105 protein-coding genes, 1 pseudogene and 1 riboswitch (2 of these 107 cut by a window edge) are annotated in these 115,343 nt (G+C 53.4%); of the genes and pseudogenes, 40 read left to right on the top strand and 66 right to left on the bottom strand.

What is annotated here, in order from left to right; translation table 11 throughout:
* On the bottom strand, positions 1-104 hold the start of the coding sequence (locus ACQKDS_RS05450) for a YoaH family protein (RefSeq protein ID WP_399666361.1). It extends 133 nt beyond the left edge of the window; the window shows 104 of its 237 coding nt (coding positions 1-104); it begins with the start codon at positions 102-104; its stop codon lies beyond the left edge, outside the window.
* A gap of 75 nt (positions 105-179) precedes the next feature.
* A complete protein-coding gene (locus ACQKDS_RS05445) occupies positions 180-1,187 on the bottom strand; it encodes a glycosyltransferase (protein ID WP_399666364.1) in 1,008 nt (335 codons plus the stop codon).
* Between the two features lie 327 nt (positions 1,188-1,514).
* Here ACQKDS_RS05445 and pabB point away from each other — a divergent pair, with 327 nt between their 5' ends.
* The 4 genes from pabB to ACQKDS_RS05425 all read left to right on the top strand — a co-directional run bounded on the left by pabB (position 1,515) and on the right by ACQKDS_RS05425 (position 7,310).
* Entirely contained in the window at positions 1,515-2,888 is a 1,374-nt protein-coding gene (gene pabB, locus ACQKDS_RS05440; protein ID WP_399666367.1) for an aminodeoxychorismate synthase component 1, read from the top strand.
* Positions 2,885-3,463 carry a CoA pyrophosphatase gene (locus ACQKDS_RS05435; protein WP_399666369.1) on the top strand — a complete coding sequence of 193 codons (579 nt, stop codon included), beginning with the start codon at positions 2,885-2,887 and terminating at the stop codon, positions 3,461-3,463. The genes pabB and ACQKDS_RS05435 overlap by 4 nt, the downstream gene beginning before the upstream one ends.
* 367 nt (positions 3,464-3,830) lie before the next feature.
* On the top strand, positions 3,831-5,195 hold the full coding sequence (gene sdaA / locus ACQKDS_RS05430; protein ID WP_399666372.1) for an L-serine ammonia-lyase: 1,365 nt from the start codon (positions 3,831-3,833) through the stop codon (positions 5,193-5,195).
* 498 nt (positions 5,196-5,693) lie between these two features.
* Positions 5,694-7,310 carry an EAL domain-containing protein gene (locus ACQKDS_RS05425; RefSeq protein ID WP_399666375.1) on the top strand — a complete coding sequence of 539 codons (1,617 nt, stop codon included), beginning with the start codon at positions 5,694-5,696 and terminating at the stop codon, positions 7,308-7,310.
* Positions 7,311-7,326: 16 nt separating this feature from the next.
* Here the strand turns inward: ACQKDS_RS05425 and ACQKDS_RS05420 are convergent, their stop codons facing one another.
* Entirely contained in the window at positions 7,327-8,874 is a 1,548-nt protein-coding gene (locus tag ACQKDS_RS05420; protein WP_399666377.1) for a TerC family protein, read from the bottom strand.
* A gap of 540 nt (positions 8,875-9,414) precedes the next feature.
* Between ACQKDS_RS05420 and manX the strand changes: the two genes are divergently transcribed.
* From manX to mntP, 5 genes and pseudogenes are all read left to right on the top strand, one after another.
* Positions 9,415-10,386 (top strand): PTS mannose transporter subunit IIAB, encoded by a 972-nt coding sequence (gene manX / locus ACQKDS_RS05415; RefSeq protein WP_399666380.1) that lies wholly within the window; start codon positions 9,415-9,417, stop codon positions 10,384-10,386.
* Positions 10,387-10,441: 55 nt separating this feature from the next.
* Positions 10,442-11,242 carry a PTS mannose/fructose/sorbose transporter subunit IIC gene (locus tag ACQKDS_RS05410; protein WP_399666382.1) on the top strand — a complete coding sequence of 267 codons (801 nt, stop codon included), beginning with the start codon at positions 10,442-10,444 and terminating at the stop codon, positions 11,240-11,242.
* Between the two features lie 15 nt (positions 11,243-11,257).
* Positions 11,258-12,103: a PTS mannose transporter subunit IID gene (locus tag ACQKDS_RS05405; protein ID WP_399666385.1), complete on the top strand. Its 846-nt coding sequence runs from the start codon at positions 11,258-11,260 to the stop codon at positions 12,101-12,103.
* Between the two features lie 55 nt (positions 12,104-12,158).
* A pseudogene (locus ACQKDS_RS05400) lies at positions 12,159-12,614 on the top strand (DUF986 family protein); the annotation flags it as partial.
* Between the two features lie 221 nt (positions 12,615-12,835).
* Positions 12,836-13,017, top strand: a riboswitch (yybP-ykoY riboswitch).
* 12 nt (positions 13,018-13,029) lie between these two features.
* Positions 13,030-13,599 (top strand): manganese efflux pump MntP, encoded by a 570-nt coding sequence (gene mntP / locus ACQKDS_RS05395; protein WP_399666388.1) that lies wholly within the window; start codon positions 13,030-13,032, stop codon positions 13,597-13,599.
* A 147-nt stretch (positions 13,600-13,746) separates the two neighbouring features.
* Here mntP and rlmA read toward each other — a convergent pair whose 3' ends face one another.
* A complete protein-coding gene (gene rlmA, locus ACQKDS_RS05390; RefSeq protein WP_399666391.1) occupies positions 13,747-14,565 on the bottom strand; it encodes a 23S rRNA (guanine(745)-N(1))-methyltransferase in 819 nt (272 codons plus the stop codon).
* Between the two features lie 143 nt (positions 14,566-14,708).
* Between rlmA and ACQKDS_RS05385 the strand changes: the two genes are divergently transcribed.
* Positions 14,709-15,425, top strand: a complete 717-nt coding sequence (locus ACQKDS_RS05385; protein WP_399666394.1) for a polyphenol oxidase family protein — start codon at positions 14,709-14,711, stop codon at positions 15,423-15,425.
* A 52-nt stretch (positions 15,426-15,477) separates the two neighbouring features.
* Here the strand turns inward: ACQKDS_RS05385 and cspE are convergent, their stop codons facing one another.
* The 3 genes from cspE to ACQKDS_RS05370 all read right to left on the bottom strand — a co-directional run bounded on the left by cspE (position 15,478) and on the right by ACQKDS_RS05370 (position 17,619).
* Positions 15,478-15,687 carry a transcription antiterminator/RNA stability regulator CspE gene (gene cspE, locus ACQKDS_RS05380; RefSeq protein ID WP_002221949.1) on the bottom strand — a complete coding sequence of 70 codons (210 nt, stop codon included), beginning with the start codon at positions 15,685-15,687 and terminating at the stop codon, positions 15,478-15,480.
* 41 nt (positions 15,688-15,728) lie between these two features.
* Positions 15,729-15,845 carry a DUF2627 domain-containing protein gene (locus ACQKDS_RS05375; RefSeq protein WP_002211058.1) on the bottom strand — a complete coding sequence of 39 codons (117 nt, stop codon included), beginning with the start codon at positions 15,843-15,845 and terminating at the stop codon, positions 15,729-15,731.
* Positions 15,846-16,602: 757 nt separating this feature from the next.
* Positions 16,603-17,619 carry an MBL fold metallo-hydrolase gene (locus ACQKDS_RS05370; protein ID WP_399666397.1) on the bottom strand — a complete coding sequence of 339 codons (1,017 nt, stop codon included), beginning with the start codon at positions 17,617-17,619 and terminating at the stop codon, positions 16,603-16,605.
* A 215-nt stretch (positions 17,620-17,834) separates the two neighbouring features.
* On the opposite strand from ACQKDS_RS05370, the gene ACQKDS_RS05365 reads away from it, so the two are divergent.
* Positions 17,835-18,122 carry a hypothetical protein gene (locus tag ACQKDS_RS05365; protein WP_399666400.1) on the top strand — a complete coding sequence of 96 codons (288 nt, stop codon included), beginning with the start codon at positions 17,835-17,837 and terminating at the stop codon, positions 18,120-18,122.
* A gap of 37 nt (positions 18,123-18,159) precedes the next feature.
* Here ACQKDS_RS05365 and ACQKDS_RS05360 read toward each other — a convergent pair whose 3' ends face one another.
* The 5 genes from ACQKDS_RS05360 to mgrB all read right to left on the bottom strand — a co-directional run bounded on the left by ACQKDS_RS05360 (position 18,160) and on the right by mgrB (position 21,168).
* Positions 18,160-19,545, bottom strand: a complete 1,386-nt coding sequence (locus ACQKDS_RS05360; protein ID WP_399667078.1) for an amino acid permease — start codon at positions 19,543-19,545, stop codon at positions 18,160-18,162.
* A 175-nt stretch (positions 19,546-19,720) separates the two neighbouring features.
* A complete protein-coding gene (locus ACQKDS_RS05355) occupies positions 19,721-19,957 on the bottom strand; it encodes a DUF4060 family protein (RefSeq protein WP_399666403.1) in 237 nt (78 codons plus the stop codon).
* Between the two features lie 72 nt (positions 19,958-20,029).
* Positions 20,030-20,353 (bottom strand): phage protein NinX family protein, encoded by a 324-nt coding sequence (locus ACQKDS_RS05350; protein WP_399666406.1) that lies wholly within the window; start codon positions 20,351-20,353, stop codon positions 20,030-20,032.
* A 288-nt stretch (positions 20,354-20,641) separates the two neighbouring features.
* Positions 20,642-20,917 (bottom strand): YebO family protein, encoded by a 276-nt coding sequence (locus tag ACQKDS_RS05345; RefSeq protein WP_399666408.1) that lies wholly within the window; start codon positions 20,915-20,917, stop codon positions 20,642-20,644.
* A gap of 92 nt (positions 20,918-21,009) precedes the next feature.
* Positions 21,010-21,168, bottom strand: coding sequence for a PhoP/PhoQ regulator MgrB (mgrB, locus tag ACQKDS_RS05340; RefSeq protein ID WP_399666411.1), 159 nt, complete (start codon positions 21,166-21,168; stop codon positions 21,010-21,012).
* A gap of 162 nt (positions 21,169-21,330) precedes the next feature.
* Here mgrB and ACQKDS_RS05335 point away from each other — a divergent pair, with 162 nt between their 5' ends.
* Positions 21,331-21,561, top strand: a complete 231-nt coding sequence (locus tag ACQKDS_RS05335) for a YobH family protein (RefSeq protein ID WP_399666414.1) — start codon at positions 21,331-21,333, stop codon at positions 21,559-21,561.
* 72 nt (positions 21,562-21,633) lie between these two features.
* On the opposite strand, the gene ACQKDS_RS05330 is transcribed toward ACQKDS_RS05335, so the two are convergent.
* From ACQKDS_RS05330 to ACQKDS_RS05315, 4 genes are all read right to left on the bottom strand, one after another.
* A complete protein-coding gene (locus ACQKDS_RS05330) occupies positions 21,634-23,028 on the bottom strand; it encodes a c-type cytochrome (RefSeq protein ID WP_399666417.1) in 1,395 nt (464 codons plus the stop codon).
* Positions 23,029-23,037: 9 nt separating this feature from the next.
* Complete coding sequence (locus tag ACQKDS_RS05325) at positions 23,038-24,627, bottom strand: GMC family oxidoreductase (RefSeq protein WP_399666420.1); 1,590 nt, start codon at positions 24,625-24,627, stop codon at positions 23,038-23,040.
* 28 nt (positions 24,628-24,655) lie between these two features.
* On the bottom strand, positions 24,656-25,177 hold the full coding sequence (locus tag ACQKDS_RS05320) for a sugar dehydrogenase complex small subunit (RefSeq protein ID WP_399666423.1): 522 nt from the start codon (positions 25,175-25,177) through the stop codon (positions 24,656-24,658).
* Between the two features lie 393 nt (positions 25,178-25,570).
* Positions 25,571-25,810: a DUF2766 family protein gene (locus ACQKDS_RS05315; protein WP_399666426.1), complete on the bottom strand. Its 240-nt coding sequence runs from the start codon at positions 25,808-25,810 to the stop codon at positions 25,571-25,573.
* A 178-nt stretch (positions 25,811-25,988) separates the two neighbouring features.
* Between ACQKDS_RS05315 and ACQKDS_RS05310 the strand changes: the two genes are divergently transcribed.
* The gene (locus ACQKDS_RS05310; protein WP_399666428.1) at positions 25,989-26,201 is read left to right on the top strand and encodes a YccJ family protein; all 213 of its coding nucleotides are present in this window, start codon (positions 25,989-25,991) and stop codon (positions 26,199-26,201) included.
* A 454-nt stretch (positions 26,202-26,655) separates the two neighbouring features.
* Positions 26,656-27,042 (top strand): helix-turn-helix domain-containing protein, encoded by a 387-nt coding sequence (locus tag ACQKDS_RS05305; RefSeq protein WP_399666431.1) that lies wholly within the window; start codon positions 26,656-26,658, stop codon positions 27,040-27,042.
* 28 nt (positions 27,043-27,070) lie between these two features.
* On the opposite strand, the gene ACQKDS_RS05300 is transcribed toward ACQKDS_RS05305, so the two are convergent.
* The 5 genes from ACQKDS_RS05300 to lysM all read right to left on the bottom strand — a co-directional run bounded on the left by ACQKDS_RS05300 (position 27,071) and on the right by lysM (position 29,603).
* Positions 27,071-27,424, bottom strand: a complete 354-nt coding sequence (locus tag ACQKDS_RS05300; protein WP_399666434.1) for a DUF1304 domain-containing protein — start codon at positions 27,422-27,424, stop codon at positions 27,071-27,073.
* Between the two features lie 575 nt (positions 27,425-27,999).
* On the bottom strand, positions 28,000-28,164 hold the full coding sequence (locus ACQKDS_RS05295) for a hypothetical protein (RefSeq protein WP_399666437.1): 165 nt from the start codon (positions 28,162-28,164) through the stop codon (positions 28,000-28,002).
* A 444-nt stretch (positions 28,165-28,608) separates the two neighbouring features.
* The gene (locus ACQKDS_RS05290; protein WP_399666439.1) at positions 28,609-28,773 is read right to left on the bottom strand and encodes a hypothetical protein; all 165 of its coding nucleotides are present in this window, start codon (positions 28,771-28,773) and stop codon (positions 28,609-28,611) included.
* 23 nt (positions 28,774-28,796) lie between these two features.
* A complete protein-coding gene (locus ACQKDS_RS05285; RefSeq protein WP_399666442.1) occupies positions 28,797-28,943 on the bottom strand; it encodes a hypothetical protein in 147 nt (48 codons plus the stop codon).
* 213 nt (positions 28,944-29,156) lie between these two features.
* Positions 29,157-29,603, bottom strand: a complete 447-nt coding sequence (gene lysM, locus ACQKDS_RS05280; RefSeq protein WP_399666444.1) for a peptidoglycan-binding protein LysM — start codon at positions 29,601-29,603, stop codon at positions 29,157-29,159.
* A 225-nt stretch (positions 29,604-29,828) separates the two neighbouring features.
* Between lysM and ACQKDS_RS05275 the strand changes: the two genes are divergently transcribed.
* Positions 29,829-30,020, top strand: coding sequence for a YebW family protein (locus ACQKDS_RS05275; RefSeq protein ID WP_399666447.1), 192 nt, complete (start codon positions 29,829-29,831; stop codon positions 30,018-30,020).
* Positions 30,021-30,101: 81 nt separating this feature from the next.
* On the opposite strand, the gene ACQKDS_RS05270 is transcribed toward ACQKDS_RS05275, so the two are convergent.
* The 7 genes from ACQKDS_RS05270 to ACQKDS_RS05240 form a co-directional block, all read right to left on the bottom strand.
* Positions 30,102-31,181, bottom strand: a complete 1,080-nt coding sequence (locus tag ACQKDS_RS05270) for a porin (protein WP_399666450.1) — start codon at positions 31,179-31,181, stop codon at positions 30,102-30,104.
* A 590-nt stretch (positions 31,182-31,771) separates the two neighbouring features.
* Entirely contained in the window at positions 31,772-32,755 is a 984-nt protein-coding gene (gene astE / locus ACQKDS_RS05265; protein ID WP_399666452.1) for a succinylglutamate desuccinylase, read from the bottom strand.
* A gap of 11 nt (positions 32,756-32,766) precedes the next feature.
* Complete coding sequence (astB, locus tag ACQKDS_RS05260; RefSeq protein ID WP_399666454.1) at positions 32,767-34,107, bottom strand: N-succinylarginine dihydrolase; 1,341 nt, start codon at positions 34,105-34,107, stop codon at positions 32,767-32,769.
* Positions 34,108-34,273: 166 nt separating this feature from the next.
* A complete protein-coding gene (gene astD, locus ACQKDS_RS05255; RefSeq protein WP_399666457.1) occupies positions 34,274-35,746 on the bottom strand; it encodes a succinylglutamate-semialdehyde dehydrogenase in 1,473 nt (490 codons plus the stop codon).
* On the bottom strand, positions 35,746-36,780 hold the full coding sequence (gene astA, locus ACQKDS_RS05250; RefSeq protein ID WP_399666460.1) for an arginine N-succinyltransferase: 1,035 nt from the start codon (positions 36,778-36,780) through the stop codon (positions 35,746-35,748). The genes astD and astA overlap by 1 nt, the downstream gene beginning before the upstream one ends.
* Positions 36,781-36,832: 52 nt before the next feature.
* Complete coding sequence (locus ACQKDS_RS05245; RefSeq protein ID WP_399666463.1) at positions 36,833-38,047, bottom strand: aspartate aminotransferase family protein; 1,215 nt, start codon at positions 38,045-38,047, stop codon at positions 36,833-36,835.
* A 564-nt stretch (positions 38,048-38,611) separates the two neighbouring features.
* Positions 38,612-40,030 carry a PLP-dependent aminotransferase family protein gene (locus ACQKDS_RS05240; protein ID WP_399666466.1) on the bottom strand — a complete coding sequence of 473 codons (1,419 nt, stop codon included), beginning with the start codon at positions 40,028-40,030 and terminating at the stop codon, positions 38,612-38,614.
* 151 nt (positions 40,031-40,181) lie between these two features.
* Here ACQKDS_RS05240 and ACQKDS_RS05235 point away from each other — a divergent pair, with 151 nt between their 5' ends.
* From ACQKDS_RS05235 to ACQKDS_RS05225, 3 genes are read left to right on the top strand one after another with little or no spacing between them, the layout of a single operon-like run.
* Positions 40,182-41,585 carry a cytochrome ubiquinol oxidase subunit I gene (locus ACQKDS_RS05235; protein ID WP_399666469.1) on the top strand — a complete coding sequence of 468 codons (1,404 nt, stop codon included), beginning with the start codon at positions 40,182-40,184 and terminating at the stop codon, positions 41,583-41,585.
* Between the two features lie 2 nt (positions 41,586-41,587).
* Complete coding sequence (gene cydB, locus ACQKDS_RS05230; protein ID WP_399666472.1) at positions 41,588-42,595, top strand: cytochrome d ubiquinol oxidase subunit II; 1,008 nt, start codon at positions 41,588-41,590, stop codon at positions 42,593-42,595.
* Positions 42,595-42,735 (top strand): DUF2474 domain-containing protein, encoded by a 141-nt coding sequence (locus ACQKDS_RS05225; RefSeq protein ID WP_399666475.1) that lies wholly within the window; start codon positions 42,595-42,597, stop codon positions 42,733-42,735. The genes cydB and ACQKDS_RS05225 overlap by 1 nt, the downstream gene beginning before the upstream one ends.
* A gap of 62 nt (positions 42,736-42,797) precedes the next feature.
* Here the strand turns inward: ACQKDS_RS05225 and ACQKDS_RS05220 are convergent, their stop codons facing one another.
* From ACQKDS_RS05220 to ACQKDS_RS05195, 6 genes are all read right to left on the bottom strand, one after another.
* A complete protein-coding gene (locus ACQKDS_RS05220) occupies positions 42,798-43,643 on the bottom strand; it encodes a hypothetical protein (protein ID WP_399666477.1) in 846 nt (281 codons plus the stop codon).
* 189 nt (positions 43,644-43,832) lie between these two features.
* Positions 43,833-44,510, bottom strand: coding sequence for a respiratory nitrate reductase subunit gamma (gene narI, locus ACQKDS_RS05215; RefSeq protein WP_399666480.1), 678 nt, complete (start codon positions 44,508-44,510; stop codon positions 43,833-43,835).
* A gap of 2 nt (positions 44,511-44,512) precedes the next feature.
* A complete protein-coding gene (gene narJ / locus ACQKDS_RS05210; RefSeq protein WP_399666483.1) occupies positions 44,513-45,232 on the bottom strand; it encodes a nitrate reductase molybdenum cofactor assembly chaperone in 720 nt (239 codons plus the stop codon).
* Complete coding sequence (narH, locus tag ACQKDS_RS05205) at positions 45,229-46,773, bottom strand: nitrate reductase subunit beta (RefSeq protein WP_399666486.1); 1,545 nt, start codon at positions 46,771-46,773, stop codon at positions 45,229-45,231. Before narH ends, narJ begins: the two co-directional genes overlap by 4 nt.
* A complete protein-coding gene (locus tag ACQKDS_RS05200; protein ID WP_399666489.1) occupies positions 46,770-50,531 on the bottom strand; it encodes a nitrate reductase subunit alpha in 3,762 nt (1,253 codons plus the stop codon). The genes narH and ACQKDS_RS05200 overlap by 4 nt, the downstream gene beginning before the upstream one ends.
* 514 nt (positions 50,532-51,045) lie before the next feature.
* Entirely contained in the window at positions 51,046-52,443 is a 1,398-nt protein-coding gene (locus ACQKDS_RS05195) for a NarK family nitrate/nitrite MFS transporter (protein WP_399666492.1), read from the bottom strand.
* Between the two features lie 354 nt (positions 52,444-52,797).
* On the opposite strand from ACQKDS_RS05195, the gene narX reads away from it, so the two are divergent.
* A complete protein-coding gene (narX, locus tag ACQKDS_RS05190; protein WP_399666494.1) occupies positions 52,798-54,576 on the top strand; it encodes a nitrate/nitrite two-component system sensor histidine kinase NarX in 1,779 nt (592 codons plus the stop codon).
* 26 nt (positions 54,577-54,602) lie between these two features.
* Entirely contained in the window at positions 54,603-55,253 is a 651-nt protein-coding gene (gene narL, locus ACQKDS_RS05185) for a two-component system response regulator NarL (protein ID WP_399666497.1), read from the top strand.
* Here narL and ACQKDS_RS05180 read toward each other — a convergent pair.
* On the bottom strand, positions 55,250-56,770 hold the full coding sequence (locus ACQKDS_RS05180; RefSeq protein WP_399666500.1) for a YchO/YchP family invasin: 1,521 nt from the start codon (positions 56,768-56,770) through the stop codon (positions 55,250-55,252). The two genes, narL and ACQKDS_RS05180, sit on opposite strands and share 4 nt — an antisense overlap.
* 522 nt (positions 56,771-57,292) lie before the next feature.
* Here ACQKDS_RS05180 and ACQKDS_RS05175 point away from each other — a divergent pair.
* Positions 57,293-57,952, top strand: coding sequence for a prepilin peptidase (locus ACQKDS_RS05175; RefSeq protein WP_399666503.1), 660 nt, complete (start codon positions 57,293-57,295; stop codon positions 57,950-57,952).
* A gap of 15 nt (positions 57,953-57,967) precedes the next feature.
* Here the strand turns inward: ACQKDS_RS05175 and ACQKDS_RS05170 are convergent, their stop codons facing one another.
* From ACQKDS_RS05170 to putP, 7 genes are all read right to left on the bottom strand, one after another.
* Complete coding sequence (locus ACQKDS_RS05170) at positions 57,968-60,616, bottom strand: molybdopterin-dependent oxidoreductase (RefSeq protein WP_399666506.1); 2,649 nt, start codon at positions 60,614-60,616, stop codon at positions 57,968-57,970.
* Positions 60,613-64,761: a nitrite reductase large subunit NirB gene (nirB, locus tag ACQKDS_RS05165; protein WP_399666509.1), complete on the bottom strand. Its 4,149-nt coding sequence runs from the start codon at positions 64,759-64,761 to the stop codon at positions 60,613-60,615. Before nirB ends, ACQKDS_RS05170 begins: the two co-directional genes overlap by 4 nt.
* A gap of 22 nt (positions 64,762-64,783) precedes the next feature.
* Positions 64,784-65,572, bottom strand: a complete 789-nt coding sequence (locus ACQKDS_RS05160) for an ABC transporter ATP-binding protein (RefSeq protein WP_399666512.1) — start codon at positions 65,570-65,572, stop codon at positions 64,784-64,786.
* A gap of 10 nt (positions 65,573-65,582) precedes the next feature.
* Positions 65,583-66,482 carry a nitrate ABC transporter permease gene (ntrB, locus tag ACQKDS_RS05155; protein ID WP_399666514.1) on the bottom strand — a complete coding sequence of 300 codons (900 nt, stop codon included), beginning with the start codon at positions 66,480-66,482 and terminating at the stop codon, positions 65,583-65,585.
* 10 nt (positions 66,483-66,492) lie between these two features.
* Positions 66,493-67,752: a CmpA/NrtA family ABC transporter substrate-binding protein gene (locus tag ACQKDS_RS05150; protein WP_399666517.1), complete on the bottom strand. Its 1,260-nt coding sequence runs from the start codon at positions 67,750-67,752 to the stop codon at positions 66,493-66,495.
* A gap of 321 nt (positions 67,753-68,073) precedes the next feature.
* Positions 68,074-69,351: a nitrate- and nitrite sensing domain-containing protein gene (locus ACQKDS_RS05145; protein WP_399666519.1), complete on the bottom strand. Its 1,278-nt coding sequence runs from the start codon at positions 69,349-69,351 to the stop codon at positions 68,074-68,076.
* Between the two features lie 213 nt (positions 69,352-69,564).
* Positions 69,565-71,049 (bottom strand): sodium/proline symporter PutP, encoded by a 1,485-nt coding sequence (putP, locus tag ACQKDS_RS05140; protein ID WP_399666522.1) that lies wholly within the window; start codon positions 71,047-71,049, stop codon positions 69,565-69,567.
* Between the two features lie 555 nt (positions 71,050-71,604).
* On the opposite strand from putP, the gene putA reads away from it, so the two are divergent.
* Complete coding sequence (gene putA / locus ACQKDS_RS05135; protein WP_399666524.1) at positions 71,605-75,573, top strand: trifunctional transcriptional regulator/proline dehydrogenase/L-glutamate gamma-semialdehyde dehydrogenase; 3,969 nt, start codon at positions 71,605-71,607, stop codon at positions 75,571-75,573.
* A gap of 346 nt (positions 75,574-75,919) precedes the next feature.
* Positions 75,920-76,372: a transposase gene (locus ACQKDS_RS05130; RefSeq protein ID WP_399666528.1), complete on the top strand. Its 453-nt coding sequence runs from the start codon at positions 75,920-75,922 to the stop codon at positions 76,370-76,372.
* 492 nt (positions 76,373-76,864) lie between these two features.
* On the opposite strand, the gene tcyN is transcribed toward ACQKDS_RS05130, so the two are convergent.
* From tcyN to ACQKDS_RS05090, 8 genes are all read right to left on the bottom strand, one after another.
* Entirely contained in the window at positions 76,865-77,617 is a 753-nt protein-coding gene (tcyN, locus tag ACQKDS_RS05125; RefSeq protein WP_399666531.1) for an L-cystine ABC transporter ATP-binding protein TcyN, read from the bottom strand.
* A 4-nt stretch (positions 77,618-77,621) separates the two neighbouring features.
* On the bottom strand, positions 77,622-78,284 hold the full coding sequence (gene tcyL, locus ACQKDS_RS05120) for a cystine ABC transporter permease (RefSeq protein ID WP_399666533.1): 663 nt from the start codon (positions 78,282-78,284) through the stop codon (positions 77,622-77,624).
* Complete coding sequence (gene tcyJ, locus ACQKDS_RS05115; protein ID WP_399666536.1) at positions 78,284-79,084, bottom strand: cystine ABC transporter substrate-binding protein; 801 nt, start codon at positions 79,082-79,084, stop codon at positions 78,284-78,286. Before tcyJ ends, tcyL begins: the two co-directional genes overlap by 1 nt.
* Positions 79,085-79,293: 209 nt before the next feature.
* Positions 79,294-80,280, bottom strand: a complete 987-nt coding sequence (locus tag ACQKDS_RS05110) for a D-cysteine desulfhydrase (RefSeq protein WP_399666538.1) — start codon at positions 80,278-80,280, stop codon at positions 79,294-79,296.
* A 123-nt stretch (positions 80,281-80,403) separates the two neighbouring features.
* Positions 80,404-80,913 (bottom strand): flagella biosynthesis regulatory protein FliZ, encoded by a 510-nt coding sequence (gene fliZ / locus ACQKDS_RS05105; RefSeq protein WP_399666541.1) that lies wholly within the window; start codon positions 80,911-80,913, stop codon positions 80,404-80,406.
* Between the two features lie 34 nt (positions 80,914-80,947).
* Positions 80,948-81,670 (bottom strand): RNA polymerase sigma factor FliA, encoded by a 723-nt coding sequence (locus ACQKDS_RS05100; protein WP_399666544.1) that lies wholly within the window; start codon positions 81,668-81,670, stop codon positions 80,948-80,950.
* A 392-nt stretch (positions 81,671-82,062) separates the two neighbouring features.
* Positions 82,063-82,581 (bottom strand): hypothetical protein, encoded by a 519-nt coding sequence (locus tag ACQKDS_RS05095; protein ID WP_399666546.1) that lies wholly within the window; start codon positions 82,579-82,581, stop codon positions 82,063-82,065.
* A gap of 529 nt (positions 82,582-83,110) precedes the next feature.
* Positions 83,111-84,379 carry a FliC/FljB family flagellin gene (locus ACQKDS_RS05090; protein WP_399666549.1) on the bottom strand — a complete coding sequence of 423 codons (1,269 nt, stop codon included), beginning with the start codon at positions 84,377-84,379 and terminating at the stop codon, positions 83,111-83,113.
* 288 nt (positions 84,380-84,667) lie between these two features.
* Between ACQKDS_RS05090 and fliD the strand changes: the two genes are divergently transcribed.
* From fliD to ACQKDS_RS05070, 4 genes are all read left to right on the top strand, one after another.
* Entirely contained in the window at positions 84,668-86,071 is a 1,404-nt protein-coding gene (fliD, locus tag ACQKDS_RS05085; protein ID WP_399666551.1) for a flagellar filament capping protein FliD, read from the top strand.
* Between the two features lie 24 nt (positions 86,072-86,095).
* Positions 86,096-86,506, top strand: a complete 411-nt coding sequence (gene fliS / locus ACQKDS_RS05080; protein WP_399666554.1) for a flagellar export chaperone FliS — start codon at positions 86,096-86,098, stop codon at positions 86,504-86,506.
* Entirely contained in the window at positions 86,506-86,874 is a 369-nt protein-coding gene (gene fliT, locus ACQKDS_RS05075) for a flagella biosynthesis regulatory protein FliT (protein WP_399666557.1), read from the top strand. The genes fliS and fliT overlap by 1 nt, the downstream gene beginning before the upstream one ends.
* A gap of 289 nt (positions 86,875-87,163) precedes the next feature.
* Positions 87,164-88,033, top strand: coding sequence for a helix-turn-helix transcriptional regulator (locus tag ACQKDS_RS05070; RefSeq protein ID WP_399666560.1), 870 nt, complete (start codon positions 87,164-87,166; stop codon positions 88,031-88,033).
* A 597-nt stretch (positions 88,034-88,630) separates the two neighbouring features.
* Here ACQKDS_RS05070 and fliE read toward each other — a convergent pair.
* Positions 88,631-88,945 carry a flagellar hook-basal body complex protein FliE gene (gene fliE, locus ACQKDS_RS05065; RefSeq protein ID WP_399666562.1) on the bottom strand — a complete coding sequence of 105 codons (315 nt, stop codon included), beginning with the start codon at positions 88,943-88,945 and terminating at the stop codon, positions 88,631-88,633.
* Positions 88,946-89,214: 269 nt separating this feature from the next.
* Here fliE and fliF point away from each other — a divergent pair, with 269 nt between their 5' ends.
* The 13 genes from fliF (at position 89,215) to fliR (ending at position 100,121) form a co-directional block, all read left to right on the top strand.
* Positions 89,215-90,909: a flagellar basal-body MS-ring/collar protein FliF gene (gene fliF / locus ACQKDS_RS05060; RefSeq protein ID WP_399666565.1), complete on the top strand. Its 1,695-nt coding sequence runs from the start codon at positions 89,215-89,217 to the stop codon at positions 90,907-90,909.
* Complete coding sequence (gene fliG / locus ACQKDS_RS05055) at positions 90,906-91,898, top strand: flagellar motor switch protein FliG (RefSeq protein ID WP_399666568.1); 993 nt, start codon at positions 90,906-90,908, stop codon at positions 91,896-91,898. Before fliF ends, fliG begins: the two co-directional genes overlap by 4 nt.
* Positions 91,891-92,601 (top strand): flagellar assembly protein FliH, encoded by a 711-nt coding sequence (gene fliH, locus ACQKDS_RS05050; RefSeq protein ID WP_399666571.1) that lies wholly within the window; start codon positions 91,891-91,893, stop codon positions 92,599-92,601. The genes fliG and fliH overlap by 8 nt, the downstream gene beginning before the upstream one ends.
* Positions 92,601-93,962: a flagellar protein export ATPase FliI gene (fliI, locus tag ACQKDS_RS05045; protein WP_399667080.1), complete on the top strand. Its 1,362-nt coding sequence runs from the start codon at positions 92,601-92,603 to the stop codon at positions 93,960-93,962. Before fliH ends, fliI begins: the two co-directional genes overlap by 1 nt.
* A gap of 21 nt (positions 93,963-93,983) precedes the next feature.
* The gene (fliJ, locus tag ACQKDS_RS05040; protein WP_399666573.1) at positions 93,984-94,430 is read left to right on the top strand and encodes a flagellar export protein FliJ; all 447 of its coding nucleotides are present in this window, start codon (positions 93,984-93,986) and stop codon (positions 94,428-94,430) included.
* Positions 94,427-95,647 (top strand): flagellar hook-length control protein FliK, encoded by a 1,221-nt coding sequence (locus ACQKDS_RS05035; RefSeq protein ID WP_399666575.1) that lies wholly within the window; start codon positions 94,427-94,429, stop codon positions 95,645-95,647. The genes fliJ and ACQKDS_RS05035 overlap by 4 nt, the downstream gene beginning before the upstream one ends.
* Positions 95,648-95,884: 237 nt before the next feature.
* Positions 95,885-96,370 carry a flagellar basal body-associated protein FliL gene (gene fliL / locus ACQKDS_RS05030; protein WP_399666578.1) on the top strand — a complete coding sequence of 162 codons (486 nt, stop codon included), beginning with the start codon at positions 95,885-95,887 and terminating at the stop codon, positions 96,368-96,370.
* A 6-nt stretch (positions 96,371-96,376) separates the two neighbouring features.
* The gene (gene fliM, locus ACQKDS_RS05025; RefSeq protein WP_399666581.1) at positions 96,377-97,381 is read left to right on the top strand and encodes a flagellar motor switch protein FliM; all 1,005 of its coding nucleotides are present in this window, start codon (positions 96,377-96,379) and stop codon (positions 97,379-97,381) included.
* The gene (fliN, locus tag ACQKDS_RS05020) at positions 97,374-97,790 is read left to right on the top strand and encodes a flagellar motor switch protein FliN (RefSeq protein ID WP_399666584.1); all 417 of its coding nucleotides are present in this window, start codon (positions 97,374-97,376) and stop codon (positions 97,788-97,790) included. Before fliM ends, fliN begins: the two co-directional genes overlap by 8 nt.
* Positions 97,790-98,194: a flagellar biosynthetic protein FliO gene (gene fliO, locus ACQKDS_RS05015; RefSeq protein WP_399666587.1), complete on the top strand. Its 405-nt coding sequence runs from the start codon at positions 97,790-97,792 to the stop codon at positions 98,192-98,194. The genes fliN and fliO overlap by 1 nt, the downstream gene beginning before the upstream one ends.
* Positions 98,191-98,994: a flagellar type III secretion system pore protein FliP gene (fliP, locus tag ACQKDS_RS05010; RefSeq protein WP_399666590.1), complete on the top strand. Its 804-nt coding sequence runs from the start codon at positions 98,191-98,193 to the stop codon at positions 98,992-98,994. Before fliO ends, fliP begins: the two co-directional genes overlap by 4 nt.
* Before the next feature lie 72 nt (positions 98,995-99,066).
* Positions 99,067-99,336, top strand: coding sequence for a flagellar biosynthesis protein FliQ (fliQ, locus tag ACQKDS_RS05005; RefSeq protein WP_399666593.1), 270 nt, complete (start codon positions 99,067-99,069; stop codon positions 99,334-99,336).
* 2 nt (positions 99,337-99,338) lie between these two features.
* The gene (fliR, locus tag ACQKDS_RS05000; RefSeq protein WP_399666596.1) at positions 99,339-100,121 is read left to right on the top strand and encodes a flagellar biosynthetic protein FliR; all 783 of its coding nucleotides are present in this window, start codon (positions 99,339-99,341) and stop codon (positions 100,119-100,121) included.
* A 61-nt stretch (positions 100,122-100,182) separates the two neighbouring features.
* Here fliR and ACQKDS_RS04995 read toward each other — a convergent pair whose 3' ends face one another.
* From ACQKDS_RS04995 to flgB, 15 genes are all read right to left on the bottom strand, one after another.
* The gene (locus ACQKDS_RS04995; RefSeq protein ID WP_399666599.1) at positions 100,183-100,599 is read right to left on the bottom strand and encodes an RbsD/FucU family protein; all 417 of its coding nucleotides are present in this window, start codon (positions 100,597-100,599) and stop codon (positions 100,183-100,185) included.
* 27 nt (positions 100,600-100,626) lie between these two features.
* On the bottom strand, positions 100,627-101,391 hold the full coding sequence (locus ACQKDS_RS04990; protein ID WP_399666603.1) for an SDR family NAD(P)-dependent oxidoreductase: 765 nt from the start codon (positions 101,389-101,391) through the stop codon (positions 100,627-100,629).
* A gap of 36 nt (positions 101,392-101,427) precedes the next feature.
* Positions 101,428-102,735 carry an MFS transporter gene (locus tag ACQKDS_RS04985; protein WP_399666606.1) on the bottom strand — a complete coding sequence of 436 codons (1,308 nt, stop codon included), beginning with the start codon at positions 102,733-102,735 and terminating at the stop codon, positions 101,428-101,430.
* A gap of 283 nt (positions 102,736-103,018) precedes the next feature.
* Positions 103,019-104,083 (bottom strand): LacI family DNA-binding transcriptional regulator, encoded by a 1,065-nt coding sequence (locus tag ACQKDS_RS04980; RefSeq protein WP_399666609.1) that lies wholly within the window; start codon positions 104,081-104,083, stop codon positions 103,019-103,021.
* Positions 104,084-104,933: 850 nt separating this feature from the next.
* Positions 104,934-105,899: a flagellar hook-associated protein FlgL gene (flgL, locus tag ACQKDS_RS04975; RefSeq protein ID WP_399666612.1), complete on the bottom strand. Its 966-nt coding sequence runs from the start codon at positions 105,897-105,899 to the stop codon at positions 104,934-104,936.
* Positions 105,900-105,919: 20 nt separating this feature from the next.
* Positions 105,920-107,569, bottom strand: a complete 1,650-nt coding sequence (flgK, locus tag ACQKDS_RS04970; RefSeq protein ID WP_399666615.1) for a flagellar hook-associated protein FlgK — start codon at positions 107,567-107,569, stop codon at positions 105,920-105,922.
* Between the two features lie 833 nt (positions 107,570-108,402).
* Positions 108,403-109,371, bottom strand: coding sequence for a flagellar assembly peptidoglycan hydrolase FlgJ (flgJ, locus tag ACQKDS_RS04965; RefSeq protein ID WP_399666618.1), 969 nt, complete (start codon positions 109,369-109,371; stop codon positions 108,403-108,405).
* On the bottom strand, positions 109,371-110,471 hold the full coding sequence (locus ACQKDS_RS04960) for a flagellar basal body P-ring protein FlgI (protein WP_399666621.1): 1,101 nt from the start codon (positions 110,469-110,471) through the stop codon (positions 109,371-109,373). Before ACQKDS_RS04960 ends, flgJ begins: the two co-directional genes overlap by 1 nt.
* A gap of 10 nt (positions 110,472-110,481) precedes the next feature.
* The gene (gene flgH, locus ACQKDS_RS04955; protein WP_399667083.1) at positions 110,482-111,141 is read right to left on the bottom strand and encodes a flagellar basal body L-ring protein FlgH; all 660 of its coding nucleotides are present in this window, start codon (positions 111,139-111,141) and stop codon (positions 110,482-110,484) included.
* A gap of 137 nt (positions 111,142-111,278) precedes the next feature.
* Entirely contained in the window at positions 111,279-112,061 is a 783-nt protein-coding gene (gene flgG / locus ACQKDS_RS04950; protein WP_399666624.1) for a flagellar basal-body rod protein FlgG, read from the bottom strand.
* 10 nt (positions 112,062-112,071) lie between these two features.
* The gene (locus ACQKDS_RS04945; RefSeq protein WP_399666627.1) at positions 112,072-112,827 is read right to left on the bottom strand and encodes a flagellar basal body rod protein FlgF; all 756 of its coding nucleotides are present in this window, start codon (positions 112,825-112,827) and stop codon (positions 112,072-112,074) included.
* A 19-nt stretch (positions 112,828-112,846) separates the two neighbouring features.
* A complete protein-coding gene (gene flgE, locus ACQKDS_RS04940) occupies positions 112,847-114,082 on the bottom strand; it encodes a flagellar hook protein FlgE (protein ID WP_399666629.1) in 1,236 nt (411 codons plus the stop codon).
* Positions 114,083-114,150: 68 nt separating this feature from the next.
* Positions 114,151-114,840: a flagellar hook assembly protein FlgD gene (flgD, locus tag ACQKDS_RS04935; protein WP_399666632.1), complete on the bottom strand. Its 690-nt coding sequence runs from the start codon at positions 114,838-114,840 to the stop codon at positions 114,151-114,153.
* A 12-nt stretch (positions 114,841-114,852) separates the two neighbouring features.
* A complete protein-coding gene (gene flgC, locus ACQKDS_RS04930; RefSeq protein ID WP_399666635.1) occupies positions 114,853-115,257 on the bottom strand; it encodes a flagellar basal body rod protein FlgC in 405 nt (134 codons plus the stop codon).
* A 5-nt stretch (positions 115,258-115,262) separates the two neighbouring features.
* On the bottom strand, positions 115,263-115,343 hold the end of the coding sequence (flgB, locus tag ACQKDS_RS04925) for a flagellar basal body rod protein FlgB (RefSeq protein ID WP_399666638.1). It continues 333 nt past the right edge of the window; 81 of the gene's 414 nt are visible here — the last part of the coding sequence; its start codon lies beyond the right edge, outside the window — the gene reads right to left on this strand; it ends in the stop codon at positions 115,263-115,265.

Here is a 115,343-nt window from a genome sequence, read left to right as displayed (position 1 = left end):
GCTATTGCCTCCCCGCTGCTCATGCCCTGCTCCATCAGTTGATGAATGCGATCCGCAGCTTCTTGCTGCTCCAGATGACTCAGTGACGGCATACCTGCAAGCATGTGTTTATCTCCAGCTAATTGGAGTGGGATTATACCCTTGCTGCGCCATGCTGCAACCACGCCATTTCGCCAAAATTAGGACGCCCGTTCAGGGCTAAGTTTCCCCATGGCAAGATACTGCTTTAATCTGCGTCGCCACAAAAAAACATGCCAGCGCTGTTTAAGCCCTCGCGCATTAGCAGCCATTATTTTGTCAATGCCGCGCTCATAGACGTCACGGATAATCCGCTGCTGCGCCGCGCTCTCTGGCTCACGCCGAATGCAATGGCATATGCCTAAAGCTTCACGGGTGATTTGCCAGTGGAAAGCCGGACAAATAGCGATTTTATCGGCATAACGCCGATTAAGCGCCACCAGCATCTCCACAATCTGCATATAGTGTCGTTGGTATTCCACATTGGCCTGGCCGATACGCCGACGGTTACTGATTGAACGGTCATGAACCCGTTGGCGATAAAGCGGTTTACTATAATATTTTACGCGCTGCGCATTGAACATGACTTCGGTCGTCCAGGGTATATCTTGATGATGTAGACCGGGTTCAAAATAAAGCTGATGTTGCTTGATAAAATCAAGCCGATATACCGCTAACCACACCACGTGAATAAATTTTCGTGATTTTAATGCGCGTTCAAACCACTGTGCCCCACTTATCACCCTCGTGGATGATAAACGTGCCTCAGGAATAATCGATTGCAATTCATCATTATGAGTGAAATAACGTTCCCCGTTGCACTGCATCACGTCTACATTATTTTTTTCTGCCATCTCAATCAGTGTGGCATACATCTCTGGTGCTAACACGTCATCAGCGTCCGGGAACGCAACATACTTTCCGCGTGCCAACGCCAGCCCGGTGTTTCGCGCAACAGAGACACCAGAGTTAACTTGATCAACTACCGTAATATGTGGATGCGCGGCAGCATAGTGATGCGCTATTTCGCCGGAGCCGTCTGTCGAACCATCATTAATAATAATGATCTCCAACCGGCGTTCCTGTTGCGCCAGCAACGACTGCAAAAAAGGCTTCAATAATTCACCCGCGTTATACATTGGGACAATTACGCTCAACATTAATGACATAATTTACTCACCACTTCCCGTATCGGGAGCGCGTTTTATTTTTAATGGGTTGTGTATATTTAACCGAAATAAATAAACCAAATTCATAATACCCGTGAATAATTATAAAATTGGATTTATTGGATTTAAACGACATTCATTGAATAATGGATTCTCACATATTTAATTTTAGTGAAAGGCGCAAAAAGTGCTTAGTATACTAAGCGTTGATGTAACGTTTAAGTGACCTGTGCATTCGTCCTGGCTTCAAGACATGCGTCAACGCGTGAAGTATGGCAAACTGAGTCATTCAAACAGCATTGTCGTTAGCTAGGTTTATTGCCACTCATGCGTGTAACCACCCCAAACTTCAAATCTCTGCCATATCATCGCGAAGCCATGCTAAGGCTGTTTGCGCCTTTATCGCCGCAACCGTGGGCGATGTTGTTGCACTCGGGGTTTGCCGAGCACTCGCACAATCGCTTTGACATTATGGTCGCCGATCCCCGCGTCACGCTCACCACGCGTGGCGCAATAACAGAGCTCGTTCGTGACGCAACGATCGTAACGTCATCCGAAGACCCATTTTCTTTGTTGCAACAACAACTGTCAGACTGTGCATTTTCCCCTACGGCGCAGCATGATTTACCGTTCCAAGGCGGGGCTTTGGGACTATTTGGCTATGATTTGGGTCGCCGAGTAGAAACACTGCCCCAGTTAGCGCAGGCCGATATTGCATTACCTGATATGGCGGTAGGCATCTATGACTGGGCACTAATTGCCGACCATCAACAACAACGGCTAACTTTACTAAGCTATGGCGACGTCGATCAACGTTGGCAGTGGCTGACAACACAATCCCCTGCGCCAGCGTCGACATTCCAGTTAACCAGCCCATGGCAGGCGAATATGACACGGGCGCAGTACGGCGAAAAATTCCAAAAAATTCAGCGTTATCTGCGCAGTGGTGACTGTTACCAAATCAATCTGGCACAGCGCTTTTCCGCGTCCTATCAAGGCGATGAGTGGCAAGCCTTTCAACAGCTCAGCGCCAGCAACCGGGCACCGTTCTCGGCATTTTTACGTCTACCTGAAAATGCAGTATTGAGCGTATCTCCAGAGCGTTTCCTATGGTTAGAAAACCAGCAAATTCAGACTCGCCCAATCAAAGGCACGCTGCCACGCTTGGCTGATGCCGCGCAAGATGCTCAACAAGCCGAGCGGTTGGCGAATTCGGCAAAAGACCGCGCCGAAAATCTGATGATTGTCGATCTGCTACGCAACGATATTGGCCGCGTCGCGCAGCCTGGCAGCGTGGGTGTACCTGAGCTGTTTGTGGTTGAACCCTTCCCTGCCGTGCACCATTTAGTGAGCACTATCACCGCTACGTTACCTGCCAGCACCTCGGCTACCGCGTTATTACGCGCCTGTTTTCCCGGCGGTTCGATCACCGGAGCCCCTAAAGTCCGGGCAATGGAAATCATTGAGGAGCTTGAGCCTCAGCGGCGCAACGCCTATTGCGGCAGTATCGGCTATATCAGCGCCTGCGGCACGATGGATACCAACATCACGATCCGCACGCTGATGAGCGAGAACGGGCAACTGTACTGCTCAGCAGGAGGTGGTATCGTCGCCGACAGTCAAGAACAGGCGGAATATCAGGAAACGTTTGATAAAGTAGGTCGTATCTTACCGCAATTGGGGGAGTTTCTCGTTTCGTGAACCAACCGACTTATTCGGCTTCACTGGCCTCGTTTATCAGCCGCTTTCAACTGCAAATGCCGCAGGCGACGCAAATTGCGCATGGCGTAAAACCTGCGGCGGTGTTAATCCCGATAATCTGTCGGGAAGAGCCCACGTTGCTGCTGACCCGCCGCGCCGATACTTTACGCATGCATGCGGGTCAAGTGGCATTTCCCGGCGGTAAAACGGATGCCGAAGACCGTTCTGCTATCGCCACTGCGCTACGTGAGGCGCAAGAAGAAGTCGCTCTGCCGCCTAATAGGGTAACCGTACTGGGCCAATTGGCACCGCTCGATAGCAGCATCGGCTTTCAGGTCACCCCTATCGTCGGTTTAGTGCCGCCAGATGTGCGGTTTTATCCTAATGAAGGTGAAGTGGCAGACGTTTTTGAAATGCCGTTGCATGAAGCATTAAATATCTCACGTTATCATCCCTTGGATATTCATCGTGCCGGGCACGCCCATCGCGTTTATCTGTCTTGGTATCAAAGCCAGTTTGTCTGGGGATTAACGGCCGCCATCATTCGCCGTCTGGCACAACAAGTGAGCATTTAATCCCCAACGCCGTGACAGCTATCACATCTTATTACTGCCGTTTGGCTATTTTCGACGCTAAAGCGATCGCCATCACTTATTCTGTTTGCCTTTTTAACTACCTTTTATCTATCCAGGGTTTTAAAAAAACTGTAAACCCTCTCTTCAACCTTACGAAATACCTGTAAAATATCCGTGCCTGGTATAATCCACTGTAAAAATAGGGTTTAAACTCACGGCACAAACCTAAAAAAGTAACACCAAGGATTATTTTATTTCATGCGAAAAGGGCAATCAAACCCGTACGACCCTTTTACAATATCGCCGTTCCCTGCGCGGTTTTTAACCGATGCAGCCATAATAATATGCCTCTTTAAGGAGTTTTAGCGTGATTAGCGTTTTCGACATGTTTAAGATCGGTATCGGCCCGTCCAGCTCTCATACGGTTGGACCGATGAAAGCCGGCAAACAGTTTGTCGACGATCTGGAAACTAAAGGCCTGATGCCTTCTATCACGCGTGTTGCTGTAGATATTTACGGCTCACTTTCATTGACCGGTAAAGGCCACCATACCGATATCGCGATTATCCTCGGTCTAGCTGGCAATATGCCGGACACCGTTGATATCGATAGCATCCCGGAATTTATTCGCGACGTTGAACAACGTCAACGCCTGATGTTGGCTAACGGCCAGCATGAAGTTGATTTTCCGCGTGACGGCGGCATGGTGTTCCGTAGCGACAACCTGCCGTTACATGAAAACGGCATGCAAATCCACGCCTTCGCAGGGGATAAACAGGTCTATAGCAATACCTACTATTCTATCGGCGGCGGTTTCATCGTCGATGAAAAACACTTTGGCATGGCTGACACCAATGAAGTCACGGTGCCCTATCCGTTCCATTCCGCGCGTGAAATGCTCGACCACTGCCACAACACCGGTCTGTCACTCTCTGGCATGGTCATGCAAAACGAGCTGGCGCTGCACAGCAAGCAGGATATCGAAGCCTACTTTGCCGATATTTGGCAAACCATGCGCGCCTGTATCGATCGCGGTCTGAACACCGAAGGTGTATTACCTGGCCCGTTACGCGTACCACGTCGCGCATCTGCGCTGCGCCGGATGCTGGTATCTTCGGATAAGTTATCTAGCGATCCGATGAACGTGATTGATTGGGTAAATATGTTCGCCCTCGCCGTCAACGAAGAGAACGCCGCGGGCGGGCGTGTCGTTACCGCGCCAACCAACGGTGCCTGCGGCATCGTACCGGCGGTATTGGCGTATTATGACCACTTTATCGAATCGGTCAGCCCGGATATCTACATTCGTTATTTCTTAGCCTCCGGCGCCATCGGCGCACTGTATAAAATGAATGCGTCTATTTCCGGTGCAGAAGTCGGCTGCCAAGGCGAAGTGGGCGTGGCCTGCTCAATGGCAGCCGCCGGTCTGGCAGAACTGCTCGGTGGCAGCCCAGAACAGGTTTGTGTCGCGGCAGAAATCGGTATGGAACACAATCTGGGTCTGACATGCGACCCGGTTGCAGGCCAGGTTCAAGTACCGTGTATTGAGCGTAATGCTATCGCATCGGTCAAAGCAATTAACGCGGCGCGTATGGCGCTGCGCCGTACCAGTGAGCCACGTGTTTCGCTGGATAAGGTGATTGAGACGATGTATGAAACCGGCAAAGACATGAATGCTAAATACCGTGAAACATCACGCGGTGGCTTGGCGATCAAGGTGCAATGTGATTAAGCGATAATGACGCCAGTTAGCGTCATCGGTATCCGTTAATTTTGCACACTATTGGCCGTTGTTGTGTAATATTTTCCTGACCTAACTGCATTATCCGAAAGGCGTTTTTCACCATTACATCGGGCAATTATCGGGGCCGTACATATGGCGCGGCCCTGATAATCATGCCCAGTCCACTTGGCTTCCGCGCGCATTCAACGTTCCCCAATCTGTTGCCGCCGAACCACGTTAGATACAGTTTTAAGTCAAGGTTGCCAGATGACCGATAAATCAAAAGCTTACGCCTGCCCAGCCCACCATGCCGCACACAAACCACTTTAATCCCTCCGGCTATCCGCGATTTAACCCATAAATTACCCTTCTGTTTATCGAAATTGAAATAATTTATTGCGTTACCATCAAGGCTTAACGATGACAGGCTAGAATTAGCCGTGAATGTGCTCTAGGGCATAGCCGGATGCTGGCGTCAGGCTGGCCTAGCCAACAAGGATTGACCCGATGTTGTTGACCCAACTTGCCGTTGCAAAGTACCGCTACTACCGCTGGCTCTTGGCCGGTTCAGTTGGCGTGGTGGTGCTGTTGGTGTCACTTTATATTCGCTATTATCAACAAGTTAAAGCCGTTGAACAGGCCCAGCAGGCTTTTGTCTCTCGAACCATCAATAAACTGGATAGTTTGCTACAACCCGCAGCCCTACAAGCCAAACGCATCATGCCCCTCATTGGTCAGCGCTGTGAGCTAGTGACTTCAACCCTGCGTTTTCAGGCAGCGCAGAATCAGGCGTTGCGATCGTTGTTACTGGTCGATGAGGGTGATATCTATTGTTCCAGCCTATTTGGTCAGCGCCATTATCAATTCGCCAACCTTTTCCCACACATGGATAAACGTGCAGGGGCGCAACTGGCGCTGCGCCCCTCCGTCGTTGTCGAGAAGGGGTTGCCAACCCTAATTATGTGGACACCACAATCCAGCACTAGCATCAAGGGCATACTTCACGTATTTAATATTGAGTTGCTGGCTAATTTCTTGCTAGAGCCGCAACCACCTTTCGCGCAGAGCGTGGTGTTAAACGTTGCAGGCAACAGCTTAGCCTATGGTGGACGTGAAATTGTGCGTGCCGACTTATTGACAGACGATCTGCGTTATACCGCTACGTCCCGGTTTTATCCCTTTTCCATTTCGCTGTTTGGCCCCACACCCCGTTCACTGGCGCTCGCTGAGCTACCCAGCCATCTCCCATTGGCATTGTTAATTAGTTTGCTGACTGCCTATGTCAGTTATTTGGTTACCGCCAACCGAATGAGCCTGTCTTATCACATCAGCCACGCCATTAGCCGCCGCGAGTTCCGCGTCTACTGCCAACCGATTATCAACGGTACAACCGGGCGCTGCATTGGTGTAGAAACGCTGCTGCGCTGGAAGAATAAACGCCAGGGTTGGATATCACCGGACGTATTCATTCCGTTGGCTGAAAAACACGGTCTGATTATTGCGCTAACGCGTTATCTGATGAAAACCGTGGTAGACCACTTGCCATTATTTCCACCTCGGCCGTCGTTTTACATCAGTATTAACGTCGCCGCCGAGCATTTTAATTCGCAGGGAATTATGGAAGATATTCGCAACATTTGGTTGCCGGCAAACCCAATGCCTTCATTAATGCTTGAACTGACGGAGCGTTCTGCGCTATCTGAAACCCAGCACGAACAAATCAACGCGTTAAAATCACTCGGCATTATCCTGGCAATCGATGATTTTGGCACCGGCCACAGTTCATTAAGTTATCTGAAAAACCTCAGTCCTGACGTCTTGAAGATCGATCGCGGTTTTACCGCGGCCATAGGCACTGACGCGATTAATGCCACCGTCACCGATACCATCATCACCTTGGCGCATCGATTAAAATTAAAGCTGATTGCAGAAGGTGTGGAAACGGCTGAACAGGCCGCTTACCTGAGATCGCGCGAGGTGAATGCTATGCAGGGCTATTATTTTGCCAAGCCGATGCCCATAACGGTTTTCCCGCGATGGCTACAACAACATGAAGCGCGCCAAAGAGCGGTGCATCGGCCTGAGGAACGGCAAAACCAGCCGAAGAATAAGCCGGAGGTCTGACCCCCGGCTTAGCAAGTTACGCGTGCTCGTCGACAGGCGGAACAACTTTACTGATACGAACCATTTCAATGCGGTAATCAGACGCTTCAAGGATCTCAAATCGTAACTGATTGAGTTCCAGCACATCACCCACTACCGGCATCTGTCCATAGTGTGCCAACAGCAAGCCGGCCAATGAGGCATAATCCGATGTCGGGCTGACCAAATTGTCACAGTTGAGTGCCTGCTCCAAGGTGTGTACATCGGTTCCCCCCTGCACTCGCCAACTGTCACCTTCGACCACAATGTCTGGTGTTTCATCCTCATCAGGGAATTCACCGGCAATCGCTTCCAGTACATCTAGCGGTGTCACCAGACCTTGCACCACACCAAACTCATTGGAAACCACCACCAGGCGACCTTTCGCACGGCGAAGCACCGGCAGCAGGTTGATCACATCCATAGTGTCCGGCACCACAATAGGCGGGGTTCGAGCCGCAAACTCGGCGATATCATCCCCTTGTTCCAGCGCCACCAGCAACTCTTTGGCTCGTACTACCCCAACAATGTGGTCCAATTCATCACGACAGACCGGGAACAGACTGTGTGGCGTATCCAGTAACTGCGCGCGAACCTCTTCTACTGCGTCGTCGCAATCTACCCACGATATTTCGGTTCGCGGGGTCATCACACTACGAACCGAGCGCGAGGCCAACGTCAACACGCCGCTTATCATATATCGCTCTTCTTCAGCGAAGGTTTCATCCACTGGTTGAGGCAAGTCCTCGGCCATTTGCTGCTGGGCTCGCTGCTGCCCCATCAGTCGCATAATCGCCTCAGCGGTACGCTCGCGCATTGGGCGGCGCGCCTGATGTTTAATGAAGTTACGGCGTGCAATCTGGTTGAACAGTTCGATCAGTATCGAGAAACCAATCGCCGCGTAGAGATAACCTTTCGGTATGTGCAGGCCAAATCCTTCCGCGATCAGACTTAAACCGATCATCAGCAGGAAACTCAAACACAACACCACGATAGTCGGATGTGCATTAACGAAATTCGTCAACGGTTTGGAGGCGATCAACATAACAACCATCGCAATCACTACCGCTGTCATCATCACCGGCAGATCGTTCACCATACCCACCGCAGTAATCACCGCATCAAGCGAGAAAACGGCATCAAGAATGACGATTTGCACCACCACGGCCCAAAACTTGGCGTACCCCCGGTTGCCGCCGGCCTGATGCGGTTGCCCTTCAAGACGCTCATGTAACTCCGTCGTGGCTTTAAAGAGTAAGAACACGCCACCAAACAGCAGGATCAAATCACGGCCAGCGAAGCTGAATCCACCGACGCTAAACAACGGCGTGGTCAACGTCACCATCCACGAGATCACTGATAGCAAGCCTAACCGCATGATCAGCGCCAACGACAAACCAAGAATACGCGCTTTATCCCGCTGTTTTGGCGGTAGTTTGTCCGCAAGAATGGCAATAAATACCAGGTTATCGATACCCAGTACAATTTCCAATACCACTAAGGTTAATAACCCCGCCCAAATTGAGGGGTCCATTAAGAATTCCATTTATCAGACTCCGAAACAAAGACAGGATTGCGAGATCGCACGCAGGCGCGGCGCGTCAGACGCAGAAGATGAGTTAAATTGGGACTGAATTAGCGAGGAATAACTGAGTGGTCGTGAGCAACATATAACGCCGGCAGAGGGCGGGAACAACCTTGAAAAGCAGCAACTTCGATGACGGTCCATAGGGTGGGCTAATGCCCTTCACTCCTGAGTAATGAAAGAGAAACTCACTGTATCAGGATTTTTTTTACCGTCAACACGCTTTTAAAACAAGTTCTGCACCTTTTTTGTTGGCGTTGGTACCTCGAGAGGAATCTTAACGCGTAATAGCCGAGCGTCGTCACATAAATTATTTTTTCGATCACTAAAATAAATGACGCACAGATGAATTTCCGCGCTCAGGTTTTTGATACTGCGCGACTAATACCCAATGTGCGTTTTTAAATTTCCACCATAATGGATCTGAATAACGCAAGTGACTGCCAGGAAGGTAGCGAAGACGACACAATCCGTGCCTGAAGTTTAATGAGGAGGTAGCGAGTGGCAATAGCTATTATCATCGGCACTCACGGGGCTGCAGCGGAACAATTGCTGAAAACAGCGGAAATGCTATTAGGTGAACAAGACAACGTCGCCTTTATCGATTTCGTTCCCGGTGAAAACGCCGAAACACTAATTGAAAAGTATAACGGCAAACTCAGTGAATTAGATGCCAATGAGGGCGTTTTATTCCTGGTTGACACATGGGGCGGCAGCCCATTCAACGCGGCCAGTCGCATTGCCGTTGATAAAACCAACTATGAGGTTATCACCGGCGTTAACATTCCGATGTTGGTTGAGACATTCATGGCCCGCGATGACAACCCAGGCTTTGATCAACTGGTCGCACTGGCCTTAGAAACCGGCCGTGAGGGAGTGAAAGCACTAAAAAAACCGGAAGAACAACGGGCAAAGCCTGCTGAACAACCGGCCTCCCCGCCTTCCGCAGCCGCGGTAACACCGGCTCCATTAGGCCCCGATGACCACATGAAAATCGGTCTGGCACGGATTGACGATCGCCTGATACATGGCCAAGTCGCGACCCGCTGGACCAAAGAAACCAACGTGAGTCGCATTATTGTCATCAGTGACGAAGTCGCGGCCGACCATGTACGTAAAACCTTGTTAACCCAAGTCGCCCCGCCGGGTGTCAGCGCCCATGTGGTTGATGTCGCTAAAGCCATTCGCGTGTGGAATAACCCTAAATATGCTCACGACCGCGTCATGCTGCTATTCACTAATCCAACCGATGTTTGGCGCTTGGTCGAAGCAGGCGTGGATATCAAATCGGTCAACATCGGTGGTATGGCATTCCGCCAAGGTAAAACCCAGGTTAATAATGCCGTTTCGGTTGACGCACAAGATATCGAGGCGTTTAAAAAACTCAACGACCGCGGTATTGAATTGGAAGTTCGTAAAGTGTCGTCCGACACACGTTTAAAAATGATGGATCTGATAAACAAACTTAATTAATGGCAACCGCCAGTCATTACACTTACTCAGAGCGCTTAGTTATAGGAGAAGTACAATGGAGATCACCACTCTTCAGATTGTGCTGATATTTATCGTCGCATGTATTGCCGGAATGGGTTCCGTGCTGGATGAATTTCAGTTCCACCGCCCGCTGGTCGCCTGTACGCTGATTGGCTTCATTCTCGGTGATATGAAAACCGGTATCATTATCGGCGGTACGCTTGAAATGATTGCCCTCGGCTGGATGAATATCGGCGCTGCGGTAGCACCGGATGCCGCATTGGCATCAATCATCTCCACCATTTTGGTTATCGCTGGCGGGCAAAGCGTCGGCGCCGGCATCGCACTGGCTATCCCGCTGGCCGCCGCCGGTCAAGTGTTGACCATAATCGTGCGTACGCTCACCGTCGCCTTCCAACATGCCGCTGACAGTGCGGCAGAACGGGGTAGCCTGCGTGCTATTACCTGGATACATATCTCCGCTTTACTGCTGCAAGCCATGCGCATAGCGATTCCCGCCGTTATCGTGGCAGTTTCGGTGGGCACCGCGGGCGTTCATGCGCTGCTCAATTCGATTCCTGAAGTGGTGACCACCGGTCTGAACATCGCAGGTGGCATGATCGTCGTCGTGGGTTACGCCATGGTGATCAACATGATGCGGGCCGGCTATTTGATGCCTTTCTTCTATGCCGGTTTCGTCACCGCGGCATTCACCAATTTCAACCTGGTGGCTTTGGGGGTGATCGGCGTGGTCATGGCCGTGCTGTACATCCAACTCAGTCCGAAATACAACAAGCCGCAGGTGGTTCCGAGTGGCGCCGCTAAACCCAACGATCTTGATAACGAATTGGACTAGGAATAGGTGAGAGAAATGGTTGATACCACTACAACTCAAAAGAAATTGACGCCTGCCGATGTTCGCGGCGTATTCATGCGCTCTAACCTGTTCCAGGGTTCGTGGAACTTCGAACGAATGCAAGCGCTCGGTTTTTGCTTCTCCATGGTGCCTGCTATCCGTCGGCTGTATCCAGAGAACAATGATGAACGTAAACAGGCGATCAAACGTCATTTGGAATTCTTTAATACTCATCCTTACGTCGCCGCACCGATCCTTGGTGTGACGCTGGCGATGGAAGAACAGCGTGCGAACGGCGCCCCTATCGACGATGCGGCCATCAACGGTATCAAAGTCGGTTTAATGGGCCCATTGGCTGGCGTCGGCGATCCGATTTTCTGGGGCACCATGCGGCCAGTTTTTGCCGCTCTGGGCGCCGGTATCGCCATGACCGGCAGCCTGTTGGGGCCGATTCTATTCTTCGTCTTGTTTAACGTGGTGCGTTTGTTAGTGCGTTATTACGGCGTTGCCTACGGGTATCGCAAAGGCGCTGATATTGTTAATGATATGGGCGGCGGCTTCCTGCAAAAACTGACGGAAGGAGCGTCTATTCTCGGCCTGTTTGTCATGGGGGCACTGGTTAACAAATGGACGCACGTCAATATCCCGCTCGTCGTGTCTGAAATTACCGATCAGACCGGGCATACCACCATCACCACGGTGCAAACCATTCTTGACCAGTTAATGCCAGGTCTGATCCCACTGCTGCTGACCTTCGGTTGTATGTGGCTGCTGCGTCGAAAAGTCAACGCACTGTGGATCATTTTGGGTTTCTTTGTGATCGGCATCTTCGGCTACTGGATTGGCCTGCTGGGTCTGTAACGTCGCCTGACCGCCGGGGGGAAACCCCCGGCTTTTTTATTATGAGGTTGAACAGATGTCGCTGACGGATATTGCACTGGTTGTTTTCATCGTGCTGTTACTGGCCTATGCGTTTTATGATGAGTTTGGTATGGCGCGGATGAAAGGTGAAACCCTGCTGAGCATTAAACTTAAACGCAGCAACCGCGTCGATTGCCTGATTTTCGTGGTGTTGCTGGCAATTTTGCTGTATCACAACATCACCAACCATGGCCAGCCGTTAACAACATGGCTACTCTTATCATTATCATTCGTTGCAATTTATATTTCCTATATTCGCTGGCCTAAATTGTTATTCAAAGCACAAGGGTTTTTCTATGCAAATACCTTTATTGAATATCGAAGAATAACTGCCATGAATTTATCGGAAGACGGCGTTTTAGCGATCACTCTGGAACAGCGACGCTTATTAATTCACGTTACTCATTTAGACGATCTTGAACGAATTTATAATTTTTTCATTGAAAATCAACAAATAAAAACAAACCCCTCAACAAAAATGCTAAAAAAACGCGTATTTAGATTAATAAATAAGCGTGAAAGGTGCTTTTTTTGTTTATTATTCCCGCAATAATACTGTCACTATTTCAATTAATGCACCGTCCAATACCGTAATTGAAAATAATTATCACTTTCATTTTTGCAACAAGTGAAATTAAACGTTGTCTCCGTAAAAAATATTATGGTATGGTTGCGCCCGTCATTGGGGAGTAGCCGGTTTCTGGATAATCATGACCAGAAACGCCCGTATCAACATACTCGTTTTGCAGTCTGAAACGTGGTGCGGGCAGCCTGAAAGGTTTGGCGAGACCATAGGCACGTAACTCCGTCGTTTGGTTGGGGGTGGGTTACGTGTGTATGGAGCCGCCCGGCCGAGACTATTTCACATGAATCTTTCCGCAACACTTATTCTGGCTTTTGGCATGTCTATGGACGCATTCGCAGCGTCAATCGGCAAAGGCGCTAGCCTGCATCAACCGCGCTTTCGTGAAGCACTCCGCACCGGTATTATCTTTGGCGTCATCGAAGCCATTACGCCGCTCATTGGTTGGGCATTAGGGTTCTATGCCAGCCAGCACATTATGGAGTGGGATCACTGGGTCGCTTTCGGCCTGCTGTTTATTCTTGGTATGCGAATGATCGTCGAAGGCGTACGCAATCGGCCTGAAGAAACCGTCAAAGTAAAACGACATGGTTTCTGGGTGCTGGTTGCCACCGCCATTGCGACTAGCCTCGACGCGATGGCCATCGGGGTTGGCTTGGCCTTTTTGCAGGTAAACATTGTGCATACTGCGATGGCGATTGGCTGCGCCACTATGATTATGGCCACGCTGGGCATGATGATTGGCCGCTTTATCGGCCCGATATTGGGTAAACGTGCAGAAATTATTGGTGGCGTCGTCTTGATCGGCATTGGCGTGAATATCTTGCTTGAACACTTGGGTTATCTGGCTTAACTCGCTGACCGCCAAATATTCACCCGCATCGTTAGCCAAAACTTACCAAGGGCGTAGCGTACGCTGCGCCCACTCATAATGAGATGTGCCTAACCAGATAACGCAAAAATACAGCAATAACCGCCACGTCGCTCACCGGCCAACCCGTTAGCCCTGACGACGATGCACCCTAATCGCGAAGTCCGCCTCACAGAAAACGTTTTCTTGCGCGCGTAAGCGTTGTTGAACCTCAGGTGTTGCTCGCCAGGCAAACGGCGTCATTTGCAATAAATTAGCCGCTTGCTCACCCGGCAGAGACATCGGATATGCCAAGCTTTCACTGCCTTCCAGTTCAAACCCCGGCAACGTCTCGTCTAACTCAGCATGTTGCTGCGCCTGTTGATATATCAGCTCTTTTAACTGATATAAATGCCGTGGCCCCGGTGATACCGTCATCACCACACCGCCAGGCTTAACGACGCGTGCTAACTCCTCTGCCTTACAGGGCGCATAAATGCGTAGAACCGCATCCAACGCGCCATCAGCAAACGGCAGGCGATGACTTGATGCCACACAGAACGACACCGCCGGATAGCGTTTCGCCGCATAGCGAACCGCAACTTTCGCAACGTCTAACCCATAAACCGTCATTGCTCGCTGTTGGTTAAGCACCCCGGCTACCGCTGAGGTGTAATAACCTTCGCCACAGCCAATATCTAACAGCGATTGCGCGTCGTCACTCAGTGCACCACTTAGCCATTGCGCGACACGTTGCTGCAGAGGCTGATAGAAACCGCCATCAAGGAATGCGCGCCGCGCCTGCATCATCTCCACGCTGTCGCCTGGCTGTTTGGAGCGTTTATGCTGCACGGGCAACAGGTTAACATACCCTTCTTTCGCACAATCAAACTGATGATTGTTCTCACAACGCCATTGCGGATAAACAAAAGTAAGCGGTTGATGGCACAGGGGGCAAACATAAGACATGAATTAATTTCCAGAGAATGCGGGCGCGATTAGTCTAAATAAGCCCAGACCGTGATGCAAGATACATCCCCATCGACACTAGCCAAGCGGGGAAAAAGCCCGCTACACTGAAATTCTGCCCCTAAACAGGTTACTTCAGAATTATGACCGATCATTCTACCTTGCTTAGCGCCATCCCGACCATTAAACACGGTTTCGGTAATAAAAGTGCTCTGCTGCCGACACCACTGCAACCCTACCTCACTACCCAGCCGGAGAAGGTGCAGGTACATGGCACACGCATTGTTGACGTGCTTCATCCTGCGCAAGCCTGTGGTGACGCTGACGGCGTTTATACAACTCAGCCCGGCATTTTGCTTAACATACTTACCGCCGATTGCCTGCCGGTCATTTTCAGCCGTAATGACGGTGGTGCAATTGCTGCCGTACACGCGGGTTGGCGGGGGTTACTGGACGGTATTTTAGAAGAAATGGCGGCACGGATTGAACAGGATGACTCAACCGCTAACTGGGTGGCAGCGATTGGTCCGGCGGCCGGCGCCTGCTGTTATCAGGTGGATGAAGCGTTAGTTGACCAATTTAAACAGCGGTTGCCACTGCCCGCCACACTGATCAGCCCACGATACCGATACCTTGATCTGACGGCGATCGCCGAATACAAGTTGAAAGCGCTCGGGTTTGCTGCCGTCGACACCGTAGGCAGTTGTACTATCTGTACGCCAAACAGCGATCCGCACCTACCACAGCACTTTAAATACACCAGTTTTCGCCGCAATAGTCATCGACGCCAACAAGATCCGCACCATCCGAGCATCAAAGGGCGTAATCAGTATGCAGGGATTATCATTACGGCTGAATAACGCAAACGAAAAAGCCCGCTTAAAAGCGGGCTTTTTGTACAGCTAACGCAACTTAGATAGCAGTAACGTTTACTGCAGATGGGCCTTTCTGGCCATCTTGGATTTCGAACTCAACGTTCTGGCCTTCAGCCAGGGTTTTGAAGCCGTTACCCTGAATTGCAGAGAAGTGTACGAACACGTCTTTGCTGCCGTCAGCTGGAGTGATGAAACCGAAACCTTTAGACTCGTTGAACCACTTAACTTGACCTTTGATCTTTGCCATCTTGAGTATTTCCTTTGGATTGTTTAAACCGCCCGTAGGCGTTACATAGACAAACTAGAGTCGTTACTGCTTGAGGCACTAAGATAAGGATCGGCAGAGAAGCGGTATTCAACGCTAACGTCTTTACTCAGAACTTCTTTACTGAAAATGCCACACATATACAGAACTGTACCTCGTTTTACCCAGATGCGTTATCACATACTCTGTATTCGATGGCAAGCCATTTTTAATCACTGGTGGACGTGTCGCACATAATTGAAACGGTCGAGAGCAACAATGGTATAAATAGACTAAAATCTATTGAAGCTTTCTCTATTTTCTGCTTTATAACATGTACCGCAACACGGCGCATCCTGACTGAAATCTGGCAAAATCGTCAACCACTCACGCGTTGTGATCAGCCGCATATACCGCGCATCGACGCTTAGAACATTAAAAAATTTGAATCTTTATGAGTTTTGGTATGTATTGATCTATAGCGATGAACGGCAGGAGAAACACGCTGAACACTATGCAGTGTGCGACCAGCGCCCTACCATAAGTCTATGTCGAGCAGATGACACCCCCGCTTTATGTGGTAGCCACCGCCCCACATCGGTGCATAAGCATGCATTTTTGCAGAATAACGCACCAGAAGAGAACGTGCGTGCCATTATATATCAACCACCTGTATATTTATTTAATGAAAACAATAAATGGCAATCTATATTATATTTCATACATTAATTTAGATAACGTACGATTTGTTATAAGTAATATCAATGTTAAAGAGTGATAATTAACTTTATGATTAATCCTGAAGCAAAGTTATTATTGATAAATAATGTTACGCGGCTGTTCAATATGTTCCGCTCCCGTCGGCAAGCAACAGCCCCTCCGTACGAGAGGCCGCGTAACAGGCTGAGGGCAAAAGCATCAGCCTACCCATTCGGGGTTAGCACCAAGTTCAATACGCTGCCCTATTTTGAGTAAATCAAATTGATGATGATGTATTCCTGCTGCACTCAATGCCTGTTTTAATTGCTGCGGCGGCTCATCCAGCGACTCATCAGCCAATTCAAATACTCCCCAGTGAATAGGAATAACGCGTGGCTGCTTTAATTGTTGATAAAGCCTGACTGATTGTTCCGGCGACATATGCTGTTCTTGCATGAACCAACGTGGTGCATAAGCACCTATCGGTAACGCCGCCAGGTCGAAAGGCCCTAGTCGCTCGCCAATATCCGCCAGCCGCTCGGAATAACCGCTGTCGCCAGAAAAGTAAAAACGCAGATTCGGATGATGGATCACCCAACCACACCACAATGAACGGTTTCGATCCCAGAGCGAACGCATGCTCCAATGGCGTGCCGGAGTCGCATGGAAGGTCATATCACCGAATGATCGGCTTTCCCACCAATCCAGCTCCTCAACACGCGTGGTACGATAGTGCCGGAACCAGTTTTTCAAGCCCAGCGGCACGATAAACGTGGCGTTAGGAAAACGCTGGATCAGTTGCCGTACCGTACGTCGATCAAGGTGATCATAATGATTATGCGAGATCAACACGACATCCACCGCTGGCAATTGCCGCACCTTGAGTGGCGGCGGCGTACGGCGCTTTGGCCCATAAAAACTTAGCGGTGAAGCGCGCGGTGACAAGGCGGGATCAATCAGCACATAACGCCCACTCAAACGCAGTAAGAGCGCAGCATGCCCTAACCACCAAACGCAATCATGCTCACCACTGAGATCGGCAGATTGCCACCAGTTAGCGGTGAACTGCTGATAACCACCACGTGGCGGCTTCGGGAGTCCCTGTTTTTTACGTTCATCCTGCCAGCGCTGCAGATCGCCTTTCTGACGTAGTGAAGGCTCCAGATTACGAAAGCCGTGCGGCGTGTGATGCGGCTTATTGGCGTCGTAATAGCGATTGTTTACCCTTTTACTCACTTATTTTCCCCATGACAGCCCCTCCAAAGGGCACACGATTGCTGTGACCACGTTAAAAGGTTTACCGCCTGATGAACAGCACTCAATTTATCTGACCTTTTTGCTTATCCCGTTGTCTGACTCCCCAAGAGCAGTCAAAGGCCAACAAGAGCCCGTTAAGCCTCTCTTAAGATCATTATGTTTTACTTGTCAGGACAATCAGAGAAGGAGAAGTTATGGGCCGTTCTACATCACGCCAATCGCGTGTTCGCAGGGGCAAGATCCGCAGCGCGATACTGGCAAAAATTCAATATTGGAAAATGTATGCCGTCATGAAACTACGCCGTATACGCATCCCTACCGCATTAATGGCGCTGACTGGCGCATTGGTGAGCTTTTTCGTGTTGGGGTTATTGATGCTCAGCGTGGTCGCGATTGACATCATTACCACGCTATTGCTGTTGTGCAGAAAAGTGCTGGGCCGCGGTCGCCACCACGGTAACGCCTTTATGCCACGCAGTTAGCACGATGAGGAGGCGATAACCCGCCTCCTCATGTTGTCTACGCGCGGTTGCGTTGTGCTTTCTTACCCGGTGAGGCCTTACGACGCGTTAGCATAAAACCAATCCAAAGCCCCATCAGCCACACCGGCATCAGCATGACCGAAATACGGATTCCTTCGGTGAGATACATAATCACCAAAATCATCGACAAAAACGCCAAACACAAATAGTTACCGAACGGATACCATAACGCTTTGAAGTGTGGGATGACCCCCTGCCGATTCTTCGCCGCACGGAACTTCAGATGCGCCAAACAAATCATCACCCAGTTAATGACCAACGTCGAAACCACCAGCGCCATTAACAACTCAAAAGCTTTTCCCGGCATCACATAATTAATCAGTACACCAATCGACGTCACTAAGGCTGATAAGGCAATAGACAGCACCGGTACGCCACGTTTATTGACGCGAGTCAGCACTTTCGGCGCATTACCCTGAGTTGCCAAACCAAACAGCATCCGGCTATTGGCATACACACCGCTGTTATACACTGACAACGCAGCGGTCAGCACCACAACGTTCAGAATAGTCGCCACCAGATTACTGTTGAGTGCGTGGAAGATCATCACAAACGGGCTACCGCCCTCCACCACTTTACCCCATGGATAAAGTGACAACAGTACGGTCAGCGATCCAATGTAAAAAATCAAAATCCGGTACACCACCTGGTTGGTGGCTTTCGGGATACTGTGCCGCGGATCGGCCGCCTCTGCGGCAGTAATACCCACCATTTCCAAGCCGCCAAATGAGAACATGATCACCGCCATCGCCATCACCAACCCTTCAACGCCATACGGGAAGAATCCACCCTGCGCCCAAAGATTGCTGATGTCGGCTTCCGGCCCCCCGCTGCCGCTTGCCAGCAGGTAGGCGCCAAATACGATCATACCCATAATCGCTGCAACTTTGATGATGGCAAACCAAAACTCCGTTTCACCGTAAATTCGCACATTAACCAAATTAATCAGGTTAATCAGCACGAAGAACACCGCTGCGGAAACCCAAGTGGGGATCTCTGGCCACCAGTATTGGATATAGATACCCACCGCAGTCAACTCCGCCATGCCGACCAGAATGAACATCGCCCAGTAGTTCCAACCAGACAGGAAGCCAGCAAAATTGCCCCAGTATTTATAGGCAAAATGGCTAAACGATCCGGCGACTGGTTCTTCCACCACCATTTCGCCCAGTTGGCGCATGATCAAAAAGGCGATAAAACCGCCGATCGCATACCCCAGCAATACCGAAGGCCCGGCCATTTGAATCGTTTGGGCGATACCCAGGAATAAACCGGTGCCGATGGCGCCCCCAAGGGCAATGAGTTGTATGTGTCTGTTTTTTAAACCGCGTTTTAGCGGGGTATCCTGCTGCTGACCGCCCATCTTATCCTCATATGGCAACATACCTTGCCGTTAGTGGGCAAGATTTAGCCAATCAATAAATGTATCTGCGGGCGGCTTTTTAACACTTAACCCCGGAAGCATCAAGGACTAGCGCCTGACAGCATCGCGATCGGGCGCTAATTTGGGCAGCAATGGTTGTGAATGGCGTCGCCTATCAGCCCGGCAGGCCACACAGTTTGCTCAGGTTACGCGCGCCGATCATCAACGTCGCGACGTACGATTGTCGGCGCGTCACGACTTCAACAGCCACACAGTCATTTTGATATTTAATCAGATAGGTTGAAGGCCAGCCCTCTCGGCGCTGGCCGAAGCTTTTAGCGTGATGGTCAATGGCCGCATGAGCAACCACCAAATGAGACAAGTTTTTATCACCTTTAATAATGCGCTTCATAAACAGGCTCCGCCAGAGACAGTTCCCTTGTCTAATTATGGAAAACATTAATGGGTTATCAGAACGTCAGTTTCAGCGTGCGGTGTCTTGGTTTTGTTGGCTTTGTTGACTGAGTAGAAAGCAAATCATCGCCGCTCTTAATGGGCTGCTGCTATCCGCTTGCCACTCACCCATTGACGTCGAGATGCGCGCTTGCCATTGCGGCGTATCACTTTGGTTATCCGGGTTAAGGCTAATTTTATGGGCGCAAATGATCGGCCAAGCGTCGGAAGGATTTTTACAATAATCTTTACCTTTCATGCCGCCGTAAGGATACCACTTATCCGGATTTTCTCCGGTGATCAAGGCAATACTGCGGTTAACCTCGGCGTCGCTCTCTTCATACCATTTAATCATCAGCTCAATCCATCTTTGGTAAGGTTCGCGCTACCATACGACGACAATACGACAGTTTTATGACAGTTCACTGCTTTTTTACATTATCCATGCTGATGTTTTTATCATATTGAGGTGATCTGTACACGATGATGTTAAGTGCGGGTGCAGCATCTCCTCAACGGAGAGCTGGCGGGTAATAAGCCATTGAACGGGGTACATTAGGGGAATGGTGAGAAGGCCTTGCGGTTAAAACTGAAACTGAGATAACCAACGTGTCCTTAACCTTCTCACCAAATGGAGGCGCGGTTAACGCTCGGGGATAAAACCTTTGAAATCCAACACCGGACTGAGATCGTCATCATCTAACGGGACGTTATCGCCACGCGCGTTATGCACCATGTTTTTCAATAGTGCAATTTGTTGACGCTGTTGGTCAGCAATATCCTGCAGTAGCCGAATTTGCTCGTTGGCGCGCACGCTAGCCCGGTTGACCATAAACCACACCCACAGCCCCACGATGAGCGCAAGCGGCGCAATCACCCAAGAGATGAGCCCGGACGCGCTAAAACCTAAATCAAACATGGACTATCCTACTACGGCTAAAAACAGGCTTATATCTTACCATTCCCACGACAAACACGAACATCCTTGTGCAAAATTGTTCTGTACTGGCTTTACCATGGCACCAACCGGGTGATTGAACAAACCCCCAAGGTAAAATTACCGCCTTGATCGCAATAGCTGTCGAGCGCAAGCAGATACAACAGTAGGCCTGCCAGCAGGGTCGCCACGATCATCAGAATTTTATTTCGCAACAAACTTAGCAGCCTCATTGTTATCTTGTTAAGTTCTTACCAGAATACCATACGAAACTTAAACGAAGTTTAACTCGTCGTTTAGATTCCTTTTGCCAATGATGCTTTTCAGAATGTTGCCGTTGCTTCTGATTAGCCGCCATGGCTATATCAACAGTATAAGAACCAATAGGAGTCGAGATGGGTAAATTAATCAAACTGGCGCTCGTGTTAGCCGTGTTGTATGGCGTCCTGCTTTTTTCTGGCTATGGCATACTGATTGGCAGCAACCAGAACGTAGGTGGGTTGGGATTACAGTGTAAATATTTAACGGCGCGCAACGTGGTGATCGCTCAGTTTATTCATGGCAACAACGGCATTATCGGTATTTCTGATTGCCCTATGTTAAACAAGAGCATACCTGCAGCATAATCAGCACTGCGGCAACGCCGCAGTGCTTCCTCCTCTCCTTGGTACAGAACTCGGCACAAGCGCAACCGCGTATTATTTTCTTCTCCAACGTAATAATGCCAACACAAGCAGTAAGACGACGATCCCGCCACTAGCGAGCAAGTAATTAACGTAGCGAACGATAAAGGGCGTATCACCGCCGTTACGTATCGCGTTAACTTGTTCAGCCGTAATCGTCTCATCGATATTGCCAAACTGATGGCGTACATAGCGACTCACGGCGGCTATCTGCGCATCATTCATTTGTTGGTCAAACGCCGGCATCGCGACATCGCTATCACTGCCTTTGCGCTCAATGCCCTGCGCAATCACCATCACCAGATTTTGCGGCGTAACATGAGACACGGTCGTGTTGTTGATGAGCGAAGGATAAAAGTTATCTTTCGTTCCCTGCCCGCCAATACCGTGACAACTGGCGCACGCACCGCTATACAATTTAGCGCCGTCGGTGGTGCTGCTGTCCGCCAACGCGGACTGGCTGCTTTGACCAGTGAGTACCATATTCATGTCGTTCGCGGCGATTGGCCTGCCCACCTTAACGGCAACCGGTGTTTCGATGGCGGGGATCTGTTTTATCCACAGCGCGATAGCATTGAGATCCTCCTCGTTAAGGTAGCGGAAACTTTTCTCCACCGCCTCTGCCATTGCCCCCGCCGCCTGCGCTTTGCCCGCTACATGCCCGGTTCGAAGGTAGGTCACAATATCCTGCTGACTCCAGCGCCCAATGCCGCTGTTAGCCGGGGTAATATTGGGCGCATACCAGCCGCCCAGTGCGCCACCGGCCAGATTTTGGCTGCTATCTTCGGCCATCATCATATTGCGTGTCGTATGGCAGGTGCTGCAATGGCCAAGCACTTCAACCAAGTACTTACCCCGATTTAGCGTATCGCTCACGCCCACCTGTTTCTCAAACGGCGCGTCGCTGCGATATAACAGATTCCAGACCCACATAACCTGACGAAGATTAAACGGGAAACTCAGCTGCGTTTTCGCAGAGGGCTGAGCATCGACCGGTTTCACCCCTTGCATAAAATAGCGGTAAAGCGCATGGACATCTTCATCGCTTAAGCCATGATACGCCGTGTAAGGCATCGCGGGATAAAGGTTACGCCCATCGGCAGCCACGCCTTTACGTAGCGCGTCAGCGAACTGTTGCTCGCTATAATTCCCGATACCAAAGCGTTTTGACGGCGTGATATTGCTGGAAATGATCCGCCCCATGGGCGAATCAATGGCAAAACCGCCAGCAAAAGGTGCCCCTGCCTTAACTGGGCTGTGACATGCGCCACAGTCGGCAGCCAGCGCCAGATATTCACCGCGTTTAATCACTTGCTGAGGCGTAGTTTCCGTCGCCAGTGCCGAGCCCGTGCTGAAAAAACCGGCGGCCAGTACGGCAACGCTTAAAAGCCTTAGTGTGGTTTTCATCATTGCCTCAGCTCATATTTCTTTATCGATGATTGCAGCCGCACGAATACTCAACGCGACACCCGTTAACGTTGGGTTAATCACCCCCGATGCGGGAATGACGCCGGTGGTGGCGAGAAACAAATTGTCGTGTTCCCATGTTCGGCACTCATGATTAACCACCGAACTCTGCGGGTTATCGCCCATAATCACCGTCCCCATCAGGTGATCCCGATTTTGCCAACCGGTATTGTCTTCAATCAGCGTGCCACCCATCAACCCGACGAATTTTTTATAATCGTTGTCCACTACCTGCTTTGCTGCTTTTACGTAGTCATCAACCTCGTAATGAACGGTAAGCATCGGAATACCTAATGCATCTTTACGCGTAGTGCTAGGCCTTACGGTGTTGGTGGCATGCGGCAAAATTTCAAACACGGTTGAAACATCGATCCAGCGCGCAGCCTGATGGCGAATTTGCTTATCCAGTTCACTGCCAATAACCCCTTGTGCGATCAATCGCTGCGCCACCGCCATATTGGGAACGTTATTGGATAGCGCATGCTTAATCGCGGCGTGTCTTTTACGGAAATCGCCGTCACGATAGTTAAAGATACCGCCCTGCTGCACCGCCCCACGCCCCGGCCAAACGGGTTCATCGGCCAAGAATTGCAGCCCCATACCGGTGTGATCCATCAAGTTACGCCCCACTTGATCCGAACCGTTAGCCACATCGGAGAGCAACAGCAGCTTGGGCGTTTCCAGACCGTGTGCGGCCACGATAAAATATTTGGCCGTCAGACGTGTGTCTTCTCCCTTCGAACTGCGCACATGCACGGCGACGATTTTACCGCCCGTTCCTTTTTCCAATTTCCACGCGGTAGCATCGGTGAGCAATTGGGCCCCGGCCTTTTGCGCGTGTTGCGCATGGGTTTCCCCACTGTACATGGCACCTATCGGGCAAACCGGCATACAGTTATTGTTACCGCTACAGGCGGGGCGTCCGTCATAGGGCCGGGTCGCGCGGCCGTTGGGTTCATGGATAAAATGGTAACCGGCTGGACTCAGGCGGCTTTTTACACGCTGAAACAGATAGGTTTCCCCTTCGGGCTCCATCGGATAGGGTTTGGAACGCGGTGGAAACGGCAACCCTGCCTGGCCGCTCTGATCGTCGGTATTACTGCCACACACCCCTAACGCCTCTTCAGCTTGCTGATAAAAAGGCTCGAGCTCGCTGTATTCCATCGGCCAATCACGCCCCACGCCATACAGGCTCTTATGCTTCATATCGTTAGGAAGATAACGCCAGCAAGCAGCGGCCCAGTGCCAGGTTGTTCCCCCAACCAGCTTTAACATGCCGGGGCGGAAATCGAAGGAGCCCGTATTTTCGATGTACTGTTCATCATAAGAATGATGCGCCCACGGTGCGTTAGGATAAGGCGAGTTATAGTTGCCTTTTTTGGGGGAGTTACGAAAATTTTCGACAATTTTCCAGCGTGGAATTCTTTCACCGGCTTCAAGAATTATTACTGAACGCCCTTTCTGGGCTAAGGTATGCGCGGCATTGCTCCCTAACGCACCCGAACCGATCACAATAACATCGGCATCATATTGTTTAGTCATGTTTGGCTCACATAAAAAGAAGCGTTAATTAATCGTTTTCTCGGGTTACGGGCGGTTGCGTCCAATAATTGGTATGACCGCGTGAATAGGTTGGAATAACGGTGGCGTCTAACGTTGGGGAGTACATGAGGGCATCGGTATAGGTCACGAAACGGGTGTTATCGACCGACCGCAGGGGAATGGGTGTACCGGTAAAACCAAGATACCAGGCTGAAACAATTTTCTTCACGGTATTCTGGGTTTCGTCATCAGTCAGTATCCGATGCCCCAAGAGTTGATCCGCGTGAGTAATGTTCGCAACAGACATGACGTTCATCAATTGGCGCATTTTTTCCACAAACTGCGCATCCTCTGAGCAAAGGCAATCGAGGGCCCTTTGTGCAACCAACGGGCTCAACTGTTTCCGACCGGTAAGCAGCAAAGAAAGCTGATAAAAAGAAGTGCTATCACTGAATTGAGAGGGCATTTTCGCCCATGAGAGAACGGGGTTGAGCACGGCAAACCCGGTTAAATATGCCCCTGAAATCAGGAGTTGCCTTCTGGTTAACATCAAATATCCCTTCCTTGTGTGATGATATTTCCTATTTGATGCTTATTTAATTAGCGAGTAAATCATTTAATTTTAAATTATTATTACACTTTGTTAACCATGACACTAAAATCAGCTTTGCAAAAATAGCGAAGTAGTCAGGCGTACCAAGAAATCGACCGCTGGAACACCTGCACCTGACACAAAACCGGAACCAAAACGATACCCGCGTTCTCTCCACGCGGTTCGTGCCAAAAGGGTTCACGCTGGCGCACGCACCGTTGCGCTAGTTAATCGGCAGGGATGCAAACGGCAAAGGGTGTGTTACGGGGCAAAGAAATGGGGAAGGAAGAAAATAGAAACGGTGGCTGATGTGGCGCACCACCGCTTCGTCGCACAATGCGTTAATCTGGCTTAATCACGCTTGAACTTAAGTTCGATGAGCGCAATGGCTTTTTCAATTGCCCGCTTGGTCACAGGATCGGCCCCTGCGGGGTGGGTCGAAAAATCAATATTTTTAAGCTGGCTGGACATTTTGTCACGCACCTCGGTCGGCGCAATCACATCAATCACGTCCAGGATCTGCTTAATGACCAGTTGACAAGCGACCAGATCGGACACGAACTCCTGATCGTTGCTTAATGTATCAGACATAACATACTTCCTCTCTAGGCAAACGCCGCACAGAATATCACGCAGCCCAATACTTTGCCGCCTCAAAGCCATGCAACCGTGGCCTCTCCGGCCGTATTCAGCATTCAACGCCAATAGGAAAGCAGCGTTTCGCCTATACTGAATCCATCATCAGCTAAAACTAAACCGGAGAAGAGTGATGGCAAATCACAATGTAAAATCGTGGGCAACGGTACGCGAAACCTCTGTCGAGATCGCTGAAGCAATTTTTGAACTGGCAGGTAATGATGAGATCCTGGCGCAAAAAATTTGGCAAGAAGGCAGCGATGAAGCGCTGCAAATTGCCTTTGGCAAAACGAATGCCGACCAATTATATTGGGGCGAAGAAAGGGTAGAACGCAAAAACGTGTAATTGCTGTAATGCAATAAAAAGCCCGGGTGCCGCTCACTAACCCAGGCTTTTTCACTTTCGCTTGGCGGTATTCACTTAGCGCCGGTTTTACGGCACAACGGTCATCCGTTTCACGATTCGTCACCTCCCACACTGTTCGCTTTATTCACCTTCATCGCGGGTGCAACCATAAATACGGCAACCCCTACGACGACAACCAGAGTAATAATCACTGTCATTAACATGCGATCACCTCATCAAAGCTAGGTTGCTACGGCGGTAGCCCTGTCATTGGTGTGTCTCTGCCTGGCCGAACTAACAATAGCCGGGCAGCAAGCCGATTCAGATTAACGGGTTTCGCCCACCAATAACAAGCAGCTCATAAGATTAAACATCACGCTTTGCGCGGTGCTTTTTGTCGCAAGCGGCAAGTTGTGTATACTTCGCTGTATGTAGATCTCACATAGACGCACTGATGATACAAGAACATCACCTCTCATTGGTCTGCGCCCTGAGCAAATGGGTTGAAACTCACCTTGGACGAGCGATCCATCTTGAAGAGTTAGCCAACTATTCCGGTTACTCCTTGTGGCACATGCAGAAATTATTTAAAGAAGCGACAGGGATCTCTCTCGGTAAATACATTCGTGAACGCCGGTTAGCGGGGGCGGTTTATCAATTACGCAGTAGCAACGCATCGATTTTTGACATCGCACTGGATTTTGGCTTCGGCTCACAATCCCATTTCACTTATATGTTCCGCAAGCGTTTCAACATCACACCGTATGATTTCCGGCAAGATCTGAGCGTAGATTTACACATCTCGCCGCCGTTGCACATCATTCACCAGAAAATGGCCTGAATCCCACCCGCCGGTTACACCTGGCGGGTTAGCCCGTTACGAACACCGCCCCTATCGCGATCAACGCTGGCAATGCCTGAATCCATAGAATTTTGCGGCTGGCCGTCAAACCACCAAAAATACCCGCAACCAGTACGCAGCCAAGAAAGAACAACTGCCATGCCGGCTGTTGTAACCAACAACTCCACAGCAGCCCCGCGGCTAAAAAACCGTTATACAGCCCTTGGTTGGCCGCCAGCGTACGCGTCGCGTGTGCAAACTCAGGCGTTGTGCCAAACGCCCGCATACCTGCAGGACGTTGCCAAAGAAACATTTCCAGCAGCAGAATATAAATGTGCAGTAGCGCAATGGCAACGATCAGAATATCCGTAATATTTGTCATTGTATTTAATGTGGTTAAGCGTAATGGATAATTATTTAATCTACATCCTTGTTAACTAAAAGCAATGATACCCTTCATACTTCAAATTGCTTGGGTGTTGACTGCCTTCCTCCACCTCGGCCACATAGTGGGCTATGTTCCCAAGGGTTCATTCAGTTGCCGCCTACAAGCAACTCGAATTATCTTGAGTATCTACATATTAAAAAACCGCCTAAGCGGTTTTTTAATATAATCATTCAGAGTTAGTGTAGAGCAATGACTAACAGGGCTGCGAGTGAGACCCAAAACACCGCCGTTGCAATAACAACATGGTATAATCTTGCACGATAGAGTATTTGGCTCATAATAACCTCTCTTGCTTTTTACTAACGAGGAACCGCTGTATCCCCACAAGAAACATCTTAGCTATCCCCTCAGCATAATAATCTGCTGTAGATCACTATTTTTCTGTTCGAACACTATTCGTTGATAAACTCAGGCGTTCGATCACATTAATCAAAATTTAATAGAGCGATTTGCATAAAAAAAATCATAACCTATAACCATTAGGAATCGAGCTAACCGCCAAGACACGACTAACGCGGCGTTTCCTCTTGTGAGGAATCCTTCCTCTCACCGTTTTGTATTTCTTTATCTACCGCATCGCGCCCAAATAAACCGCTCATCATCTGGCGTAATGGCATCACATCGAGCCCAGCTTTAATCACTGCTTCTTCAATCAAACGAGTGTGATAACTCATTTGCATTATCGGCGAATAACTTTCCGCTCACGCACAAATTATTACGCAATCATACTGAAAGTTTTTCATTATTAACTTTCACTGCCACCAGATAAGGGTTTAAATAACTGTTAAAGGTAATACCAAATAGCCAGTCAGCATGGAATATAAACAATAGATAACGGGATGCTGTAAATCATCCAGCGATGAACGTTAACACTGGCCGGTATAGAATCGCTGCATAAGATTGACCCGCTCCCCATTGATGATATTTCGGCAAAACACGGAGCAACGGACCATGATCATTGCAATGATAACTGACGACCGCGCCGTGAGCGATTGAAGGATGAAAGACAGAAATGACTCACGGATACTATCCGAACGTAAAAATACCTCATACACAACCCTTGAGGATATTTTTGTCCAATCGAGACGACATAAGGTGATGAGCGATTATGGAATTAGCTAAGGCGCTTTAAGATAGCAATTTTGAATACTGATCGGATCATTCGCGTGTTTAAGATCGGTTAAATAGGTCACGCCAAACAAGACGGATACCACCAACAGCGCAGAAACCAGTAGCCCGATAATGGCAATCAGTTTCGTCTCATGATGGAGATTATGCTCCATGTCCTCTCCTGTTGTTACAAAAGTCACGCCAGCCATAAGATGACCACTAACGTAAAGAAAATCAGTGAACAGGAGGCGATCGCCAACACCAAAATGGCAAACTGCGCATCACCCAACGTTTCACGGTATTTTTTATCCTGCGAGGCGTGATCACGCCGTTGTTCTACCAAATTTATCTAGCTCATCATATTGGAATGTTGTTATAGATGATTAGCACCGCGCTGACGCTACCAATTTTCCCTCAGAGGGTCAACACACGTCAGCTAAGATCATAACGAAAGATCAGGCCTCTCTCTATGCCATGCAACGCACTACACTAAAAAATACGCTGTTAAGCCATAAAAAAGCCCGATCGGCGATCGGGCTAGTCGGCTACATGCGATTTATTGCGGGATACGCAACACCTGCCCAGGGTAGATTTTGTCTGGGCTAGACAACATCGGTTTGTTCGCTTCGAAAATCTTATTGTACTGATTCGCGTTGCCATATACTTCTTTCGAAATCGCGCTCAGGGTATCGCCCTTCTTCACGGTATAGAACGTACTCTCGGTTTCACCCGGTGCGACGGTCACCTTATCTTCCACACCGCTAATACCCGCAACGTTACCCACAGCAACCAGAATTTTTTCTTTCAATTCTTGGCTAATGCCGTCACCCGTCACCACCGCTTTACCATCAACTACCTGCACATCAACCTTGTCGGTATCCGGCAAGCCGCTTTTGTTGAGATGCTCCTTCAGTTTGGCGCTTTGATCGGCAGTATCGGTGTTACCGGTCACTGTATCCCACAGTTTTTCGCCAGCTTCTTTGACGAAGTTAAACAATCCCATATCCACTCCTGTTTGATGGTCATAAAATTACATTTACTTAATGCCTGTTAAGCTTAGCATTGATGGGCAGATATTCAATTAGCTTAGTGGCATTAGGCAGTTAGAGAAGTCTGAAAGTGTCACGCTTGATGGACAAACATTATTCAGCATAATGATTTAAGCGGAAAAACGTGCCAGAATTATGAAACTAGCCATACTGATAACGGCCGGGAGGAAGTTGAATTTATGTACGCACTGGTGATGTTTGTCTGTTATCTGGATGGGGGTTGCGCCGATATCATGGTGGACATCTTGCGCGATGAACAGCAATGCCTGGTGGCAATGAAAGAACAAAAGCTACGCCACGCTGGCTGCTATCCGGTCGAGGATTTTATCGATGGATTTTGGCTACCAGCCAGTGAGTATGCCGCGTTCTGACGCCAGAGCGGGCCACTCCTCTACGCTAAGGCAGAGCCTAAGCCCTGCCTTATGCGGCTATCACGCTGAATGCGCTAGCACTCAGAAACGATAAGTCAGGCTGACCGCCACAATATCGTCATTGTTTAGCTTCAGCTTATTGTCGTCACTCAGTTGGTTGATCTGGTAATCAACATAGGTATACATATTCTTGTTGAAATAATAGGTCGCGCCGATTTCAACATACTTCACCAGATCGGCATCCCCCACGCCTTCAATATCTTTGCCTTTGGACTGCACATAAGCCAGTGAAGGGCGCAGACCGTTTTCGAACTGATACTGTGCAACCACCTCAAAATTTTGCGTTTTATTGGCGAAACCTTTGACACTATTCACGCTAATCGGCGTCATGTTACGCGTTTCAGCATACATGGCGGCCAGATACACCTGGTTAGCATCATATTTAACGGCGGTGGTCCAGGCTGACGCGTTATCGCCTTTACCAATAGCGGACTTTTTCTGGTCAGCGGTGCGGTTGGCATCAGAATAGGCGGCGGCAAAACCGATGCCCGAGCCGCCAATATCCTGATAATCCAATGACATGCCATAACCGTCGCCATTTTGACGTTGCAGTTCACGGCCTTCATTTTTGCCTTGATATTGCAACGCGATATTCAAGCCCTCAACCAGACCGAAGAAATCGCGGTTACGGTAGGTGGCCAAACCGCTGGAACGGGCGGTCATAAAGTTGTCGGTATAGCTGTATGAGTCACCGCCGAACTCCGGCAGCATATCGGTATAGGATTCCGCATCATAAACCACGCCGTAGTTGCGACCGTAGTCAAAAGAGCCATAGTCGCCAAATTTCAGCCCGGCAAAACCAAGACGCGTTTTCGTCCCGTTGTTGGCATCCGCCCCTTCCGAGTTGTTAGCTTGGATATTGTATTCCCACTGGCCATAACCCGTCAGTTGATCGGAAATCTGCGTTTCCCCTTTAAATCCCAAACGCACATAGGATTTATCGCCATGACCTGAATCGTTATGAATAAAGTAATGCTTGGCATTCACCCGGCCGTAGAGATCGAGTTTATTGCCCTCTTTATTATAAATTTCTGCCGCATTGGCAAAAGAGGAGATTGCGCCGATCGCAACCGATAAGGCTAAAACACTACGTTTCATCATTAGTTTCCTAGATATTATTATAAACCCTGCCTGTCACGCCCAATTTATACTTTGGGCTGTGATTTTCATTATTTAGTCTTTTATGAGCCCTTTTAATAAAGGGTCATGTGACATTAGCATCATGAATCAAAAGTTAAAATAAAAAAGTTCACAAAATAGCGTGAATAATACACGCTTAATTGTAACAAAATATTAAACTTAAACATTTTTCAACATGATGATTTATCTGATTTTTTATGCATTATGTTATATCCAACATGGTGCAATGCACTATTTTGGTGCATGAAATCGAGAATGGTTTATTTTTTAATCGAAAAAAATAATAACGTCATTCTTAGTGTGCTAATGAAAAACGTTATTTATCTCACATCTCGCTTAAACCAACGAAATGACATCGCCATTGCGTATTATTGAGTTAAATCCGCATTGTTTTACCTATTCAATCCAACAATGGGTTTCAACGCGATGAAATAGAAAAAAGACAACGTTATCGCGTGGCGATATTGTGTGACCTTCAGCAATATCGAATATTACCTGGAAAATAACAGAGACGATTAGCACCGCCGATAAGCTATCGGCGGTGAGATAATTTAATACAGTGCGCTGCGCGCCACCTCAGTCAGCACCATGCCGGCTCGCAAACCCAGTGCCACTTGCGGATTCGGGAATAGAATCCATTCTTTATCATGTTGCACCCGGTACGTTTCACCCGGCTGCTCGCACAGCAGCGTCCCCTGCGGCAGCTCAGTAAAGTTGGCGGTATCCTCACTCAAGTACAGTTTAAAGGGTTCATTGCGCTTGATCAGCGAGTGCTCAACGCGAAACACGCGCATCGCCGTGCCACCGCGTGGCGGCAATGCCTCACGGCTGACCAACGCCCGCAACGCACGATTAATGGCAGCAAACTGCTGCAAATCATTGTCGCCAAACGGCCGCGCCTTGCCAAGTTCCAGCGTACAGCTGGCCGCGTTAAACTGCTCGCTGGTAAAGTGACTGAAGGTTCCGCCCGGCTCACGATGAATCACCAGCGCATCCAGTTCGGCGGCGTCCAGCAGCGATAACAGCGCGGTGTCATAGGGCCGTGGCTGGTACGGTAAAATACCAAACCGCGGCAAGCGGGAATCACGGATAGCGGTATGCAGATCGTAATGATAGCGCGCTACGGTTTCCGGCGTAAAAAAGCGCGCTGTCACCTGCTCCAACTGCTGCGCTCGCGCCGTTTCACCACTGGGCGGGAAATGGACGGCTCGGCCAGCAAACATACGATTCATGTCACTATGTAGGTAGCGCTTACCTGCGCGCATCGCCGCTGGATTGCCCAGAATCACCAATAATCGCACCGCTAACCGCCGTGAGCCACTCAGTAAATCACTGACCAACTGATTGAGTAATTCTATCGGTGCCGTTTCATTACCGTGGATCCCTGCCGACAGCACGACAGCGTGTTGATAAGGCTGCACCGGACACATTTCCAGCAGCCCTTCCCCCAGCCAACGCCAGCGTAACTGACCTGTTTCACCCTGCTGACAGGGCGGAACCTGCCCCGCCAACGTCAGCGCCAAAAAATCCAACATGCCGCCCCCACTTATTGCTGGAATGGATAGATCGACCCCAAGCCCAGAATCGACGTTAATGAGTCTAACGCCTCACGGGACTCACGTAACAGCTGCGGATCGGCCAAGTCCTCCGCCGTCAACCGATCGCGGTAATAGCCGTCAACCCAGGCATTGAGCGTGGTAAACAACGTATCATTCATCATTACCCGCGGATTCACCGCCCGTAACTCCGCCTCGTTAAGCGCGACTCGCAGACGAAGGCAAGCTGGCCCACCGCCATTGCGCATACTTTCACGCAGGTCAAAGACCTTTATCTCATCGATTGGCCCCCCGCAGGCGAGCATGTCATTCAAATACGCCCATACTCCGGCATGCTGGCGTGACTCTTCAGGCACCACAATCATCATCTTGCCATCGGGCTTGGTCAAAAGCTGGCTATTAAACAGGTAGGTTGCTACCGCATCCGCGACGGAAACCTGCGCCGTTGGTACTTCAATTGCGTGCAGTTCCTGTTCCAGACTGGCCATTTTTCGGCGCACTTCATCCAAGGCCTGTCGTTGATGCAAAAATGCCTGTTGATGATGGAACAACACCCGTTGATTACTGACCGCAATCACATCATTGTGAAACACGCCCTGGTCGATCACCGCGGGGTTCTGCTGAATAAATACCGTGTGCTGCGCTTCCAGTTGATGCAGCCGGGCAATGGCCTCACTGGCTTCACGCGTTTGACGCGCCGGATAACGCGTTGGCGCAGCCTCACCGCCAAACGCCTGCTGACCATAAACAAACACCTGCACGCTGCGCTGGCTATACTCGCCCCCCAACCGGTTATGATTGGCCGCCCCTTCGTCACCCAACAGCGCCACCTGCGGCAAAGCCGGGTGGTGTACAAAGTGGTGTGGATCATTGAAGATCGCTTGCAGTGCAGCGGAGGTGGTTTCCGCCTCTATCGCACGGTGAAACTTATTGTTCAAATTGGCGGCGGTAAAATGTACCTTGCCGTCGGCGCTGTCCGCCGACGGCGAAACGGTAGCCGCGTTGGCCGTCCACATTGCCGAGGCCGATCCCAGAGCCGAGAGCAAACGCGGCGATGTGCGCTGCACCTGCGCTAACACCGCCTCATCGCTGCCGCTGAAGCCTAAGCGCCGCAGCATCGGCAAATGCGGCCGTTCCTGCGGCGGCAAGACGCCCTGCTGGAAGCCCAAATCTGCCAACGCTTTCATTTTCAGCAGCCCTTGCTTCGCGGCCAACTTCGGATTGGAAACGCGGTGCTGATGCAACGTAGAGGCTTCATTACCAAATGACAGCCCGGCATAGTGATGCGTCAGCCCCACCAACCCGTCGAAATTGACTTCATATCCTGCCATACCGCTCTCCTGGGCCGGCGCCAGACCAGCCCTTTATACCCGGCATACTTCACGTTGCCTGTGTGTTGGCTGCGCTCGTTCACCCGAATCACTGACCCGTGTTAGCTCGTCAGGATTCACTTCCTTGCCGCCTTCCTGCAACGCGAATTATTTTGGGTATAGATGATTAATTAAACGACAAACCGGGTGATAAGCTGGCGGGTAACGTCAGGCTTTCACTTTCCAACGAGGCCATCGGCCAGGCACAATAATCCGCAGCATAATAAGCACTGGGTCGATGGTTGCCGGATGCCCCTACGCCACCGAACGGTGCCGCACTCGAGGCGCCGGTCAACGGCTTATTCCAGTTGACAATACCGGCACGCGCCTCCAGCAACAGTTGTTCAAACTGCGCTCGCTGTGGCGACACCAAGCCCACCGACAGGCCGTAGCGCGTTTGATTCGCGATACGCAACGCCTGCTCAAAATCGTCGTAACGAACGATGGTGGTCAATGGCCCAAAGTATTCTTCGTCTGGCAACTCCGCCACATCGGTGACATCGATAATGCCCGGGCTGAGTAACGTGCTGTCGTTGTCCAACCGTTGCAGCGTTAACAGCGCTTTCCCGCCAAGTGATAACAAACGCTGTTGTGCTGCCAGCATATTTTCTGCCGCCGCCGAAGAGATCACGCCGCCCATAAACGGTTGCGGATCGGCATCCCAGCGGCCAATGCGCAACGCGCTGGCAACCTGCACCAGCCGGGCAATAAATGCATCACCCTGCTCGCCACGCTTAACCAAAATACGGCGCGCGCAGGTACAGCGCTGCCCGGCAGAGATAAAAGCAGACTGAATCGCCAGGTTGACCGCCGCATCGCGATCGTCGATGTGCTCAACAATCAGCGCGTTATTACCGCCCATTTCCAGCGCCAAAATTTTCTCTGGTTGACCGGCTAACTGACGATGCAACTGATAACCGGTACCGGCGCTGCCGGTGAACAAAAGACCATCAATATCCTGATTCGCCGCCAACGCCTCACCGGTTTCTCGTCCACCCTGCACCAGATTGATCACCCCAGCCGGTAGACCGGCTTCTAGCCACAGTTTCAACGTCACCTCCGCCGTCAACGGCGTCAGCTCACTCGGTTTGAAAACCACGGTATTCCCCGCCAGCAGCGCGGGGACAATATGGCCGTTCGGCAAATGGCCGGGAAAATTGTAGGGGCCAAATACCGCCAGTACCCCATGCGGCCGGTGTCGCAGCGCCGATACGCCGTCAGCCATCGTCGTTTGGCTCTCACCGGTACGCGCCTGATACGCCTGCAATGAAATACCCACTTTACCGATCATCGCCTGGACCTCGGTCAGCGTTTCCCAGCGTGGTTTTCCGGTTTCGCGGCTAATGGTGGCCGCCAACTGCGGTTTATGTTGCTCTAACAGTGCAGCAAAACGCTTAACCAGTTGCTCACGCTGTTCAAACGCGGTGCGCGCCCACTGAGGGAAAGCCGCGCGTGCCGCCTCACAGGCCGCAGCGACATCGCGACCATCGGCCGCATTAGCCTGCCACAGCGGCTGATTATCCACCGGATCGGTTTTGTTAAACGCCGCGCCGTGGCCCGGTTGCCAAACGCCATTGATAAGCAGTGCAGGATGAGACATTAGGCTTTCTCCTGTGGATTAAGAGGAACCACGCGCACCGGGCTGCCTTGCTCAACGCCCAGCGCCGCCGCTGTTTCAGCATCAAGATGGAGCCGGTCATCATACAGATCGGCCGCCACTAACAGTGCGCGGTAATATTGATAGTTATCGTTAGCCACCAGATACAACGGGGCATCGGCACGCATCGGTGTGGCGTCCAGCACCACTTTCACCTGTTGGCTGCATCTGATCGCGCGGATCTGGTCAAGCTCCGCCTCCAGGGTTGGCCCGCCATCAAAAATATCGACATACCCTTGATAACTCAGCCCCTCGGCTTCCAATAGCCGACGCGCGGGTGCGGTTTGCGGGTGCACTTCACTAATCACACTTTGCGCATCCTCCGCCAAGAAATCGATATACAGCGGATGCTTAGGCATTAGTTCGGCGATAAAGGCTTTCTGCCCTGTACCGCTCAGGTAATCCGCCTTGGCAAACTCGATCGAGAAAAAATGGCGGCCAACGCTTTCCCAAAACGGTGAGCGGCCATTTTCATCAGAAAAACCGCGCATCTCGGCGATCACTTTACGGGCGAAATGCTCGCGAAAAGCGGCGATAAATAGAAAACGCACCTTTGATAGCAGTTTACCGTTTTCGCCGTGGCGGTAATCGGGATCGAGAAACAGCGTACACAGCTCAGAGTGGCCGGTGTGATCGTTACTGAGGAACAGCGTCGGTACCGTTTTGTACACGTCGAGCTGCTTGGAAGCGTGTACCAGCGGCCCCACGCGGAAGCTGTACCATGGCTCCGTCAGACCGACGGCCACTTCAATCGCGCTGACGCCAACCACCTGTTGACGCACCGTATCTTCCAGCACAAACAGATAACACTGTTCGCCGGGAGGAAGTTCGCCTTGCCAGGTTTTTAATGCCCGCTCAATACGCGCTAATAAGGTGTCTTCATTTTGCGGCAAAGAGGTGAGACCAATGCCAGACTTACCGGCAAGCTGATATAAATCAGCCAGATCGCGACGCTCTATCGGGCGAATAATCATCATAATGCGAACCTCTAATTCTTCCGGTGGTGCCCTTACGCGCACCACCGTGGTCTCAGCTGCAAATGCGGGCTACCGCTCGCGCAAATCGCGCCAGCCCCTCTTCCACATCGGCTTTTGGAATAATCAATGACGGAGTAAAACGCACCACATTCGGCCCGGCGATCAGGGCGATCACCCCTTCTTCGTTGGCATATTGGGTAATCTGCTTGGCTTTCCCAGCATAATCCGCTGTCAATACGCAACCGATGAGCAAACCGCCCCCGCGAATTTCCGAGAAAATCGGGTACTGCTGATTAAGCTCATTCAACCGTTCGATAAACCACTGATGACGCTGCTGAACGCCTTCCAAGACCTCAGGCGTATTGATGATTGAGAACACTGCCTCCGCGACCGCAGTCGCCAGCGGGTTACCGCCATAAGTGGTGCCGTGAGTACCCACGCCAAAGGTTTTTGCCAGAGCATCCGTGGTCAACATCGCACCAATCGGGAACCCGCCACCAAGCGCCTTGGCGGTAGTCAGTACATCAGGCACCACGCCATAGTGCATGTAGGCGTACAGACTGCCGGTACGACCCATCCCGGTTTGCACCTCATCAAAGATCAGCAATGCCTGATGGCGATCGCACAACTCACGTAAGCCGCGCAGGAATTCAACATCGGCCGGCAACACACCGCCCTCACCTTGAATCGGCTCAACAATCACCGCGCAGGTGCGATCATCGATCACTGCGGCGGCCGCAGCCAGATCGTTATAGGGGGTATGCGAAATCCCGGCCGGTAACGGCGCGAAGTCCTGAGAGTATTTCGGCTGCCCACCGGCGGAAACGGTGAACAACGTGCGGCCATGAAACGCGTTATTAAACGCCACGATTTGGTTTTTCTCGCCGCCGTGATGATCCATCGCATGTTTGCGTGCCAACTTCAGCGCCGCTTCGTTGGCCTCTGCACCGGAGTTACAGAAAAACACTTTTTCTGCAAATGTGGCGTCGATCAGACGTTTTGCCAAACGCAGTACCGGCTCGTTGGTGTAGCCATTACCCAAATGCCACAATTTATCGGCCTGCTCGTTGAGCGCCGCCTTCACGATGGGATGCGTATGCCCCAGCGCATTCACCGCAATACCACCGGCGAAATCTATATACTGCTTTCCCTGCTGATCCCAGACGTGAGAACCCTCTCCGCGTACCAGAATAAAATCTGCGGGTGCGTAAACCGGGATCATCCAGTCATCGAAAGACTGTCGGGTAACTGCGATTGGCTGTTCCATAGTGACCTCAGAGCATCAGCGAAAAGCTGAGTTTTGACTGTAAGGGCCGTTCCTGCGTCATAAATGCGGCAACATAACAAAAAACCGGCGAGTAACGGCTTGGATCTGACCGATGATAATTCTCCTCACCCACGGCCAGTTAGATACAAATATGTTACATAAACTCGATTTTTCGCTATTTCTGCCGCATAGCGCCCCCGGAACGGGGAATAAATGTTAACGAACAGTTAAAATACATGCCGTTTGATAAAGAGTGTAGAGCAGCTATCGTGCCAATGCGGAATTTGGGAGGCATTTCTCATTTTTTTGCGTGAAAACAACGAGTTATAGTGCATAAATATTCATTTTTTATGCATTAGTAATGAATAATTGCAAAAACACAGCCTAAATTCATCATGGGCCGCGAAATCCTATTCATTGACAAAAAGATTCGTTTTTTCTGATCGCGCTCGCAAAAAATAGTCAGTCAGAAAACGGCACTCTCCCACTTTTGCCCCAATAAAGGGCGCGAGCGCGCCACGCTGGGGCAAAAGTCGGTGCCGTAAAGCCAAGAGGGTTAGGCTGTTATGCCATCGGTTTCAGCTTGCGAATCAGCTTGCCAAGCGTGGCAATTGCCGCATCAAGCTTATCGTTCCATTCGAATGAAGCGTTAAGCCGGAAGCAATGATTGAAATGGTTGCCGGTGGTGAACATACGCCCCGGGGCGATACTGACGCCCAATGCCAACGCACGTTGATACAATGTCATCGCCGACAGCGAGGGCGCCAACTCCAACCAAAGGAAATAGCCGCCATCAGGCTGGCTAACCTTTACCGTCGGAGGGAAGTGGTGGGCAATCGCCTGACGCATAGCACTTTGCCGCTGGGCTAACAGCCGGCGTAAACGCCGCAAATGGGTGTCATAACCGCCATGTAGCAGGTAATCGGCAATCGCCAACTGAGTCGGCACGCTGGCTGACACGGTGCTCATCAGTTGCAAGCGTTGGATCTGCGGTGCGTGTTGCCCGGCCGCCACCCAGCCCACACGAAACCCCGGCGCTAAACATTTGGAAAACGATGAACAGTGTAAAATCTGCCCATTTTGGTCCAACGCTTTCGCCGGTAACGGCCGCTCAGCGCTGAAGTACAGCTCGCCATACACATCATCTTCAATCAACGCTATCTGCCGCTGGCTCAGCAGCGCGACTAGCCGCCGTTTATTGGCCTCCGGCATACTGGCACCCTGTGGATTTTGAAAATGCGTCATCAGCCAACAGGCTTTAATCGGGTATTGCTCCACCGCCTGCTCAAGCGCGTCCAAATCAATACCGTACTGCGGGTGAGTGGCAATCGCCACCGCCTTCAATCGCAGCCGCTCTAACGCTTGCAACGCCCCATAAAAGGCGGGGGATTCGATCGCCACGTAATCGCCCGGTTGCGTTACCGCTTGCAGGCTGAGGCTAAGCGATTCCATCGCACCGGCGGTGATCACAATTTCGTCAGGTGCCACCTGCATGCCGCTCAAGGCATAGCGCTGGGCAATATTACGCCGCAGTGCATCATTGCCCGGCGGCAGGTTAGCCAGCGAACTGTGCGGGGTAAATTTGCGTGCGACACTGCTTAGCGCACGCGCCAATTTAGGTTGGGCAAAAAGCGTCGCGTCGGGAAATGCCGAACCAAAAGGCACAATCGCCGGATCCTTACAGGCCTGTAACACCTCGAAAATAAAGGCGTTGATGTCTACCTGTTCACTTAACAGCAGTTTCTCGCTGCGTTCGGCCTGCGGTAACGGCTGCGGCCGCGCCGCCACGTAATAACCGGACTGCGGCCGCGCGACAATCCATCCCTGGCTTTCCAACAGTTGATAAGACTGCACCACCGTCATCAGGCTCAGTCCCGCGCGTTTACCACTCTCACGTAGCGAAGGCAGTTTGTCACCGGCGCGCCATACGCGGTTTTGAATTTGCTCGCGGATCTGCTGCGCTAATTGTTCATATCGTGTCATCTGCCTTACCGCCAAACTGTTATAGATAAAATTAAAATAACTGTCACTATTATAGTTACTGTACTCCATGCTTAACTTAGCGCCAAGCTTTCCTAGGTAAAATCCACGCCACACACAAGAGGTTAAATTATGTCCAAGCTAAGGGGGCGCCATGCTGGGTCTTGATGCACTGGAACTTGCCAGAATACAGTTCGCCTTCACCGTATCCTTCCATATTATTTTCCCCGCCATCACCATCGGTTTAGCCAGCTATTTAGCGGTATTGGAAGGTTTATGGTTGAAAACACGCAACCAAACCTATCGCGATCTGTACCATTTCTGGTCGAAAATTTTCGCCGTCAATTTTGGTATGGGGGTGGTTTCCGGTTTGGTCATGGCTTACCAGTTCGGGACTAACTGGAGCTTTTTCTCCGAATTTGCCGGCAGTATCACCGGCCCGTTGTTGACCTATGAGGTGCTGACCGCCTTCTTCCTAGAGGCCGGTTTTCTGGGCGTGATGCTGTTTGGCTGGCACCGCGTCGGCCCCGGACTGCACTTTTTTGCCACCTGCATGGTGGCACTGGGCACGCTGATATCCACTTTCTGGATTCTGGCATCGAACAGTTGGATGCAAACGCCGCAGGGCCATGAAATTATCAATGGCCAAGTGGTGCCGGTCGACTGGCTAAAAGTCATTTTCAATCCGTCGTTCCCGTATCGGTTATTGCATATGTCCACCGCCGCCTTCTTATCTTGCGCATTTTTTGTCGGCGCCTCTGCCGCTTGGCATCTGCTGCGCGGCCGCGATACGCCAGCGATACGCACCATGCTGTCGATGGCGATGTGGATGGCGCTGATCATTGCCCCTATTCAGGCGGTTATCGGTGATGCGCACGGCCTGAACACGCTGAAACATCAACCGGCAAAAATCGCGGCCATTGAAGGCCACTGGGAAAATCGGCCGGGTGAGGCCACCCCGCTGATTCTGTTTGGTTGGCCCGATATGCAGCGGGAACAGACCCGCTTCGCGCTTGAAATTCCGCTGCTCGGCAGCCTGATACTGACACACAGCCTGACCGAACAAATTCCGGCGTTGAAGTCCTTCCCACCAGAAGATCGCCCCAATTCAACCCTTGTGTTTTGGTCTTTCCGCATCATGGTGGCGTTGGGTATGTTGATGATTATCGCCGGAATATGGAGCCTGTGGCTACGCTGGCGCGGCGGGTTGTATCACGCCAAACCATTCCTCTATTTTATTCTTTGGATGGGGCCGTCCGGCCTGATCGCGCTGCTGGCCGGTTGGTTCACCACGGAGATCGGCCGTCAGCCGTGGGTGGTGTACGGTTTGTTACGCACTAAAGACGCCGTTTCCGCGCACGGTGAGTTGCATATGAGCATCAGCCTGCTGGCATTTATCGTGGTGTATTGCTCGGTGTTCAGCATAGGTTACGCCTATATGATGCGCTTGATTCGTAAAGGGCCACAAACGCATGAAGGGCACACGCCTGACGACACTGACGGCAGACCGGCGCGCCCCCTGTCCGCAGTGAAAGACACTCTAGATGGCAGGAGTTGAACATGGGTATCGATCTTCCACTGATTTGGTTTTTGATCATCGTGTTCAGCACCATGATGTATGTGGTAATGGACGGTTTCGATCTGGGTATCGGTATCTTATTCCCATGGGTGAAAGCCAGCCGCGACCGCGATGTGATGATGAATACCGTCGCGCCGGTTTGGGATGGTAATGAAACCTGGCTGGTATTGGGCGGTGCCGGGCTTTTTGGCGCATTTCCGTTGGCGTATGCGGTGATCCTCGATGCATTAACGATCCCGTTAACCTTGATGCTCATCGGGTTGATTTTTCGTGGTGTGGCGTTCGAATTTCGCTTCAAAGCCAGTGAAAAAAAACGGCATGTCTGGGATAAAGCGTTTATCGGCGGTTCGCTGCTGGCAACGTTCTGCCAAGGCGTTGTCGTCGGCGCCATCCTAAATGGCTTCCCGGTGGAGAACCGCAGCTATGCCGGGGGCCCGCTCGACTGGTTAACTCCGTTCGCACTGTTTTGCGGGCTGGGATTGGTCATCGCTTATGCCTTGCTGGGTTGCACCTGGCTGGTAATGAAAACCGCCGGTGACTTACAGGCAATAATGCACCGGTTAACGCTGCCGTTACTGCTCATTTTGTTGACGATCTTAGCGGTGGTCAGCCTCTGGACACCGCTAATGCATCCGCACATTGCCACACGTTGGTTCAGTCTGCCCAATCTGTTCTGGCTGTTACCGGTGCCGGTCATGGTGCTGCTCAGCGCCTGGGGGATATGGCACGGGGTACGTCGTCATGCCCATTATTCCCCGTTTTTACTGACGCTGCTGCTGGTCTTTCTTGGCCTGAGCGGGCTGGGGATCAGTCTTTGGCCGCTGCTGATCCCACCGTCGATCAACCTGTGGCAAGCGGCTGCACCACCGCAAAGCCTGGGCTTTATGCTGGTCGGTGCGCTGTTCATCATCCCGATTATTCTGGTTTACACCTTCTGGAGCTATTATGTCTTTCGCGGTAAGGTCAATCACGAACAGGGGTATCACTGATGAAGAGTCATCATGCAGCACCTTGGTGGAAACGCGCCGGTTGGTTAGTGATTATCTGGAGCGCTAGCGTCGTGGGGTTATTTATCGTCGCGTCGCTTTTCCGTCTGCTGATGAGCGCGGCAGGCATGAAGTCTCATTAATTCGTGCTCGTCATCACGCCGTCGACATCATCATTCGACGGCGTGTATTTTCCTTGGTTCATTTACTGCATGGCGCTAATGCCGTGCAACGTCATCAACTCGTTAACCATGCTTTGATGATCAGCCACCCATTTCCGCGCGGTTTTATGTTGCTCCCATTTAATATCGATTAAATGCGCCATATCAAATTGCGGTTTATCACACTGCGCCAGTGGATACAGGTTGGGACGGATAATTTCAAACATCGCCTGACCACATGCCGCAATGGCCGCCATACCGATGGGATCCGCGCCGTCCAACGGGTCTTTAAAATAAAAGCGGAACGGATAATCGCTACTGGCTGGGCGTATAGTTTGCGAATCTAATCCCAAACTACTGAGGTAAATGTGCGTCAGTGAGGGACGGCTCTCATCTTGACTGCGCGGGATCATAATCACCGGATAGCTATCAAGGATACCGGTTTCCGGCGAATCCTTACGAAAGATGGATTTGAAGAAAGCCTGATCGACCGGGATTTTTGACGTATCCAAGCCCTTCTCTAATCGATCGCGATAATACTCGCGCATCTGTGATGAGAACATAACGCCATAACATTGCTGTCCCCCCGGCAAGACTTCCACTTTAAGAAAATCGTAAACGGGTAACGCCTGCTCGTCAGGTTCGCCTGCGGCTTTACAAAACAAAGAGAAATAATAGACCCGCAGCTTGCCACTCACGGGCTCATCCGCACAGTTTTGTGCAAATAAAACATTAGCACGATTTAAGAACCATTCGATGGCGTTAGGGCCAGAGTGCGCCATATCATTAATATTGTTATAACGCAGGAAATGATTTGCATGACGCTGTAAGTCACTGACCTGAAGTTCGGGGGTAATCTCAAGTTGGCGGGTAAAAAAAACGCATGTCATAGCTAGGCTCCACGATTAAACATAAACATTAATTATGCATAACATGGGGAAATTGCCAGTGACAGGGCAGGAAAAAGTATCGCTCATTCAATAATAAAATGATGGCATGGCTGCCAGCACAGCATCGGGGGGGAAACACGTAATGAAGGTTCGCGAATCAGGCCGCCCCTGATTGAGGCGGCCGATTCATTAACGACGGTTACGCACAACTTGATAACGGCGCGTCAGGTATTCCACCGGCGCACTCCAGATATGCACCAGACGACAGAATGGGAACAGCACAAACAGCGTCATGCCCAATACCATATGCAATTTGAAGATCAAAGCGACGCCCACCAGATGTGCTGAGGCACCGGCGTGGAATGTCACCACCGCCTGCGCCCATCCCACCAGCTTCATCATCTCGCTGCCGTCCATATGTTGGGCGGAAAACGGAATGGTCAACAACCCCAAGCACACCTGCACCACTAACAACGTCAGGATCAAAATGTCACCGGTGCTGCTGGTGGCGCGAACCCGCGGATTGGTCAACCGGCGTTTCAGCAACAACCCGCCCCCTATCAGCGTCATCAGACCGCACGCGCCCCCGGCAATCATCGCCAATTTTTGCTTCACATCAATCGGCAAGAAAGCCTCATACATCCAGTGCGGCGTCAGCATACCGAGAAAATGCCCGGCGAAGATGCCGATAATGCCGACGTGGAACAGATTGGATGCCAGCCGCATCCCTTTTTTATCCAACATTTGGCTCGAGCCGGCACGCCAACTGTACTGGCCATAATCGTAACGCAGCCAACTGCCGATCAGGAAAATCGCCCCCGCCAGATACGGATAAATATCGAAGAAAAACTGATTGATAAATTGCATGATTATCTTCCTTTGGTTGCCGTTGCAGCCAGATCCAGATATTGCGGCGCGACCGCACCGGCAAAACGCCGCTGATGCGCAGTCTGTTGATCAGAACCGCAGCTCGCTTGTTCGCCCAGAAACTTGATTTGCTCTTCCTCCCAAACGGCATCCAACGCCTGCGGCGTATCATCGCGGGTTTCTTTCGCCACCTGTGTTGCCAGCGCCTGCGTCTGCACATCACTACCGGACAACACCAGTAGCAGGTCGAACAGTACGCCATACGGACTTTGGCGCTGGTGCAAGCGCGCGCCGAGCAATGCCAGAATCGGCGCAATATCGCCTAACCCGCCACGCGCCTCATCGATATTTCGGCTGGCGAGGTACTCAAGATACAGCGGCAGAAAATCCGGGAGCTCGCGGCTATCTATCGCCAACCCGGCGGCACGATACTGCTCCATCAGATCAACCATCGCCTGGCCACGGTCGCGGGATTCGCCGTGAACATGTTCGAACAGCAGCAGCGACGTGGCGCGGCCGCGATCGAACAGCTCACAATATTCCGCCTGTACGTCCAACAGCGGTCGGCTGCAAAAACCACGGATAAACTCAATCAGCTGCGCGCTGTGATGCAAATCCAACTCGCTGGCCGATTCCAATGCCGCCAGCAACTCATGCTGATGATCCCACAGCGGCTGATCTGGATAATCCAGCAGGCGGGCTATCACCTGTAAACTGATCATGAGGCATCCCCCTTACCGGCAGTTTTTTGCGTCACGTCAATGGCATCGATACGGCGGCTATTGAACAGATTGAACTTACCGTCGCTGCCGTGGCAGCCGTCACCAAAGCTAAAGCCGCAGCCTTTACTTTCCGGGAACGCTTCACGCGCCAACTCACGGTGACTGGAAGGCACCACAAAACGGTCTTCATAATTGGCGATAGCCAAATAGCGGTACATTTCCTGCGCTTGCGCTTCGCTTAAGCCCACTTGCTCCAGCGCCGTGGTGTCCACAACGCCGTCTACCGTTTCCGCGCGCTTGTAGTGGCGCATAGCCAGCATACGTTTCAACGCCAGCAGCACCGGCGCGGTATCACCCGCGGTGAGCAGGTTCGCCAAATACTGCACCGGAATACGCAGGCTTTCGACGTCCGGCAATACCCCGCTGTGTGCCAGTTCACCGGCATCGGCAGCCGACTGAATCGGTGACAATGGCGGCACATACCACACCATTGGCAAGGTGCGATATTCAGGGTGCAGCGGCAGCGCCAGCTTCCAGTCCATCGCCATTTTGTACACCGGCGACTGCTGTGCCGCATCGATCACGCTTTGTGGCACACCGTCGGCCAATGCTTGCGCAATCACCGCCGGATCGTTGGGATCGAGGAAGATGTCCAACTGGCTTTGGTACAAATCTTTCTCGTTTTCCGTCGCCGCGGCCTGTTCGATACGATCGGCGTCATACAGCAGTACGCCAAGATAACGGATGCGCCCCACACAGGTTTCTGAACACACGGTCGGTTGACCGGCTTCAATGCGCGGATAACAGAAAATACATTTCTCCGACTTGCCGCTTTTCCAGTTGAAGTAAATCTTTTTGTACGGGCAACCGGTCAGGCACATACGCCAACCGCGGCATTTATCCTGATCGATCAGCACAATGCCGTCTTCACCCCGTTTGTAAATCGCACCGCTCGGGCAGGTCGCCACGCACGCGGGGTTGAGGCAGTGCTCACACAGGCGCGGCAAGTACATCATGAAGGTGTTCTCGAACTGGCCGTACATCGCCTTTTGCATGTTGTCGAAATTCTTATCTTGCGAGCGCTTTTCGAACTCGCCGCCCAGAATTTCCTCCCAGTTCGGGCCGTTTTCGATTTTCTTCATGCGCTGGCCGGTAATCAGCGAGCGCGGGCGCGCAATCGGCTGATGCTTGCCCTGCGGTGCCGTGTGCAGATTCTGGTAGTCGTAATCGAACGGCTCGTAATAATCGTCTAACGCCGGTACGTCTGGGTTAGCAAAAATCTTCGACAACAGGCCAACCCGGCCGCCCATGCGCGGTTCCAGTTTGCCGTTAATTTTACGGATCCAGCCGCCCTTCCATTTTTCCTGATCTTCCCAGGCGTGGGGATAGCCAACGCCCGGCTTGCTTTCCACGTTGTTGAACCAGGCGTACTCCATACCTTCCCGGCTGGTCCACACGTTCTTACAGGTAACCGAACAGGTATGGCAACCGATGCATTTGTCCAGGTTCAGCACCATGCCGACTTGCGAACGAATTTTCATTTGGTTTTCTCCTGCTGGCTACCCTGAGTGTCATCATTATCTTCACCGTCCAACCAATCGATACGGTTCATTTTACGCACTACCACAAACTCATCACGGTTAGAGCCAACGGTGCCGTAGTAGTTAAAGCCGTAGCTCAGTTGCGCATAGCCGCCGATCATATGCGTCGGTTTCGGACACACGCGCGTGACGGAGTTATGAATACCACCGCGTTGGCTGGTGATTTCCGATCCCGGAATATTCACGATACGTTCCTGCGCGTGGTACATCATGGTCATACCGGCCGGAATACGCTGGCTCACCACCGCCCGCGCGGTTAGCGCACCGTTGGCGTTAAAGGCTTCGATCCAATCGTTATCTTCAATGCCCAGCTCGCGGGCATCGTCTTCACTGAGCCAGACAATCGGCCCGCCGCGTGACAGCGTCAGCATCAACAGGTTGTCGCTGTACGTGGAGTGAATCCCCCACTTTTGGTGCGGCGTCAGGAAGTTCAGCGCCTTCTCTTTGTTACCATTCGGCTTCTGATTCAGCAGCGGTTGCGCGGCACGGGTATCGATCGGTGGACGATACACCAGCAGACTTTCACCGAAAGCACGCATCCATTCGTGATCTTGATAGATCTGCTGACGGCCGCTAAGGGTGCGCCAAGGGATCAGCTCATGCACGTTGGTATAACAGGCGTTATATGATACGTGCTCATCTTCCAGACCCGACCAAGTCGGGCTAGAGATGATCTTACGCGGCTGCGCCTGAATATCGCGGAAGCGGATTTTCTCGTCTTCTTTATTCAGTGCCAGATGCGTATGGTCACGGCCGGTCACATCGCTCAGTGCCTGCCAAGCTTTCACCGCCACCTGACCATTGGTTTCCGGCGCCAGTGACAGAATCACTTCGGCTGCATCAATCGCCGTTTCGATCTTCGGCCGTCCCGCTGCCGGGCCGTCCGCTTTCACGTAATTCAACTTTTTCAGGAAATCGACTTCGGTCTGGGTATTCCAACTGATCCCTTTACCGCCGTTACCGAGCTTATCCAGCAATGGTCCCAGCGAGGTGAAACGTTGATACGTCGCCGGGTAATCGCGTTCGACCAGCATGATATGCGGCGCGGTTTTGCCGGGAACCAGCTCACATTCGCCAGTTTTCCAATCCTGCACGCCAAACGGCTGCGCCAGTTCAGCGGCGGAGTCGTGCTGAATCGGCAAGGTAACCACATCGGTTTCTTGCCCCAAATGGCCGACACACACTTCCGAGAAGGTTTTCGCGATACCTTTGTAAATTTCCCAATCGCTTTTGGAATCCCAAGCCGGATCGACCGCCGCCGACAGCGGGTGAATAAACGGATGCATATCCGAAGTATTCATGTCGTCTTTTTCGTACCAGGTCGCGGTCGGTAACACGATATCGGAATACAGACAGGTACTCGACATACGGAAATCGAGCGTGACCACCAGATCCAGTTTGCCTTCGCCACCGTTATCTAGCCATTCCACCTCTTGTGGCTTCACGCCGCCCTGCTGGCCCAGATCTTTACCCTGAATGCCATTTTCCGTCCCCAGCAGATACTTCAGCATGTATTCGTGGCCTTTACCGGAAGAACCCAGCAAGTTGGAGCGCCACACAAACAGGTTACGTGGGAAGTTTTGCGGGTTGTCCGGTTGTTCCGCAGCAAAACGCAGTGAACCCTGCTTCAGGCTGTCGACGGTATAATCCAGCGGCGACTGCCCAGCGGCTCTGGCCTGCTGTGCAATATGCAGCGGGTTGGTGTTCAACTGCGGTGCAGAAGGCAACCACCCCATACGCTCGGCGCGCACGTTGAGATCGATCAGACTACCGCCGAAGCGCGACTTATCCGCCAGCGGTGATAACAATTCTTGCGTACCGACGGTTTCGTAACGCCATTGACTAGAGTGGTTATAGAAGAAGGAGGTGCCGTTCATCTGGCGCGGTGGACGTTGCCAGTCCAGCCCGAATGCCAACGGCAACCAACCGGTTTGCGGACGCAGTTTTTCCTGGCCGACGTAGTGTGCCCAGCCGCCGCCGCTCTGGCCGACACAGCCGCAGAACACCAGCATGTTAATCAAACCGCGGTAGTTCATGTCCATGTGATACCAGTGGTTCATCCCGGCACCCACAATGATCATCGAACGCCCATGGGTTTTCTCGGCATTCTGTGCAAACTCGCGCGCAATGCGGATAATATTTTGCCGCGAAACGCCGGTAATTTTTTCTGCCCACGCAGGCGTATAGGCTTTAATTTCGTCGTAGTTCGCCGCGCAGTTGTCGTCATTCAACCCACGGTCAAGGCCATAGTTAGCCAGCGTCAGATCGTATACGCTGGTGACTAACGCCTCGCTACCGTCAGCCAATTGCAGGCGTTTTACCGGCAGTTTGTGCAACAAAATCTCTTCTAATGCAACGCTGCTAAAGTGCTCGCTCTCTGCGCCACCAAAATAAGGGAAGCCGACCTCTGCCACCTCATCTTGTGCACCTAACAGGCTCAATTGCAGCTCAACGTCCCGCTGGTTTTTGCCCTCGCGCTGCTCCAGGTTCCATTTCCCTTGTTCACCCCAGCGGAAACCAATGGAGCCCTGTGGTGCCACCAGTTCGCCCGTCTGCTGATCGATGGCGATGGTTTTCCATTCTGGATTATTCTCTTGCCCCAACCCGTCAACCAGATCGCTGGCACGCAGCATCCGCCCGGCGGCGTAGTAGCCGCCTTCACGCGGCTCCAACAGCACCAACATCGGCATGTCGGTGTAGCGGCGCACATAATCGCGGAAGTAACCCACTTCGCGATCGAGATGGAACTCTTTCAGCATCACGTGGCCCATTGCCAGCGCCATCGCGCTGTCGGTGCCTTGCTTCGGATTGAGCCACTGATCGCACAGCTTGGCGACCTCAGCGTAGTCCGGCGTGACCGCCACGGTTTTGGTGCCTTTGTAACGCACTTCGGTAAAGAAGTGGGCGTCCGGCGTACGCGTTTGCGGCACGTTGGAGCCCCAGGCAATAATGTAAGACGAGTTATACCAATCGGCCGATTCTGGCACATCGGTCTGCTCGCCCCAGGTCATTGGCGAAGCAGGCGGTAAATCGCAGTACCAATCGTAGAAACTCAGGCAGGTGCCGCCAATTAACGACAAATAGCGGGCGCCAGCGGCATAGGAGACCATCGACATCGCTGGGATCGGTGAGAAACCGATAATGCGATCCGGGCCGAAAGTTTTTGCGGTATACACGTTAGACGCGGCAATCAGTTCATTGACCTCTTGCCAACTGGAACGCACAAAACCACCGCGCCCACGGGCGATTTTGTAGCTTTTGGCTTTTTCAGGGTCGGAAACGATAGAGCCCCAAGCATCAACCGGATCGCTGTGCTGTGCTTTTGCTTCACGCCACAGCTTCATCAGGCGTTTACGCATCAGCGGATATTTCAGGCGGTTGGCGCTGTACAGATACCACGAGTAGCTGGCACCGCGCGGGCAACCACGTGGCTCATGGTTTGGCAAATCCGGACGAGTTCGTGGATAGTCAGTCTGCTGGGTCTCCCAAGTGACCAAGCCATTTTTCACGTAGATTTTCCAACTGCATGAACCGGTGCAGTTCACGCCATGGGTTGAACGCACGATTTTGTCGTGCTGCCAGCGGCTGCGATAACCGTCTTCCCAGTCGCGATTGGCGTTCAGCGTCTGGCCGTGCTCACCAGAAAATGGCTCGGCCAGCTGTTTAAAATAGCGGAACCGATCTAAAAACTTGCTCATCCGGAGTTCTCCTGAAGGCTCTCTCGTTGTTGGTATACCGCTGAATCTCAGCCAACGGCTTGAAAGACAACGGGTATAGACATTGCTCAATCTGCGGTCAGCCTACTAATGCGGCCGCGTCAGCAATTTGATTGCGATCAAGGAATATCGGAGAGAAAACCACCAGAAAGAACGAAATACCACCAAAGTATAATGTGTGGAATATTTACTTAAGTGTTGATTTACAATGAAATTATCACTCATCCCGCGCGGTAAGACACCGCACGCAACCTACGGGGATATTTAGGGGTAGACGCCCAATTCATCACCACCGTACGGCCAAACGACCGCGTGTGACGCAGGGCGCTCACGGTTAGTGAATCTAAAGAATAGCGCTTTAGGCGTAAGTGAAATCGGCGGGCAGAAAGCGAGAAATATCAACTTATTGCGCTAACAGGCAAGGTAACAGCGGGAAGGACTTATGGATAGCGGTAAGAAGGGTATCTCCCAAATACGAGAGATACCCACAGCCTGTTTACCCGCGCGCTTTACGCCCGTAAACCAACCAGGTGATAGCAATACAAACGATATAAAACACCAAGAACAGCTTCATGGCGCCAGCAGGCGATCCGGTCATCGCCAGTGAGGTACCAAACGCTTTCGGAATAAAGAAGCCACCGATGGCACCAATGGCAGAAATAAAGCCCAACGCGGCCGCGGAGTCGGTCACCGCTTCACGCTGTGCCACCTCATCCGATCCCCCTTGCGCTTTTACCCGATCGATAGTGATTTTACGGAAAATCACCGCAATCATTTGGAAGGTCGAGCCGCTGCCTAACCCGGCAGTCAAAAACAGCATCATAAATACGCTGTAAAACGCAATGAACGAGCCCTGCGCGCCCTCACCGGGCAAGGTCAAGAACAGCAAACCGGCAAAAATCGCCATCAATATAAAGTTAATCAGCGTCACGCGAATGCCGCCAAAGCGGTCGGAAAGCGCGCCACCGGCAGGACGCGCCAACGCCCCCAGGAATGGGCCAAAAAAGGCGTAATGTAAAATCACCACGTCGGGAAACTGCGTTTTCGATAGCATGGCAAAACCGGCGGAAAAACCGATAAAGGAACCAAAGGTAGCCAGATACAACACACTGAGTATCCACAGATGGCCACGCTTGAGCACCGGTAACTGCTGGCTGAGTGACGCTTTAGATGCCGCCAGATCGTTCATGCCAAACCACGCCGCCAAGGTAAACAGCACCAAGAATGGCACCCAGATCCACGCGGCGTTTTCCAACCACAGTTCGCCGCCGTATGGCTGCGGGTGGCCGGTGCCGCCAAAAATGCCGAACATACCGACCGCAATCGCTAATGGCGCAACCAGTTGCATCACGCTGACGCCCAGGTTGCCTAATCCACCGTTGATGCCCAGCGCCCCGCCCTGTTTAGCTTTAGGGAAGAAGAAGCTGATATTGGCCATGCTAGAGGCAAAGTTAGCACCGGCAAAACCACACAACAGCGAGATGGCGATAAAGGTGTTGAACGAGGTGTGGGTATCCTGCACCGCATAGCCTAACCACAGGCACGGGATAACCAAAAAACCAGTGCTGATCGCCGTCCAACGGCGGCCACCAAACAGCGGAATGACGAAGGAATAAGGCACGCGGAGAATCGCGCCAGAAACGGAAGGCAGCGCGGTTAACAGGAACAATTGGTCGGTGGTAAAGTTAAAGCCGACCTTATTGAGGTTAACGGCGACGGCGCTGAACAACATCCAGACGCAGAATGCCAATAACAGACAAGGCACTGAAATCCATAGGTTACGGCTGGCGATACGGTGACCCCGCTGTTGCCAGAACTCAGTATTCTCGGGTTGCCAATCCTGAATAACCGCGCCCGTTTTATTCTTTAATAATGGCGTTGCAGATTGCGACATAATAACCTCAGAAACACGATGATAACTTCGCTCACCCTAGTGTTCCCGTGTTGCGCAAAAATTGATGCACATCAACGCTAATGCAGGTAGTCACTTGGCTAAAATCCCCTCACATCCCTTAGTGAGTAGCCCACTAACCAGAAATAACCCTTAGTATTTCAGATAAATACACCATCCATCTCACAACCAAAGCTCAGCACTCGTTCAGTATGGAAACTAATGAGTACTTCGTTATAGGTATGGGGTTATGCCTAGGGATAATCAAAAATAGCGCTAAGTCGTTAGTGAAACCACTGGCTGTCGTTCTCTGGTTTCTTGCTGTCATCATGCCACACCGTCAGGGATTCACATTTTATGAAACCGTTACTGGCTCCGTTATCCATTGTTAATCAGGTTGCCTTGTTGATGTTACTGCTTGGCCTGTTGGGCATTGCAGGCATGAGCACCTCGGCCTGGATGTCACAAAGCATACAGGGTAACGCGCATGCCATAAATAAAGCCGGATCGTTGCGCATGCAAAGCTATCGCTTATTGGCTCAGGTGCCCCTCGACGACAACAGTGAGGTGTTGATTCGTGAGCTGGATGCGGATGAAAACAGCCGCGATTTACAGCGCTCGGTCGAACAAGAAGGGCTAACCGGACAGTTTCAAGCGCTGCGGGCTTACTGGCACCAAACGCTGCAACCCCACCTGCGTCAGGCCAAGCGGCCAGAAGACGCCGCTCCCCAAGTCGCCCATTTTGTCCGTCTGTTGGATACGCTGGTTTCTGATATTGACCAACGTACCGAACGCCGCTTATGGCTGGTAACGCTGGTACAGTGGATATTTATCGCCCTGACCCTACTGATGTTGATTGGCACCATCTGTTATCTGCGCCGCCGCTTGCTGCATCCGTGGCGTCAACTGGTAACGATGGCGATCGCCGTTGGTCACGGTGACTTCAGCCAACGTTTTGCCCAGCGTGGGCATCAGGACGAAATGGCCTCGCTCGGCGGTGCGCTAAACACCATGTCGGATGAACTGTCTGCCATGTACCAAGGGCTGGAACAGCGCGTAGCGGACAAAACGGCCGATCTGCAACAGAAAAATCAACTGCTGGGCTTTCTGTATCAGTCCAGCCGCCAGTTGCATACCAGTGAGCCGCTCTGCAGCCGGCTCACGCCAATTCTCAATCAGTTACAACACCTGACGCCGCTGCGGTCGATACGGCTACGGCTGTACGAAAACAACAGCCAAGAAACCTTTTTGCAGTTGAGTAACCATCAACCATTGCGGCCTGAATACTGCAACAATCCGTTGTGCAGCGCCTGCCTGAATGACAATGAGCAACCGCAACGCGACTCCCCCTCATTAAGTTGGAGCCTGAGCGATAAACTGGGTAATTACGGCGTGCTGATGGCGCAGAACCCAAAACCGTTAACGGATGACCACAAGCAGTTGATGAACATGCTGGTAGAACAACTCACCAGCGTGCTGGCGATTGAACGCCAGGTCGATCACCAACAGCAGTTGATGTTGATGGAAGAGCGTGCGGCCATCGCCCGCGAACTGCATGACTCGATCGCTCAGTCGCTGTCGTGCCTGAAAATGCAGATCGCTTGCCTGCAAATGCAGAGCCAAGATTTGCCCGAGGCCAGCCTGACGCTGGTGCAACAAATGCGAGAAGAGCTTAATACCGCTTATCGCCAGTTGCGCGAACTGTTAACCACCTTCCGTTTGCGGCTAAGTGAGCCGGGGTTGCTGGCGGCGCTGCAATCGGCCGTGCAGGAATTCAGCACCCGCATGGGGATCAACATTGAACTGGATTATCAGTTAGGGCCGCGCACCGTTCCCGCCTATCAGGCTATCCACCTGCTGCAAATTGCCCGCGAAGCACTGAGCAACATTCACAAACATGCTCAAGCCAGCCAGGTCGGTATTCAGGTGACCAACCTGCAAGGCGAAGTGACCTTAACAGTCAGCGACAACGGTCGGGGCCTGCCCGAAAACTGTGAACGTCCCGATCACTACGGCCTGATCATTATGCGCGATCGTGCCAAAAGCCTGCATGGTCGCTGCGACATCGTACCGCGCAGCGGTGGCGGCACTGAAGTGCGGGTCGTATTCCGCCCAGATAATCACGCCATCGATTAATCGTTAAACCGAATAAAGGAGACATTATGACGACGGAAGACGCCGCCACCATATTACTGATTGACGACCATCCGATGCTTCGCAACGGCGTCAAACAATTGATTAGCATGGACGCACGGCTACAGGTGATCGCCGAAGCCAGCAATGGCGAACAGGGGGTCGAACTGGCTGAACAATGGGATCCCGACTTGATCCTGCTCGATCTGAATATGCCGGGCATGAACGGTCTGGAAACGCTCGACCGCCTGCGTTTAACCGCCCTTTCCGGCCGTATCGTGGTTTTCAGCGTCTCAAATCAGGAAGACGATGTGGTGAATGCGCTGAAACGCGGAGCCGACGGGTACTTGCTGAAAGACATGGAGCCGGAAGCGTTACTCAAAGCACTGCATCAGGCCGCCGCCGGACAAATGGTACTCAGCGACGCCCTAACACCTATTTTAGCCGCCAGCCTGCGGGAAAACCGCCCGGCCGCCGAACGGGATATTCAGCAACTTACGCCGCGCGAACGCGATATCTTAAAACTGATCGCCCAAGGGTTGCCCAACAAGTTGATTGCGCGCAAGCTGATGATCACCGAAAGCACGGTGAAAGTACACGTCAAACATCTGCTGAAAAAGATGAAGCTGAAATCCCGCGTCGAAGCCGCCGTCTGGGTACTGCAAGGCAAAAATGGCTAGCGATTACCGTTTTCAAACAACGGCCCGGTCGCGACAGGCACTGCCGGTGGCGGCAAAGTGTGCGGTGCGAACAAACCGGCAGCAGCGCCCTCTAATGACAGCGGCGGCATGACCTGCAAGGTGATCCAGTTAGAGGTCACGCGCTGTTGCTTGTCATCCTCTACGGTTACCGAAAGCCGATAACGGTTATCGGCGTCTGGCGCGTTATCCCATGCAGGAATAATCACGCTCCAGCCACGCGTATCTTGGTTATTCTTCGGCGGCGTCAGGCTAAGCGCCTGCGTATCCCCCTGCCAACTGACGCGCGCGATTTTATTGCTGGCCTTAATCTCCACGACCAGCGGTAACGTTTCCCCCGGTTGCAGCTGCCACGGCGGAGTAGCCAAAAATACCTGCAAGGTTTTGCGCTGGCGAAATTCCAATACCGGTAGGTTTTTGCGCTCAATGTTATCGTAGCGGCTACCACGTAATGATTTCGCCTTAGCGACATATTCCGACGAGATTTGCTTCACCAGTGGCACACCTAGGCGATAACTGAGCCCCAGCTCCACGGAGTCTTGCGTTTCCCCGCCTTGCCCTAACTTATGCTGCGCTTTGAGTGTCACCAGCGGCACCGGCGTATAGCTAAGCCCAAGCGCCATCGCGCGGGGATCGTCTTGCTTGTTGCCGCTGCCGAACAGGTCAACATTATCGCCACGGTACTGCTCGAAGCGCAATGAGGCGCCTAACTGACGGTAAAAAGGCAGATAACCTTGAGTCGTGATGTCATAGCCCCGCGCCGGGCGGCTGAGAAAAATGCCGTCGCTTGGCTGCCGCGCCATCTCGGACAACGGATGGTAATAGTTGGCGGAAAAACGCAGATAGTTTCCCCAGGCCTCCGCACCGATGCTGCCACGGTTACGCTGGTTTTCCACATCACGATCGAACACCGTGTTATAACCCAGCAGCCAATCGCCCGCGATCCAACGCTGCCCCACGCCGATATTGGCTAATGCACTGTCAGTTTGCTGCGAATACCCCAGTTGGCTATAGGTCAGCACGCCATCCAGATCATACAGCGGGCTAAAGAGCTGCCCATGACTCCCAGAGAAATCCCCCTCGGGTGAGACCGTGAACGACAGTTGAGCTGTCCCTAACGGCGAGAGCAGTTCCTGCGCCTGCTGTTGCAGTAAAGACGTCGCCTGATCAATGACATAGCTTTCTGCCCGGGTGAATACCTGCTGGCGAGAAACCTGATTTAAATTACGCTCGCCCAGTTGTTTAGCCATGGTGGCCCACTCTTTTTCACGGGCTTGATCGTCCGCCGCATTGCCGCCCAGCTCGGGTAAATCAGGCTGCGTGCGCACACCACTGGGCATCGAATGCGTCACGGAGTCTGGTGCCGGAGGGGATTGTGCCCACGCCGATGGCGCAGCCAGCAGTGACGCCCACAGCACAACGACCCAGCGCCGCGGTTTGGGGATTTTAACGGGATTATCAGGAAATGAACTGCGAATAATACGAATAACTTGTGCCATCAGACTGACGCGATGACCTCATCCAGAGGGCATGACGGACGACCTTTTTGCTGCGGCCACTCCTGGCGGCAGACAACCAAACTTGCGCTCACTATAGCACAACGGCGCTCCGGAGCATTTCGCCGGGCCGATTGCCCTAAACCGCACCCTATATACCCAAGATAATTCGAGTTGCTTGTAGACGGCAACTGAATGAGCCCCTTGCAGCATAGCCAACTAGGCGACTAGGGTGAAGCAAGGCAGCCAACCCCAAGAAACTTGAAGTATAAAGGGTATAGGTTAGCCAGAGTACGCGACCTCACCCGTTTAACCATCAGATAAACCTCAATCTGCGGCGTACACGGCCTGATATCCCGCCAAATCAAGCCAACGCCGGGGATGTTAGCGACACATCACGCCGCTGCCTACCCTGCGCAATTTTGCGCAGCCGTTAGCAATAACGACAAGTCGTCGGCCAAACCGCTCGGCGAACGCCATCCGAGCGCGTATGTTCAGCACTTTCACCGCTTGAGGATCCCCGTCATGGAAGACATTTGGTTGCCGCTGCTGTGGCTGTCTATTGTTCCCGCATCGTGGCTGGCCTATCAGTTAATTCTTCGTGCGCAGCGACTCATGCAGTGGCGTTGGCAAATGACGCAAGCCTCATCACCGCCGGTCGCCTTCGCGGCGGTAGCGGGCGCCTGCACCTTCGCTGCGGTCATCATCGGCCTGGCACACCCGCCACCGGGGCAGTTATTGCTGTTGATGGCGCTGGCAATCATCCTGACGGCGTTGGCCTTTATCGATCATCTGTACCAATGGTTACCCGATAGCCTGACGTTACCGCTCCTGTGGGGCGGATTATGGGTGAATCTGCACTGGCCGTTTGTGCCCTTGGCTGACAGCGTGCGCGGCGCAATATGTGGCTATCTGCTGTTGTGGGGCATTAACCGTATTTATCTCCTGGTTCGCGGCCGTCAAGGGATCGGCCACGGTGATTTCAAACTGTTGGCGGCGCTGGGGGCCTGGGGCGGGTGGAACATCGTGCCGATGATACTGTTATTGGCTTCACTGTGCGCCCTGCTGATCGGCTTGCCGCTGTATCTGCAACGGCAAACATCGTGGCAAACGCCGTTACCCTTCGGCAGCTATCTGGCGCTGGCGGGTGGCCTGTCATTAGCGTTTTTGGCCTCCGTGCCGTGACGGGGTTATCTTTCGCTATGCTACTCGCGGTGTCGCATGTTGCTGCAGCAATTTTTTCAGTTCAGGCAGGCACGAGCCGCAGTGGGTGCCGCATTGCAACCGCTCACCCAGCGCCGCCGTGCTGTGGCAACCTTGCTGTATCGCAGCGGCAATACGCGCTTCACCCACCCCAGCGCAGCTGCACACCGTGGCCCCTTCGGCCATCTGCCCCGGCGCACTGCGACCAGCCAGCAAGGCTAACCGCTGGGCACCGCTCTCGGGGGGGCAATCAAACGCCGATAGTATCGCCTCTCGCTCTAAAGCCAGCGACATCTGACGGCTATAAAACGCCAGATGTACTTCGCCCTGCCGCCAGCCAATGAGGTGAAACCCATGCTGAGAAAAGTGCGCCGTTTGCAGCGTCAGGCCGTCAAGGCCAAAATGCTGTTGTAGCCAGCCCAGCCAATCGTCAATCGGCTGCTGCCCGGCCATGATCAAATGCGTCACCGCCCGTTGTGCGACCCGGCTCCAATACACGCCCTGCGGCGGCGCAGCACCACGGCGCAAAAAAATCTCTGCCTGCCAGCGACTGTGCCAGCAGCTAACGCGCACCGGCGCATGTTTGCTTTCGGGCTGGCCGGAATCGGCATCAACCACCGCTGGGATCAGGCAGTCCACCCGGCCTTGCGCCGTAAATTGCGCATTCCAATGCATGGGGACGAACAGGCTACCACGCTGCTGCCCGGTAACGAGCTGCGCACGCGCCATCATCCAACCGTACGGCGAACTGATCCGTACCAGCTGACCATCCGTAATCCCCAAGGGCGCGGCATCCTGTGGATGAATCTCACAAAACGGCTCGCTAATGTGGCGCATCAGCCGTGCGGTACGGCCGGTGCGTGTCATGGTATGCCACTGATCGCGGATACGGCCGGTATTTAGCAGTAGCGGATACTGCGGCGATGGCGCGTTACGCGGCAAGCGCGGCGTAATGGGTAACAGCCGTGCTCTGCCATTCGGATGCAAGAAACGACCATCGGTGAACAATCGCTGGCAACCTTGCGGATGCTGTGCATTGATCGGCCACTGCATCGGCGGCATGTGCCGCCATTGCTGCCGGTCGTAGTGTGCCAGCCCGCTAATATCAAACGCACGCGTGCCCTGGTTTTCAAAACCTGACAGGGCCGCATGCTCGCGGAAAATATCCGCCGGATGTTGATAAGCAAACGCCTCGGAAAATCCCATCCGGGCGGCGACCTGGCAGACAATCCACCAGTCGGCCTTGGCCTCCCCCGGCGCGGGGAGAAACGCGCGTTGCCGGGAAATACAGCGTTCGGAATTGGTCACGCTGCCCTCTTTTTCTCCCCAAGCCAGCGCTGGCAAACGAATATGTGCCAACTCCGCGGTATCGGTGTTGGCCATGACATCAGAAATCACCACCAGCGGGCAGTGTTTTAGCGCTTGGCGTACCGCATCGGCGTCCGGCATCGATACCGCCGGATTGGTGCCCATGATCCACACCGCTTTCACTTGTCCATCGGCCAACGCGCGAAATAAATCCACCGCATTGAGCCCCGGCTGCTGCGCCATCTGCGGTGAGCCCCAAAACCGCTGTAGCCGATCGGTATCTTCAGCGTTGAACCCCATATGCGCCGCTAATTGATTAGCCAGCCCGCCGACCTCACGCCCTCCCATAGCATTTGGCTGACCGGTAATCGAAAAGGGCCCGCAGCCGGGCTTGCCGATACGCCCTGTGGCCAGATGAAGATTAATAATGGCGCTGCATTTATCCGCGCCGCTAGAAGATTGATTGATGCCCATCGAGTACATCGTCAGCCAGTTTTCCGTCGTGGACAATAAACGGTAGAACGCCATCACCGCACTCAGTGGCAAAGCGCAAAATTCTGCGACACGTTCAGGCGACCATGGCGCGGCAGCCTCTAGGGCGGCCGCAGCACCGTCGGTATGCCGTTGTAAGAAATCCGTATTTAACTGCTGCTGTTGTTCCAGCCAATGCAGCGCACCGTTGAACAATGCCGCATCGCTGCCGGGGCGTAAAGGCAGATGTAAATCGGCACTGTCGCAGGTGGCGGTTTCGCGTGGGTCAATCACCACGATCTTCATCTGCGGCCGCTGGGCGCGCGCGTTAACTATCCGCTGATACAGCACCGGGTGCGCCCATGCGGTATTCGAACCGCACAGGATCACCAGATCCGCCGCATCAATATCCTGATAGCTGCACGGTACGGCGTCGCCACCCAAGGCGCGTTTGTACCCCACCACCGCCGACGCCATGCACAGCCGGGAGTTAGTATCGATATTGGCCGCGCCGATATAGCCTTTCATCAACTTATTGGCGACATAATAATCCTCGGTCAACAGTTGGCCGGAGGCATAAAACGCCACCGCCTGCGGGCCATGTTGCTGAATAATCTGGCTGAAACGCTGTGCCACCGTATCTAACGCCTGCGGCCAGCTCACGGTTTGGCCGTCAACCTGCGGGGAGAGCAGCCGCCCGTCCAGATCGAGGGTTTCCGCCAATGCGCTGCCTTTCACACACAACCGCCCCTGATTAGCCGGATGGGTCACATCGCCGCTCACGCTAATGCCCCCATTTTGCCGCTCGACCGCCACCCCGCAGCCGACGCCGCAATAAGGGCAAGTAGTACAATGTGGCATGCTCATGATGTCGCCCCCGCCGTTTCAACTAACGCATTGGCTATCGGTTCGGGTTGATTGCAGACCTGCACGCGGCCGTCCTCCACCCGCACCGGCCAAACCGCGATGCGCAGAGCGGCCTCATCGAGACTGGCGCCGTCACGCAGGCGGAAGCGTTGTTTATACAGCGGAGAAATAACAATCGGTTCACCGGCGACGTCACCCACTAATCCACGCGCCAGTACGTTGGCTCCGCTACCCGGTTCATGGTTCGCCAGCGCATAAACGCCGCTGCCGGGCAGATGAAACAGGGCAATCTGTTGGCCGCTGCGCATGCGGGCGGCAATACCGCTGTGCACCGGAATATCATCCAGCCGGCAAATATCCTCCCACTGTGCCGAGCCAGAACCGACCACCGGCGTCTCGATCCGTAATTCTTGCGTATTGATTGCCGCAGGGCGACGCTGCCCCCGCTCAGATTGCCATACCACTGCCTCATCCGGGTGTTCGCTGTTAACGAAAGCGCGGAACTGCTGCAAACGCGCCGGGCTGGCCAACGTGGTTTGCCACTCACATTGATAACTGGCCACCACCGCCTGCATCTCACTTTCCAATTCGGCGGCAATATGCAGGCTATCGTTGATGATCACCTCGCGCAGATAATCCAGACCGCCCTCAAGATTGTCCATCCAAGTGCTGGTGCGTTGCAGCCGATCGGCGGTGCGAATGTAAAACATCAGGAAGCGATCAACGGTGCGGATCAGCGTTTCGGTATCCAGATCGCTGGCAAACAGATCGGCGTGACGCGGTTTCATGCCGCCATTCCCGCACAGATAGAGATTCCAGCCTTTGTCGGTGGCAATCACGCCGACATCTTTACTTTGTGCTTCGGCACATTCCCGCGTACAGCCTGAAACCGCCATTTTAATTTTATGCGGCGATCGCAGCCCCTTGTAACGGTGCTCAAGCTCAATCGCCAGTCGGGTAGAATCCTGCACGCCGTAACGGCACCAGCTCGATCCCACGCAGGATTTCACCGTTCGCAGCGATTTACCGTAGGCATGGCCGGTTTCAAACCCGGCGTCCACTAACTGCTGCCAGATCTCTGGGAGTTGCTCAAGGCGAGCGCCAAACATGTCCACCCGTTGACCACCGGTAATTTTGGTATACAGTTGATAGCGCTGCGCTATTTCACCGATGGCAATCAACCCGGCCGGGGTGATTTCACCGGCAGGCACGCGCGGCACCACCGAATAGGTACCGTCCTTTTGAATGTTGGCGAAGAAACGGTCGTTGGTATCCTGCAAGGGCAAGTGCTGCGGTTTGAGCAGATACTCATTCCAGCACGAGGCCAGAATCGACGCCACCAGCGGTTTGCACACCTCACAACCGTGGCCGTGACCGTGTTTCTCCAGCAACTCGCCGAAGGTACGGATGTTGCCCACACGCACCAAATGATAAAGCGCCTGACGCGAATAGGCGAAATGCTCGCAAACGTCTGGTTTCACCTCGACGCCGCGCTGTGCCAATTCATGCTCCATCACCTGCTTGACCAATGCGCTGCACCCACCACAGCCGCTGCCTGCCTTGGTACAAGCCTTCACCGCCGCAAAATCTGTACAGCCTTGCGCTACCGCATCGTTGATGTCCCCCTTGCTGACATTGTGACACGAACAGATTTGGGCGCTGACCGGTAAGGCAGAAACCCCCAATGCTTTTGGCGCTGCCCCGGTCAACGTTGGCAGGATCAGGCTTTCCGGCGAGGACGGCAACGGCAGATCGTTCAGCATCATCTGCAACAGCGTGCTGTAATCGCTGCTGTCACCGACCAATACCGCCCCCAGTAGGCGCGTGCTATCGCCAGATACCACCAGTTTTTTGTACACCTCCGCCGGGCCATCCACCCAACTGTAGCTTTGGCTGCCCGGCGTACTCCCGTGCGCATCGCCAATCGAAGCGACGTCCACGCCCAACAGCTTCAGTTTGGTGCTCATATCCGCGCCGCTAAACGCGTTGTCGATCCCTGCCAAGGTGTCGGCCACGGTGCGTGCCATTTGATAGCCCGGCGCGACCAGGCCAAAGATCTGCTCATGCCACAAGGCGCATTCACCAATCGCGAAGATGTTTTCGTCACTGGTACGGCATTGATCATCAATCACAATACCGCCGCGTGCCCCCACCGTCAGCTCGGCGCTGCGCGCCAGTTGGTCGCGCGGGCGAATCCCCGCAGAAAAAAGGATTAAATCCGTTTCCAACGCTTCACCCTCAGCAAAAATCATGCGGTGACGGTGTAACTGCCCCGCTTCGATCGCCCGGGTTTCTTTGCCGGTATGCACGCTGACCCCGAGCGCCTCAATTTTTTTGCGCAGCATGGTCGCCCCGCCCTCATCCAGTTGTACCCCCATTAAACGCGGCGCAAACTCGACGACGTGGGTATCCAATCCCAATTGCTTTAAGGCGTTAGCCGCTTCCAGCCCCAGCAGCCCGCCCCCCACCACCACGCCAACCCGGGCGTTTTCTGCGCTTTTGGCAATCGCCGCCAAGTCGTCCAACGTGCGATACACCAAACAGTCTGGCCGCTGATTGCCGGGGATCGGCGGAACGAACGGATACGATCCGGTCGCCAACACCAATTGGTCATAAGGCGTTTCACGGCCGTCCGCGTCGATCACACAGCGGCGCGAACGATCGATGGCACACACCGTTTGCCCGAGTCGTAATTCAATACCGCTGCGCTCGAAGAACCCCTCTTCAACCATCGACAGTGACGCAGCACTGCGGCCGGAGAAAAACGCCGACAAATGCACACGATCATAGGCCGCCACCGGCTCTTCGCCGAACACCACAATGTGATAGCGATGATGCAGCTCACGCGCCACTAACTGTTCCAGAAAATGGTGACCTACCATACCGTGACCGGCAACCAGCAAAACGGGTTTGTGCATTTCAGATCTCCTCTCACTCACCGCCACGGCGGTGTCGGGTTCGGTACGGCCGAACAGCAGCGCCGCCGGATCGTTGACCGGTTGGCCCAGTTGCCGTAAATAAAATTGACTGTCACTGGCGTCGCCATACAGCAAGACGCCGCGCAAACGGCCGTCGCGTACCCGCAGACGACGATAATGTTGTGCCGGTCGATCCTCGGCGTAATACACCTCGCCACGGTCGTCACCGCTAATATCACCGGCGCACAGCATGTCGATCCCGCTGACTTTCAAGCGCGTATTGACCGGTGCGGGTTGAAAAGGGGCGATGACTTGCCCGGCTAACCGTTGCGCTAACAACTGCGCTTGCTGCCAGCAAGGTGCCACCAGCCCAAACGTGGCCTCACCTAACTGAGTGCATTCACCCACGGCAAACACGGCGCGATCGCTGGTTTGCATCTCACCGTCAATCAGGATGCCGCGCTGGCATGCCAGCCCAGCCTCGCGCGCCAATTGCACTTCAGGCTCCACCCCCGCGGCAATCACCACCAAATCGCACGCCAGCCGTTTGCCGTGGCTCAAGGTCGCAGCCTGTACCCGCTCCGTACCGTGAAAAGCGCTCACCTGACACGCCAAATGGCACTCAATGCCGCGTTCCGTCAAATTGCTTTGCAGCATGGCTGCCGCTGTGGCATCCAATTGACGCTCCATTAGATGCTCCCCGCGATGAACCACAGCGGTGGGGATGGCGCATGCGGTCAGCGCCGCAGCGGCCTCAATACCCAACACGCCGCCGCCGACCACCAGCGCCCGCGCGCCGGCACGGCAGTGGCTCAGCATCGCTTGCACATCGTCCAGGGTGCGAAAACCATAAATCGCCGGTAAGGTAATCCCCGGCGTTGGCGGCATCCACGGGCGTGAACCGGTGGCAAACACCAGCAGGTCATAGGCCACCCGACGTTGCGCAGTGATAACCTGCTTCGCACGGCAATCGACCGCCAACGCCGGTTCCCCAGCCAGCAATTGCACCGCGTGGTCGGTATACCACTGCGGCGGGTGCAGTACGGTGTCAGTGAAAGTTTTCTCCCCGGCCAACACCGGCGACAGCAAAATGCGGTTGTAGTTACCCCGCGGCTCCGCACCTATCACCGTGATGGCATAGCGCTGCGGCGCGAGTTGACACAGCGTCTCCACTAGCCGCATACCCGCCATGCCATTACCGATCACCACCAATCGTTGTTGCGTCATGTTTCACCCCAATTGCTGCCTACTACGCCGCTTTTGCCTGCTTTTCGTATAAGAATTTCAACACTTGCTGGCGGTAATGGTGATACGCCGGATCGTCGGCCAACTCGACGCGCGAACGTGGCCGCTTGAGGTCAACGGCCACTATTTCACCCACGGTGGCCGCCGGGCCGTTGGTCATCATCATCACGCGATCGGACAGCAACACCGCTTCGTCCACGTCATGGGTGATCAGCACAATGGTGGTGTGCAACCGCTGTTGTATTTCCATTACCGCATCCTGCAAGTGCGCGCGGGTTAAGGCATCCAGCGCGCCGAAAGGCTCATCCATCAGCAACACTTTCGGTTTTATGGATAGTGCGCGGGCGATGCCGACGCGCTGTTTCATCCCGCCGGAAATCTCATGCGGCCGCTTGTGCAGCGCATGGCTCATGTGCACCAACGCCAGGTTGTGCTCGATCCATTCCTGCATTTCGCGGTGGCTCATCTGCTGCCGGAACACCTGATTCACCGCTAACGCCACGTTTTCAAAGCAGGTCAACCACGGCAACAACGAGTGATTCTGGAATACCACGCCGCGATCGGGGCCAGGGCCGGCAATCTGTTGGTTGTCGCACAGCAGTACGCCGTCGCTCGGCTGTGTCAAACCGGCGATCAGATTCAGCAGTGTTGATTTACCGCAGCCGGAATGGCCGATCAGGCTGACGGTTTCTCCGGGTTGAATATCAAAGCTCACCTGTTGCAACGCGATGAACTCCCCTTGTGGCGTGTTAAAACGCTGGCTAACATTTTGCACCTGAATAATCGGTTTCATGGCGTGCTCCTTAATGACGCTGATAACTGAAACGTTTTGCTAACAACATCAACCCCTGCTCCAACAGCAGCCCGACCACGCCAATCACAATAATGGCGATAATGATGTTTTCGACGTTGAGGTTGTCCCACTCATTCCAGATCCAAAAACCGATACCGACGCCGCCGGTCAGCATTTCCGCGGCCACAATCACCAGCCAGGCAATGCCAATCGACAAACGCACGCCGGTCAACATATAAGGCAGTACCGCGGGGAAGAGGATCTTGCGCATTACCGTCCATTCCGACAGTTTCAATACCCGCGCCACATTGAGATAATCCTGTGGGATACGCGTCACACCTTCTGCGGTATTGAGGATCATCGGCCAGATGGCGCAGATAAAGATGGTCCAGGTAGACGCCGGTTCGGCACGCTGAAACAGCAATAAGCCAATCGGTAGCCAAGCCAATGGGCTAACCGGACGCAGCAGGGAAATAATCGGGTTCAGCATATGCGCCAGAAAGCTAAATCGGCCAAGCAAAAAACCCGCAGGAATGCCCACCAATGCTGCTAAACCGAAACCGATCGCCACGCGCTGGAGTGACGCCAACACATTCCAGCCAATCCCTTGGTCGTTTGGACCGGCGGAGTAAAAAGGATCGGCAAACAGCGTCAGCGCCGCCTGCCAGGTAGCCAACGGCGTCGGGAAGCCGTCACTATTAAGCGCGGCAATCTGCCACACCATCAGCGTGAGCACCACGCCCAGCCCCACCGGTATCAGGCGGTGCAAGGCCTGCCGCCACGGTCGTTCGCCGCGCGATGGGCTAGCCGAGCTTATGACCGCGGGTGCGTCGTCTTTCGTCTCTTTCAGCGGCACAATTTTGGCGCCTACCGGCGCTGTCGGTTCGATGCGTTCAGCCAGATTCTTCATTACCTACCTCTCAACGTTTAACCGTGAAACTGTTGGCATACTCCGCCGGATTGCTTCCGTCCCAGCGTTTGCCATCAATCAGGGTGCTGGCGCGCATGTCGCTCGCCGGCAAATTGACGCCGCCGACGGCGGTCGCCGCCTGACGGTAGATATCGATACGGTTGATCTGTTTCGCCACCGCCAGATAATCCGGCTCGGCAGGCAGCAGCCCCCAACGTTGTTGCTGCGTCAAGAACCACATGCCATCAGACAAATACGGGAAACTGACTTCGCCATCGTGGAAAAAGCGCATGGCGTGGGCATCCTGCCAAGTGTTACCCAAACCGTTTTCATAGTTGCCCAGCATACGGCCGGTGATGATCGCCGGTTTGGTATTGATATAAGCCCGCCCGGCCACCACCTGTGCCGTTTCCTCACGGTTGGCCGCGGAACTGTCGATCCAGCGTGCGGCATCCAGCACGGCGGCGGTCAACGCCCGCGCACTGTTCGGATGGGCGCTAACCCAAGACCCGGTGGTGCCCAACACTTTCTCCGGGTGATCCGGCCAGATTTGTTGTGAGGTAACGGCGGTAAAGCCAATATTTTCGGCAATCGCACGCTGGTTCCACGGTTCGCCGACGCAGAAGCCACTCATATTGCCGATCTTCATGTTCATCACCATCTGCGGCGGCGGAACAACCACGTTGCGAATGTCATCAAACGGGTGGATACCGGCGTTAGCCAGCCAGTAATAGAGCCACATCGCGTGGGTGCCGGTCGGGAAGGTTTGCGCGAAGGTATAGGTTCCTTTCGCACTGGCATCGATGTGTTGTTTTAATGCGGCGGCATCCGTTACCCCTGCCCGTTTAAATTGATTGGATAAGGTGATCGCCTGCCCATTGTTGTTGATGGTCATCAACACTGCCATATCGCGTTGCGGCCCGGCGACGCCAAGTTGCAGACCATAAATCATGCCGTACAACACATGCGCTGCGTCCAGCTCACCGGACAACAGTTTGTCGCGCATCGCCGCCCAACTGGCTTCCTTGCTGGGAATGATTTTGATGCCATATTTTTCATCGAACTTTTTCACCGCCGCCATCACCACCGAGGCGCAGTCGGTCAGCGGAATAAAACCGACGCGAAGTTCCTTTTTCTCCGGCGCGTCAGAACCCGCGGCCCACGCGGCATTCATCATCCCCGGCAGCATCATACCGCCGCCCAACGCCGCGCTACCCAGCAAAAAACGGCGGCGCGACAGGGTCAACCCAGACTGTTTGGTGTGCGTCATCAGCAAATCCTTATTGGGGAGCAAAAACAAAAAAAGCGCCCGTTCAACAGACTCCCCCATAAGGAGAACATGCTGAAAGGACGCCTTTATCCACCTAACCCAAGGCGTGGACCCTGAGTTACATTGCTACTGACTGAACCGCCATTGGCCCAGTGCTCTTTTTACGTTTACACGCTAAACCAATGCAGCTTACGTGCCAGGTTGGTAAATGCCGGATAATGCCGCGAATTGCCTCTTTAGAGCCGCACCACAGCACGTCGCTGCACAACCGAGACGCATTACTTGCACTGACGGTGTGCATATACGTCTAAAGAGGTAAGGCTAATTCCCCGGCAAAATATCCGCCACCGACAACATGGCGCGGGCGATGTCCACCATACGCTTATTCTGATCCATCGCCATTTTACGCAACAATTGATGTGCACGCGGTTCGGTCATCCCACGGTGCTGAATCAGCAGATGTTTAGCGCGTTCAATGTCGCGTCGTTCCTCAAGCGTGGCCCGGGTGGCCGCCAACTCTGCCGACAACGCTTGCAGCCGCTGCGACTGCTGTTGCAGCATGTCGATCATGGCGCGCCCCAAATGCGGATTGATACTATCACCGGGCAACGGGGTGCCCATGTCCTGCGGCGTCGCGACAAATACCGCATAACCCTGCGTCAACGCGGCGCCTTCCGCAGTTGGCCACGCCATGTCCGTTTGTGCCAACGCCGTTTTAGCCGCGTCCAGGCTATCTCGACACGCCACCATCACCGCCGCCGCCAGCCGATCTTCAATATGCTTCATCAGGTCAATGCGGGCAGTGGTAAGGTCAAACCAAAACAGACTGGTGTCGTTGCCGTCGGTCGGCTGTTGCTGGGTACAGGCAATGCGCCGTAGCCGTTCGAATTCGCGATCGTCGCGATCGCACAGACGCTGCCATTGTGCTAACGACAGCGGATCGGCAAACTCGCTAAAACATTGGAAGCAACGGTCTTGCCCTTCGATTAACTGCAATAATTGTTGGCGCGCGTCGTCGCTGAAACACTGCGTAGCAAAACCGACGGCGCCAATCGCCCGCTCCTGCCCGGCCAATTCTTTGCCTTGCATAAAACTGAACATCGCGATCAGCCGACGCGCAATCAGCGGATCGACACAGGCCTCCGCCGTTTCAAACACCAACGCCAGCAAGCTGCGAATAATATCGTTAAAAGTATTCATGGCCTGCGACGGGGAAATTTGCCGCTGTTGGGTCTGGCGGCGCAGGGGCGACAACTGGGTAAGATGATGCAGAGCACAGGCGATACGGCTGAGTAGGCGGCTGGCACTGGCTAACGGCGCACTGGCCGTATCCAACGGAGCCAATTGCCGTTGTACCGCCAATTCGGCCTGTTGCACATCACGCGCGCGTGCCGCCAACTGTTCACCAAACAGCGCGCCGTTGGAGCACAAAAAAAGATTCACCGTGCCGCGCTCACGTTGTAAGAGGTGGATCAGTTGGCTGACGCACCCCACCAATTGCCCCATTTGCAGCAACTGTTGCAGCTCGGTAATTTCACCGCGTTTTGATGCCAGCAGAAAATGGCTGGCGCTGGGTGGGAAAACGACGTTGCGACTCATGATGCGGCTTCCAGATAGCAAGACTTAAGCCGTACTTGCAAAAGCCGTGCCGATGGCGCGTTTGAATCGGCAGGATACCGCGTGGGATAAGCCGACTGCCGATACAAAAAACGGCCCCCCAAAGGAAGCCGTTCATCATGATTATGACGTCACTCTCCGCCTGCTAAACGGGGGCCGGGCATGCCAGCCCCGTCTGATATGCGTCACCGGAGATTAAACCGTTTTGAATTCTGCTTCAGCTTTGTCGAAACGCTCGGTCATGGTGGCAGAAGGCGCACGCCCCATCAGGCTGACCAACACAATGGCGAGGCTGGCAAACAGGAAGCCAGGGATAATTTCATACAGATCCAGCCAAGCGTACTGTTTCCAGACGATGACCGTCACCGCGCCCACCAGCATACCGGCTAACGCGCCATTACGGGTCATCCGCGACCACATGACCGAAATCAGAACCACCGGGCCAAACGCCGCGCCAAACCCAGCCCAAGCATAGCTCACCAGACCCAATACACGGTTGTCAGGATCGGCAGCCAGTGCGATAGCGATCAGCGCTACCACCAACACCATGAGGCGCCCAACCCATACCAACTCGCGTTGGCTGGCCTCTTTACGCAAGAACGCTTTGTAAAGATCTTCGGTAATGGCGCTGGAGCACACCAGCAATTGGCAACTCAGGGTACTCATTACCGCCGCCAAAATCGCCGACATCAACACACCGGCCACCCACGGGTTAAACAAAATCACCGCTAACTCGATGAACACCCGCTCGCTGTTTTGTGAGACACCGGCGGCCTGATCCGGGTTATCGGTAAAGTAGGCAATCCCGAAGAAGCCCACGGCGACGGTGCCGAGCAGGCACAGCGTCATCCACGCCATACTGATACGGCGTGCGCTACGAATGGTGCGGTGTGAGTCTGCCGCCATAAAACGCGCCAGAATATGCGGCTGACCAAAGTAACCCAATCCCCATCCCAACAGTGACAGAATGGCGACCAGATTCAGCCCCTTAAACATGTCCACATTGGCAGGGTTGTTAGCCTCAATCGCCAAGAATGAAGTATCAATCCCGCCAACCGCCAAGATCACGAACACCGGCGTTAAAATTAGCGCAAAGAACATCAGACTGGCCTGTACGGTATCGGTCCAACTGACCGCCAGGAACCCACCGATGAAAGTATACAGAATGGTCGCGGCGGCGCCGGCCCACAACGCAGTGCCGTAACTCATGCCAAAGGTGCTTTCAAACAGGCGCGCCCCAGCGACAATGCCGGATGCACAATAGATAGTGAAGAACACTAAGATCACAATGGCCGAGATCACCCGCAGTAGCTTGCTGTTATCTTCAAAGCGGCTGGTGAAATAATCTGGCAGCGTCAGCGCATTATTGTTGGCTTCGGTGTGCACGCGTAGACGCCCCGCCACCAGCTTCCAGTTAAGATAGGCACCGATGGTCAGGCCAATGGCGATCCAGCTCTCGGAAATCCCCGACAGATAAATAGCGCCGGGTAAACCCATCAGCAACCAGCCACTCATGTCGGAGGCGCCGGCAGACAACGCAGTCACCACACTGCCTAGTTTTCGCCCACCAAGAATGTAATCATCAAAGTTTTTCGTTGCCCGGTAGGCAAGCAAGCCGATCAGCACCGTCCCGAAAATATACACCAGGAAGGTCACCAGCATAGGTGTGCTTATTGTCATTCCACTCTCCACTCTTTCGTTATTATTCGCCTGTACCCTGTCTTCCGGTACAGAATCGCGATGTCTTTCTTGTCAAACCACCGGAACGAGGCGGATTGCGCAGGTACTGCGGTTAAATGTGTTGCGGCCTGGTAATATAAAACCGTTGGCTATCCTAGATGACTCTTTCCTAAATCAACAACATTTTTAACAACAAAGTTACACAAAGTTCACCCTACGTCACATTTAATTGCTCGATCGGTTGCACGTTTTTCAGTCAGCGCGGTTGCACCGATGAATATCCGCAGTAGCCATAAGGTTATCCGCGGTTGCACAATTCTTTCCCTTAGGCAGAGCAAGAACCATGCCGCCTCATCATGTTAAAAAATCGAGTTGACTCACAGTTCGGAAATCGGCCTGATTTAACAAGGTTGCACAAAGTTGCAACATGCAGGATATTGTCGGCATTCAAGACAAACCACACACATCTCACGAACCTATCCCAGCAGGCTAAAGTGGCCCAATAATGGAATAGCCTGATGGGATAGGTTCTGGCTAAACAGGAGTTGGATTGGCATGGGCACTACCACAATGGGCGTGAAACTTGACGAAGCAACGCGCGAGCGAATTAAAAGCGCGGCACAGCGTATTGACCGCACACCACACTGGTTAATCAAACAAGCTATTTTTAATTATCTGGAATGCCTTGAGAACGGCGCCGATCTGCCTGAAATTCCAGCCGTAGCAGGCTCAAACCTCAATGATACCGACGAGGTGCCGCAACCACAGGAAGAATCACATCAGCCGTTCCTCGACTTTGCCGAGCAAGTTTTACCCCAATCGGTGAACCGTGCCGCCATCACCGCCGCCTATCGCCGTCCAGAGACGGAAACGGTGCCGGTATTACTTGAACAAGCACGCTTACCCGACGACCTTGCGCAAGCCACCCATAAGCTGGCCTACCGCATTGCCGAGAAGCTGAGAAACCAAAAAAGTGCACACGGGCGCGCCGGCATGGTGCAAGGCCTGCTGCAAGAGTTTTCGCTGTCGTCACAAGAAGGCGTGGCGCTGATGTGCCTGGCCGAAGCCCTGCTGCGTATCCCGGACAAACCAACCCGTGATGCGCTGATTCGTGACAAGATCAGTAATGGCAACTGGCATTCGCACCTTGGCCGCAGCCCATCGTTATTCGTTAACGCGGCGACTTGGGGATTACTGTTTACCGGCAAGCTGGTCTCTACTCATAACGAAGCTAACCTGTCACGCTCGCTGAACCGTATTATCGGCAAGAGCGGCGAGCCATTAATCCGCAAAGGCGTGGATATGGCCATGCGTCTGATGGGCGAACAGTTTGTCACCGGCGAAACCATCGCCGAAGCGTTGGCTAACGCCCGTAAGCTGGAAGACAAAGGTTTCAGCTACTCTTACGATATGTTGGGCGAAGCTGCGCTCACCGAAGCCGATGCGCAAGCGTATCTGGTTTCCTATCAGCAGGCGATTCACGCCATCGGTAAAGCATCGAACGGACGCGGCATCTATGAAGGCCCCGGCATTTCGATCAAACTTTCGGCTCTCCACCCCCGCTACAGCCGCGCCCAGTATGAACGGGTAATGGAAGAGTTGTACCCGCGCCTATTGACCTTGACGCTACAAGCGCGTCAGTACGATATCGGCATCAATATTGACGCAGAAGAAGCGGATCGCCTGGAAATCTCACTCGATTTGCTGGAAAAGTTGTGTTTCGAACCGCAGCTCGCGGGCTGGAACGGTATCGGCTTTGTGATTCAGGCTTATCAAAAACGTTGTCCTTTCGTGATTGATGCGGTGATCGATATCGCACAGCGCAGCCGCCGCCGCCTGATGATCCGGCTGGTAAAAGGCGCTTACTGGGATAGCGAAATCAAACGTGCTCAGGTTGACGGACTGGAGGGATATCCGGTTTATACCCGCAAGGTGTATACCGATGTCTCTTATCTGGCCTGCGCGCGAAAACTGCTGTCGGTGCCGAATCTGATTTACCCGCAATTCGCCACCCATAACGCCCATACGCTGAGCGCCATTTATCATATGGCAGGGAATAACTATTACCCTGGCCAGTACGAGTTCCAATGCCTGCACGGCATGGGGGAACCGCTGTACGAACAGGTCGTCGGTAAAGTCGCAGACGGCAAACTCAACCGCCCATGCCGGGTTTATGCCCCGGTAGGAACCCACGAAACGTTACTGGCCTATCTGGTACGCCGCCTGTTGGAAAACGGTGCCAACACCTCATTCGTCAACCGCATTGCCGATGCCACCCTCTCCCTTGACGACCTGGTGGCCGATCCGGTAAAAGCCGTCGAAGCCTTAGCCGCTGCCGAAGGTGAACTCGGCCTACCTCATCCGCGTATTCCGTTGCCACGCGACCTTTACGGTAATAAACGCGTCAACTCCAGCGGTCTGGATCTGTCGAATGAACAGCGTTTAGCCTCGCTGTCCAGCGCCCTGCTCACCAGCGCCGTACAGCAATGGCGCGCCGAACCGATTATCGATGCAGAAACGGATAGCGGCGTCGAACAACCCATTATCAACCCTGCCGAACCCAACGACATTGTCGGCTATGTGCGTGAAGCAACCGAAGGTGAAGTCAGCCGAGCACTGGACGCCGCTGCGGCCGCAGGCCCTATCTGGTTCGCCACACCGCCCGAAGAGCGCGCCGCCGTTCTTGAGCGTGCGGCCGAACTCATGGAGGGCCAGTTACAAAACCTGTTGGGTATTCTGGTGCGTGAGGCGGGTAAAACCTTCAACAATGCCATCGCAGAAGTACGCGAAGCAGTTGATTTCTTAAATTATTATGCCGGGCAAGTACGCGACGACTTCGCCAATGATAGCCACCGCCCACTCGGCCCGGTGGTGTGTATCAGCCCGTGGAACTTCCCGTTAGCCATCTTTACCGGGCAAATTGCCGCCGCGCTGGCGGCAGGTAACAGCGTGCTGGCAAAACCGGCGGAACAAACGCCGCTAGTAGCTGCAGAGGCGGTACGGATCCTGCTTGAAGCCGGTATTCCACAAGGCGTATTGCAATTACTGCCGGGGCAAGGCGAATCGGTGGGTGCCACACTGGTTAACGACGAGCGCGTTCGCGGCGTGATGTTCACCGGTTCCACCGACGTGGCGGGCATTTTGCAGCGTAGCATCGCCGGCCGTTTAGACCCGCAGGGTCGCCCAACCCCGCTGATTGCCGAAACGGGCGGGCTAAACGCGATGATCGTTGACTCCTCAGCTCTGACTGAGCAGGTGGTCACCGACGTGGTCGCCTCCGCTTTCGACAGCGCCGGGCAACGTTGTTCCGCTTTACGTATCTTGTGTATTCAGGATGATGTCGCAGAACACACCTTGCAAATGCTGCGCGGGGCGATGGCCGAGTGCCGCATGGGCAACCCGGAGCGCCTGTCAACCGACATTGGTCCGGTGATTGATGCCGATGCCAAAACCGGTATCGAGCGCCATATTCAGGCGATGCGCGCCAAGGGGCGCAAAGTTTACCAGACCGCACAGAGCAACGCGCAGGATGAAAAAGAGTGGTCGCGCGGCACCTTCATTAAGCCAACGCTGATCGAGCTAGACAGCTTTGACGAACTGAAAAAGGAGATCTTTGGCCCGGTTCTGCACGTCGTACGCTACAAACGCGCCAACCTGGAAGCGTTGGTCGATCAAATCAACGCAGCCGGTTATGGTCTGACACTCGGTATTCATACGCGTATTGATGAAACCATCGCACGTGTGACGCAGCGCGCCCAAGTCGGCAACCTTTACGTTAACCGCAATATGGTTGGCGCGGTCGTTGGGGTTCAGCCCTTTGGCGGCGAAGGCCTGTCTGGCACCGGCCCCAAAGCGGGCGGCCCGCTGTATTTGTACCGTTTGCTGACACATCGGCCAGATGATGCGGTACAACGTACATTGAGCCGTCAAGATGTCGAGCGTCCACTTGAAGCCACCGCTCGCCCCGCCTTGTTAATGCCGCATCAGGCATTAGAGAAATGGGCGATAGCGGAAAACCTGCGCGATCTGGCGACGCTGGCACAGCGCTATGCCGAGCTTGGCCAAGGCGGAACCGTTCGCCCGTTGCCAGGCCCTACCGGCGAGCGCAACACCTATGCTCTGCTACCGCGTGAGCGGGTACTGTGTTTGGCGGACAATGAAGCCGACACCTTGACCCAACTGGCGGCGGTGTTGGCGGTTGGCAGCCAAGTGCTGTGGGCTGATACACAATTGCAACGAACCCTGTATCGCCGTTTGCCAACCGAAGTACAGGCCCGCATCAGCTTCAGTAAAGAGTGGCAGAACGACAAAGTGATATTCGACGCCGCAATCTACCACGGTGATGCCGACCAGTTGCGTACCCTGTGCGAACAAATGGCGCTGCGCGGTGGCGCCATCGTCTCGGTACAAGGCTTCGCGCATGGCGAAACCAATATTCTGTTGGAACGCCTGTTGGTCGAACGCTCACTCAGCGTGAACACCGCAGCAGCAGGCGGCAACGCCAGCCTGATGTCTATCGGTTAAACGCATCTTACGCATGTTTTAACCCTAGGCCGGGCATGCCCGGCCACTACGGAAACCTCGCTCTCTGGCGGGGTTTTTCATTTCTTGCGACTGGAGGATGGCGTAGGGGCGTGGCATGCCGCGCCCGAGGGTTAAACGTGGGTGATGCAAAACATACAATGCAGGCCGGGCATGCCCGGCCACTACGATGAGCTCATACTGCACAGGATATGGGCAAGCACCCTACACAATCCCGTAGGGGCGTGGCATGCCGCGCCCGGTTTATTGCGCACTATTGCGCATCTGTCATTGATGTTGCTTTTCCCAACCTGTTGCTTCTGCTTTAGTCATGAGCGGAGGCAACACCATGAATAAAACACTGCATCGGAAAAAAATACGCATTCCTCACTACGATTACGCTTCGGCGGGTATTTACTTCATCACGCTATGTACTCTGCATAAAGCACACCTTTTTGGTGCCGTACATCAAGGTGTCATGTCACTCAATCAGCATGGGAAATGGATTAACGATTGCTGGTTAAGGTTATCCGATCATTTCAACGGTACACATTTAGATAGCTACGTCATCATGCCCAATCATATGCATGCGCTGTTACATCTTGTCCCCGGGCATAAGGTGTCCCTTTCCACTATCGTCGGCAGTTTCAAATCGGCCGTCAGTAAACAATTTGGTGCCAAAATATGGCAGCGCGGTTATTGGGATAGAGTAATCCGTTCTGAACGCGAGCTTGAATTAGCACGGCAATACATTATTAATAATCCCGCCAAATGGGGTTCGTATGATGCTGACGATTATTAGTTGGCCGGGCATGCCCGGCCACTACGATGAGATCATACTGCACAGGATATGGGCAAACATCTCACACAATCCCGTAGGGGCGTGGCATGCCGCGCCCGGGGGTTAAACGTGGCTGCATGCAAAACATGGAATGCAGGCCGGGCATGCCCGGCCACTACGATGAACTCATACTGCACAGGATATGGGCAAACACCCTACCCAATCCCGTAGGGGCGTGGCATGCCGCGCCCGGGGGTTAAACGTGGGTGATGCAAAACATACAATGCTGACCGGGCATGCCCGGCCACTACGATGAACTCATACTGCACAGGATGCAGGCAAGCCCCCTACACAATCCCGTAGGGGCGTGACATGCCGCGCCCGGGGGTTAATCGTGGCTGCATGCAAAACATGGAGTGTTGGCCGGGCATGCCCGACCACTACGATGAATCGACACCGGACGGGATGTTGACAAACATCCTACGGGTATGGGGTTGAATCGCCAGGCTTAACCTATTGATTTAAAAATTTATCCAAAAATTGCTGGGTGCGCTGATGCTGCGGATGGGTGAACAACGCCTTTGCAGGCCCTTGCTCAATAATGCGACCGTGATCCATAAAAATAGCGCGATCGGCAACATCACGCGCAAAACTCATTTCATGCGTGACGATCACCATCGTACGTTTCTCTTCCGCCAGCGAACGGATGGTGTTGAGCACCTCGCCCACCAGCTCGGGATCGAGCGCCGACGTCGGTTCATCAAACAAAATGACTTCCGGTTGCATCGCCAATGCCCGGGCAATCGCCACCCGCTGCTGCTGCCCCCCGGACAGGCGTTTAGGGTAAGCAGCTTCTTTGCCATTTAACCCCACCTTAGCCAACAACGCACGGGCACGCTGCTCCGCTGCCGCTTTATCTTCCCCTTTAACGATCACCGGCCCTTCAATAATATTTTCCAACACCGAACGGTGCGGAAACAGGTTAAAGCTCTGGAAGACAAACCCTACCTGCTGGCGTAACGCACGAACCTGATTTTTTTGTTTACCCAGCGACTGCGCCCCATCAATATGGATATCGCCGACGCGGATAGTGCCAGCATCCGGTACTTCCAACAGGTTGATACTGCGCAGTAGGGTCGTTTTACCGGAGCCGCTTGGCCCGATAATCGCTACCACCTCCCCCGCATTCACATCCAGATCAATCCCATGTAGCACCGTCTGGCCGTTGAATTTCTTGACCAAGTTTCTGACTTCAATGGCACTCATGCGGTTATTCCTTATCTTGACGATTAACGTGTGCTTCCAGACGGTTTTGCAAAGCGGAAAGCAGCGTCGCCATCACCCAATAAATCAGTGAGGCGGCCAGATACATGGTGAACACCTCGAGCGTACGTGAGGTGATCAACTGCGCCTGACGGAACAGCTCCGGCACCTGAATAGTCGCTGCCAGCGAAGTATCTTTAACCAAACCGATAAAGCTGTTGCCCAACGGCGGTAACGCGGTGCGCGCCGCCTGCGGTAAGATCACTCGGCGTAAGGTCTGCCACGGCGTCATACCAATACTGGCAGCGGCTTCCCATTGCCCTTTGTCAATCGATGAGATCGCCGCCCGCAGCGTTTCAGACGTGTACGCCGCGGTATTGAACGACAGACCAATCAGCGCTGCCGGAAACGGATCTAGCTCAATACCAAACTGCGGTAATCCGTAGTAAATCATAAACAACTGCGCGATCAGCGGCGTGCCACGAAACAGCGAGACGTAAATGCGCGATAACCATGACAGCGGCCAAAAACGAGAAAGGCGCATCAGCGCCAGCAGAAACCCTAACACCAGCCCTAATGCCATTCCCCCCAGACTCAACTGGAGGGTCAATAGGGCACCCTTCAATAAAAATGGCGCTGAATCCAGCGCCAGTTGAATACTTTCTTGCATTATTTAGTTACGTCCGCGCCAAACCATTTATCAGAGATTTTCGCCAAGGTGCCATCTTTTTGCATCTCTGCAATCGCCTGATCGATGGCGTTCAATAGCTCTGGGTTATTTTTACGCATCGCCACACCGGCTTCCTGATGTGAGAACGCCGGCCCTGCGACCGCCAAGGTATCACCGGTTTTCTTCACCAGATCCAGTGCCGCTAGGCGATCGACCAAAATAACATTGATACGACCAACGCGCAGATCCTGATACTTGGTAGGATCATCGTCATAGGTGCGCACATCAACGCCATGGACATTTTCACGCAACCACTGTTCGTAATTAGTGCCTAAACCAACGCCTACTTTTTTGCCGCTAAGATCTTCAGGTTTAGTGATATCACCTTCATGCCCCTTCTTCACTAGCGCCTGAATACCCGAGACGGTATACGGGGTTGAGAAATCATATTTTTTCTTGCGGTCTTCAGAAATAGTGACCTGATTAATCGCCACATCGATGCGCTTCGATTCCAGCGAAGCCAGCATACCGTCCCATTTGGTTGGGGTCAGCTTGGCCTTCACGCCCATATGCTGCGCCAACGCATGGGCAAAATCGACTTCGAAACCGGTCAATTTGCCATCTTCACCCTGGAAGCTGAACGGCGGATAAGTGCCCTCCAAGCCTACAATCAGTGTTCCGCGCTGTTTAATTTTATCCAGCAGATTTTCCGCCGCATAGGTTTTCACATTAAGGCCTGTGGTCAACACTACGGCCATTACCCCCAGCAGTAATTGGCGTCGAACTTTAGAAAACATCATAAATACCCCGTATTTAGTTTTATATTTTTTGCTGTCAGCACCTTAACAACTCGGCAGACTTGTTGAAGTAATATTACTTAATAAACATAGTTCAAAACGTTATATACCCTAAAATTTCACGTTGCGGCCAATGGCCCGGCACAGCGCAATACGGCGGGAGTGAGCCAGCGCCAATGCATACGCTTGCGTAGGATAAGTCAGTGTCATCGCTAAACGTGTGGGTGATAGGCAAACAGCGCCGGTGCGCCACCGGTATGAATGAACAGGATAGGCCCCTCGTCACGGAAGCGTTGCTGCGCGATACCGTCGATCAAACCTGCCATCGCCTTACCGGTGTAAACCGGATCCAGCAAGATCCCCTCCTGTTGCGCTAATAACTGGACGGCCGCCATCCCTTCTTCATTTGGCATACCGTACTGTGGCGCAAAATAGTCGTCCCACAAGGTGATCGGCGCGAACGTATCGATATTCAGAGAGTAAGCCAGCGCCTGTTGCAGTTGCTCGACTTTAGGTAATTGATCAATCACTTTGCGTGAAACAGTAACGCCAATCAATTCGCTGTCAGGCAGCAACTGTTGTAGGCCAACGGCCAACCCGGCATGCGTTCCCGCGCTGCCGGACGCCACGACAACCGAACTGAATGCCACATTACGCGCCTGTTCGGCAATCTCCAACGCACATTGCACATAGCCAAGCGAACCCAACGCATTCGAACCGCCAACCGGTACCACATAGGGGCGAAAACCCTGCGCTTCCAGACGCGTCGCCAGATCGGCTAACTGCTGCTGTGGATCATGCAATGCATCGCACATCACCACCTCCACGTTGAATAAATCCAGCAACAGACGATTACCGTTAGTGAGGTAATTTTCCGCTTGCGTCTCGATCGGATTTTCCAAAAGCGCGACGCAATGCAGGCCAAGTTTGGCGGCAACGGCGGCGGTTTGGCGTACATGATTAGATTGGATGGCACCGGCTGTCACCAGCGTATCGGCACCTTGACGCAGCGCATCAGCGGCTAAAAACTCCAATTTTCTGAGTTTGTTACCGCCCATTGCCATCGGCGTGACGTCGTCACGTTTGATATAAACATCACGACCCAGGTAATCAGAAAGACGAGATAATTTTTCAAGTGGCGTGGCGGAGCCAACAAAATCGAGGCGCGGGAACTGCGCCAATTGCTGTTGCAGATTCACAGCTTCTCCCAAGGAATGAATATCAGACTAAACGATAGATTTATCAGATGTAGGCTGAATATTCATCCTTTATTAACCTCAGGCTGTAGCCTGCTCCCCGCAGTTTAGCGTCGGGTAAAGCCGTTAATACCGATTTTGCCAGGCGAGGTACTGATCGTATTTGCGCAGTGCAATGCGATAATTGTTATGTGCCGCGCTGGGTAAATCATCGATGATGCATTGATGACTAAAGCTGCTGGTAAATTTGTCGGCAGGATAATTGTGTGCAACCAACATTTCATCTAAACGACGCAGGCGCACTACATATTCACGGATGGTGCTGTGGTTCATTTCGGTTTGTTCAAACAGATATTGCTTGAACGACATGATGTCGAAATAGCTCGGATGGCTGTTGTAAGCAATCTCACTGCAAAAGCGACACAACGCGGTCAGCTCCTTTTGCACAGTTAGCCACACCTGATCGTCGATCGGCTGATCCATGCGCGCTATCGCTTCTTTATTGATTATTTTTCCACGAAAAACCAACGCCATGCGGTCCAACAACTTGCCACATTGTGAGCAATGGGTTTGGCTATGTTTGTAATCTTTCAGATAACGGCTCAGCGGCCGTTTTTTCAGTATTCTTCCTGGCATGATGCAGTCCGGTATTCTTCAGTCGGGTTGAGGGTCAGGCATCGTTCGCCAGACGTGCTCGCAAGCGCTTGATAGCCTGGCTGTGCAGTTGGCTAACGCGTGATTCGCCCACTTCCAACACAGCGCCAATTTCTTTCAGGTTTAACTCTTCCTGGTAGTACAGCGTTAACACCATTTTTTCGCGCTCAGGCAGTGCGTCGATGGCATCAATCACCCGTTGACGCAGGTTGCCTTCCAGTAATTGATGCAATGGATTAGCCTCTTGGTGCCCTTCCAGCAGCGGTTCGGCGTTTTCGCCATGCTCTTCGTGCCATTCGTCATAGGAAAAAAGTTGGCTGTTATTGGTGTCCAACAGGATTTGACGGTAATCCTCCAACGAGATATCCATCGCCTGCGCCACTTCCAGCTCGCTGGCCGGCCGGCCAAACTGCTGTTCAAGTCGTTGCATGACCTGCGCCACTTCCCGAGCGTGACGACGCACGCTACGTGGCACCCAGTCGCGGCTACGCAGTTCATCGAGCATCGCACCACGAATGCGTTGTACTGCATAGGTGGTAAAGGCAGTTCCCTGTAGGGCATCGTAGCGCTCAACGGCGTTCAACAACCCTATTCCCCCGGCTTGCAGTAGATCGTCAAGCTCCACACTCGCAGGCAGCCTGACCTGTAGGCGTAACGCTTCGTGACGCACTAACGGCACATAGCGCAACCAGAGAGAATTTTTGTCCATGACGCCTTCGGCGGTATAAAGATCGCTCACTGTGTCTAAAACCTGCGGATAAGGGAGTCAGCGCTATTATCCGTAGGGGGGGAAATGCCAATCGACAGAACAGCCGTAGAAAACAGGCTTTATTTGCGCCATGTAATAACACCGTGGCATCAGGGATACCAACGGGCGTGGTTGCCGATGCAAACGCTAATGTCAACGCAGGCCGGGCATGCCCGGCCACTACGGTGAATGTGGCATCGGAGCAAGTGGCGGATTACCGTTTCCCAACTTGGGACATTGGATCGGGTGACGGATTTCAGAATCCCAACCCCGTAGGGGCGTGGCACGCCGCACCCGGTTGGTTGATGCCGAACGCTGGGTGCCGGTGCAAATGCAAATACAGGCCGGGCATGCCCGGCCACTACGGTGAATGTGGCGGCAGATCAGGAAACAGATTGCGGTTGCCCAATCCCGTTGGGGCGTGGCACGCCGCGCCCGGTTGGTTGATGCCGCACGCTGAGTGCCGGTGCAAATGCAAACACAAATACAGGCCGGGCATGCCCGGCCACTACGGTGAATGTGGCAGCAGAGCGGGAAACAGATTGCGGTCCCCCAATCCCGTAGGGGCGTGGCACGCCGCGCCCGGTTGGTTGATGCCGCACGCTGGGTGCCGGTGCAAATGCAAACACAAATACAGGCCGGGCATGCCCGGCCACTACGGTGAATGTGGCAGCAAAGCGGGAAACAGATTGCGGTTGCCCAATCCCGTTGGGGCGTGGCACGCCGCGCCCGGTTGGCTGATGCCGCACGCTGGGTGCCGGTGCAAATGCAAACGCAAATAAAAACACAGGCCGGGCATGCCCGGCCACTACGATGAATGTGGCAGCAGAGCGGGAAACAGATTGCGGTTGCCCTATTCCGTAGGGGCGTGGCACGCCGCGCCCGGTTGGCTGATGCCGCACGCTGGGTGCCGGTGCAAATGCAAACGCCAACGCAGGCCGGGCATGCGCGGCCACTACGGTGAATGTGGCAGCAGAGCGGGAAACAGATTACGGTTGCCCTATTCCGTAGGGGCGTGGCACGCCGCGCCCGGTTGGCTGATGCCGCACGCTGGGTGCCGGTGCAAATGCAAACGCAAACACAGGCCGGGCATGCCCGGCCACTACGGTGAATGAGGCAGCAGAGCGGGAAACAGATTGCGGTTGCCCTATTCCGTAGGGGCGTGGCACGCCGCGCCCGGTTGGTTGATGCCGCACGCTGGGTGCCGGTGCAAATGCAAACGCAAACGCAAATACAAATACAGGCCGGGCATGCCCGGCCACTACGGTGAATGTGGCAGCAGAGCGGGAAACAGATTGCGGTCCCCCTATTCCGTAGGGGCGTGGCACGCCGCGCCCGGTTGGTTGATGCCGAACGCTGGGTGCCGGTGCAAATGCAAAACCCCGCATAATGCGGGGTTTTGCTAGCAACAGATTAATCGGAGAGAGTCGATTAACGCAGCAGAGACAGCACGTTCTGAGTAGACTGGTTAGCCTGTGCCAGAACAGAGGTGCCAGCCTGTTGCAGGATGTTAGCACGGCTCATGTTAGACACTTCGGTCGCGTAATCGGCATCTTGAATACGAGACTGAGAAGCAGACAGGTTGTTTACGGTGCTGTTCAGGTTGTTGATAACAGAATCGAAACGGTTCTGTACCGCACCCAAAGAAGAACGCAGAGAATCAACCTGAGACAGCGCTTTATCCAGCGTTGCCAGCGGATCGGCGGTTTTTGGTTCAGTAGACTGCTGAGCACCTTTGGTCACTTTACCAGCAGAGTCAACTGATGCCTTGAAGAACGCATCGTTGCCTTCAGCATCTTTACCTTTCACCACATAGCCTGATTTGCCTGCAGCATCGGTGTAAGTACGCAGTTCATCACCAGCGGTCAGGCCGGTTACCGCTGTGGTGCCCACTTTAACCTGAGACGCTTCTTTCAGGCCTGCCGTTGGGTTAGTGGTTGCCGCAGTTGAATCCCAAGTCGCATTGCCGCTCGCATCAACGGTCGCATCGTAGATTGCGCCAGTGGTGTCTTTAACGAAGTAGTTAGTGCCACCTGAACCATCGTCAGCAGAATACAGTTTGCCATCGCTGGTTTTTGGTGTGCCGTTGCTGTCAGCAGCAATAGTTGGCGCGCCCATTTTGTCGATAGCGGTCAGTGCGGTTGCGCCAACTTTCGTGGTGTCGATAGGATCGGCAACGCTGAATTTGTCCAGACCCAGAGTTTTTGCATTGATGTCTTTCAGTTCGATATCGATAGTTTCGTTATCGTTGGCACCCACCTGGATGGTCAGCTTCTGATCGCTGCTCAACACTTTCACGCCGTTGAAATCAGTCTGCTCAGAGATACGGTTGATTTCAGACAGACGCTGAGAGATTTCATCCTGGATGGATTGCAGATCGCTAGAAGAGTTAGAGCCATTTTGAGATTGAACGGTCAGACGACGAATGTTTTGCAGGTTGTCGTTTACTTCGTTCAGTGCGCCTTCGGTGGTCTGCGCCAAAGAAATACCGTCGTTGGCGTTACGTGAAGCCTGAGTCAGACCTTTGATGTTAGCGGTGAAGCGGTTAGAGATCGCCTGACCCGCGGCGTCATCCTTCGCGCTGTTGATACGCAGACCAGAAGACAGACGCTCAATCGCAGTACCCAAAGAAGACTGAGATTTGTTCAGGTTGTTCTGCGCCATCAGCGACAGGCTGTTGGTATTAATTACTTGTGCCATTATGTGTATTCCTTACGAATCAGTGCGAAGTTACAATTTTCGCATTCACAATTAAAAGGTTCGGGCTTTTGCCCACGGCGTCAACCACCGTCTTCTCAGGTATCGGCGCTGCCCCTGCAACCTTTAGATTTTTTTTATTTATTTTTTTGGTTTCAGCCAATGCAGTAAATAACGTGCGTTTTCTCTCTTCTATTGCGCCATCATTTTTTCGATTTTTCCGTAAACTTTTCTGCTATTGAGCCGATAACGCATTAAGCGAATAAAGTCATTACATAAGGAGAGTTACGAATGGCATCGATTAGTTCATTAGGTATCGGCTCAGGGCTCGATCTCAACGGCTTGTTGGATAAACTCACTAAAGCGGAACAGCAGCGTTTAACCCCTTACACCACGCAGCAAACCAGCTATAACGCCAAATTGACCGCTTTTGGCACGTTGAAAGGCGCGCTGGAGAAATTTGATAACCTGAGTAAAGATCTGGCCAAGCCAGAATTCTTCAATAACACCACGGCCAGTACACACGACCAATTTGCCGTCACCACCAACGCCAAAACGGTGCCGGGTAACTACACCATTACCGTGGACCAATTGGCACAGCCACAAACGTTGACGACGCAGGCTCACATTGGCGATCAGGCGGAAAAGCTGGGTCGCGCAGGTGCAAACGACCGTTCGATCTCAATCACCGCCGGTGAACCTCCCAAAGAAGTCAATATTCCGCTGAGCGACGAACAAACCTCGCTGGTAGAAATGCGTGACGCCATCAACGGTGCCAAGGCCGGTGTCAACGCCAGCATCATGCGCGTCGGTGATAATGAGTACAAACTGGCGATCAGCTCCTCCACCACCGGGAAAGACAACAAAATTTCGATTAAGGTGAACAATGACGACCAGCTCGGCGGCATTGTTAACTATGACTCCACCAGCAATACTGGCGCGATGCAGGAAACGGTGAAAGGCCAAGATGCAGAGATCACCGTCAATGGCACCAAGATCCAACGCAGCACCAACTCAATTTCTGACGCGATGCAGGGCGTAACGCTGGATCTGAAAACCACCACTAAGCCAGGCGAACCGCAAAATCTGGTTATCAGCACCGATAAAGCGGGCGCCACCGAAAAGATTAAAGCCTGGGTTGATAGCTATAACTCGCTGTTGGACACCTTTAATTCACTGAGCAAATTCACCCCGGTTAAAAGTGGTGAACAACAGTCGGCAAAGAATGGCGTTCTGCTGGGGGACAATACCCTACGCGGCGTACAGTCCTCAATAAAGAGCGCACTGAGCGCGGCACAAGATAACCCTGAATTAAAAGGGCTTGGTAATCTGGGCATCACCACCAACGTCAAAACCGGCAAGCTAGAGATTGACAGTGACAAGCTGAAAAAAGCAATGGATGAAAAGCCGGAGCAGGTCGCTAACTTCTTTTCCGGTAACGGCAAAGACACCGGCATGGCGACCGAGATCCATAACGAGATCCAAAATTATATTAAAGCCGGTGGCGTGATTGAAAACTCCACCAAAAGCATCAATACCAATCTCGATCGTTTAAATACCCAAATCACCCGCGTGACGGAAAGTATTCAAAACACCATCGACCGGTATAAGCAACAGTTCGTCCAACTCGATACCATGATGTCAAAACTGAACGGTACCAGCACGTATTTAACCCAACAGTTTTCACCCAAATAAAGACATTTAACCAGGTAAAACAGCATGTATAACCGTAGCGGAACGCAAGCCTACGCTCAGGTCAGTTTAGAAAGTGGCGTAATGAGCGCCAGTCCACATCAGTTAATCGTCATGCTATTCGACGGGGCGCAAAGCGCCCTGTCTCGTGCACGTATACTGATGAATCAGGGGGATATTGCCGGTAAAGGCCAGGCAATCTCTAAAGCAATCAATATCATCGATAACGGCTTAAAAAGCGCGCTCGATCACGATAAAGGCGGCGATGTCGCGGATAATCTTGCCGCGCTATACGATTATATGAAACGGCGTCTGCTTCAGGCTAATTTGCACAACGATCAACAGGCGATCGAAGAAGTGACTAAATTATTGGAAAATATTGCCGACGCCTGGCGCCAAATCGGCCCAAACTATCAACCTTCTTTGGATACCATTTAATGGAACGCCAACAGCAAATGTTATCCGCTTTTCAGCATATTCATGCGCTGAGTAAACAAATGATTATGCTGGCAAAAGCCGGTGGTTGGGATCAATTGGTAGCGCTGGAATTAGCGTACGTGACGGCGGTGGAGAAAACCGCCGACTTTACTGATGCGATAAACTCCTCAATGGCGCTGCAAGCATTGATCCGCGACACCTTGCAGCACATTCTCAACAATGAAACGCTATTGCGCACGTTGCTACAAGCCAGAATGGATGAGCTGAAAGTATTAATCGGCCAATCAACAACGCAAAATGTCGTTAACAATACCTATGGGCAATTCCACGATCGCGCATTGTTATTAGGTGAACCGCAGCCTCGATGAGCCAGTAATGCGTTACGCGGTTAAGTCAGCCGCAACCGCGGCCTATGCGTATCGGATAACGTTAAGATTGTTCTCATTCAACTAGAATATAGAACAGGCTGGTTTTGGCACCTATTTTTTGTTTAATGGATAAACATTACCCAAACATGGATGCTTTCCGTTCAGCAGGAAGTTAATTTTTTGGTTGCTTACACACGGCGTTATTACTCACAACGCATGGAAAAAAGTTGCTCCGACGCCGCACAACGCGTAAAGATATTCCCAGATACTGGCAGCGAAACGAATATCGATGGAACGCACAATTAATTTTTGTCCCGGGATCGGTGCCTCGGCGCATATCACTCAACATACTGAATTAGTCTTTTCTTCAGTCTATTTCGAACAACCGCACCTTTACCTGATACGCGAAGGGCATAAACGCATCCGCTGGCAACAGCACGAAGTTGTCGCACATCCCGGCGACTTGCTGATGATAGACAGTGGCCAATGCGTGGATATTATTAACAGCCTTTCCGACGATGGGCTGTTTAGTTGCCAACTGTTGATCTGCGATCCCCGGCTGGTGGCCACCGTCACCCCGCTACCCGAGACGCCTTTCAGCAACACCGTTGAAGGCGTACGGACGCTCAGCGATCTCCCCTGTGGGTTTACCCACAGTTTCGAAACCACCCATCTGGCGTTAGCACTCAGCCAAAGCTTCCCGCCGTCTATTGTCCGCCATAAGGTGCAGGAAATCCTGCTGTGGTTGGCGCAATTTGGTATCCGGTTAGTCCATAACGAAGTCAAGGATCTCACCCAGCGGGTACGCCGTTGTCTGGCGACGGATCCTTACAAAATCTGGACGGCCGCCGAAGTGGCGGAAAGTCTGATGATGAGTGAAGTGATGCTGCGACGCCGACTGTCCGTTGAGCATACCTCGTTACGTAATCTGATGATTGATGTCCGTATGAGCAGTGCATTGGCGCTTTTGCAGGCAACCGATTGGCCGATTTCCGCCATAGCACAACATGTCGGCTATGAGAGCGCCTCACGTTTCGCCGAGCGTTTTCGCAAACGTTTTGGTTTTGCGCCTACCGCCATACGGGGACACCAACGCATTATGCAACACAACACGGCGCTGCCCACTTCATACCCATTATTTAACGTAAGGAAAGAATAATATGGCCAGTTAACCCAGTAGGGTGCGCGGTTATTTCAGGTGGCTACGTCTTGGTGTCAACAAGGCCACCTAAGCGGCCTATTTGTCAACTGGATTTTATTAATAAGAATGTTAAAAAAATCAAAACAATCAGCATTAAAATGCTAAAAATTCGCCATCTACTTTCGCTTTTCGAACTCATCACCTTTCCTGAATAACGTTAAATCACTACCAACATAATCAGCATTGATAAGTAATATTTATGCATACTACAAAATATTTATCACGAAGATATTATATCCGTAACGCAAACTAAAAAAACAAATGCGATCGGAAAATGTGCGCTGAGATATTTAAAAAAAGACTTGCCTGTAAGTATCTTCTAATTTATTTAACGGCAATCTCCTTTACATGAACAAAATAAATCAATTTACGTTAATTAATGATGTTAATTATTCTATTAATACATGATTTATCTCACGACGATAAACATATTCTGTGAGCAAACTATCAGCAGTATTTTATTACGCAGCAATGGTATGCCGTACCGCTCGCGCCTGTAAGTATGACGTAACGGGATGCCGAACGTCAGTCAGACAAATCATTCACAACGCTTAATTACACCGGCATATTCATAATGTCTTGATACGCCGCGACCAGCTTATTTCGGACTTGAACCCCTAATTGCAACGAGACGGAGGACTTCTGCAAATCCACCATGACGTCGTTCAAGCTGATGCCCGGCACGCCCATTTCAAAATCCTGCGCCTGTTTCCGCGCGGTTTGCTGCGTGTCGCTGATTTTACCGATTGCGGCCTTTAGCTCACTGGCAAAGCTAACGCCCTGCAGCGGCTTAGCCTGCGTCAGGCTACCAGCTTGTAGCGCCGTCGCTTGCAGCTGCTGTAATACCCCTTCAATACCCTGAATATCCACGGCTGCCTCCTGTTGTCTTTTGTCACCGGGTGTCAAATTACCCGACACCATGCCGATGCTGCACACCCTACCACACCCTTTTCACGCTAAAGCGGGTAATTAACTGCAAAAAGCATGGCTTATCGAGCCATCAACATCGCAATTAAAGACGAATAATGGCATGCCCAAAATGGGGGCACTTTAGTCCGTTAAGTTATGTGCATCAGGGAGCCAGTTTTGTCACCACACAACGCTAACCAACCCGTTCATCAGCCAGGCAAGGGGCAACTATGAGCGCGTCAATCACCACCGGCGAGAGCCGTGAGAATGGCCTTCAGGCTCAGTGGAATCGCCTGCGCGCCAATCCTAAAATCCCTTTGCTGGTGGCAGCCTCAGCGGCAATCGCCATCGTGGTAGCGCTGTTGTTATGGGTGAAAAGTCCGGATTACCGCGTGCTGTACAGTAACCTGAACGATCGTGACGGCGGTGCCATCGTCACCCAGCTGACGCAGATGAACATTCCCTACCGTTTTACCGAGAACGGTGCCGCACTGATGATCCCAGCAGAAAAAGTGCATGAAACCCGGCTGCGCCTGGCACAGGTCGGCTTGCCAAAAGGCGGCGCAGTAGGGTTTGAACTGCTGGATCAGGAAAAGTTTGGCATCAGCCAGTTCAGCGAGCAGATAAACTATCAGCGCGCGTTGGAAGGAGAACTGTCACGCACTATCGAATCACTCGGCCCGGTTCAAAATGCCCGCGTCCATTTGGCGCTGCCAAAGCCGTCATTGTTTGTCCGTGAGCAAAAATCCCCGTCTGCTTCGGTCACCTTGAGTCTGCAACCGGGGCGAGCCCTTGATGACGGCCAAATCAACGCTATCGTGTATATGGTGTCCAGCAGCGTCGCCGGTTTGCCGCCCGGTAATGTCACGGTGGTCGATCAGGCTGGCCGTCTGCTAACGCAATCTGATGGCACCGGGCGCGATCTGAACGCAGCACAATTAAAATACGCCAACGAGGTAGAAAACCGTTATCAACGCCGGATCGAAGCCATTCTGGCACCGTTGGTGGGCAGCGCTAACGTACGGGCGCAAGTCACCGCACAGATTGATTTCTCTACCCGCGAGCAAACTGACGAACAGTACCAGCCGAATCCAACGCCGGAAAAAGCCGCCATTCGTTCACGGCAGTTGAGTCAGAGCGATCAAATTGGTGGCCTGCCGGTCGGCGGCGTGCCAGGTGCTCTGTCGAACCAACCAAGCGCTGCGCCAACCGCCCCGATCGAAACACCACCGGCGAATGCTGAGGCAAAAGCGGCAAATAACGCTACGCCAAATAATCCGCAGAACACCGCTAAAAACAGCAACGTGCCGCAAAACAGCCGTCGTGATGAAACCACTAACTATGAAGTGGATCGCACCATTCGCCATACCCAACACAAATCGGGCGCGGTGCAGCGGCTGTCGGTCGCCGTGGTACTCAATACGCTGGGTACCGATAAAGACGGTAAGCCGGTATTGATGAGCAAACAACAGCTGGCACAAATCGAGTCGCTGGTGCGTGAAGCGATGGGTTACTCCAGCGAACGTGGCGACACGCTAAACGTCGTCAACTCGCCGTTTACCGACGTGGAAATGACCGCAGGTGCCCTGCCGTTCTGGCAGTCGCAAACCTTCTTCGATCAATTGTTTAACGCGGGCCGTTATCTGTTGGTGCTCTTGGTGGCGTGGTTGCTGTGGCGCAAACTGGTTCGCCCTCAGTTACAGCAACGTCAGGCGGCGCAGCAGGCCGCTATCGCCGCAGCCAATGCGCCAGCCGCCCGCCCGGCCGATGTCAACAAACCCACTAACGACGAGTTGGTGCAGCATAAACGGTCACAGCAGCGCGTCAGCGCTGAAGTCCAAAGCCAGCGGATCCGCGAACTGGCGGATAAAGACCCGCGCGTGGTCGCCTTGGTAATCCGTCAATGGATGAGTAACGAACTATGAGTCTGACAGGTACAGAAAAAAGCGCCATTTTGCTGATGACGCTGGGTGAAGATCGCGCGGCGGAGGTGTTCAAACATCTCTCCTCACGTGAAGTGCAACAGCTCAGCGGCACCATGGCTGGTATGCGGCAGGTATCGCATAAGCAACTGGGCGAAATTTTGCGCGAGTTCGAAGACGATGCCGAACAGTTCGCGGCACTCAGCGTGAATGCCAGTGATTATCTGCGCTCGGTATTGGTGAAAGCCTTAGGTGAAGAGCGTGCCGCCAGCCTGCTGGAGGATATTCTCGAATCACGCGAAACCACCACCGGCATGGAAACCCTCAACTTTATGGAGCCGCAAAGTGCCGCCGATCTGATCCGCGATGAACACCCGCAGATCATCGCGACCATTCTGGTGCATCTCAAACGGGGTCAGGCTGCCGATATTCTGGCGTTGTTCGACGAGCGCTTGCGTAATGACGTGATGCTGCGTATCGCCACTTTCGGCGGTGTGCAACCGGCCGCGTTGGCGGAACTCACCGAAGTGCTGAACAACCTGCTCGACGGTCAGAATCTCAAACGCAGCAAAATGGGAGGCGTACGCACCGCCGCCGAGATCATCAACCTGATGAAAACGCAGCAGGAAGAAGCGGTTATCGATGCCATGCGCGAATACGATGGCGAATTGGCGCAGAAGATCATCGACGAGATGTTCCTGTTCGAAAATCTGGTCGAGGTCGACGATCGCAGCATCCAGCGTTTGTTGCAGGAAGTGGAAGGCGAATCGTTGTTGATCGCCTTGAAAGGGGCAGAACAACCGCTGCGCGAGAAATTCCTGCGCAACATGTCGCAGCGCGCGGCCGATATCCTGCGCGACGATCTGGCCAACCGTGGCCCAGTACGCATGTCGCAAGTGGAAAACGAGCAGAAAGCCATTCTGTTGATCGTCCGTCGTCTGGCGGAGAGTGGCGAAATGATTATCGGCGGTGGCGAGGACACCTATGTCTGATCGCATTAACGCGCTGCCTTGGCAACCCTGGGCACTAAACGATTTGGCCGCACCTGCGCCGGAAACCGAACCGCTCCCGGAGCCGGAACGGGAGGCCTTGCCGGTTGACGAAGGCGCCAACGAACAGCAGCACAGAGAGGTGCTGCGTCTCCAGGCTCAGCAACAGGGTCAGCAACAGGGTCAGCAGTTAGGTTACGCAGAAGGACAACAAAAAGGCTATGAGGCCGGTTTTCAAGCCGGTCTGGAGGAAGGCCGCCAGCAAGGCATTCTGCAAGGGCAACAACAGCAACAACCGCTGACGGAACACTGGCAAAGCATGGTGAGCGAATTCCAGCACACGCTGGATGCCTTGGATAGCGTGATTGCATCGCGTCTGATGCAGTTAGCGTTAACCGCCGCCAAGCAGGTGATCGGCCAGCCACCGGTGTGTGATGGCACTGCCCTGTTGGCGCAAATTCAGCAGTTGATTCAACAAGAACCAATGTTTAGCGGCAAACCCCAGCTACGCGTCCACCCGGACGACTACCCGCGCGTAGAACAGCAGTTGGGCGTTACGCTGAGCTTGCATGGTTGGCGGTTGTTGGCCGACGGGCAATTGCACCCCGGCGGATGCAAAGTCAGTGCCGAAGAAGGCGATCTTGATGCCAGCCTGGCGACACGCTGGCATGAACTGTGCCGTCTGGCAGCACCTGGAGACCTATGATGACCCCTCGCCTCAACCGCTGGCTGACCGCATTGGATACGCTGGAAGAACGGATCACCCATACGCCGACGGTGCGCCGCTATGGTCGCCTGACGCGCGCCACCGGTCTGGTACTGGAGGCCACCGGCCTGCAACTGCCTATCGGCGCAACCTGCCTGATCGAACGGCTGGATGCCGGCGACGTGCAGGAAGTAGAGAGCGAAGTGGTCGGCTTTAACGGCCAGCACCTGTTTCTGATGCCATTAGAAGACGTGGAGGGCATCGTGCCCGGTGCACGGGTTTATGCGCGCATGTCACCCGAGGGGCAAAGCGCCAGCAAACAGCTCCCGCTCGGGCCGGCGTTGCTCGGCCGGGTGCTCGACGGCAGTGCTAAACCGCTCGACGGCTTGCCCGCGCCAGAAACTGGCTACCGCGCTCCGCTGATCACCGCCCCCTTTAACCCATTACAGCGTACGCCGATTGAACAGGTATTGGACGTCGGCGTGCGAACCATAAATGGCTTGCTGACGGTTGGCCGCGGTCAACGTATGGGGCTGTTTGCCGGTTCCGGCGTCGGCAAAAGTGTGTTACTCGGCATGATGGCACGCTATACCCAGGCCGATGTCATCGTTGTGGGTTTGATTGGCGAGCGCGGGCGTGAAGTCAAAGATTTTATCGAGAACATTCTCGGCGCGGAAGGCCGCGCCCGTTCGGTGGTGATCGCCGCACCGGCCGATGTCTCGCCGCTGTTACGTATGCAGGGTGCCGCCTACGCGACCCGCATTGCCGAAGACTTTCGCGATCGCGGGCAACATGTGCTGTTAATCATGGATTCCCTCACCCGCTATGCCATGGCGCAGCGCGAAATTGCCTTAGCAATCGGTGAGCCACCCGCGACGAAAGGCTATCCGCCCTCGGTGTTTGCCAAACTGCCTGCGTTAGTGGAACGCGCCGGGAACGGGATCAGCGGCGGCGGATCCATCACTGCGTTTTATACGGTATTGACCGAAGGCGATGACCAACAGGATCCGATCGCCGATTCCGCGCGCGCCATCCTTGACGGCCATGTGGTGTTGTCGCGCCGTCTGGCCGAAGCGGGGCACTACCCAGCGATTGATATTGAAGCCTCGATCAGCCGCGCGATGACGGCCTTGATCGACGACGATCATTATCGCCGGGTGCGAAATTTCAAACAAATGTTGGCCAGCTATCAACGCAACCGCGATTTGATCAGCGTGGGCGCCTATGCCGCCGGTAGCGATCCGCTGTTAGATAAAGCCCTGTCGCTGTATCCGCAGATGGAAGCCTATCTGCAACAGGGCATCTTTGAGCGCAGCGGGTATGACGAAGCCTGCCAACAGTTACGGCAATTAATTGTTTAACGTCGTGGAGGCCTTAGCACTATGCAACCCTCAACACCGCTGATTACCTTGCGCAATTTGGCGCAGGATGCCGTAGAACAGGCCACGCAACAGCTCGGGCAGGTGCGCAAGGCGCAGCAGGCGGCAGAACAACAACTTTCGATGTTGCTGAATTATCAGGATGAATATCGCCAGAAACTCAATGCGTCCTTAAGCAGCGGCATGGGCTCTGCCCGTTGGCAAAACTATCAGCAGTTCATTGGCACCTTGGAGCAGGCTATCAGCCAGCACCAACAGCAGTTGCAGCAATGGAGCCAAAAGGTTGAACAGGCGATGCGCCAATGGCAAGACAAGCAGCAACGTCTGAATGCCTTCGAAACGCTGCAAACGCGCGCGCTGAATGCCGAACAGTTACGGGAAAACAAGCGGGATCAAAAACTGATGGATGAGTTCGCTCAACGTCGTTCACAAAGGAATATCAACCCATGAATCTGACCCTGTTACCGGGCCTGACATCGCCTCATGATACGCCCACCACGCTGCGGGAGGCCGATCTCGCATTGGATGAAACGGCGTTATCCTCGGCCTTTAACCAACTGTTTGGCGCACGCCTGTTAGCCCCCGGCAAAGACGCGGCTAAACTGACGTTGCCGCCCCTCGATGACGCGGCGCAGCCTGCCACGGTATCCGGCCATCATTCGCGTGATGCCCTGTTGGCCGCTCTGGCGGAACCGGCAGAACAGCTGCCTTCCGGTGAACGCGCTCCGCTGATAGCCCCCCTCGCCGACGGCGAGAGGCCAACGCAGCCAACTGACCAGGACGCGCTGGATAAAACACACGAAGCCTTGGATGTCGACACCCTGCAAGCGTTATTCGCTATGTTACCGCTGACCATGCCGTCACCCGCGCAGCCAAAGGCGGGCGTATTGCCTGCCGAACCGCAACCGGGCACTGAACAACCCACGTTGACCACGGCAGGTCATCTACTGAGCAGCCTGAATACCCAGACTGAACGGGTAGCCGAACGCAGCACGGCTGCCACCGCGCGTGCGCCAGAAAAAACGTTGAATAGCGCAACCTCTCCGGCACTTCCCCCATCAACAAACACCGCTGAACCGATGATTCAGGCTGACTCAATACGAGCTCAAGACCCCGGTTTGCTCACCCAACCCACGCCACCACAGGGGGTAGCTCCTCCGGTTTCCAGCCCGGTAATCGCCCCGCCGCCGTCTGGCAGCGTGGTTAATCCGCCCCCGGCACCGCTGCTAAATGCCTCATTGGGCAGCCCGGAATGGCAGCAGGCACTCAGCCAGCAAGTGCTGATGTTCCATCGCCATGGGCAACAAACCGCCGAGTTACGCCTGCATCCGCAAGAGCTGGGCGCCTTGCAGATTACCCTGAAGCTCGATGATAACCAGGCGCAATTGCACATTGCTTCGGCGCAGGGGCAGGTACGTGCCGCAGTAGAGGCATCGATGCCACATTTGCGTCACGCGCTGGCGGAAAGCGGCATCAATCTGGGGCAAAGCAGCGTCGGCAGTGAATCCATGCCGCAGCAGACACAGCAACACGCGTCTAACGGCCAAGGGCAATCATCTTATCGTGACCAGCATGGCGGGAGTGAAACACCGGCCGACAGCGTGCTGGCCCCACCCCGCTTACAAGCCATGGCGCGCGCCGTCGACGGTGTGGATATTTTCGCCTGAATCGCGGTTAACGCCGAAGCTGAACGGCTTTTTCCCGTCTATTCAGACCATTGCAGGCTGAAATAGACGGGATAATATACCCATCGTTTATCCCCCCTTGGTGATTTGGGGACGATGGCCAAAATAATTCGTGCTGAATCAAGGCGGCTGCGGGTAAGCCGTATAAAACGGCATGAAATAGGTCGGCTATCTCACGGGTGAGCTTCCCCGTGTTAATAACAGGAATGTGATTACGTAATGTCTCAGAACCCTCTTCCAACAGCTCCGAAGAAACGTCCGTTACTGGTTATCTTGCTGCTGTTGATGACCGTCGCTGCCTGTGGCGCGGCGGGTTACAGTTGGTGGCTGCTACAACAAAAAGACGGCAGTACCGCCGCCGCTGACAAACCACAACCGCCAGCGGCACCGGTTTTCATGCCGCTGGATACCTTCACCGTTAATCTGGTCACGCCAGACAACAACCCCGACCGTGTGTTGTACATCGGCCTGACGCTGCGCTTGCCCGATGAAGCAACACGTCGCCAACTGAATGACTTTTTGCCGGAAGTGCGTAGCCGTCTCTTGATGCTGCTCTCCCGTCAGGAAGCAGCGCAGTTGGCTGGCGAATCAGGAAAACAGCAACTGGTGGCGCAGATCAAGGACGTGCTCAGTCCGCCACTGGTTAAAGGCCAACCGAAGCAGGTGGTCAGCGATGTGCTGTTCACCGCCTTCATACTGCGGTAACGACCCATGGGTGACAGTATTCTTTCACAGGCAGAGATCGACGCCTTGCTCAACGGCGACAGCTCAGGTGATGAACCTGCGGCCATCGTGGGTAATGAGAACGAGGTAAAACCTTACGATCCCACCACCCAGCGCCGCGTGGTGCGTGAACGTCTGCACGCGCTGGAAATTATCAACGAGCGTTTTGCCCGGCAGTTCCGCATGGGATTATTCAACCTGCTGCGTCGCAGCCCGGATATCACCGTCGGCCCGATCAAGATCCAGCCGTACCATGAGTTCGCCCGTAACCTGCCGGTGCCCACCAACCTTAACCTGGTCCATCTGAATCCGCTGCGCGGCACCGCACTGTTTGTCTTCGCCCCCAGTCTGGTGTTCATTGCGGTAGATAACCTGTTCGGCGGTGATGGCCGCTTCCCGACCAAAGTGGAAGGCCGTGAGTTTACCCCGACGGAGCAACGGGTGATCAAACGGATGTTACGTCTGGCGTTAGATGCCTACGGCGATGCCTGGAGCGCCATCTACAAGATCAATGTCGAATATGTGCGTGCCGAGATGCAGGTGAAATTCACCAATATCACCACCTCACCTAACGACATCGTCGTCACGACGCCTTTCCAAGTTGAAATTGGCGCACTGACCGGCGAATTTAATATTTGTATTCCTTTTGCCATGATCGAGCCGCTGCGCGAGTTGCTGACCAACCCGCCGCTGGAAAACTCCCGGCAGGAAGACAGCCAATGGCGCGAAACCTTAGTGAAACAGGTACAGCACTCCGAGCTGGAGCTGATTGCCAACTTTGTCGATATTCCGATGCGGCTATCGAAGGTGCTGAAGCTCCAACCGGGCGATGTACTGCCCATCGATAAGCCGGAACGCCTGATCGCGCACGTTGACGGTGTACCGGTGCTGACCAGCCAATACGGCACCCTGAACGGGCAATATGCCCTGCGTGTTGAACATTTAATTAACCCTATTTTGAATGCTCTGAGTGAGGAACAGCCCAATGAGTGATCCTAAGCAACCGTCTGGCGAAGGAAAGGAATCCGTAGACGATCTGTGGGCTGATGCGTTTAACGAACAGCAATCGTCAGAGAAATCAACCGCCAGCACCGATGGCGTATTCAAGACATTGGAAGCACAGGATGCCATTGGCAGTCTGCAGGATATCGATCTGATCCTCGATATTCCGGTCAAACTGACGGTGGAGCTGGGCCGCACCAAGATGACCATCAAAGAGTTACTGCGCCTGTCGCAAGGCTCGGTGGTGGCGCTGGATGGGCTGGCTGGCGAACCGTTGGATATTTTGATTAACGGTTACCTGATTGCACAGGGTGAAGTGGTGGTGGTCGCCGACAAATTCGGCGTGCGCATCACTGACATCATTACGCCCTCTGAGCGTATGCGCCGCCTGAGCCGCTGATGAGCAACAACGCCAGCGTACAAACGCATACCACCGCCCCCGCCTCCGCGCCGGCACTGCCGGCCGGTTCGGTGTTAACCCAGGTGAGCAGTGCGCTAGGCAGCGTTTTACTGCTGATCTTACTGGCCGGTTGGCTGTTTCGCCGGCTGGGGTTCGCACCGCAAACCCGCAACAACGCGCTGCTCAACGTGCGTGCCAGTTGTCAGGTTGGCCAACGCGAACGCGTCGTGGTGGTTGAAGTGGACAACACCTGGTTAGTGCTTGGCGTCACCGCTCAGCACATTACCCCATTGCACACGTTAAGCGCGCCGCCCGCCCAAGACGATGCAGCCAAAACGCCACCCACGGCAGATTTTCGCCAACTGATGCAAAAAGTATTGAAGCGCCCGGAAAAATCGGCATGAACCTTAGTCAACCGTCCATCTCCGCGACGAACGTACGTTTTCCCGCCCCAGCGCGATCGATTCACCGCGCTGTCGGCAGCGCCGTTGCCGCCCTATTGCTGTTAATCAGCCCCGCTGCGCTGGCGCAATTGCCGGGGCTCGTCAGCCAACCGTTGCCGGGAGGGGGACAAAGCTGGTCGCTACCGGTGCAAACGCTGGTATTGCTCACTTCGTTGAGTTTCTTGCCCGCCATGTTGCTGATGATGACCAGCTTTACGCGCATCATCATTGTGCTCGGCCTGCTGCGCAACGCCCTTGGTACGCCGTCAGCACCGCCGAATCAGGTGATGTTAGGTTTGGCACTGTTTTTGACCTTTTTCATCATGTCACCGGTGTTCGATAAGGTGTATCAAGAGGCTTATCTGCCCTTCAGCCAGGATAAAATCAGTATGGAACTGGCGATCGATAAAGGCGCGCAACCGCTGCGCGAATTTATGCTGCGCCAAACGCGCGAATCCGATTTGGCGTTATATGCACGGTTAGCGAACCAACCACCGCTGGCCGGGCCGGAAGCGGTACCGATGCGTATTTTATTGCCCGCCTACGTCACCAGCGAATTAAAGACCGCGTTCCAAATTGGTTTTACGGTATTTATTCCGTTCTTGATTATCGATTTAGTGGTGGCCAGTGTGCTGATGGCGTTGGGGATGATGATGGTGCCGCCGGCAACCATCTCGCTACCGTTCAAGTTGATGCTGTTCGTGTTGGTCGATGGTTGGCAACTGTTACTCGGCTCACTGGCGCAGAGTTTTTACAGCTAAAAACAGCAGGATTGCGCTAATGGCACCGTGCGGCGCAATCTTCCCGAACCGCAAGGCTAATGAGGAAACCCGATGACACCTGAATCCGTCATGGCGCTCGGCGTCGAAGCGATGAAGGTCGCGCTGGCGCTGGCCGCACCGCTGTTATTGGCCGCCTTGATCAGCGGTTTGGTGGTCAGTTTGCTGCAGGCCGCCACGCAGATTAACGAAATGACGCTGTCGTTCATCCCCAAAATTCTGGCGGTATTCGCGACTATCGTGATCGCCGGGCCGTGGATGCTCAATCTGCTGCTGGATTACATGCGCATGTTATTCAGCAACCTGCCCAACCTGATTGGCTAACCATGCTCACCTTCGACAGCGGACAAATCAGCGTTTGGCTCAGCCACTATTTTTGGCCGTTGCTGCGCGTCTTGGCCTTGATGGCGACCGCGCCGGTATTTAGCGAAAAACAAATCAGTAAAAAGGTGAATATTGGCCTCAGTGGCTTAATCGTTCTGCTGATCGCCCCCACCCTGCCAGCCAACACGGTGGCTATTTTCTCCGTCAGCGGTTTGTGGCTGGCCATCCAGCAAATTTTGATTGGCGTCGCGCTGGGGTTAACCATGCAGTTCGCCTTTGCCGCCGTGCGCACCGCTGGAGAAGTGATCGGTATGCAGATGGGTCTGTCGTTCGCCACTTTTTTTGATCCGTCCGGTGGGCCAAACATGCCGGTGCTGGCTCGCTTACTGAACTTGCTGGCGATGTTACTGTTCCTGGCGTTTGATGGCCATCTGTGGCTGATTTCGCTGTTGGCTGACAGCTTCCACACCCTGCCAATCCAGACACAACCGCTAAACGGCAATGGCTTTTTAGCTTTGACCCAGGCCGGATCGCTGATTTTTATCAACGGATTGATGTTGGCACTGCCACTGATTTGTCTGTTATTAACGCTTAACCTGTCGTTAGGCTTGCTCAACCGCGTTACGCCGCAACTGTCGGTGTTTGTTATCGGCTTCCCGGTGACCATGACCGTCGGCATTCTGACGCTTGGCATGATGATGCCCATGCTGGCGCCGTTCTGCGAACATCTGTTCGGCGAGGTCTTTAATCGGTTAGCCGATGTGATGAGCGGTATGACGCGCTAAAACGCGGTACCGCCGCTCATCATTATTGCATGCCGTTCGGGATGTGATTGGCCTGCTCAGATTAACCGACCGTTCCCACCGTCAACAATAAATTGGCGTAACGCCGCTGTTCACCGGATGCGATAACCAGTAACGTACTGTCTGATTTCACCTGCGCATAGAACGCTTCACGCGGTAAATGATGCACTGCACATGTTTCCGGCAACAGTTTTTGATATTCCTGTTCAATACCGTTGTGAAAATCATCGGGAGAACACATTAATGTCGCGCTCTCCACATTAATGCACAATAACAACTTTTGTAATATGCAGGGTGCAGCCAACATACCTGGCGCGAAATTCAAATAAATCCGCACCGCGTTGCGTGGCGCATGGGTGACAAAAGAATAATTGCTGTCGGCAATTAACAGTTGCGTTTTATGCCCGCACTTCGCCAATGCGCTTAACAGCTCCGGGTGGGTAATATCAGATTTTATCATACGGTACTCCCTAGCCATGCCGGCAGATTACATACGGTAAATGCCGCCATTCACATCAATAGTCGCCCCACTGACAAAACCATCATATTCTGCCGCCAGGAAGGTGATAACGCGTGCAACATCATCGGGAGTGCCCGCCCTGCCCAATGGAATGCCATGAATGGTTTCCTCAGCGGAGGCTTTGGTGGTGTGTTGGTTGTGAAAACGTGTCCCGAGGATCAACCCCGGCGCCACCGCATTCACCCTAATGCCACAAGACCCCAACTCTGCCGCCAATGAGCGTGTCCAGGTTAGCACCGCGCCTTTGGTTGTCGAGTAAGCGAGTGATCCCGAATGGCCGCCAGACCGGCCGGCCAGCGAGGCCAAATTAACAATACTGGCGCCGTTCGGTGCCGATTTTAACCACGGCAATGCACTCTGCGTCACGTTCAACATGGTGGTCATATTCACGTCGATGACCGTCTGCCAGAATTGGCTGTCGATCTCCCCTAACCATTTCCGGGCGATAATTCCCCCGACGTTATTAATCAGAATATCAATCCCCCCTAAAAATTCGCCAGCCGCCGCCACGCACTGCTCGGCGTCTGCGGCCTGCGTCAGATCGGCATAACCGTACGCCGCTCTTTGCCCCAATGCCTGCGCCTGACTCACTAACGTTTTGGGGCCCTCTTCACCGCTAAAATAGTGGATATAAATATCGCAGCCGGCTTTAATCAGATATTCCGCCGTGGTTTTACCGATCCCCTGCTCTGCGCCGGTAATGAAAACTTTTTTACCCGTAAGATTGCCCATATTTATGCCTCTAAAATGATTGTTAACGTAACGCCATTAGGCGTTGATGATGCCTTCTCGCTGTTTGGCACAATAAAAAATGCAGATCACCCCGGTTATCAGTAAACATAAAGACAAAAAGATAAGCCCCGGAATATCGCTACCGCTGAGATCCTTAAGCAACCCGACGGCATAAGGGGCGACAAATCCGCCAACATTGCCGATGCAACTCACCACCGCCAATCCCGCCGCCGCCGACGCGCCGGCTGAAATATTGGCGGGCATTGATAAAAACGGCGGCACCGCGGTATAAATACCTATCGACGCAATACATAAAAAAGAAACGGCAACAAACAGGTTATAGTGAAAGAAGATCACCGCCCCGGCTAATCCCACCGCCGCAACGGCCATGCTGATCCCCGCAAACAGCGCTATTTTTTTGGTTTTGCTGGCCCAAACACTCCAGGGATAAATTAACAACGCTGCCAATCCGTAAGGGATCAAGGCCAGCAGGCTTACCTTGAAGATATCATCACCCGAAATTGAGGTAAGAATAGAAGGCAACCACATACCAAAACCATAAATACCGCAGACCATGCCGAAATTAAGCAGTGCATAGAGGAGATATTTTCTGTTTTTTATCCCGCTAAAAAAATCCGCTAGGGTTATTTTAGAGCCGGACTTTGTCCGTTCGGTACTGCTCATTAGCCAGGCTTTTTCTTCGACATCCAGATAGTGCACATCTTTGGGCGAATTTTTAATAATAAAAGGAATAAACAAGCCGATAATAATCGGCGGGATCCCTTCAATAATAAACAGCAGTTGCCAGGCCTCTAAACCAAACCATCCGTCCTGTATATCTAATATTAAGCCAGAAATAGGTGAACCAATGGCGTTAGATAGCGGTTGTACGATAATAAACAACCCCAATATTTTTGTGCGATACTTCTCTGGGAAAAACACCGTAAAGTAATACACTACAGAGGGGAAAAAGCCGGCTTCACAAACCCCTAACATAAAGCGGCAAATGTATAATTCCATCGGTGTTCTGACAAAGCCAAGCAGGGTTGCGAAGATCCCCCATGAAATAAGTATGCGGGCAAACCACAGCCGGGGGCCAAACTTGATGGTGCCCGCATTACTCGGCACTTCAAACATAAAGTAACCGATGAAAAATATCCCGGACGCAAAACCAAATGCCGATGCAGTTAATCCCAAACTGTCTTCTAGCGCCATCGCCGCGTAAGCCATATTATTACGATCGAGAAACGCCAGAAAATACAGAAGAATCATAATAGGCACGATGTTTATCGTGAGCTTCTTAATCGCACTGCGCTCAATATCTTGCACTGTTCTATTTTTCATTATTGACCACTTAATTATCATTAATAATATCAGGCCACAAAAAAACGTGATAGCCCGCCCAGACATCAGGGATGTTGGTTAATCAACTAAAGATCGGAACTTGAAACTATTATTATCTATTAATCGATGGCAGGATTAATTCATCGTATTTTATCAATACGAATGACGTAATGAATATCCTGCGCTACAACCTATTAAGCCGGTTAAAACAGTACTGTGGTTTGTTATTATTCAGAGATTCCTTTGCGCGCTGGCACGGTAACACCGCACGGAGGATTCACTATCACTCTTGCTCGATATGCTCCGCCCTGACCGACTGGCGACATACTAACGACGGCGGAAAGAGATACTCTTCAGGTTTTAACGTGGCATCATCCATCCGTTTAATCAGGCGCTCGACCATCAGTTGTGCCATTTCTGCCAATGGCGGCATAACCGACGTCAGACTCGGCCTGGCCAGCGCCCCCATCGAGATATTATCGATACCAACAACGGACACATCTTTAGGCACATCAACACCTGCGGTACGCAACCCAAGCAGTAACCCCATGCCAAGCGCATCATTGATCGCCACGATGCCATCAGGGCGCGGAGTCATCGCCAGCACTGTCGTGGCCAGCGCCAGCCCAAGTTCAATCATTTCGCTATCACCATACTCACTGCTGGCCTGACCTTCGATGATCGGTTGCCGCCCTAACAACCGATGGTTCCTAAGTACCGTAAGAAAGCCGTCAATTTTATGGCTGCGGCTTAGCGTCAAGGATGACTCAGTAACAAAGACAATATGCTGACAACCGCGATCAACCAGATGTTGTGCGGCCAGCCTGCCCGCTTCGACGTTATCCATCGACACACTGTCGAACAACGCCGCTTCTGCGTTAATCCGTTCTGACAACCGATTGTCGTAACTGACGATCATCATGCCGCGTTCTGCCGCCGCCACAAAATGGGTCTTTCTCACATCGCTGGCTGCCACGATAATGCCGCGAACGTCATGCGAGAACATATCGGCAATGAATGCACGTTCTTCATCGTCTTGACGATGGGTGGAACTCAGCAACACGCGATAGCGGTATTGCTTGGCAGATAGCTCCACCTCATTAGCCAGAGCCGCAAAACTCGGATTAACAATAGATGGCACCAATAGCCCAATGATGCGCTCTCTTTCCGATTTTGTTTTTTCTGAGGTCCGGTTTGCACGAACAGGATGATAATTGAGTTCGCGTATGGCCTGCTCGATACGAATTCGGGTGTCATTGCTCATCTGATGAATTCGATTATTCAGCACATTCGAAACGCTGCTAATCGAGACCCCCGCTAATTGCGCAACGTCGCGAATATTTGCCATGTTACTCATCCTCATGTTGCCGATGAATCACCGCGCGACCTTTTTATGCCGTTCGACCGTGTCAATATCGAGCAATTTATAAGGGAAAATGGGGGTAAGCAAGCTTCTGCGACATCACCAGACCAGCCTAATGGCGGTTTTGTGAAAATCATCAAGCCGGGGTTGCTGTGTTTACTAAACATAAGGGTTTTGTGGGGATGTTTAGTAGACGAATAGGCGGGCATGTGCGCCACCCAGGCCGGGCATGCCCGGCCACTACGGATTAACACCTTGCCCAGCCGCAACAGGTTATCACCTTGCCTAACGCCGTAGGGGCGTGGCACGCCGCGCCCAATGGGCATCATTCTGGCCGGGCATGCCCGGCCGCATCAGGTTATCACCTTGCCTGACACCGTAGGGGCGTGGCACGCCGCGCCCGATGGGCATCATTCTGGCCGGGCATGCGCGGCCACTACGGGGAACACCCCGCCCGGCCGCAATAGGTTATCACCTGCCTGACTCCGTAGGGGCGTGGCACGCCGCGCCCGGTGGGCATCATTCTGGCCGGGCATGCGCGGCCATTACGGATTAACACCCTGCCCGGCCGCAACAGGTTATCACCTTACCTGACACCGTAGGGGCATGGCACGCCGCGCCCGGTGGGCATCATGCTTAGCCGTATCGGGTAAGCCAGAATCATTTATTGGGGATATAAAAAATGCCCGTCACTCAAAACCTTAGTGGAAGAAAGAGTGACGAGCCAAAGAGTGTACCCGGTTAGAGCATTCCCTGTACGGCTGGCTCGCCGACAGCGTCCTCTCAGTACACCAAAAGGAGCCTGTCGTGCTGGCACGACAGGATAGAACATCGATTAACGATTCATTTGAAACAGCGACATCCCCTGCATATCGCTAAAAGTTTTGTAAGACGCCTGCAGCGCCGCCTGTTGCATAAAGTAAGATGAAATCGCCTCAACCACGTCAACGTCCACCAATGCGCTCAACTGCGCCTGATTGGTCATATCACGGTCTTTGCCAATGGCATCTAGCGTGTCCATTTCCTGCAACTGGGTGCCTAACTCTGCACGCACGCTCAACACGTTATTGTATGAGTTATCCAAACCTCGATTCGCTTTATCTAACGCTGCCGTTACCTGTTCGCGCGTGGCATCATCGGCCCCCTGTAATGGCGTTTTCAACGCATCCAACGCCATATCAATGCTGTCGAACACGTTGGCAACCGGGGTGCTGCCGTCTGGCTCGGGTTTCGGATTGCTGGTCAGCGACATAAAGATCGCATCACCGGTATGGCCGACGGTCATGGTACGGTTTGAGTCGACCTTCTGCTCAATCGGCTGCGAACCGCCCTGATAACTCACCGAACCGTCGGCTTGTTGTTCAAACGGCGGCCGATCGTTTTTAAAACCGGCAAACATATAACGACCATTACCGTCGGTGCTATTAGCCTGACTCAGCAATTGATCTTTCATGCCTTGTAACTGGGTCGCCAACGATTCGCGGTCGTTATCACTCAGCGTGCCGTCACCGGCATTAACGATCAGGGCTTTCATATCCTTGATGCCGCTGGTGACGTTAGATAACACAGTTTCTTCCATCGAGACGCTCTGGCGGGCAAAGGTACGCGCCAACGCATATTGACTGTTTTCCGCCTGCGCCTGTGAAACCATAATCGCCTGCGAAGCCGCTAACGGATCGTCCGACGGGGTCAGCACTTTTTTCCCGCTGGATAGCTGTTGTGCCGATTTCATCCACAACGACTGATTATCAGTAAGGCCGTTCATATTTTGTTGGTACATCATGCTGGTGCTCATACGCATGGTGTGGGCTCCTTATCGTCTCAGCGGATGGACAGTATCGCGTCGAACAGCGAACTGGCAGTCTGAATAACCTGTGCATTGGCCATGTAATACTGCTGAAAACGCAGCAGTTCACCGTATTCTTCATCCAGATTAACGCCAGAAATCGACTGCTGCTGAACGGTCAGCTGTTTAACGATATTATTCTGCGCGGTGCTGTTGCCTTTCGCGGTAGCGGTCTGATTGCCAACATTACTGACCAGGCTGGCATACGCGCCGGTCAAGGTTGCTTTGCCGTCGACCAGTTTTTGGGTTTGTAGATCGAGCAATTTTTTCGCGTTGTCGTTATCACCACGCCCGCCATCTTCACTGCCGGCGGCGGCAATTTTCCCTGCGTCTGAGATCGCAACCTTCAAGCTACCCGCAACGTCGCTGACCGGCTTGACCGTGAAGCTGTCATTTTTTTGTGCGTTGCCGTCAATGCTGACCTGCAAGCCCTCAAACTCCAGCGTAGGTTTACCTGCGGCATCCGTACCCGCCGTCGCCGTGACTTTGGTGTTATCCGACAGGCGGGTGACCTGCCAGTTGCTGCCGTCAAACTCCACCCGGTAATCGCTGGCTTTCACTTTGCCGGTATCGGTGTAGGAAACGCTCAAGGTGGCATCGCCGGTGTTGCGGGTGTTATCGACCACTCGCCCACCGCTAAAGCTGAAGAAATCGCCGCCCGCCTCACCGTTAATGTCAAACCCGTCACGGTGCTGTTGGTTGAAATTATCCGCAATTGCCAAAGCGATCTGACCCAACTGGTTACGTGCGCTGTCCAGTGATTCGCTGCGGAATTTCAATACACCGCTGACGCTGCCGCTGGTGATTTGCCCTTCCGGGATTTCACTGGCACCGTTGCCACGGTTATAGCCCAAGGTAAGACGCGACGGATCTTGGCTGGACGGTACGGCCTCCACCTGATACGCATTGTTGCCCTGCACCAGCGTCAAACCGTTGGCAAAAGAGACGGTGTAAGCATCACCGTCTTGCTGTGTCACCTGTACGCCGACAATCTGATTGAGCTCTGTAACTAATTGATCGCGCTGATCTAATAAGGCATTAGGTTCGCCTCCCCCGCTGCCACGCAGGCGGGTAATATCGTCGTTCAGTTTGGCGATTTGCTGGCTGTAGTTATTGATTTGTACCGCACTGTCGCTCAACTGCTGGTTCACACCACTTTCCATATCGCGCAGATATTTATCGGTGTTGTTAAACTGGTTCACTAAGCCGTTAGCTTTACCCAACACGGTGTTACGTGAGGCGTCATCCCCGGCGTTACTGACCAGATTTTGCAGGTTGCTGAAAAAATCTTGCATGCTGGTCGACAAGGTATTGGTTTTATCCGCCAATAGATTGTCGATTTGCGACACTTTTTCATAATAAGCATTGTGCGCGCCAGCCTGACTTTGTGCGCCGCGTAATTGATTGGTAATGAATTGATTATATTCGCGGTTAACGCTAGTTACGGTGACACCATTACCGATAAAACCAGACATCGTGCCCATGCCGCCATTTTGCGCCAGGATCGCCGTTTGACGGTTGTAACCGGCAACGTTGTAATTGGAGATATTGTTACTGACGGTGCTGAGTGCCACCTGCGCCGCATTCAGACCACTCATCGCGGTATTGATTAAACTATTGGACATAGAGGTTCCTTGTGCTGCGGTGCCGGTGGCCCACAGAGTTTCATCATTCTGCTGAACATCTCCGCTCAGCCTGACTGGGTTATCGACCCAAAAGCACAAAACTTGAGGGAAAATTGATTTCGGGTTATTCGTTATGGCCGCAGGGTGTTCGACCGCACCACACCAGTCCGGCATCGCAGGGCGTGGCATGCCGAAGGCCGGGCGTGCCCGGCCACTACGGGTTATCACCTTGCCTGATTCCGTAGGGGCGTGGCACGCCGCGCCCGGTGGATATCATTCTGGCTGGGCGTGCCGAAGGCCGGGCGTGCCCGGCCACTACCGGGGTATCACCTTGCCTGATTCCGTAGGGGCGTGGCATGCCGCGCCCGGTGGATATCATTCTGGCTGGGCGTACCGAAGGCCGGGCGTGCCCGGCCACTACGGGGTATCACCTTGCCTGATTCCGTAGGGGCGTGGCACGCCGCGCCCGGTGGATATCATTCTGGCTGGGCGTACCGAAGGCCGGGCGTACCGAAGGCCGGGCATGCCCGGCCACTACGGGGTATCACCTTGCCTGATTCCGTAGGGGCGTGGCATGCCGCGCCCGGTGGATATCATTCTGATCGGCCGTGCCCCAAGCTGGGCATGCCGAAGGCCGGGCGTGACCGGCCACTACAGGGTATCTCCCTGCCTGACAGCGTAGGGGCGTGGCACGCCGCGCCCGGTGGATATCATTCTGGCTGGGCGTACCGAAGGCCGGGCGTGCCCGGCCACTACGGGTATCTCCCTGCCTGACAGCATCGGGCGCGGCATAGCCCGACCGATGAACATCACCCTGTCGTGCCCGCGAGGTATCAGAATAAGTCTTTCAAATCGTGGGTATAGGCTTTTGCTAGCTGCTCACCCGCATTTTTGATTTGTTGGATCACACCGATCAGTTTCTTGGCATACTGTGGATCGGTGGCATAACCTGCCTGTTGCAACGCATGCGCGGCCTGCTCTGGGCTGCGGGCGCTGGCCACGTTGGCATAACGCGGGTTATTGGTCAGTAATTTGACGTAATCCGCGATCGCCTCCACATAAGAACCATACACCCGAAAACGCGCTTTGATTTTCTTCGCCGCGCCCTGTTCGAACTCGGTGGTGGTGATTTCCGTCACCGGGCCATTCCAGTTGCTGCCCGCCTTAATGCCAAACAGGTTATAACTCGGGGCACCTTCGGCAGTCGGGATCTCGCGCTGCCCCCAACCCGACTCCAGTGCCGCCTGCGCCATAATAAGCTGATGAGGAATGCCACTTTGTTGGCTGGCGAGCCGCGTTGGCATCGACAAACGGGCCACAAAGTTACCGTTATTCAACGGCAACGACGTAGGCGGCGGTTGTGGCATCGCACGTCGTACCCTCTGCTCTAACGCCTGATTCGCCAACGCTGGCAATCTGTCCTTATTGAACGTCAACGCGGTAGGCGAAAAGTCCTCCAACGCCATCGGCACGGTGCCAGCCGTTTCACTGGGTCTGGCCACCGTATGGCTCAATTGCTTGACCATCATGTCGGCCAAACCTAACCCTTTCTGCGACATCTGCTGGGCGATTTGCTGATCGTACAGCGAGGTGTATAAGCGGGTCTGATCGCTGCTGAATGCCCCCCCCTGCGGCAGGGCAGCACGCATGCTTTTCAGCATCATCTGTACGAACATCCCTTCCACCTGCTGCGCCACCTGTTTCACATTGCCGTGCGGATCGGCCGCCGCGGCCGTTTTCAGCCCGTTCAGCGCCTGAGCGTCATACGCCGCGCCGGATAAACTCATCACATCGCGGTTCATCAGATAATTTCCAACTTGGCGCGCAAGCACCCGGCACTCTGCATGGCCTGCAGAATCGACATCAGATCGTTCGGTGTCGCACCCAGCGCGTTCAATGCGCGGATCACATTGTTCAGATTGGCACTGGCATTCACTTTTTGCAGCGAACCGCCCTGCTGTTGCAACGAAATCTGTGTGTTAGGCGTCACTACCGTCTGCCCGCCGCCGAACGGCGTATCAGGCTGACTGACGGTATTTTGGCGATCGACCACCACCGATAGATTACCTTGCGCTACCGCACAAGAATCCAGCACCACATTACGGTTCATGACCACCGATCCGGTCCGCGAATTAATGATCACCTTGGCATCCATCACGCCCACGTTGACGTTGATATTTTGAATCTCAGCCAGAAAACGTACCTGGGAACTGTTGCCCGCGGGCACCAACACATTGATGGTGCGCGCATCAAGCGGCGTCGCGGTGCCCGACCCGCGCTGGCGGTTGATGGCATCACTGATCTTTTGCGCCAGCGTGAAATCGTCATCATTCAGTTGCAGGTTGATCTCATTGCCTTGACCAAAGGTGGTGGGCAATTCACGCTCGATCACCGCCCCGTTGCTGATACGTCCACCGTTCAGTTGATTGACCTGCACACTACTGCCCCCCGCCGCCGCACCGGCGCCGCCGACCAGCACATTACCTTGCGCCAGCGCATACACTTGGTTATCCACCCCTTTCAGCGGTGTCATTAACAGCGTACCGCCGCGCAGGCTTTTGGCGTTGCCCATTGACGACACCACCACATCAATATTCTGCCCGGCGCGCGCGAACGGCGGCAGTTTGGCGGTCACCATCACCGCAGCCACATTTTTTAACTGCATGTTGGTGCCCGGCGGTACGGTGATCCCCAGTTGCGACAGCATATTGCTCAGGCTCTGGGTGGTGAATGGCGTTTGCATGGTCTGATCGCCGGAACCGTCCAACCCCACCACCAGCCCGTAGCCGATCAGCGCGTTATCACGCACCCCTTGCACCGTCACCAGGTCGCGGATGCGTTCCGCCGCCGCCGGCAAGCTGACTGCCGTCATCGCCAGCGCAATCAGTAAAGTTTTCAGCATCAGTCAATCCTTAGAACGGTGAGATATTTAAGAAAAAGCGTTGTAACCAACCCATGGTCTGCGCTTCATTGATGTAGCCGTTGCCGACATATTCAATACGTGCGTCTGCCACTTGGGTTGAGGTCACCGAGTTATTGCCGCTGATGGTGCGCGGGTTCACTACGCCCGAGAAGCGGATAAATTCGGTGCCTTGGTTAATGGCGATTTGTTTTTCCCCGACGACATGCAGGTTACCGTTAGCCAATAGCTGATTGACGGTAACGGTAATGGTGCCGTTGAAGGTGTTATTGGCATTCGCCCCGCCTTTGCCACCAAAGCTGCTGTCACCGGACATTTCCATATCAGCGCGCGCGTTACCGAACAGGCCATCGAGGTAGCGCGGTGCGGTTGCCACGCCAAACTTGCTGCTACCGTTACGGCTGGCGTTGGCAGATGAACTTTTGCTGGCACTGACGTTTTCTTGCAGCACGATGGTCAAGGTGTCACCGATGTTGCGCGGACGGCGATCTTCAAACAGCGGCTGATAGCCGTAATTCATCGGTTGCACCGTTTGAAAAATCGCGCCATTCGGCATCGGTGCGCTCGCGGGCGCAGGCTGGGCGGAGGTGGTGCCTTCAACCAACGGTTTATGGGGAATATAGGCACAGCCGCCGAGGGTGAGCATCAGCATCGCAGCCAGCGCGCGTTTTCCTTGCTGCGGCAGGTTCGCCGCCAAAAATGTGGTGACCACAAATATCGCCTTTGTTTACGAGGGGGTGACAACGGGCGTAGCAGGCTACGCCCCGGCGCCATCAGCGCCTGCGTCGCTTACAGTTGCGTCAGTTTTTGCAGCATTTGGTCGGAAGTCGATACCGCCTTGCTGTTAATTTCATAGGCACGCTGCACCTGGATCATGTTGACCAGTTCCTCCGCGACGTTCACGTTGGAGGTCTCAACATAGCCTTGATATAACAGCCCCGCGCCATTCAAGCCCGGCGTGCTCTCATTCGGTGCCCCTGAGCTTTGGGTTTCCTGATACAGGTTCTCACCCACGCTTTCCAGACCGCTGTCATTGATAAAGGTGGTGAGCGTCAGTTGCCCAACCTGTTGCGCCGCCGTCTGCCCCTGTTGCGTGACGCTGACGATGCCGTCGCGCCCCACGGTAATACTCAGCGCATTAGCCGGAATGGTGATGGCCGGTTGTACCTGGAAGCCGCTGGCCGTCACCAGTTGGCCATTCTGATCGATCTGGAATGAACCATCACGGGTGTATGCCTGGCTGCCGTCCGGCAACATCACCTGAAAATAGCCCTGCCCTTTGATGGCGACGTCTTTGCTGTTGTTGGTCTGCGAGAGGTTACCCTGGCTGTGCAGACGCTCAGTGGCCACAGGCCGCACGCCGGTGCCGATCTGTAAACCCGACGGCAACGTCGTTTGTTCAGAGGACTGGGCACCCGGCTGGCGCATGGTTTGATACAGTAAGTCTTCAAATACCGCACGTTGGCGTTTAAACCCGTTGGTACTGACGTTCGCCAGGTTGTTGGCGATCACGTCCATGTTGGTCTGTTGCGCGTCCAGACCGGTTTTCGCAATCCATAATGAGGGGATCATGGGGTTTTCCTTAGCTCATTGATAACAATGAATTGGCTCGTTGTTCGTTTTCATCCACGCTGTGAATGACTTTCATCTGCATTTCAAAACGTCGGGCGTTGGCAATCATGTCCACCATGGTTTCCATCGGCTTAACGTTGCTGCCCTCAATCACCCCCGGCATCACCCGTACCAGCGGATCGTTCGGCAGTTGGTTACCCCGCTGTTGCTGGGTTTCCGGTGTCAGATGAAACAAACCGTCGTCACCGCGCATCACTTCGCTGCCCGCCGCCTTGACCAGTTTCAGTCGACCAATTTGCGCGATGGTGTTGGGGGGATCGCCCGGGTTGAGCGCCGAGATGGTGCCGTCAGCGGCAATCGTAATTTCAGCCTGCGGTGGCACCTCAATCGGACCACCGTCACCCAGCAGTGGTAATCCCTGCACCGTCAACTGCCCGGTGGCGGAGATCTGAATATTGCCGTTGCGGCTATAGGCTTCACTGCCATCCGGCTGCTGTAACGCCAGAAAACCATCTTGTTGTAATGCCACATCCAACGGGCGGGCGGTGTAGTTCAGCGCACCTTGGCTCATATCGGCACCTGGGGTCGAGGCCGTAACCAGCGTCCGCGTTGGCAGGCTGGGGCCGTCAACCGGTACCGCTCGCAGTGCCGCCAACTGCGCGCGAAACCCCGGCGTCGAGACATTAGCCAAGTTATTCGCGGTAATCGCTTGCTGGTCCAACGTCTGGCGCGCCGCACCCATGGCGGTATAAATCGCGTGGTCCATTTGCTATCCCTTACGGCGATTAACGCAGGCTAACCAGCGTTTGCAGAATAGAATCCTGCGTTTTGATGGTCTGGGCATTCGACTGATAGTTACGCTGTGCAACAATCATGTTGACCAATTCTTGGCTGAGATCGACGTTAGACGCTTCCAACGCGCCGCTGGTCAGGTTGCCAAAACCGCCACCGCCTGCGACACCCACGCGTGCCTGGCCCGATGCGCCAGTTTCCTGCCAGACGTTGTCGCCTTTCGATTGCAGCCCCTCAGGGTTAGAGAAGTTGGCTAATACGATTTGCCCCAAGACCTGTTTTTGCTGGTTGGAGTAAATCCCCACCACGGTGCCATCTTTTTCAATCTGGAAGTTGTTGTATTCGCCGGCGGTATAGCCATCCTGGCCTACTTTGCTGACCGAGTCGCTGCCGACGTTCTGCTGCATACTCCCGGCAAAGCTGAGGGCGAAGGTTTGCGCCGGCGCACCGTCTTTGGCCGACATCGGGATCGTCAGGTTGAAATCAGCGGTCGCCGCGCCGGTCGCATCCAGCGTTTCAGTCAGCGTACCGCTTTCATTGAAGTTCAGGCTGCCCGCTTTGGCGGCGGGTGCGCCCGTCACGCTGCCATCTTGGGTGTAGACATCCCATTTGTTGTCGGCGGTTTTCACAAAGTAGGCATTGATGTTATGCGCATTACCCAGCGAATCGTAGGTAGTAATGGTGTTAACGTAGTTATAAGAATCCGATTTGTTCGGATCGAATGTCGCATTAGCCGGTACGTTGTGGGTCGATTTCAGGTTAGTGACCATGCTGCCTGAAGTGGTCGCTTTCGCGTTCATCATGCCTTCCGGGATGCTCAACGGCACCGGATCGGCCCCTTGTTGAATGGTCGGCGGCGTGCCGGTGGCCGGGTAGCCAGTCAGGTTCAATCCCTGCATATTGACCAGATTACGGTTCTCATCCAGTTTAAACTGGCCGTTACGGCTGTAGAAAATGCCGCCATCGCTGTCCTGCATGCGGAAGAAGCCATTTTCGGTAATCGCCACATCCAGCGCCCGATTGGTGCTGGTGGTGGTGCCGCCGTTAAAGTTCTGCGTAATACCGGCTACCTTAACGCCCAGCCCCACCTGTGAACCGGCAAACATATCGGCAAAGGAAACGCTGCCGGACTTGAAACCGGCGGTCGCGGAGTTGGCAATGTTATTGCCGATAACGTCCAGATTAGTGGCGGCGGCATTTAAACCGCTAACTGCCTGAGAAAAGGCCATGTGTAGTCTCCAAAAAAAGCAAATAAATGAATTGAAATAGCCGAAGCTGACATGACGGCGTGGCGTTGTTATAGAATCTGTCGCACATCTTCCAATGACGCGCTGCCCGCCAAGCCAAGATCCAGTTTCGCGCCGTCACCGTTACGGGTGACGCCGTTGACGATGGCAAAACGCAGTGGATTTACCACCAACTGTTCGCCATTGCTTTTAGCATTCACCGCCACGGTATAAGCGCCGTCCGGGGCGTTGGTGCCGTCTTCTAACGTGCCGTCCCAGGTAAATGAATGCACCCCAGCCGTCAGGCCGCCGATCTCAATGGTGCGGACCACTTTACCCGTAGCATCGCTGATGGTGGCGGTCACGCTGTCGGCCGCACGTTGGAGTTCCACGCCAAACGGTGTGGTGCTGACGTTACCGTCTTTGCTCCCGACCAAAATGTCTTTGCCCGGCACCATCACGCCATGGCCGATCAGCGCGGTGGCCTGTAAGGACTGGTTGTTATTGATCTGACCCGATATTGATCCCAGTGTAGTGTTCAGTTTTTCGATGCCGCTCACGGTGTTGATCTGTGCGAGCTGCGAGGTCAGTTCATTGTTCTGCATCGGATTGGTGGGATCTTGGTTTTTGAGTTGCGCCACCAGCAGCGTCAGGAAACTGTTATGCAGATCTTGGCTGGTGTTGCCACCGACACCGCTTTTGGCGTTAACGCCCGCGACGGTGTTGTCCAGTGGTTCATTGGTGGTTGCGGCAATGCCCATGGGAAGCTCCGGTTATTGACCCAGCGTCAGGGTTTTCATCATCATGGATTTGGTGGTGTTGAGGACTTCAACATTGGCCTGATAGCTGCGTGAGGCAGAGATGGTATTCACCATTTCCCCCACCACATCAACATTCGGCATGCGCACGTAGCCTTTGGCATCGGCCAGCGGGTTACCCGGCTGAAATACCAACCGTGCCGGTGCCGGATCGTCGACAACCTGCGCGACGCGCACGCCGCCGGTGGCTTGCCCGGGCGCAGCGGCCACTTCAAACACCACCTGTTTGGCACGATACGGCTGCCCGTCCGGCCCGGTGACGCTGTCCGCATTAGCCATGTTGCTGGCGCTGACGTTCAGGCGTTGTGATTGCGCCGACAGCGCGGAACCTGAAATATCAAAAATATTAAGTAAAGACATACGCCTTATCCTTGTTGTAATACGGACATCATTCCTTTGATCTGGCCGTTAAGCAGCGTCAAATCGGTCTGATATTTCAAGCTGTT

This window comes from Serratia sp. NPDC078593, from assembly GCF_050268245.1.
Classification (GTDB): Bacteria; Pseudomonadota; Gammaproteobacteria; order Enterobacterales; family Enterobacteriaceae; genus JBNNGK01.
This window is presented reverse-complemented; position numbering and strand designations above follow the sequence as displayed.

Bases quoted from the DNA above. Each gene is read 5' to 3' on its own strand.
- astE (WP_399666452.1), bottom strand. From the start codon at position 32,755: ATGTTGGATTTTTTGGCGCTGACGTTGGCGGGGCAGGTTCCGCCCTGT.
- fliO (WP_399666587.1), top strand. From the start codon at position 97,790: ATGAGCAACAACGCCAGCGTACAAACGCATACCACCGCCCCCGCCTCC.
- lysM (WP_399666444.1), bottom strand. From the start codon at position 29,603: ATGGGATTGTTTAACTTCGTCAAAGAAGCTGGCGAAAAACTGTGGGAT.
- narJ (WP_399666483.1), bottom strand. From the start codon at position 45,232: ATGATCAGTTTACAGGTGATAGCCCGCCTGCTGGATTATCCAGATCAG.
- flgL (WP_399666612.1), bottom strand. From the start codon at position 105,899: ATGCGTATGAGCACCAGCATGATGTACCAACAAAATATGAACGGCCTT.
- fliT (WP_399666557.1), top strand. From the start codon at position 86,506: ATGGAACGCCAACAGCAAATGTTATCCGCTTTTCAGCATATTCATGCG.
- rlmA (WP_399666391.1), bottom strand. From the start codon at position 14,565: ATGTCTTATGTTTGCCCCCTGTGCCATCAACCGCTTACTTTTGTTTAT.
- ACQKDS_RS05405 (WP_399666385.1), top strand. From the start codon at position 11,258: ATGGTTGATACCACTACAACTCAAAAGAAATTGACGCCTGCCGATGTT.
- ACQKDS_RS05090 (WP_399666549.1), bottom strand. From the start codon at position 84,379: ATGGCACAAGTAATTAATACCAACAGCCTGTCGCTGATGGCGCAGAAC.
- ACQKDS_RS05200 (WP_399666489.1), bottom strand. From the start codon at position 50,531: ATGAGCAAGTTTTTAGATCGGTTCCGCTATTTTAAACAGCTGGCCGAG.
- ntrB (WP_399666514.1), bottom strand. From the start codon at position 66,482: ATGAAGAATCTGGCTGAACGCATCGAACCGACAGCGCCGGTAGGCGCC.
- tcyJ (WP_399666536.1), bottom strand. From the start codon at position 79,084: ATGATGTTTTCTAAAGTTCGACGCCAATTACTGCTGGGGGTAATGGCC.
- ACQKDS_RS05175 (WP_399666503.1), top strand. From the start codon at position 57,293: ATGGAAGACATTTGGTTGCCGCTGCTGTGGCTGTCTATTGTTCCCGCA.
- flgE (WP_399666629.1), bottom strand. From the start codon at position 114,082: ATGGCCTTTTCTCAGGCAGTTAGCGGTTTAAATGCCGCCGCCACTAAT.
- flgC (WP_399666635.1), bottom strand. From the start codon at position 115,257: ATGTCTTTACTTAATATTTTTGATATTTCAGGTTCCGCGCTGTCGGCG.
- ACQKDS_RS05330 (WP_399666417.1), bottom strand. From the start codon at position 23,028: ATGATGAAAACCACACTAAGGCTTTTAAGCGTTGCCGTACTGGCCGCC.
- ACQKDS_RS05300 (WP_399666434.1), bottom strand. From the start codon at position 27,424: ATGACAAATATTACGGATATTCTGATCGTTGCCATTGCGCTACTGCAC.
- ACQKDS_RS05375 (WP_002211058.1), bottom strand. From the start codon at position 15,845: ATGTGTGGCATTTTCAGTAAAGAAGTTCTGAGTAAAGACGTTAGCGTT.
- ACQKDS_RS05365 (WP_399666400.1), top strand. From the start codon at position 17,835: ATGGGCCGTTCTACATCACGCCAATCGCGTGTTCGCAGGGGCAAGATC.
- fliS (WP_399666554.1), top strand. From the start codon at position 86,096: ATGTATAACCGTAGCGGAACGCAAGCCTACGCTCAGGTCAGTTTAGAA.
- fliH (WP_399666571.1), top strand. From the start codon at position 91,891: ATGTCTGATCGCATTAACGCGCTGCCTTGGCAACCCTGGGCACTAAAC.
- ACQKDS_RS05235 (WP_399666469.1), top strand. From the start codon at position 40,182: ATGCTGGGTCTTGATGCACTGGAACTTGCCAGAATACAGTTCGCCTTC.
- ACQKDS_RS04995 (WP_399666599.1), bottom strand. From the start codon at position 100,599: ATGATAAAATCTGATATTACCCACCCGGAGCTGTTAAGCGCATTGGCG.
- ACQKDS_RS04990 (WP_399666603.1), bottom strand. From the start codon at position 101,391: ATGGGCAATCTTACGGGTAAAAAAGTTTTCATTACCGGCGCAGAGCAG.
- ACQKDS_RS05070 (WP_399666560.1), top strand. From the start codon at position 87,164: ATGGAACGCACAATTAATTTTTGTCCCGGGATCGGTGCCTCGGCGCAT.
- ACQKDS_RS05290 (WP_399666439.1), bottom strand. From the start codon at position 28,773: ATGGAGCATAATCTCCATCATGAGACGAAACTGATTGCCATTATCGGG.
- nirB (WP_399666509.1), bottom strand. From the start codon at position 64,761: ATGACGCAACAACGATTGGTGGTGATCGGTAATGGCATGGCGGGTATG.
- ACQKDS_RS05170 (WP_399666506.1), bottom strand. From the start codon at position 60,616: ATGAGCATGCCACATTGTACTACTTGCCCTTATTGCGGCGTCGGCTGC.
- flgD (WP_399666632.1), bottom strand. From the start codon at position 114,840: ATGGGCATTGCCGCAACCACCAATGAACCACTGGACAACACCGTCGCG.
- fliF (WP_399666565.1), top strand. From the start codon at position 89,215: ATGAGCGCGTCAATCACCACCGGCGAGAGCCGTGAGAATGGCCTTCAG.
- narI (WP_399666480.1), bottom strand. From the start codon at position 44,510: ATGCAATTTATCAATCAGTTTTTCTTCGATATTTATCCGTATCTGGCG.
- ACQKDS_RS05325 (WP_399666420.1), bottom strand. From the start codon at position 24,627: ATGACTAAACAATATGATGCCGATGTTATTGTGATCGGTTCGGGTGCG.
- pabB (WP_399666367.1), top strand. From the start codon at position 1,515: ATGCGTGTAACCACCCCAAACTTCAAATCTCTGCCATATCATCGCGAA.
- tcyN (WP_399666531.1), bottom strand. From the start codon at position 77,617: ATGAGTGCCATTGAAGTCAGAAACTTGGTCAAGAAATTCAACGGCCAG.
- putA (WP_399666524.1), top strand. From the start codon at position 71,605: ATGGGCACTACCACAATGGGCGTGAAACTTGACGAAGCAACGCGCGAG.
- ACQKDS_RS05130 (WP_399666528.1), top strand. From the start codon at position 75,920: ATGAATAAAACACTGCATCGGAAAAAAATACGCATTCCTCACTACGAT.
- cspE (WP_002221949.1), bottom strand. From the start codon at position 15,687: ATGGCAAAGATCAAAGGTCAAGTTAAGTGGTTCAACGAGTCTAAAGGT.
- ACQKDS_RS05305 (WP_399666431.1), top strand. From the start codon at position 26,656: ATGATACAAGAACATCACCTCTCATTGGTCTGCGCCCTGAGCAAATGG.
- ACQKDS_RS05320 (WP_399666423.1), bottom strand. From the start codon at position 25,177: ATGTTAACCAGAAGGCAACTCCTGATTTCAGGGGCATATTTAACCGGG.
- flgH (WP_399667083.1), bottom strand. From the start codon at position 111,141: ATGCTGATGCTCACCCTCGGCGGCTGTGCCTATATTCCCCATAAACCG.
- fliQ (WP_399666593.1), top strand. From the start codon at position 99,067: ATGACACCTGAATCCGTCATGGCGCTCGGCGTCGAAGCGATGAAGGTC.
- ACQKDS_RS05220 (WP_399666477.1), bottom strand. From the start codon at position 43,643: ATGACATGCGTTTTTTTTACCCGCCAACTTGAGATTACCCCCGAACTT.
- putP (WP_399666522.1), bottom strand. From the start codon at position 71,049: ATGACAATAAGCACACCTATGCTGGTGACCTTCCTGGTGTATATTTTC.
- ACQKDS_RS05275 (WP_399666447.1), top strand. From the start codon at position 29,829: ATGTACGCACTGGTGATGTTTGTCTGTTATCTGGATGGGGGTTGCGCC.
- astA (WP_399666460.1), bottom strand. From the start codon at position 36,780: ATGATGATTATTCGCCCGATAGAGCGTCGCGATCTGGCTGATTTATAT.
- fliZ (WP_399666541.1), bottom strand. From the start codon at position 80,913: ATGCCAGGAAGAATACTGAAAAAACGGCCGCTGAGCCGTTATCTGAAA.
- astD (WP_399666457.1), bottom strand. From the start codon at position 35,746: ATGTCTCATCCTGCACTGCTTATCAATGGCGTTTGGCAACCGGGCCAC.
- ACQKDS_RS05425 (WP_399666375.1), top strand. From the start codon at position 5,694: ATGTTGTTGACCCAACTTGCCGTTGCAAAGTACCGCTACTACCGCTGG.
- ACQKDS_RS05385 (WP_399666394.1), top strand. From the start codon at position 14,709: ATGACCGATCATTCTACCTTGCTTAGCGCCATCCCGACCATTAAACAC.
- fliR (WP_399666596.1), top strand. From the start codon at position 99,339: ATGCTCACCTTCGACAGCGGACAAATCAGCGTTTGGCTCAGCCACTAT.
- ACQKDS_RS05225 (WP_399666475.1), top strand. From the start codon at position 42,595: ATGAAGAGTCATCATGCAGCACCTTGGTGGAAACGCGCCGGTTGGTTA.
- ACQKDS_RS05180 (WP_399666500.1), bottom strand. From the start codon at position 56,770: ATGGCACAAGTTATTCGTATTATTCGCAGTTCATTTCCTGATAATCCC.
- astB (WP_399666454.1), bottom strand. From the start codon at position 34,107: ATGGCAGGATATGAAGTCAATTTCGACGGGTTGGTGGGGCTGACGCAT.
- ACQKDS_RS05350 (WP_399666406.1), bottom strand. From the start codon at position 20,353: ATGATTAAATGGTATGAAGAGAGCGACGCCGAGGTTAACCGCAGTATT.
- narX (WP_399666494.1), top strand. From the start codon at position 52,798: ATGAAACCGTTACTGGCTCCGTTATCCATTGTTAATCAGGTTGCCTTG.
- ACQKDS_RS04960 (WP_399666621.1), bottom strand. From the start codon at position 110,471: ATGCTGAAAACTTTACTGATTGCGCTGGCGATGACGGCAGTCAGCTTG.
- ACQKDS_RS05195 (WP_399666492.1), bottom strand. From the start codon at position 52,443: ATGTCGCAATCTGCAACGCCATTATTAAAGAATAAAACGGGCGCGGTT.
- ACQKDS_RS05270 (WP_399666450.1), bottom strand. From the start codon at position 31,181: ATGATGAAACGTAGTGTTTTAGCCTTATCGGTTGCGATCGGCGCAATC.
- fliP (WP_399666590.1), top strand. From the start codon at position 98,191: ATGAACCTTAGTCAACCGTCCATCTCCGCGACGAACGTACGTTTTCCC.
- flgG (WP_399666624.1), bottom strand. From the start codon at position 112,061: ATGATCCCCTCATTATGGATTGCGAAAACCGGTCTGGACGCGCAACAG.
- ACQKDS_RS05315 (WP_399666426.1), bottom strand. From the start codon at position 25,810: ATGTCTGATACATTAAGCAACGATCAGGAGTTCGTGTCCGATCTGGTC.
- ACQKDS_RS05240 (WP_399666466.1), bottom strand. From the start codon at position 40,030: ATGACACGATATGAACAATTAGCGCAGCAGATCCGCGAGCAAATTCAA.
- ACQKDS_RS05420 (WP_399666377.1), bottom strand. From the start codon at position 8,874: ATGGAATTCTTAATGGACCCCTCAATTTGGGCGGGGTTATTAACCTTA.
- narL (WP_399666497.1), top strand. From the start codon at position 54,603: ATGACGACGGAAGACGCCGCCACCATATTACTGATTGACGACCATCCG.
- fliG (WP_399666568.1), top strand. From the start codon at position 90,906: ATGAGTCTGACAGGTACAGAAAAAAGCGCCATTTTGCTGATGACGCTG.
- ACQKDS_RS05160 (WP_399666512.1), bottom strand. From the start codon at position 65,572: ATGAAACCGATTATTCAGGTGCAAAATGTTAGCCAGCGTTTTAACACG.
- ACQKDS_RS05035 (WP_399666575.1), top strand. From the start codon at position 94,427: ATGAATCTGACCCTGTTACCGGGCCTGACATCGCCTCATGATACGCCC.
- ACQKDS_RS05145 (WP_399666519.1), bottom strand. From the start codon at position 69,351: ATGAGTCGCAACGTCGTTTTCCCACCCAGCGCCAGCCATTTTCTGCTG.
- ACQKDS_RS05360 (WP_399667078.1), bottom strand. From the start codon at position 19,545: ATGGGCGGTCAGCAGCAGGATACCCCGCTAAAACGCGGTTTAAAAAAC.
- mntP (WP_399666388.1), top strand. From the start codon at position 13,030: ATGAATCTTTCCGCAACACTTATTCTGGCTTTTGGCATGTCTATGGAC.
- ACQKDS_RS05335 (WP_399666414.1), top strand. From the start codon at position 21,331: ATGGGTAAATTAATCAAACTGGCGCTCGTGTTAGCCGTGTTGTATGGC.
- cydB (WP_399666472.1), top strand. From the start codon at position 41,588: ATGGGTATCGATCTTCCACTGATTTGGTTTTTGATCATCGTGTTCAGC.
- ACQKDS_RS05410 (WP_399666382.1), top strand. From the start codon at position 10,442: ATGGAGATCACCACTCTTCAGATTGTGCTGATATTTATCGTCGCATGT.
- ACQKDS_RS05150 (WP_399666517.1), bottom strand. From the start codon at position 67,752: ATGACGCACACCAAACAGTCTGGGTTGACCCTGTCGCGCCGCCGTTTT.
- fliN (WP_399666584.1), top strand. From the start codon at position 97,374: ATGAGTGATCCTAAGCAACCGTCTGGCGAAGGAAAGGAATCCGTAGAC.
- fliD (WP_399666551.1), top strand. From the start codon at position 84,668: ATGGCATCGATTAGTTCATTAGGTATCGGCTCAGGGCTCGATCTCAAC.
- ACQKDS_RS05445 (WP_399666364.1), bottom strand. From the start codon at position 1,187: ATGTCATTAATGTTGAGCGTAATTGTCCCAATGTATAACGCGGGTGAA.
- fliI (WP_399667080.1), top strand. From the start codon at position 92,601: ATGACCCCTCGCCTCAACCGCTGGCTGACCGCATTGGATACGCTGGAA.
- fliL (WP_399666578.1), top strand. From the start codon at position 95,885: ATGTCTCAGAACCCTCTTCCAACAGCTCCGAAGAAACGTCCGTTACTG.
- ACQKDS_RS04980 (WP_399666609.1), bottom strand. From the start codon at position 104,083: ATGGCAAATATTCGCGACGTTGCGCAATTAGCGGGGGTCTCGATTAGC.
- narH (WP_399666486.1), bottom strand. From the start codon at position 46,773: ATGAAAATTCGTTCGCAAGTCGGCATGGTGCTGAACCTGGACAAATGC.
- fliJ (WP_399666573.1), top strand. From the start codon at position 93,984: ATGCAACCCTCAACACCGCTGATTACCTTGCGCAATTTGGCGCAGGAT.
- fliM (WP_399666581.1), top strand. From the start codon at position 96,377: ATGGGTGACAGTATTCTTTCACAGGCAGAGATCGACGCCTTGCTCAAC.
- ACQKDS_RS04945 (WP_399666627.1), bottom strand. From the start codon at position 112,827: ATGGACCACGCGATTTATACCGCCATGGGTGCGGCGCGCCAGACGTTG.
- tcyL (WP_399666533.1), bottom strand. From the start codon at position 78,284: ATGCAAGAAAGTATTCAACTGGCGCTGGATTCAGCGCCATTTTTATTG.
- ACQKDS_RS05355 (WP_399666403.1), bottom strand. From the start codon at position 19,957: ATGAAGCGCATTATTAAAGGTGATAAAAACTTGTCTCATTTGGTGGTT.
- ACQKDS_RS05310 (WP_399666428.1), top strand. From the start codon at position 25,989: ATGGCAAATCACAATGTAAAATCGTGGGCAACGGTACGCGAAACCTCT.
- mgrB (WP_399666411.1), bottom strand. From the start codon at position 21,168: ATGAGGCTGCTAAGTTTGTTGCGAAATAAAATTCTGATGATCGTGGCG.
- flgJ (WP_399666618.1), bottom strand. From the start codon at position 109,371: ATGAACCGCGATGTGATGAGTTTATCCGGCGCGGCGTATGACGCTCAG.
- ACQKDS_RS04985 (WP_399666606.1), bottom strand. From the start codon at position 102,735: ATGAAAAATAGAACAGTGCAAGATATTGAGCGCAGTGCGATTAAGAAG.
- flgK (WP_399666615.1), bottom strand. From the start codon at position 107,569: ATGTCCAATAGTTTAATCAATACCGCGATGAGTGGTCTGAATGCGGCG.
- ACQKDS_RS05295 (WP_399666437.1), bottom strand. From the start codon at position 28,164: ATGAGTTATCACACTCGTTTGATTGAAGAAGCAGTGATTAAAGCTGGG.
- ACQKDS_RS05345 (WP_399666408.1), bottom strand. From the start codon at position 20,917: ATGTTTGATTTAGGTTTTAGCGCGTCCGGGCTCATCTCTTGGGTGATT.
- ACQKDS_RS05245 (WP_399666463.1), bottom strand. From the start codon at position 38,047: ATGGAACAGCCAATCGCAGTTACCCGACAGTCTTTCGATGACTGGATG.